Raw genomic sequence first — 110889 nt, 5'->3', positions numbered from 1 at the left:
TCCACGACACCGCGACCGCGGTCCGTGAGTACGCCGCGATGCAGCCGACGCTGCAAGAAGCAGCCGACCAATACGTACAGCTGGTGACCTCGATCCTCGACGACGCGGGCATCAACTACCTCACCGTGACCTCGCGCGCGAAGTCGGTCGCGTCGTTCGCGGCCAAGGCGGCTCGTACCGTCGACGGACGGCAGGTCTTCACCGACCCGCTCCGCCAGATCACCGACCAGATCGGGCTGCGGGTGATCACCTACGTCCACAGCGACGTCCAGGCCGTCGCCGACCTCCTCGACGACCAGGTGGTGGTCCACGACGACCGTGACATGGGCGAGGAGACCGCGAGCGAGGGCCGGTTCGGGTACGCCAGCCGCCACCTCCTGGTCAGTCTCGACCCCGCGCGGGAGGGCCAGGAAGCGTACGAGCTCTTGCGAGGCCGTCAGGCGCAGATCCAGATCCGCACCGTGCTGCAGCACGCCTGGGCCGAGTTCGAGCACGACATCCGCTACAAGGGCACGATCCCGAGCGAGCACGTACCCGACTTCGACCGACGGTTCACGCTCGCTGCCGGCCTGCTCGAGCTCGCCGACCGCGAGTTCTCCACGATCAGGGACCGGCTCCGGGAGGGCGGGACCGCCGCCAGCACCGAGGCTCTCGACGACGACCCGCGCATCAGCCCCCGTGAGCTGGCGGCCTTCTTGGCCGGGCAGTACGCCGAGGCCGGCTGGTCGCGCACCGACCACTACGGGTGGATCTCCGGCATCATCCTCGAGCTCGGCATCACCTCGCTGACCGAGCTCGGCGACGCGTTGCGCTCGGTCGACGAGGAGACCCTGATGGCGCGGATGGACTACCGCTATCCGCCGGGCGCGGTGCGGCGCCTCGATGACGCACTGCTCTGGGTCTACGGCGACGACTACGTCAGGCTGCGCGCCAATGCGCACCGGGAGCCCGGCCTGCGGGCCAGGCTCGCCAAGATGCGCGACTCCGACTGAATCGACCGTTCAGGCCGCCGGCTGAAATCCGATCCGGGCGCGGGCACGAATCCCCGCCATGAGACACCTGGATCGTCATACCCTCGCCCATGCCGCCGCCGGTGTGCTCGCCGGAGCGGTCGGAATGTCCGTCGCGCACCTCACTGCTGCGCTGCTCACACCGGCCTCCTCCCCCGCGCTCGCGGTCAGCACCGCGGTCATCGACGCGACGCCCACCCCCGTCAAGGAGTGGGCGGTACGCGAGCTCGGCAGCGCCGACAAGCCGATCCTGATCGGCAGCGTGCTGCTGGTCACGATCGCGTTCGCCGCCGTGATCGGGGTGGTCGCCCGAAGACGTCTCTGGCTCGGCGTCGGGCTCATGGCAGGCCTGGTCCTGCTCGCCGGCGCCGCCGTGGTTCGCCAGCCGCTCTTCGAGGTCGCCAACCTCGTGCCCACGTTGGTGGCACTCGTCCTCGGACCGGGCGTGCTGGTGCTGCTGACCCGCGCCCTGACCGCCGAGCGCACCCCGGCTCACCGGCAGGACGCGCCGGACGAAGGCGCGGCCACGCGCCGCAGCGTCCTGATCGGGTTCGGGGCTCTCGCACTGCTCTCCGCCGCGGCCGCGACCGGCGGGCAGATGATCGTGCGCGGCCGTACGGCGCTCGCAGACATCATGCTGCCGCGCGTCCGCAAGCCGTTGCCGGCGCTCCCGGCAGGGCTCGAGGAGACGCACAAGGGGATCTCCCGGTTCATCACGCGCAACCGGGACTTCTACCGGGTCGACACCAAGCTGGCCGTCCCGATCGTCGACCAGAACAGCTGGTCGCTGACCATCGACGGTGACGTCGACCGCGAGCTCACCTTCAGCTACGACGACCTGCGCGAGCGGGAGAACGTCGAGTACGACATCACCCTGACCTGCGTCTCCAACGAGGTAGGCGGCAAGCTCGTCGGCGCAGCGCGCTGGACCGGCGTACCTCTCAAGGAGCTGCTCGAGGAAGCGGGTGTCGGCGGCCGCGCCGACCAGATCCTCTCGACCGATGTCGAGGGCTTCACGATCAGCACCCCGCTCGAGGCCGCGATGGACGGGCGCAACGCGATGGTCGCCCTCGGCATGAACGGTGAGGTCCTCCCCCGTACCCACGGCTTCCCGGCCAGGCTGGTAGTGCCCGGCCTCTACGGGTACGTCGGTGCCACCAAGTGGGTCACCAAGCTCACCCTGACGCGCTATGACGACGCGACGGCCTACTGGACCGACCGCGACTGGGCCATCGATGCCCCGATCAAGCTCTCCAGCCGGATCGACACGCCCCGCCCGCTGAGCAACATCGAGGGCGGCCGCACCGTGATCGGTGGCGTCGCCTGGGCCCAGCACTCCGGCGTCGCCAAGGTCGACGTACGCATCGACGGCGGCCGTTGGCAGCCGGCCGAGCTCGGTCCGGACGCCGGGATCGACTATTGGCGCCAGTGGTTCATGCCGTGGGACGCCGAGGCGGGGAGCCACCAGCTGGCCGTGCGAGTCACCGATCGCGACGGCAACGTGCAGAGCGACGAGCGGGTCACCCCGTTCCCCGACGGGTCCAGCGGCATCCAGGAAATCGTCGTCACCGTCACCTGATCCAAACCTGATCACAAATTGGCGAAATCCGATTCGGCCACCGTGCCGAAGCCCTCATGACAGCAAGAGACCAACCCTCGAAAGGCTCTCTCATGAAGCTCAACACCATCACCCGCACCGGCAGCGTCGCCGCCTCCATGGCTCTCCTGCTGGGTCTGGGTCTCTCGGCATGTGGCTCCGAGGACACCGCCTCCGGAAGCGAAGGCGGCTCCAAGACCTCCGAGACCACCGAGGCCGCTCCCGAGACCGAGGAGGCCGGGTCGCAGACCTTCGGCGAAGGCTGCAAGCTGATCCCCGCCGACGGTGCCGGCTCGTTCAACGGCATGTCGACCGCGCCGGTCGCCTCGGCTGCGAGCGCCAACCCGCTGCTCAAGACGCTCGTGACCGCCGTAGGCGAGGCCGAGCTCGTCGACACCCTCAACAGCGCCGACGCGCTGACCGTCTTCGCCCCGACCGACGACGCCTTCAAGAAGATCCCGAAGGCCGACCTGGACGCCGTACTGGCCGACAAGGCCACGCTGACCAAGGTCCTCACCCACCACGTCGTGGCCGGTCAGCTCAGCCCCGACGAGGTCGCTGGTGAGCACGAGACCCTGGCCGGCGACATGATCACCGTCGAGGGCGAGGGCGAGGAGTTCACCGTCGGCAAGGAGAACGCCAAGGTGCTGTGCGGCAACATCCCGACCGCCAACGCCACGGTGTACGTCGTCGACACCGTCCTGATGCCCTGATCGGGACATCGGACCGGACATCCGCGAGGATCGACACATGAGACCGCTCAGCTCAGTCCCCTCCGGCGACTCGTCGCCGGAGGGGACCGGGTCCCCGGGGCTTGCCGAGCTCCTCCGTCGCGTCGCCCGAGGCGACGAGGCAGCCTTCGCCGCCCTCTACGACGCGACCGCCGCCCGCTTGCACGGACTGGTGCTGCGGGTGGTCCGAGACCCGGCTCAGGCGGAGGAGGTCACCCAGGAGACGTACCTCCAGGTGTGGCGCACCGCCAGCCGGTACGACGAGAGCCTCGGCAGCGCCCATTCGTGGCTGCTGACACTGGCCCATCGCCGTGCCGTCGACCGGGTCCGATCCGCGGAGTCCGCCGGCCGCAACGACACGGCCTACCACGGGACCACCCAGACCCCACCACATGACACGACGGCCGAAGCCGTGGAGACCTCCCTGGAGGCTCGCCGCGTCCACGCCGCCCTCGAAACCCTGACGGCAGTTCAACGCGAGGCGCTACAACTGGCGTACTTCGGCGGTTACACCCACACTGAGGTCGCCGCCATGCTGGAACTGCCGATAGGCACTGCAAAGACCCGTATCCGGGACGGACTGATCCGGTTGCGCGACGCGATGGGAGTGAGCAGATGAACGCGCAAGACATTCACGCCCTCTCCGGCGCATACGCGGTGGACGCCCTCGACGACATCGAGCGCATCCGCTTCGAGGAGCATCTCGCCGCCTGCGCCGACTGCCGCGACGAGGTGGCCAGCCTGCGCGACAGCGCCTGGATGCTCGGCAGCCTGACCGACACCGCACCTCCGCCTGAGCTGCGCGACCGTCTGCTCGCCGGCATCAAGGAGATCCGGCCGCTTCCGCCCGAGACCGCGCCGAAGCACAGGGCCGACGAGGCTCCTGAGCCTTCGGACCTGTCGTCTGACCGTCGCCGGTTCGGGTGGCGTACGTTCGCCGCTGCAGCAGCAGTGCTGGCCATGGTCGGCACCGGGACGGTCGCCGCGGTCGAGCTGATCCGAGACGACTCCAGCCAGACCATGTCGACCGCGGAGCGGGTCCTGAACGCGAAGGACGCGACGACCGTGGCCGTCGACCTACCCGGCGCTGCACGTGCCCGGGTGGTCCGCTCGGTCTCGGAGAACAGAGCGGTGCTGGTCACGTCCGGCATGCCGGCCGCGCCGAACGGCAAGGTCTACGAGCTCTGGCTCCAGCACGACGATGTAATGGTCCCCGCCGGGCTGATGCCCGACGACAGCGACCAGACCTTCGTCCTGAAGGGCGACGCCGCGGACGCAAGCGCGGCCGGGATCACCGTCGAGCCCGAGGGAGGCTCCGACGAACCGACCTCGGCCCCGATCGCCCTGTTCGACTTCTCGCAGGCCACCTGACCTGCGAGAAGGGGAGGCCGGCCCGCTCAGGCGTACGGGTCGAGGGAGACCCCGGCCGGCTTCCCGCTCGCCAATGCGTTGCCGAACCGCGCATCGGTGAGCTTGAACGTGGCGGCACCGAAGTCGGCCGCGACGAGGCGGTCGCGGATACCGGCCGGGTAGTTGTCCCAGCCGACCAGGCCCTTGACCTGCCAGACGCCCTCGTGGTTCTCGGGCGGCTCGTCACCGCCGCCGGTCTTGGGGAAGCGGAAGCAGTGGGTGCTGCCGCCGTCCTTGTGATAGACGGCCTTGGGGTGCGTACCGCCCTCGAACTGCAGCTCCGACTCGGGCTTGATCTGGTAGCCGGAGTGCTGGGAGACGGACATGAACCTCGCGTGACCGTCCTGCACCCACACGATGATGTGCTCCCAGTCGTGCCGGTGGCCGGCCGAGCCGGGGCCCCACGAGACCTGGTCCTTCTCGAAGTAGTAGCCGTAGAGGTACGCACACCAGCCGTTGTTGCACTTCGAGCGGGAGTAGACGTTGGTGTTCTGCAGGTCGGAGAGGTCGCGGCACTGGCCGTTGACCGTGCCGCCCATCGCCAGGCCGCCGTTGAGCGTGCCGTCCGGGCCGATCGCCGGGGTGCTGTAACAACCGTCGGTGTCGAAGTCGAGGGCCGGCTGCCAGGTGCGGTCGCCCTCCGGCGCCGAGGCCGGCAATGCCGGGGGCGGGGCGGCCCAGGCGGCCGCCGGGATCACGGAGAGAAGTGCGGCGAGCGGAAGCGCGAGCGCGAGCTTGCGCGTGAGTCGTTTCCCGAGAGTCATGTGGGGTCCCTTGATCGTGGGGGGAAGGGGGGTGCACAGATGCAACCAGCGCCGCGATCGCGTGACAACCCTTTGCGTGTGAACGCGCCGGTAACGCTGCCCGCTGGAGTGCTTCGCCGGCCCTGGTTGGATGGACCGGTGGACGCAACGCAGTGGCAAGACCGGATCACCTCCGAGCTCGCCGGCCTCGGGCAGCAGGAGTTCGTGATCATCGCTGAGCCCTCGCCGTCGGTGCCGGAACCTTCAGGCCTCCTAGCGCGGCTCAGGTCGAAGGCGTCGCGGTCCGCCGCACCGTCTCGGTGGGGGCAAGTGCTGTGCGTGGACTCGGTCCTCTACGCGGAGTTCGTGGGTACGCAGCACATCGGCGGCACCTGGGAGGCCTCCGCCGAGCAGCACCAGGCGCTTCGCGCGGCCGGCTGGTTGACGCCGGACGAGATCGACCCGATCGCCCCGGCGCCGGGGGTGCCGCACTACTGGCGCACCGTCCCGCAGGCCGAGGCTGCGCTCGTTGCCGGACTTCTCGTCGACGCCTTCCGCATCCTCGGCGCCGACTTCGCGACGCTCACCCTCCGCCGGGATCAGTAGGCGCCGAGCTGCTGGCAGAGCATGCGGTAGAAGGCGGTGTTGGTCATCGGCGTGAGCCTGTCCTCCAGCGCGAGATGGAGGCCGTCGGGGCCGTTGATGCCGGCGAGCTGCCACGGGCCGACGGTGATCGACCAGGCGGTGCGGGCGCCGAGCTCCTTCAGGACCACGTCGCGAGCCTCCTGGTCCTCGCCCAACAGCTCGGCCATCCGGGCGGTCGGGAACGGACGCACCGACCCGGTCGCGCCCTTGACCGGGCGGATCTTCAGCGTACGGACCAGGCTCGGGACGAGATGGCCTCGCGGGAGGTCGAGGGGCTGCGTACGCGTGCCGTCGACGCCGAGCTCGAGGTGGATGCCCGCGGGGCCGACCTCGGCGCGGTGCTCGAGGCGTCCGCCCGGGCCGGCGAGGAGCCAGACGACCTCCGTCGCCGCGGTGTTCATGCCGGGCTCCAGGTCGCGGCAGCGGCGTCGATCTGGGGAGCCCAGGTCGCATAGTCGCTGGTCAGCACGGTAGCGGTCAGGGTATGGCCGACTCCCTCGATCGCCACGAACCACTGCTCCATGGTCAGCGCGGAGCCGCCCGGCCCGTCGTACATCGCCAGCCGCCGCCCCGCCTCCTCCCCTGCGATCGTGAGGCGCTCGAGGTCGATCGGCGTGTAGCCCGGCATCATCTCGGTGAACGCCATCTCGGAGCCGACCTGCCAGTCGCGGAACCCCAGGTCGCCGTTGGTCTGGGCGGTCACCGTGAGGTTGGAGCGGAAGGTGCCGCTCGCCGGCGCGAGCGCCAGGAAGCGTACGCCCTCGGGTGGCTCAACACTCTCCCAGCCTTCCGGGAGCGTCAGGGTCGTCTGGTGATCGGACAAGGTCACTTCTTTCCCGCGGTGCGCTTCTTCTTCGGGCGCGACTCGCGATACCACTTCGGCTTGATGAACGACGGGGTCGGCACGATGACCAGCAGCGGATAGACGAGGCAGGTGAGCAGGAAGAGTCCACCGATGATCGTCCATGCCGCGGTCTGCTCCGGCACCAGCCCGAACGCCGTCGAGCCGGTGATCGCCAGCGCGGAGATGCAGGGCAGATGGATGAGTACGACGTCCTCGCCCACACCGCCCCGGTTCCATGCGGTAGCCCAGGAGCGGGCGCGAGCGGAGAGTCCGAGATGTTGCCAGATGCTGACCCCGGCGCCGATGACGCCGGCGGCAAGGATGAGTGCGGCCCAGATCATTGCGGTCCTAGTCCCAGAAGGTGATGGCGTCGCCGACATCGGAGGCTACCTCGCCGGCGCCCTCCGCGAAGTCGCTGACCCCGTCGACCACGGCCTCACCGAGCTCGCCGGCCTCGTCGACCACGAAGTCGGCCGCCTTGCCGGCCAGCCCGGAGCCGATCGCACCACCGATCACGCCGCCCACGACGCCGCCGATGACCGTGCCTGGACCGGGGAAGATGCTGCCGATCGCGGCGCCGGCCTGGGCTCCGGCCCAGGCTCCGCCCGCGGCACCGGCGGTCGTGATCGCGGAGGTGCTCACCGTGCGGCTCACCCGCTCCGTCGTCGACAGTGACGGGTCGTCGGCGTCCTTCTGCCACTGCTCCCAGGCCGAGGTGCCGGCCGTGATCACCCAGCCGGCCCGCGTGGCCCACTTGCCCGCGGTCAGCCACTTGCCGCGTACGGCTGCCTTGTTGGCCTTCGCGTGCCAGTTCTTGTCGTTGAGCACCTTGGCTGCGCGCTCGAGCTTGGTCAGGCTCGCCGGGCTGGCGAACCGGCCGTTCACCCGCGGCTGGAACGTGCCGTAACGGCTCTTCACCATCCAGTCGACGCCGGCGCCGGCGCCCAGACCGGCCAGCCCCAGAGCGTACGCACCGATCTGCATGCCGTCGGAGAAGTCCTTCGGCAGCAGGCCGAGGTCCTCGAGGCGGTCCTCGATCCAGCCATCGCCGGTCGACTTCGAGATCGCCTTGCCGAGATCCTCGTGGGCGTTGTCCTCGTCCTTGCGAGCCGTCTCGACCCGGCTGACCAGGTCGTTCCACTTCTCGACCTTGGTGTTGTGGGCGTCGACGTCGCCCTCGGAGGCGTCCTCGCCCGGGTCGGTCGGCGGCGAGATCATGGTGCCGCTGACCGTGAGCCCCGCGCCGCTGGCCTCGGTGCGAATCGTCGACATCTTGGTCTCGACCGCCTTGAGGTCGCCCGAGAAGGTCGAGAGACCCTTGCCGATGGCCTCGATGCGCGACTCGAGCTGACGCAGGTCGCTCTTGCGCTTCTCCGCCTTCGACTCGAAGGCGGCGCCCGCCTGGCCCTTCCAGGAACCGGCGGTCTTGATCGCCTTGCCGAGGTCGTCGAGCGCATCACCTACCGCGTCCTTGGCGGTCGTGCACGCGTCCGCGGCGGTCTGCGCCTCGGCGGCGTCGCCGTAGACCTTCGTGTCCATCGCCTCTGGCATCAGTTGCCCCTCATCCTCTGCTCATGGCGTCGGCCCGCGTCGCCGGCCCCGTGATCAGCCGTGGTCGCGTGGTCGAGAGCGTTCTGTACGCCGTCGCTGAGTGACCCGAGGCCTTCCGCCATCCCGCCGACGGCCGCCGCGAGCGACGCCAGTGCAGTCGCGACCTCGGAGGACGACTCGCCCACGTCAGGCGTCTTCTGCAGCGGCTTGGCCTGCTTGAAGAGGTCTCCACCGGCGGTGTCGAGCGTGCTCTTGATGGACCTGAGATCGTCGGGATTGACGTGCATGTCGTCGTCACTCATGCCTTCGTCCTACCCGCTCTCGCCGATTTCAAACACGACGAAAGTAAAAAGCCCTATAGGGCCGCTTCGGCTGGGCTCCGCACGTCCTGCTCACCCTCCACGAACCTGCGGGAGAGCACGGCGAGCGCCTCATCGAGCTTGGCGTCGTCAGCGCCCCAGTCGGAGAGCTCGGTGACCAGCCACTCCTTGAACGCCGCGACCAGCTTGTCGAGCTCCTCCCTGCCCGCCTCCGTCAGGGCGTACGCCCTCTCGTCGCCGTAGAGGTAGCCCTCCGCCGCGGCGGTGGCGAATGCCGGCGCCAGCACCTCGCCCGGCATCCCGAGCCGGTGGCCGATCGCGACCAGCGAGGTCTCGCCGCCGACCCACTCGCGGATCCCGACCTGGCGTACGCACCACGCGGTCGCGGCGTCGAGATCGACCGCCGACTCCCGGAGCATGGTGAAGGTCTCCGGTGGCTGGCGGCGGACCAGCTGGGCGACGGCGACGTCGAGGCGCATGGCGCTGTCGGAGGAGTTGGGCATCGCGAACCCGTCGCCGGGGTCGGTTGCTGCGGCCCTCGAGGTGCCACGCAGGGGCACTTCCTTGAGGAAGAGCGCGACCAGGAACGCGAGCCCGGCGACGGGGACCGCGGCGAGGAAGACGATCTGCAGCGTCTCCGCGTAGGCGCCGATGATCGGCGCGCTCTGGGCGTCGGGCAGCGAGTGCAGAAGGGCCGGTGTCGCGACCGCGTCCGGGGAGACTCCTGCCGAGGCGACGGCGGCGGGGAGCCGGTCAGCGAGCTGGTTGGCGTAGACGGTGCCCATGATCGAGGCGCCGAACGAGCTGCCCATCGTCCGGAAGAAGGTCACGCCCGAGGTCGCGACACCGAGGTCCTCATAGGCCGCGGTGTTCTGCACGATGATCGTCAGGATCTGCATGCTCAGGCCGACGCCCATGCCCATGATCAGCAGGAACAGCGACATCATCAGGGTGCTGGTGTCGGCGTCCATGGTCGAAAGCAGATAGAGCCCCAGCGCCATGAGCAGCGCACCGGCGACCGGAAAGATCTTGTAGCGCCCCGTCCGGCCCACGATCGAGCCCGCCACTGTCGATGTCACCAGCAGCCCGATGACCATCGGCAGGGTGCGGATCCCGGACGACGTCGCGGAGACGCCGTGGACGTACTGCATGTAGGTCGGCAGATAGGTCATCGCGCCGAGCATCGCGAAGCCGACGATGAACGAGAGCACGACGCTGACCGTGAACACCCGGTCTCGGAACAGCCGCAACGGCAGGATCGGGGAGACCGCCCGCGACTCGACCCAGACGAAGATCGCGAACGCGACCGCCGAGCCGATGAACAGGCCGATGATGGTCGCCGATCCCCAGGCGTACTCCGTCCCGCCCCAGCTGACGGCCAGCGTCAGCATCGAGGCGCCGAGGCCGACGAAGAGGATGCCGAGGTAGTCGATCGAGGGTCGCTTGCCGCGAGCGATCTGCGGCAACGTCAGGCTGGCGATCGCGATCACGGCGATGCCCAGCGGCAGGTTGATGTAGAAGGCCCAGCGCCAGGAGAGATGGTCGGTGAAGAGACCGCCGAGGAGCGGGCCAAGGACGGTGGTGGCGCCGAAGACCGCCCCGAGGGCGCCCTGGTACTTCCCTCGGTCGCGCAGCGGGATGATGTCGCCGATCAGCGCCGTCGCGGTCACCATCAGGCCACCGGCGCCGATGCCCTGCACGGCTCGCGCGCCGATCAGCCAGACCATGTCGGTCGCGAACCCGCACGCGGCCGAGGCGAGGATGAAGAGCCCGGCGGAGACCTGCAGCATCAGCTTGCGGCCGAAGAGGTCACCGAACTTGCCGGCGAGCACGGTCGCCACCGTCTCGGCCAAGAGGTAGGAGGAAACCACCCACGACAGGTGGCCGGCACCTCCGACGTCGGCCACGATCGTCGGCAGCGCGGTCGACACGATCGTCTGGTCGAGCGCCGCGAGCAGCATGCCGAGGAGCACGGTGCCGAAGATGAGATTGATCCGGCGCCGGCTCAGCTGAGGCTCGGCTTCCGACGTCGCCTGCGATGCTGCCACTGCGCCCCCACGGTCTCGACTGGAATCAAACTAAGCCAAACTCCAGGTAGGGGCGAGGGACCTCGCGGAGTGTCAGGCAGCCTCCTCGTGGTGGCCAGCCAGGTCGCGGATGAGACTCGCGGCCGGCTCGTGGACGAATTCGGCGAACCCGCCGAGCGCGGCGAGACTATCGGGCGGTGTGCCCGAACTGAGCGCCGTGATCGTCTCCGGTCGCACCAGCCACGCGGCCAGGCACGCGGGATAGTCGGCTGGATGGTTGAACAGCTCGTCGAGCTGATCCAGTCCATCGTCATCGGGATTTCTGAACGCATGCAGACCCGCGTCCATGGCGAGGTTGACCAGTCCGTACGGAATGTCGGTGAGCAAGCCGTAGTCACGCAGCCCGCGGTGGGTCCAGATCTCCCCCGGCTCGCGGTCCGGCCTTCCGGTCCTGTCGCGCAGCGCGTCGATCCACCGCTCCGGCTCATCCGCGACGGCGTACGCCACCTCCTCGGGCACCCGCAGTGGCGCCGTCTCGAACATGAGGCCGTCGTCGATCGGCACGATCCGGCCGATCACGCACTCCCCGTCGTCGACCAGCAGCCCGGCGCCGATGTTGATCGTGGTCAGCTGCTCCCCGGTCCTCGGATCCTCCCAGAGCAGGTGTCGCGGCTCGCGCCCCAGCAGCCGTACGCCACGCATCGGCGCCCGCACCCACTCCCAGATCCGGTCGGCACCGGCGATGAGATCGCCGGACGCGTTGTGGCGCAGGAACGCCTCGAGCCCGCCGAGTTCGTACAGGAAGGTCTGACGGTAGACCCAGTCACGATCCAGGATCTGGATCCGGTCGTCCTCCCGGTCGCGTCCGGGGTCGGGACCGCCACGGACGTCCAGCGCGACTCGGATCGCCTTCGACATCCGCCATCGATTGCGCGCGTGGGTCCCCTGCAACGCCTGCGCGACGATCCATCGCGAGTGGGCCCACCTCGGCATGAGCGCCTCGAGAAGCCGCAACTGGTCCAGCCGCTCGAGGCGCGATGGATGCCAGAACTGCTCCTTGTCGAGCTGGTCGCTGGTCGTATGGATGATCTCCAGGGCCGACCTCACGTCCCCGCGAGCCTCGGCATCGTTCACGGCGAACATCGCTGGCCAATAGGGACTGTCGACGACCTTCTCGGCGAACGACCGCCGCCGCGGATCCCCTGGCCTCTTGGGCGGGACGGGCCTCTTCTGGTGCTTCTTGCGTTTGGGCATGGCACCAGAAGACCCCGGATCCGTACGCCTCGCCAGCGCCTATCACCGCCCTGTGGATAACCCTGACCCGGAGCTCGCCTGTGGACAGTGATCGGCCCGCCGATCAGGCAAGAGCGAGGAAGAGCTTCTCCATCTTCTTGGTGTCGACACTGTCGCGACCACCCTCGGCGAGGCACTTCTCCAGCCCGGTGGCCACCAGCGCGTAGCCGCCTCGGCTGACTGCCTTGTTGACCGCAGCGAGCTGGGTGAGCGCGTCTTCGCACTCCGAGCCCTCCTCGAGCATCCGGATCACCGAGGCGAGGTGTCCGTTGGCCCGCTTGAGTCGGGTGATGACGGCCTTGATCTCGTCAGGCTCGAGCTGCATCGGGGTCCTTCTCTTTCCAGTGAGTGTCTCCAGCGTGCCGGGAAGCCGCTGGCGTCCTGGGGATTCTATAACCCCCCAGGGGGTTATGCTACCGTCGTCGACGTAACCCCCCGGGGGGTTACGGAAAGGAGTCACCATGACCACCACGACTGACCACGGCTCACCCCACGGCAAGAGCGTCCTGCGCGACCTCGGGCCGCTCCACCAGGAGCTCCGCCGCGCCATCCCCGACGTCTACAAGGGCTGGGGCGGACTCTCCAAGGCGGCCTTCGCCGACGGTGCGCTCGACCGCAAGACCAAGGAGCTGATCGCCTTCGCGATCGGCGTCGTCGAGGGCTGCGACGGCTGCATCGCCTCCCACGGCCAGGCCGCCGCACGCGCCGGCGCGAGCCCCCAAGAGGCAGCCGAGGCCATCGGCGTCACCTTCCTCATGCACGGCGGTCCCGCCACCATCCACGGCGCGCGAGCCTTCGACGCGTTCTGCGAGTTCGTCGACGCCCTCGACGCCGGCGAACCTCCCGCCTGACCCCGACCAGATCCACAGAAGCAGGAACCGAACCATGTGTCGCCCCGTCCGCTGCAAGAAGTGCAAGAAGACCACTTGGGCCGGCTGCGGCCGCCACGTCTCCGACATCAAGGCCTCCGTACCCGCCGCCCAGTGGTGCCCCGGCCACTCCGCCGACCCCAAAGACCCCAACGGCACCTTGCTGAGCCGGATCCTCGGCCGCTGACGGCTCGGCATCGGCCTCTGGAGCACCGGTTCAGCCTCGGCGCCCGCCACTGTGGACGTGCACGTGCAGGTGCTTGGAGTCTTGGTACGCACCTAGATTGGTGAGCACCGCCGCGGCGCCATACTCGAGCTCCACGTCTCTGGCCACTGTTTGGACGACACCGAGCAGCTCACGTACATCGGCCTCATCCTCGTCGCTCACAGTCGTGAGCGACGCGATGTGGCGTTTGGGCACCACCACGATGTGGACCGCCCAGAACGGCCGCGTGTGGTGGAACGCCAGCACCTTGACGCTGTCGTGCACCACGTCGAGACGGTCGGGATAAGGAATGGCGACATCACAGTAGAAGTCGTCTCCGTCGTACGAGGCACCGCTTGTCATCCAGAGACCATAGGCTGACAAGCGTGTTCGGCGACATGGCGCGTGCTGTCGTGCTCGTCGTCCATGCCCATCCTGACGACGAAGTCTTCGCTACGGGCGCCGCGACGATCGCCGCCCACGATGCCGGGGCGACCGTCCACCTGCGACTCTTCACAGGCGGCGAAGGACGCACCAGCGGGCTCACCGAGGCAGAACTCGATGCGTCTCGGCAGCGCAAGGAGACGCTGCTGAGCAAGTCGATCCATCAGTTGGGCATCGACGACTGGGCATATCTGAGCGAGGCGGGACGCTGGACGGATACTCCCCACGCGCCCGACCTGACGATCGCTCAAGCACCGGTCGACGCACTGGGCGCGAGCGTAGCCAACGCGATAGCGACATTGCGCCCGGACGTACTTCTCACCGTGGGATCCGACGGTCTGACCGGCCACCCGGATCACGTCGCCTGCCATCGCGCTGTTCAGCGCGCTCTCGACATCTCCGACCATGCCCCGCCTGTCGCCCTCGGCGCCGTCCTCGACCGCCACGCGGTCCGGGAAGCCCACGAGCGCGCAACCTCCGTACTTCGATGCGAGGTCGGCTCTGGGCGCGTCACCGGCGTCGATCTCGGCCCGAGAGTCGTCACCGTCACTGGACCGCCTGGGACTGAGGAGCGCCGCCGGCGAGCGCTGGATGCGTACGTTCCTGGCCTCGGCACCACGGAGCCGGAAACTCTCTCCTGCCACCGCGTGGGCGCTGGTGACTCCGTGCTGCTCAGATTCGTACTCGACTCCTCGGGATGGAACCGCGACCGATTCGTCGAGCTGCGCTCCCACGTCCCACAAACGAGTCCGGTCCCGCACCCTTCCTCGGGTGCGGGACCGGACTCATTCAGCCTTCAGGCTCAGCTGCAACCAGAGGTCGAGCCGCAGCCCTCGCAGACGTAGCAGGAGCCGGCGGGGCGCATCTTGGTGCCGCAGGTGAAGCAGAGCGGGCTGTCGATGGCCATGCCGCTGATCGACTCGAGCAGCTCGGCGGTGGTGTGGGCGGTGGCCTTGGGCGCCTCCTCGACGACCTCGGCCTCCTCCTCGACCTCGGCCTCGACCGGCTCGGCGACAGGAGCAGCCTTGCGCTCCGGAGCCGGCTTCTGGACGAGCTCGGCGGCGGTGGTGCCGTTGCCGAGCTGCTCGTAGGAGCCGGTCTCGAGGTAGCGCTGACGCTCGTCGGCGGAGTAGATGCCGAGAGCAGAGCGGTCCTCGAAGGACATGTAGTCCAGCGCCAGGCGGCGGAAGACGTAGTCCATGAGCGACTGCGCCATGCGTACGTCCGGGTCGTCGGTCAGACCGGCGGGCTCGAACTTCAGGTTGGTGAACTTGGAGACGTAGGTCTCCAGGGGCACGCCGTACTGAAGGCCGACGGAGACCGCGATGGAGAAGGCGTCCATGACACCGGCCAGGGTCGACCCCTGCTTGCCCAGCTTGAGGAAGACCTCACCGAGCTCGCCGTCGGCGTGGGCGCCGGAGGTCATGTAGCCCTCGGCGCCACCGACCGTGAAGGAGGTGGTGCGCGAGACGCGGGACTTCGGCAGGCGCTTGCGGGTCGGCGCGTAGACGATCTTCTCGATGATCTTCTCGACGACCTCCGGCTCGACCTCGGCCTCGGCGGCGACGGCAGCCGTGGCCATACCCTGGTCCTTCTTGGCGCCCTCTGACTTGCCGTCGGCCAGCGGCTGGCCGACCTTGCAGTTGTCGCGGTAGATCGCGGTGGCCTTCAGGCCCAGCTTCCACGACTCCATGTAGACCTGCTCGATCTCCTCGACCGTGGCGGTCTCGGGCAGGTTGACGGTCTTGGAGATCGCACCGGAGAGGAACGGCTGGGTCGCCGCCATCATGCGTACGTGGCCCATCGGCTGCAGCGCACGCTTGCCCATCGCGGTGTCGAAGACCTCGTAGTGCTCCTGGCGCAGGCCGGGGGCGTCGATGACGTGGCCGTGCTCGGCGATGTAGGCGACGATCGCCTCGATCTGCTCGGGCTGGTAGCCCATCTTCTTCAGCGCCCGCGGGATCACCTGGTTGACGATCTGCATCGAGCCGCCACCGACGAGCTTCTTGAACTTGACCAGCGAGAAGTCGGGCTCGATGCCGGTGGTGTCGCAGTCCATCATGAAGCCGATGGTGCCGGTCGGCGCGAGCAGCGAGGCCTGGGCGTTACGGAAGCCGTTGACCTTGCCGATCTCGACGACGTCGTTCCACACGCGGGTCGCCGCGTCGATGATGTTGCGGTCGACCGGGTTGATCGAGCGGACCGCGTCGTTGGCGGCCTGGTGCTTGCGCATGACCCGCTGGTGGGCCTCGGCGTTGCGGGCGTAACCGGCGTACGGACCGACGACACCGGCCAGCTCGGCCGAGCGCTTGTATCCGGCACCGGTCATCAGCGAGGTGATGGCGGCGGCCATCGTGCGGCCACCCTCGCTGTCGTAGCCCAGACCCATCGCCATCAGCAGCGCGCCGAGGTTGGCGTAGCCGATGCCGAGCTGGCGGTAGTCGCGGGTGGTCTCGCCGATCGCCTCGGTCGGGAAGTCGGCGAAGCAGATGGAGATGTCCATCGCGGTGAAGACGACCTCGCAGGCCTGCTGGAAGCGCACGGCGTCGAAGGTGTCGTCGTCCTTGAGGAACTTCAGCAGGTTCAGCGACGCCAGGTTGCAGGAGGAGTTGTCCAGCGACATGTACTCCGAGCACGGGTTGGAGCCGGTGATCCGGCCCGTCTCCGGGTTGGTGTGCCAGTCGTTGATCGTGTCGTCGTACTGCAGACCCGGGTCGGCACACTCCCACGCGGCGATCGAGATCTTGCGGAACAGCTCGCGAGCGTCGATCTCCTCGATGACCTCACCGGTCGTACGCGCCCGGAGGCCGAACTTCTTGCCCTCCTCGACAGCGCGCATGAACTCGTCGGAGACGCGCACGGAGTTGTTGGCGTTCTGGTACTGCACGGACGAGATGTCCTTGCCGCCCAGGTCCATGTCGAAGCCGGCGTCGCGCAGCGCGCGGATCTTGTCCTCCTCGCGCGCCTTGGTCTCGACGAACTCCTCGATGTCGGGGTGGTCGACGTCGAGCACGACCATCTTCGCCGCGCGGCGGGTGGCGCCGCCGGACTTGATGGTGCCCGCGGACGCGTCGGCGCCGCGCATGAAGGAGACCGGGCCGGAGGCCGTGCCGCCGGAGGACTTCAGCAGTTCCTTGGAGGAGCGGATGCGGGAGAGGTTGAGACCGGCACCGGAGCCGCCCTTGAAGATCAGGCCCTCCTCCTTGTACCAGTTCAGGATCGAGTCCATGGAGTCGTCGACCGAGAGGATGAAACAGGCCGAGACCTGCTGGGGGGACTCGGTGCCGACGTTGAACCAGACCGGCGAGTTGAAGGCGAAGTGCTGGTTGACCAGCAGCCAGGTGAGCTCGCGACCGAAGAGGTCGGCGTCGGCGTCGGTGGCGAAGTAGTCGTTCTCCTTGCCGGAGGCGACGTAGGTGTTCACGACCCGGTCGATCAGCTGCTTCAGGCTCTGCTCACGCTTCTCGGTGCCGATGGCACCGCGGAAGTACTTGGTCGTCACGATCGTCGAGGCGTTGATCGACCAGAAGTCGGGGAACTCGACTCCGGTCTGCTCGAAGACGGTCTCGCCGGTCTTCCAGTTCTTCTGGACGACGTCGCGCCGCTCCCAGGTGATCTCGTCGTAAGGGTGAACGCCCTCGGTGCTGAAGATCCGCTCGATCTTCAGCCCGGCGCCCGTCTTCGACGATGCCTGTGCCTCTGCTGCCGTGTCTGTCATTTCGTTCCCCCTGTTGTCATCGATCGCTGTGCCGTACTGCTGGTCGGTGCTGATGGTGGAGTCCTTGCCCTGTTCTAACTGGTTTCGCTGGCTGTGCCGTTGATTGGCCCGAGCAGGTCGCTTCCCCACGGCCTGCCCGGGCCGGTCTATGTGTCCCGTGGGACCTAGTCGGAGCCCACTGGGGCCTCGACCGGATGTTCTGCCTCGAAGTCCTGGACTTCCCGTTCCGTACGCAGCATCTGGATCTCACGCTCGAAGTCCTCCACCGAGCCGAAGGCCCGGTAGACGCTCGCGAAGCGCAGGTAGGCCACCTCGTCGAGCTCGCGCAGCGGCGCGAGGATCGCCAGCCCCACCTCGTTGCTGGGAACCTCTGCGAGCCCCTGGCTGCGCAGCGCCTGCTCGACCTCCTGGCCGAGGCAGGCGAGCTGGTCCTCAGTGACCGGCCTGCCCTTGCATGCCTTGCGTACGCCGTGCACCGCCTTGTCGCGGCTGAACGGCTCCGCTGCGCCGGAGCGCTTGGCCACCATCAGCTGCATCTGCTCGACGGTCGTGAACCTCTTCCCACATTCCTGGCAGACCCGGCGGCGCCGGATCTGGCCACCGTCCTCGGCCACGCGGGAGTCGAGCACCTTGGTGTCGCTGTGTCGGCAGAACGGACAGTGCACGGTCGAGCCCCTCTCGTGAGACCTGTGGATCCAGGCCGTCTCATTGGCGGCCCGAGCCTGTGGAACCTGTGGATATGAGCGTGAGCCCCTGTGGAACAACACCCTCATCGCTGTGGGCCATCCGCCCGTTCATGTGAACTAGATGTGGATAACTACAGCCGTGTAACTACTAGATGTAGTGGTAACCGTACGCCCGCCCCCACGACGATGCAAGCGAGGGTCGGGTTTACCCGCGTGTCCGGCGTGTCGCCGGTCAAACACCGAAAGATTCCGGTTCAAGGGCGCCGGACTGGCGTGGATGCGTAAGAATGACCCCCGTGACAAACATCTCCGGAGGAAATCGCGTCGGGTCGCGGAGAGGCACGCGCCCCAGAAGCGGTCCCCGGCCACCTTTCATCTTGCCTGCGATCGCGACACTGGCCTTCCTCGTCATCTGGGGAGTGCTCGTGTGGGTCGCCGTCGGTTTCGGGGCCGACGCACGGGGAGGCGATTCCGGCGCCTGGGCGAAGCTCGCCATCGCGGCGGTCGTTGCAGTCGCCTGCCTCTTCCTGACCTTCACCTTCGCCGGGAAGGCCTGGCGGGCCTTCTCCGGCTCCCCCATCCCGCCAACCGACGACTACGCCGGAAGCCACTCCAACGCCTACGTCGAGGAGCAGGACTACACCGACCCTGCCTACTCCGACCAGGCCTACCCTGAGCAGGCCTACCCGGAACAGGACTACTACGGCACCGGCTCCTACGGCTACGACGACAACGGCTACGGCCGGCACAGCTCCGACACCGGGAGCCAGCCGCCCTACGGCGACACCGGGAACCGCTCGGCCTACACCGACACCGGCTCCCAGTCGCCCTACGGCTACCCCGGCAGCGACCAGAGCTACGGCAACACCGGCAGCCGAGCCGCGTACGGCGCGTCGGCCTACCAGCCGCCGAGCAGTCCACCGCCCACCCCGGCGCCCTACTACTCCAGCCCGCCGACACCGACGTCGACGCCGCAGAGCACTTCTGGGTACGGCTCGCAGGGATACAACACGGACGGCTACCCCACCCAGCAGGCCGGCTCGCCGCAGTATCAGTCCGGCTCCTACCAGGCCCCGACCAGCTACGGCCAGACCGGCTCGCGGGCTCGGCTGACCCAGGATCCCGCCGCAACTCAGGCGATGCCCACCCAGCGCAAGCCCCAGGACCCGCCGGTCCAGCCCGTCCAGCCGGACGACGAATGGCCGCCGCGGCACAGCACACGCAACAAGCAGTGGCCGCCGGCCGAGCCGGACAGCCCCTACCGCGGGCGCCACTGAGGTAGGCCAAGACGCGAGAGTGCTGCAGACGCTTCCCATCGTCTGCAGCACTCTCACTTTCCCCGGTAGCCGGCTGCCAGGGTCGAAGGAGCAGCCGGACATCTGTGCGGCGCCTTACGGCGCGGTCGGAACGATCAGCGTCTGTCCGGACACGAGCATCGAGGACTCGAGACTGTTGAGCTCCTTGATCCTCTGCTCCATCTCCCGAATCGAGGAGTCGGTGCCGGCGACGGCCTTCGAGGAGATGTCCCAGAGCGTGTCGCCATCGCCGACGACCATCGTGTGGGCGGAGGAGGCGGGACTTTTGTCCGCACCGTTCTCCACCGCGAACGCGACCCTCGCCCCGATCAGCGCAATCCCGAAGAGCACGACGAGCGCGAACGCGAACACGACGACTCGTCCGCGACGGGTGAGCCGCACGGTCGAGCGGCGCACCTCCCGCACCGGACGGGGCGGCTCGGCTACGGGCAGCACATAGACTGTTGCACTCATCTCACGGCCTCCTGATCACAGGTCTCTCGATCACGTGTTCGATCGAGCACATGTTCGAAGGTAGATCACGTGTTCGAACAACGCAAGTAGCGACCCCAAGAATTTTCGAACGCCGACACGCGCCGCCTATGAGGTCGAACAAATGTTTGATGTGGTGGGGCCAGAGGGACTAATGTGATGACATGACCACGCAGAAGACAGGCACCGGATCAGGCGGTTCGAAGAAGAGCCGCGTCCGCGAGCTGCCCGACGGGCCGCCGGACGCGACCGGGCTCACGCCGCGTCAGCAGCGCATCCTCGCTCACCTGCGCGACAGCATCGAGCAGCGCGGCTACCCGCCCAGCATGCGCGAGATCGGCGCCGCGGTCGGGCTGACCAGCACCAGCAGCGTCGCCCACCAGCTCCGCGCGCTGGAGCAGCGTGGTCTGATCCGCAAGGACCCGAAGCGACCGCGCGCCCTCGAGGTCTTCCTCCCCGAGGTGATGGCCCACCGCAAGGCCATGTCCGGCGAGGAGCCCGAGTCGACGATCACCGCCGAGGCCGACATCAACCCCAACCCGGCCGCTGCCATGGTCCCCCTGGTCGGTCGGATCGCGGCCGGTGGCCCGATCCTGGCCGAGGAGACCTCGAGCCAGCAGAGCATCGAGGACGTCTTCCCGCTGCCCAAGCAGCTGGTCGGCAACGGCGACCTCTTCCTGCTCTCGGTCTCCGGTGACTCGATGGTCGACGTGGCCATCTGCGACGGCGACTTCGTGGTCGTGCGCCAGCAGCCGACCGCCGAGAACGGCGAGATCGTGGCCGCGCTGATCGACGGCGAGGCCACCGTCAAGACGCTCTCCCGCAAGGACGGCAAGGTCTGGCTGCTGCCGCACAACGCTGCGTACGAGCCGATCGACGGCACTCACGCGACGATCCTCGGCAAGGTGACGGCGGTCCTGCGCAGCCTCTGAGTCCTGCGCCACACTCCCCGGAACCAGTCCGGGAACACTGCGTGAAATCCAGCCGCCGGCCCATGACAGGGCCGGCGGCTGCGTCGTTCCATTCAGCGTGACCCAGACGCAGATCGACCGCCGCACCCTCATCGCCGCCGGGCTGGCGACCGCCGCAGGAGCCGGAGCCATCGCTCTCCCCGAGCCCGCCGAGGCCGCGGGCGGCGCCCTCAACCACTTCCAGCACGGCGTCGCCTCCGGAGACCCGCTCCCGGACCGCGTGGTCATCTGGACCCGGGTCACGCCGACCGCGGACGCGACTCCCGGGTCCGGGCAGGGCGAGGAGGTCCTGGTCCGCTGGGAGGTCTCGCGCACCGCGGACTTCGCCCGCGTCACCGCGAAGGGATCCCACCAAACGGGTCCCGACCGCGACCACACCGTGAAGCTCGACGTCGCCGGCCTGGCCCCCGAGAGCTGGTACTTCTACCGCTTCACCTACAACGGCCAGACCAGCCGCGTCGGCCGCACCCGGACCGCTCCGGCCGCAGACGCGGCCCCGGAGAACCTACGTTTCGGGGTGGTCTCCTGCTCCAATCTGCAGGCCGGCTGGTTCGCGTCCTACCGCCACCTGGCCTCCCGCGACGACCTGCACGCGATCCTCCACCTGGGCGACTACCTCTACGAGTACGCCCCCGGCGAGTACGGCTACGGCATGGCCAACGAGGACGTCCGGCCGCACGAGCCGGCCCACGAGATGCACACGCTGGCCGACTACCGGATCCGGCACGCGCAGTACAAGCGCGACGTCGACCTCTCCGCCGCCCACGCCCGGCTGCCCTGGATCGTCACCTGGGACGACCACGAGTCGGCCAACGACGCCTGGCTGCTGGGCGCCGAGAACAACGAACCCGGCGAATACGACTGGATCGACCGCAAGACCAACGCCAACCAGGCCTACGACGAGTGGATGCCGCTGCGCGTCGGCGGCACTGCCACGGTGGAGACCGACGGCCACCTCCACGACCGCATCTACCGGCGGCTGCGTTTCGGCAACCTGCTCGAGCTGAGCATGCTCGACCTGCGCTCCTACCGCTCCCAGCAGGTCGCCCGCACCGACCTCGCCGACGTCGACGACCCCGACCGCACGATCACCGGCGACGAGCAGCTGACCTGGCTCAAGGACGGCCTGCTGAGCGACGCCCAGTGGAAGATCGTCGGCAACCCGGTGATGATCAGCCCGGTCACCTTCGGCGCGCTCCCCAAGAGCCTGATCAGCCCGGTCAACGACGTCACCGGCCTGCTGCCCGACAACGGCATCGCCTACAACGTCGACCAGTGGGACGGCTACACCGCCGACCGCACCGAGCTCTTCGAGCACATCCGCAACAACGCGATCACCGACACCGTCTTCGTCACCGGCGACATCCACTCAGCGTGGGCCTGCGACCTGCCGTACGACTCCGCCATCTATCCGCTCGGCAAGACCGCCGGGGTTGAGTTCGTGGCCACCTCGGTGACCTCGAACAACCTCAAGGACATCCTCGGTGCGCCGCGCCGCACGGTCAGCCTGACGGTCGAGAACATCATCAGGACCGCCAACCGCCACGTCCGCTACCTCAACTTCGACGACCACGGCTACTCCGTCCTCGACGTGACCCGCAACCGCGCCCAGATGGACTGGTACGTCATCGGCGAGCGCAAGGACTCCAACACCACCGCCACGTGGGCCAGGTCGTACGCCACCGCAACCGGAAGCAACAGGCTCCATCACGTCACGCAGCCCGTCCAGACCACGTCCTAGGCCGTGTCCCCCGGACACAGCCGCCCTCTGCGCTTAGACTGCCCTGGTCTGCCTTCCCGAACGTCTGGTATCTCATGCGAAACATTGCCCGCCGGATCACCCGCAAACAACGCTCCCTCGTCTTGATCGCAGGCATGGTCGTCGCGACGTTCGTCGCCACCATGCCTGCAACCGGGTCGACGCCGGCGACCTCGGTGAGGACCGGCGGTGACACCAGCGCCGAGCAGCCGGTGACGGAGAAGGCGGCCCGGGAGGCGCTCGCCGCAGCCAAGAAGGTCAAGCGCAACCAGTCGGTACGCGGCGCCCGCCAGGTCGTGCCCGGACGGCACGTCGCCGGCCGGCCCGACGCGACCATCGCGCTGACCGACCTGTGGAACGCCAAGGACGCCCTGGACGGCTCCAACAAGGCGGCCGCGCGTGAGCTGCTCGCCCGCCCGCGCACCGCGACCGAGACCTGCAGCGACGTGGTCTGCGTCCACTACACGCCGGGCAAGGGCGGCGACCGCGCCTCGACGACGTACGCGAACCAGGTCCGCGACGTGGTCACGAAGGTCCACAACCTCTACGTGCAGGCGGGCTACCGCAAGCCCGCGGCCGACAAGGCGGTCACGCCGGGCAAGGTCGACATCTACCTGGAGAACCTCTACGACGAGGGCTACTACGGCTACTGCGCGCCCGAGACGAAGGTCTCGAAGACGGCCGCGACGGCCTACTGCGTCATGGACAACGACTACGCCACCAGCGAGTACGGCACGGTCAACACGCCCACCGAGAACCTCCGGGTCACCGCCGCTCACGAATACTTCCACGCGGTCCAGTTCGCCTACGACGCCGGCGAGGACCGCTGGATGATGGAGTCCACCGCGACCTGGGTCGAGGACGAGGTCTACGACAGCATCAACGACAACCGGCAATATCTCGGCTACGGCCAGCTCGAGGACCAGCGCAAGCCGCTGGACAACTCCAACGCGTCCAACCTCGGCATCTACGGCAACTGGATCTTCTTCCGCTACCTCTCCGAGCGCTTCGCGAAGGAGCGCGGGACCCTGCCGGAGGTCGTCCTCTCGATCTGGAACCGAGCGCCGTCGACCTACTCCACCACCGCCATTCGGCAGGCGCTCGCCGCCCGCGGCACCACGCTGAAGCTGCAATACACCCGCTTCGCCGCCGCCAACCTGGCCCCCTCGAAGAGCTACAGCGAGGGCGGCGCCTACTACGCACCGGTCTACGACGGCCGCACCGCGCTGCCCGCCAAGCACCAGACCGTCGACGGCCAGTTCACCCTCAAGCACCTGACGTACGCCTCCCAGCGCCTCGTCCCGAAGAACGTCGGCAAGGGCTGGAAGCTGCGGGTCAAGGTCGACGTGGCCCGGCCCAACGCCAACGGCGCCGTGGTCAGCGTCTTCCGCACCGACGGCACCCGCGGCGTCTTCTACCTCAAGCCCAACAGCAAGGGCATCGCGACCAAGACCATCGAGGGCTTCTCCTCCAAGCGGATCCGCAAGGTCGAGGTCACCTTCGCCAACGCGAGCAGCAACTTCAACTGCGGCCAGGGCACCGCGTTCTCCTGCCACGGCATCGCGACCCCCGACAAGGCCACCCACCGCTGGTGGGCGAAGACCTACCGCTGACCCAAAACCCCGCCGAGTCGGCTCGTCTTGACGAGCCGACTCGGCGTGCATTTCGGTCAGAACGAGCCGAGTCGGCTTGGGTCAGGCCGAGGCCATCTCCGAGAGGCGCTTGAGGGCCTTCCGTACGACGTCGGGGTCGGTCGTGGCCCACATCGGCGGCAGGCTGGCCTTGAGGAATCCGCCATAGCGGGCGGTGGCCAGGCGGGCGTCCAGCACGGCCACGACGCCGCGGTCGGTGGTGGTGCGGATCAGCCGGCCGGCGCCCTGCGCCAGCAGCAGCGCGGCGTGGGTGGCGGCGACCTGCATGAACCCGTTGCCGCCGGCCTTGTCGGCCGCCTGCTGCCGAGCCGACATCAGCGGGTCGTCGGGCCGCGGGAACGGGATCCGGTCGATGATCACCAGCTGGCAGGTGTCGCCGGGGACGTCGAGGCCCTGCCACAGCGACAGCGTGCCGAAGAGCACCGTGTGCGGGTCGGCGACGAACTGCGCGGCGAGCTCGGGCAGCTGCGCGTCGCCCTGGGCCAGCGTGGTCAGGTGAGGCAGCTTCTGGCGCACGACCTCGGCGGCGGCCTCGGCGGCGCGCCGGGAGGAGAAGAGCCCGAGCGTACGCCCGTCGGCGGCGTCGACCAGGTCGACGATCTCGTCGAGGGTCTTGGCGCCCATGCCGTCGCGGCCAGGAGGCGGCAGGTGGCGAGCGACGTAGAGGATCCCCTGCTTGCCGTAGTCGAACGGGCTGCCGACGTCGAGGCCGATCCACGGCAGCACGTCATCGGTACGCTGCGCCCCGGCGCCCACCTCGGTGCGCTCCTCCGCCTTGAGCCCGAGCGATCCGGCCACGGGGCCGAAGTCGCCGCCGAGCTTGAGGGTCGCCGAGGCGAAGACGACGGTCTTCTCGGTGAGCAGCTTCTCGCGCATCTGCGCCCAGACCTGGAGCGGAGCGACGCAGAGGCGGGGCGGGATCCGGTCGCCGCCCTCGTTGAGCCAGATCACGTCGTGCTCTGAGGCGGCGGCCATCCGCTCGGCGGTGGTGAAGACCTCCTGCAGGCCACCCTTGGCCTGCTGGAAGCCGGGATCGGCGCTCTCGGAGTCCTTCGGCTTCGGCAGCGCGGAGATCGCGGACCGAGCGGCGTCGCGCACCAGCACCAGGGCGTCCGAGACGACCTCGGGCAGCGTGATCAGCCGACCGGGCGAGGTCTCGTTGATCGCCGCCCGCAGCGCGTCGGAGGCATCGGCGAGGTCATCGGCCTCGGAGCCCTCGATGTGCTTCTGCGCCCGCCGGGCTGCCCGCTCCACCTCGGCCGCGGTCAGCTCGTCGGTCGCCGCCTGGGTCACCCGGGCGACGAGCTCATGGGCCTCGTCGATCACCACGGCGTCGTACTCCGGGATCATCGGCACACCCTCGATCGCGTCGATCGCGAGCAGGGAGTGGTTGGTGACGATCAGGTGGCTCTTCTGGGCCTTGTCTTTGGCGACCTCGGCGAAGCATTCCTCGCCGAAGGGGCACTTGGCGGCGCCGAGGCAGTCGCGGTGGCTGACGGAGACCTGGCGCCACTCGCGGTCGGTGTGGCGCGGGGCGGAGTCACGCTCGCCGCTGCCACCCTTCTCCGCCTCCTTCTCGGCCCAGCTGCGCAGCTCGAGGACCTTCTCCGCCATCGGACCCATCGGGACGTCGACCAGGGTGCCCTGGTCGTCGGGAGCGCCCTCGCGCACCCGGTGGAGGCAGGCGTAGTTGGAGCGGCCCTTGAGGACGGCGTAGGACGCGTCGACGCCCGGGCGCGAGCCGATCGCCTTGACCAGGCGCGGCAGGTCGCGCTCGACGAGCTGATGCTGCAGCGCCAGGGTTGCGGTGGCGATCACGACCCGGCTGTCGTGGAGCAGCGACGGGACCAGGTAGGCCAGCGACTTTCCGGTGCCGGTGCCGGCCTCGACCAGCAGGTGCTCCTCGTCGGCCAGGGCCTGCGCGACCGCGTCGGCCATCAGCACCTGACCCTCGCGGGTGGCCCCGCCGAGGGTCGCGACCGCGTCCGCCAGGGCTTCACGTACGGGCGTCTGGGAAGCGGTCTCGGTTACGGTCACCCGGGCAACTTTAGCCGTGGGCGGGGACAGTCTCAGATCGGCTCTCCGCGATCCGGCGGGCGACGATCTCCCCGAACTGCATGTGGCCCGCGACCGTCAGGTGAGTGTTGTCCTCGAGCATGGGCAGCTCGAGGTCGAAGACGTTGATGTACGTCACCCCGTACTCCGCCGAGACCCGCCGCATCATCTTGTTGACGACCCGGATGGCCTTGGCGCGAGAGTTCACCTTGGGCGCGCTGAGCACGATGACCTCGTGGTCCTTCAGCTCGTCGAGGGTGGCCCGGAAGCCCTTCTCGACGTCGTCGAGATCGCTCTTGGAGTCGTTGATGCCGCCCTCGAGCACGACCAGGTCGGCGCCTTGCGCCACCGCGTCGGGGACCCGCTCGGGGAACGAGATCGGGCCGCACCGCTCCATCAGGTCGTGCGAGTAGCCGGTGCCACCGAAGCCGGAGACGCGCACCTCACCGTCGAGGTAGCGCGGCCAGGACATTCCGGGGTCGTCCAGCCCGAAGCCAGAGGCCCAGGAGTCGCCGATGACCACGACCCGCTCGCCGGCCCCGGTCACCACCGAGGCGCGGGTCACCGACTCTGCGGCCAGCCTGGTGCACAGGTCCTGCGTCACGTGGTTCTCGTGGCTCGCATTCTGCCCCGGAAGCGCGCCGTCGTCCTCGCTGCCACAGCCCGCGAGGGCGGCCACCAGGACAGCACCAGCCAGCGCGCTCACGATCGTGGCGCGCGCCGCGTGGCGTACCTCTGTCCGCATCCCTGCCCTCCGACGACTGATCGTCCCAAGTGTGAGGGACGATCCCGGCATCGCCAATGTCGCAACGCCGGATCAGCGTCCAAGATCAGCGCCCAAGGTCAAGCAGAGTACGCAGCCAGCTCGCCGGCCAGGTCCGCATTGGCGCGGCCCTTGACGACGGTGCCTTCGGCGGTGTGCTCGAGGTGGTCGATCTCGCCGTGCTGGTGGATCCGGTTGACCAGGTCGCCCCGCTCGTAGGGAACCAGCGCGGAGAACTCCACGCCCGGACGCGGCAGGTCGGTCTCGACGGCCTTGATGGCCGCGTCGATGCCCTCGCCGGTCTTGGCGGAGACCGCGACCGAGTGGGGCTCGGCGCGCAGCAGCCTGGCGATGACCAGCGGGTCGGAGATGTCGGCCTTGTTGATCACGACGAGCTCCGGCACCTCGCTGGCACCGATCTCGGCGAAGACCTCGCGCACCGCCGCCAGCTGACCCTCGGGGTCCGGGTGGGAACCGTCGACGACGTGCACGACCAGGTCGGCGTCGGCGACCTCCTCCAGCGTCGAGCGGAAGGCCTCGACGAGCTGGTGGGGCAGGTGACGCACGAAACCGACGGTGTCGGACATCGTGTAGACCCGCCCGTCCTCGGTCGTGGTGCGGCGGGTGGTCGGGTCCAGGGTCGCGAAGAGCGCGTCCTCGACGAGCACCCCGGCACCGGTGAGCCGATTGAGCAGCGACGACTTGCCGGCGTTGGTGTAGCCGGCGATCGCGACCGCCGGGATGTGATGGCGCTTGCGGTCGGCACGCTTGGTGTCGCGCGTGCCCTTCATCGCCTTCAGCTCGCGGTTGAGCTTGGCGATCTTGGTGTTGATCCGGCGGCGGTCGGTCTCGATCTTGGTCTCACCGGGACCACGGCCACCGATACCGGCACCACCGGCGACGCGGCCACCGGCCTGGCGGGACAGGTTGCCACCCCAACCACGAAGCCGCTGCTTCATGTAGCTGAGCTGGGCGAGCTCCACCTGCGCCTGGCCCTCTCGGGACTTGGCGTGCTGGGCGAAGATGTCGAGGATCAGCGCGGTCCGGTCGACGACCTTGACCCCGGTGCGGTCCTCGAGGTTCCTGAGCTGGCTCGGCGCGAGCTCGCCGTCGGCGATCACCGTGTCGGCGCCGGTCGCGGCGACGATCTCCTTGAGCGCCTCGACCTTGCCGCGGCCGATGTACGTAGCGGGGTCCGGCGCCTGGCGACGCTGATAGATCGCCTCGAGCACCTCCGAGCCGGCCGTCTCGGCGAGGAGCGCGAGCTCGGCCAGGGAGTTCTCGGCGTCGGTCTGGGTGCCGCCGGCCCACACGCCCACGAGCACCACTCGCTCCAGGCGCAGCTGGCGGTATTCGACCTCGGTGATGTCCTCGAGCTCGGTGCGCAGGCTGGCGACGCGCTTGAGCGCGTGCCGCTCGGCGAGCTCCATCGCACCGACGGTCGGGTCGGTGTCCTCGGGATCCTCATCGGCATAGCCCGACTCGAAGCCGTCATCGAGCGCGTCCCAGTCCTCGGTGGCCTCGAGCTCGTCAGCGAGTGAAAAATCGTGTGCGTTGTTCGTCATATACCAACAAGGGTACGGCGCCGCACCACCCGGGGGACAATGCTTATCTGAAGGCTTGCCCAAGAGCCCGCATCAGCGCTGCTCGAGGGCCTCTCGCAGAACGGTTCTGACGTCCTCCGGCCGCTCGGCGACGTACGCAGCCCCGCCGGTCGCATCGGCGATCGCCTGCAGCGTGCCGAGGTCGGCGTCGGCGGTGATCCCGATCCCCAGGACGCGGACCGGACGCCGTGGGTCGGAGGCGGCCTCGAGCTGGCTCACGAGCTCGGCCACGTCCATCGAGTCGGGATCGTCGTTGGTGCCGTCGGTGAAGAGGAGCACCTCGTTGGAGGCCAGCGGGTCGTAGGACGCGACCGCGGCCTGGTAGGCCGCCAGCGCGGTGTCGTGCAGGGAGGTGCCGCCGCCGGTGCGCTCGCTGAGACCGGCGATCTCCTGGGTCAGCTGAGCGCGCTGGTTCTTCGAGGCGAGCTGACGGGTCGGGACGAGCACCTTGTGGTCGGCGCCCAGCGTGCCCTCGGCCTTCTCGGAGAATGCCCAGAGGCCGAGCGCGGCGCCACCGGGAAGGAGACCGACGGCCTCCGACGCCGCCTCCTGGGTGAGCTGGAGGCGGGTCGTGGCGCTGTCGGGAGCGGACGGCCAGTCCATCGAGCCGGAGACATCCATGACGGCGATCGCCCGGGTCGGCCGAAGCCTGGCGCTCCACTCCGAGGCGGTCCTCGTCACCGTGGCCGAGTCGACCCGGGTGTAGGCCCCCACGTTGGGGGACGGCTTGCCGGCGCCGTTGGTGCGGAACCCGGCCTCGGTCAGGGCGGTGTCGGCGGCTCCGCTGTCGAGCACACGGGCGAGGCTGGTGATCGAGGCGGCGATCGAGTTGAGGCGCGATGAGTCCGCGGTGATCAGGACCGGGTAGTCGAGGACCACCGTGCCCTCCTTCGGCGCGCTGGCCTTGAGCATCGGCGCGTACGTCGACCACTGCTGCTCACTGGTCGCGGTCACCCCGCTCGCGACGGTCTGCAGCTCGGCCAGACGTCCCGAGTCGGTCGGACCGGCGCCCTCCTCACCGGAGGCGAGCCGCTCTGCGTACGGCTCCAGCTTGGCCTCGTTCTGAGGCTTCCCCTGGCTCGCGACGGCCGTGCCGAGCGCGCTCATCATCCGCTGGGGGTCACCCATCAGCAGGTCGTCCTCGGCGAAGGCCTCGGCGTAGGAGGTGCGGGTGAGCCCGTCACCGGAGACGAGCACGACGGGCGAGGAGGCCATCGAGGCCCGCAGCTTCACCGGCTCGACCGCGGGGTTGATCCGGTCGAGCCAGAGCGAGGAGTCAGGGATCCACACGTCGGGGAGATCGCCCTCGAGCGCCATCGGCTGGAGGACCTGATCGGTCTTGGTCGCCTCCACCTCGATCTGGCCACAGCCGGCGTCTTCGAGGATGTTGCCCACGACGGTTGCCGCCTCGGGAGCCACCGCGACCGTCATCTCCGGGCCAAGACAGGACCGGTCGTCGGTCGAGTCCGCGTTGCCGTTGGCGACCAGAGCGGTCGCGATCAGGCATACGGCCAGGACGCCGGCCGCACCGGCGATGACACCTATCGTCTCGCGCGTGAAGCGTGGCTCGCGCGGGGGCTCGCCCGCTCCGGCCGGCCCCGTGGGCTCGCCGGACTCGATGATCGCGAGCGCCTTCGACGTACTGGTGTCCGCCTTATCGGACATGCGAACTCCTTGCTCCGACACCCGCGGAGCGGTCTGAAACGGTCCGCGGCTGGCGCACACATTAGCGGTGCGCCAGCCGTCGGGGTACTTCTTGAGGCTTGTTTACTTCGGTGGCATCCGGATGCCACCGTCGACGCGGATCGTCTCGCCGTTCATGTAGTCGTTGGTCAGACACTCCACGACCATGCTCGCCAGCTCCGCCGGCTCACCGAGCCGGTGCGGGAACAGAACGCTCTCGCCGAGCTTGGCCTTGAACGCCTCCGACTCCGGGCCCTCGCCGTAGATCGGGGTGTCGATCAGCCCCGGCGCGACGGTGTTGACGCGGATGCCGACCGCGGCGAGGTCGCGCGCGAGCGGGAGGGTGAGGCCGACGACGCCGCCCTTGGACGAGGAGTAGGAGACCTGTCCGATCTGGCCGTCGAAGGCCGCCACGCTGGCCAGGTTGACGATCGCGCCACGCTGCCCGTTGGCGTCCGGCTCGTTGCGGCTGATGTACGTCGCGGCCTGGCGGCACATGTCGAAGGTGCCGATCAGGTTGATCGCGATGACCTTCTTGTACGCATCCAGGTCGTGCGCCGAGCCGATCTGGCCGTCGCGGCCGATGGTGCGCTGCGCCCACCCGATCCCGGCCGAGTTGACCACCGCCTTCAGCGGCGCGATCTCCACGGCCCTCTCCACGGCGTTGGTGATCTGGTCGGTGTCGGTGACATCGACGGGCACGAACAGGCCCTTGATCTCCTCCGCCAGGGCCTCGCCCTTGTCCTTCTGCATGTCCGCGACGATCACCGTCGCCCCCTTGGCCGCCAGCGCCCGGGCGGTCGCCGCCCCGATCCCACTGGCCGCACCGGTCACGATCGCTGTGCTATCAGTCAACTCCATGGGCAGCACCATAGACGTGACCACCCTCACGGGGGTGAATACCCGTTAACCGTCTCGTGGTCAGAGCGAGGTGGTGCCCTCGGCGATCAGGACGGCCGGCCCGGTGAGCAGCACGCGGTCGTCGGTCGTCCAGGTGACATGGAGCGTGCCACCAGGGACATCCACCCGGTACGTCACATCAGCATCGCGCGCGATCGCGAGGCCGTCGGCCTCGGCGGCCGCGACCATCACCGCACAGGCTCCGGTGCCGCAGGAGCGGGTCTCGCCGGCGCCGCGCTCGAAGACCCGCATCGCGACGTGACGCTCGGCGACGCGCTGAAAGAACTCGACGTTGACCCCGTGCGGGTAGACCGTCTCGTCGAAGATCGGGGAGTCGTAGAGGTCACCGACAGGGCCGTGGGGGTCGATCGAGTCGACCTCGGCGGCGGCGTGCGGGTTGCCCATGTCGACGTTGCAGGCCGACCAGAAGTGGTGGGCGACGGTGACCTGGGTCGACCCGAGCAGCTTCGGCGAGCCCAGGTCGGCGGTCCAGACGTCTCCCGACGCCCGGAGGATCTTGTCGCCCGCTCGGGTGGCGAAGGTGACCTCGTCGCCGGCGAGCCCGACCGAGCGCAGGTACTCCGCGAAGACGCGGGTGCCGTTGCCGCACATCTCGGCCCGGGTGCCGTCGGCGTTGCGGTAGTCCATGAACCACTCGGCGTCGCTGACCGGACGATCCTCACCGGTGTAGGCGGCGGTCCGGATCACCCGCAGGATCCCGTCGCCGCCGATGCCTGCCCGGCGGTCGCACAGCGCCCGGACCCGGTCGGCCATCTCCTCGTCAGAGAGTGCGCCGTGCACCGACCCGTCGACGTCCGGCAGCAGCACGAAGTCGTTCTCCGTGCCGTGCCCCTTCAAGAACTTGTAGGACATCAGTAGAGGAACTTCGAGTAGGTGTCGGTGCGGTAGTAGTCCTCCATCTCCGCAAGCGTACGCGGGTCGTTCTCGACCTGCTTGGCGATGACCGCACGCTTGGGGAGGTGGTCGGGGTCCCACGTCTCCGGGTCCCACAGGCCCGAGCGCAGGAACGCCTTCGCGCAGTGGAAGAAGATGTCGTCGATGTCGACGACCAGGGCGAGGATCGGTCGCTTGCCCTTCACGACCATCTCGTCGAAGAACGGTGCGTCCGAGACCAGCCGGGCACGGCCGTTGATCCGCAGCGTGTCGCCGCGGCCCGGGATCAGGAAGTTGAGCCCGACGTGCGGGTTGGCGAGTACGTTGCGGTAGCCGTCGACGCGCTTGTTGCCCGGACGCTCCGCGATCGCGATCGTCTTGTCGTCGATGACGTGCACCAGCGACCCGGCCGGGTCCCCCTTGGGTGAGGCGTCGCAGTTGCCGTCGGCGTCCGCGGTCGCGAGCACGCAGAAGGGCGTCGCGGCGAGCCACTCCCTGTCGATGTCGAGGAGCGCCGGGCGCCCCTTGGTCATCGCCCGCTCCTGCGGCACGCCGACCAGGTCGACGAGCTCCTCGAGCGTGCTGATCTCAGTCCAGGTAGGGGTCACGGCCTCAGAGTACGAGGCGGCCGCGCGGGCGGCCGAATCATTTCGCCCCAGCTCAGACCGACGGCACCTCGCCCCGGCGGGCCCGCAGCCACTCGATCGGGTCGCCGCGGTCGACCTCCACGCCGGCCATCCGGAGCATCATCCGGGCCAGCAGACGCCGATGGGCTGCGTACGTCAGGACGTGGGCGACCACCGACCCGATCTGGAAGCTCTCCGGCGGCTCGCACAGGGCGTCGATGAGCCGGTCCTCCCAGGCGCCGCGGCGCTCGATGTCGCGTACGACCGCCAGCCATCGCGCCGCCACGGCCTCGTGCCGCTCGATCAGTGCGACGACCGATTCGAAGCTGCTCCGGACCGGCATCGAGAGCCCCTCGATGGAGGCGACCCAGCACTCCTTGGCCCAGACCGTCGCCTCCAGGACCTGCGCGAGCGACTCCTCCGGGCCGTCCCACTCCAGCACCTCGTGGCCGGCCAGCAGCACCTCTGTGAGCACCTCCGCGGGCAGGCCCTTGGCGAGGTCGAGCAGCGCTCTGGTGTCGTCGAGGTCGTGCATGACGAGCTGCTCGGTCAGCGGAGCGAGCACTCGCTCCTGGGAGTCCACCCACAGCGACTCCGGCGGATGGAAGTGGATCCCGTTCGGCGCCGGCAGCCAGTGGCTGACCGCGGTCGTGCTCGGCGGGTGCCCGAAGGCCTTCGCATAGGCCCTCGAGAACCCCTCCACGGACTCGTAGCCGGCGGCCCAGGCGGCATCGGTCACCGTGCCACCGTGCTGCAGTTGCCACGCGGCGCGCTCCAGCATGACCCGGCGCCGCATCGCCACCGGCGGCTCGCCCGCGCCCCGGGAGAGCAGCCGGTTGAAGTGGTAGGGCGAGGTGTAGGCGTCGCCGGCCATCTGCGCCAGCGTGCGCGGCTCGCCGTCGTCGGCGCCGTCGAGGACCGCGTCCAAGAGCTCCCGCAGGCGGTCACGTACGTTCTCGGTCACAACCCCATCCCCCGCACCGCCGCGACGGCCTTGTCGAGGCGGGCCGGATCATCATATGAGACCCACACGACCCGCGGATCCTTGCGGAACCAGGCGTCCTGGCGCCGGGCGAACTGGCGGGTCTTGATGGCCGTTCGCTCCATGGCCTCCTCCAGCGTCGTCTCCCCCGCGAGGTAGGCGGCGACCTCCTTGTAGCCGATCGCCTTCGACGCGGTCCGCGACTGTCCCAGACCGGCCTCCAGGAGCCGGGCCACCTCGTCGACGAAACCGGACTCGAACATCTCCGAGACCCGCTGCCGGATGCGTACGTCCAGTGCTTCCCGGGAGATGTCGACGCCGATCTGGATGGAGGCCGGGTCGTGGTAGACCTGCTCGGGCAGTCGTGCGCTGAACGGCTCACCGGTCAGCTCGATGACCTCCAGAGCGCGTACGACGCGACGCCCGTTGTCGATCTCGATCCGCTCGGCCGCGACCGGGTCGAGAGCTCGCAGGCGGTCGTGAAGTGCCTTCTCACCTGCGGTTTCGAGCTCCTTCTCCAGACGCTCGCGCACCTCCTCCGAGGTCCCTGGGAACTCGAACCGGTCCAGGATCGCGCGCGTGTAGAGGGCGCTACCGCCGACCAGCACGGGTGTCTTCCCAGCCTTCCGGAGCGTCGCGATCTCCTCGCGCGCCAGCGCCTGGAAGTCGGCGACCGAGGCCGGTTCGGCGATGTCGAGGAGGTCGAGCAGATGGTGCGGGATCCCGCGCCGCTCCGCGACCGGAAGCTTCGCCGTACCGATGTCCATCCCGCGGTAGACCTGCATCGCGTCGGTGTTGATGATCTCGCCACCGAGGGTCTCGGCGAGGTCGAGGGAGAGTGACGTCTTCCCCGCTGCGGTGGCGCCGACGACGGCCACGATCGGGGTGGTGGACCGGGTAAAAGATCCCGACCCGTGTAGCTCATGTGAACTATTCGGGTCGCGTGTCCCCCTGTTGCTGTCGTACTCCATGTGGTTAGTGTGGCCGCTAGCTGGCTCATACGGGGAGCCACCGATCAAGAGGGGGAAGCATGAGCTTCTTGGACAAGGCAAAGGACCTCGCCCAGCAGGGCATCGACAAGGTTGGCGCCGACAAGGTCGGCGAGGGCCTGGACAAGGCCGGCGAGTTCGCCGACGAGAAGACCGGTGGCAAGTTCAGCGACCAGATCGATCAGGGCGTCGAGACCGCCAAGAGCGAAGCAGAGAAGCTGGACGGCGGCAACTGAGCCCTCCACACGCCACGAGGCGGGGAGCGACCCACACCGGATTGCTCCCCGCCTCGCGTTTACGTCGCGTTACACCCAGCTGACTTTTTACGTATCGACTTTCGAAACACTGTTACGAACCTGTTGCGACTTGTGCCGTCACATGGAACGGTCTAGACCGTCTCATTCTCGTCTCACGAATGAGGCAGCCGGGGGGCGGACGTGCGATGCACGTTCGATTCCGGTCCAATCACAACTACTCGGAAGTGTGGACCAATATGTCTGAGAACTACGGCAACAGCGACGAGCAGCAGAACTACGGCCAGGAGGGCGGCTTCGGCGGCCAGGAGTCCAACGAGGGCGGCTCGTCCTACGGCTCCGAGGGTAGCCAGAGCGAGGGTGGCTTCGGCGGCCAGGAGGGCGGCTTCGGCGGCCAGGAGTCCAACGAGGGCTCCTCCTACGGCTCCGAGGGTGGCCAGAGCGAGGGTGGCTTCGGCGGCCGGGAGGGCGGCCAGAGCGAGGGCGGCTTCGGCAGCGAGCAGTCGAACGAGGGTGGCTTCGGCGGCGGCCAGGAGCAGTCCGAGGGCTCCTCCTACGGCTCCGACGAGGGCTCGAACGAGGGCGGCTCCTCCTACGGTGAGCAGTCCAACGAGGGCAGCTCCTACGGTGGCGGCGAGCAGTCCGAGGGCGGCTTCGGCGGCCAGGAGTCCAACGAGGGCGGCTCGTCCTACGGCTCCGAGGGTGGCCAGAGCGAGGGTGGCTTCGGCGGCGGCCAGGAGCAGTCCAACGAGGGCGGCTTCGGCGGCGGCCAGGAGCAGTCCGAGGGCTCCTCCTACGGCTCCGACGAGGGCTCGAACGAGGGCGGCTTCGGCGGCGAGCAGAGCCAGTCGCAGTACTGATTCAGCTCTGCTGATCACACGGATCGAGCGCCGGGCCCGCAAGGGACCCGGCGCTCGGCGCATTTCACAGAGATCTCACGAGGAGATCGTCGAGCAACGATCAGGCGCGGTACGCCACCCATCCGTCGATCATGCGCTGCACCTGACCCGGCGTGAACTCGTCCATGCACGCGTCCTCGGTGTAGTCCATGAAGTTGTGGATCGGGTCGAGGCCCGGCGCCGTGCAGGTGTCAGAGCCCTCCGGGCAGCCGAACGCCGGCGCGGCCTCGGCCGGGGTGTCGGCGACCTGGTCGCCCTTCCCACGACAGCCACCCTGGAAGGTGTGGTAGAGGTGCAGCCAGTGGCCGACCTCGTGGGTGGCCGTGTCGCCCTCGTCGTACGGGGCCGCCGAGCCACCCGGCAGCGACTCGCCGAGGATGACCACACCGTCCTGCGAGCCGATGTTCTTGGTCGGGAAGGTCGCCCAGCCGAGCAGGCCGTCGTCGATCTCGCCGATGTAGACGTTGAGCGCGTTGTCGCCGCCCTGGCGCAGGGCCGCCTTCATGTCCCGCTCGCCGGTCGAGCCGGAGATGATCGGGTACCAGGCCGGGTTGATCGTGGTCTCCTGGCCGGCCACCTCGAAGGAGAACGGCGTGCCGGCGTACGCCGCGTTGAGCACGTCGATCTGGGCGTCGATGTTCGCCTGCGGAACGACGCCGGTGGTGGCGTTCTCCTGGATGACGTGGATGTAGGTCGGGATGGTCGTCGCGGCGAGGTTGGCGGTGCCGCCCTTCTTCCCCTGCGCGGCCAGGGCGCTGGAGAGCGCCTTCTCCTTGGCCTCGGCCTGCTTCGCGGTCAGATGGTTCGTGTCGCGGACCTGCTTGGCACCCTCGGCGACGCGGGCGGCGCCGACCTCGTGCGGGTCGAAGCAGGCATCTCCTCCTGCGGACGCCTGCATCGCGCCCGCGGGGGCCGCGGCTGCCAGGCCTGATGCCACGAGAACACCGAGTGCGCCCATCGCCGCTGCTCTGTTGACCAGCTTGGGAATCGACATGGGGGTATCCCTTCCTGAGACAAGTTGCCTCAGGCTAGGGCAGAAATACCCTCGGGGGAACGGAGTTACGGAGAATTTGCTGTTCGAGTAACGTGACGCCGCACGATCAGCCGCACGCCGGCGCAGCCGGCAGCGGAGCGGGCACCCCGACCGACGGCATGCCCAGCCCGACCGAAGCGGCCTCGGGCTCGGGCCGGCCCTGGCGCGCCTCCCAGGCGTCGCCGGAACGAGTGCGGCGTACCTCGATCACGGGGTTGTCGGCCACCAGGTGGTGCGGGGCCGCGTAGGTGACCTCGACCTTCACCATGTCGCCAGGACGTACGCCCTCGGCTCCGGCCGCATTGAAGTGGACCAGCCGGTTGTCGGGAGCGCGACCGGAGAGCCGGTGGGTCTCGGCGTCCTTGCGGCCCTCGCCCTCGGCGACCATCAGCTCGAGCGTACGTCCGACGTTCTTCTTGTTCTCCTCGTAGGCGATCTCGTTGACGAGGTCGACGAGTCGGCCGTAGCGGTCCTTGACGACCGCGGGAGAGATCTGGTCGGGGAGGTCGGCTGCGGGGGTGCCGGGACGCTTGGAGTACTGGAACGTGAAGGCGGAGGCGAAGCGCGACTCGCGGACCACGTCGAGGGTGGCCTGGAAGTCCTCCTCGGTCTCCCCCGGGAAGCCGACGATGATGTCGGTGGTGATCGCCGCATTCGGGATCGCCGCGCGGACGCGCTCGATGATGCCGAGGAACTTGGTCGACCGGTAGGAGCGGCGCATCGCCTTGAGGACGCGGTCGGAGCCGGACTGCAGCGGCATGTGCAGCGACGGCATCACGTTGGGCGTCTCGGCCATCGCCTCGATGACGTCGTCGGTGAACTCGGCCGGGTGCGGGCTGGTGAACCGGACCCGCTCCAGCCCCTCGATCTCGCCGCACGCGCGCAGCAGCTTCGAGAAGGCCTGCCGGTCGCCGAACTCGACGCCGTAGGCGTTGACGTTCTGGCCCAGCAGGGTCACCTCGGTGACGCCCTCGGCGACGAGCGCCTCGATCTCGGCGAGGATCTCGCCCGGTCGCCGGTCCTTCTCCTTGCCGCGCAGGCTCGGGACGATGCAGAAGGTGCAGGTGTTGTTGCAGCCCACGCTCACCGACACCCACGCGGCGTAGGCCGACTCGCGCTTGGTCGGCAGCGTGGACGGGAAGACCTCGAGGGACTCCAGGATCTCGACCTGGGCCTCCTCCTGCACCCGGGCACGCTCCAGCAGCACCGGGAGCGAGCCGATGTTGTGCGTCCCGAACACCACGTCGACGTACGGCGCCTTCTCGGTGATCGTCGCCCGGTCCTTCTGCGCGAGGCAGCCGCCGACGGCGATCTGGAGGTCCGGGTTGGCCTGCTTGATCGGGGCCAGGTGGGAGAGGTTGCCGTAGAGCTTGTTGTCGGCGTTCTCCCGGACGGCGCAGGTGTTGAAGACGACCACGTCCGCCTGGGCGCCCTCGGTCGCCTTGCGATAGCCCGCATCCTCCAGCAACCCCGAGAGGCGCTCGGAGTCGTGGACGTTCATCTGGCACCCGTAGGTGCGGACTTCGTAGGTGCGCACCGCCGAAGCGGAGCCAGAGGCGATCGACGTAGTCATAGCGCCTTCAAGCGTACGACCGCAGGGGCCGCGCTGAGGAATCCAGCGCGGACGACGGACGCTGCGGGCGTACCGAATCTTGTTGGTTATCTGGTTGTAACCGATCCCGGGGACCAAGTCATGGATGTGCAATGCAGGATGTGGTTAGGTCTGCGACATGACCGTGCTTGACACCGAACCCGCCAGCGCACCTTCCGGAGACGCCCTGGTGGTTCTCGACCACGTCGACAAGCACTACGGCGACCTGCACGTGCTCCAGGACATCAACATGGAGATCAAGCGTGGCGAGGTCGTCGTGGTGATCGGGCCCTCGGGTTCGGGGAAGTCGACCCTCTGCCGCGCGATCAACCGGCTCGAGACGATCGACTCGGGCACGATCAAGCTCGACGGCAAGGAGCTGCCCGCGGAGGGCAGGGGCCTGGCCAAGCTGCGCGCCGAGGTCGGGATGGTCTTCCAGAGCTTCAACCTCTTCGCCCACAAGACGATCCTGCAGAACGTCACCCTGGGTCCGATGAAGGTGCGCAAGCTCAAGAAGGCCGAGGCTGAGGCCGAGGCCAAGAAGCTGCTCGACCGAGTCGGCGTGGGCGTCCAGGCGAGCAAGTACCCTGCGCAGCTCTCCGGCGGTCAGCAGCAGCGCGTCGCGATCGCCCGGGCGCTTGCGATGAAGCCGCAGGTGATGCTCTTCGACGAGCCCACCTCCGCGCTCGACCCGGAGATGGTCAAGGAGGTGCTCGACGTCATGGTCAGCCTCGCCAAGGAGGGCATGACCATGATCGTGGTCACCCACGAGATGGGCTTCGCCCGCGTCGCCGCCGACCGTGTCGTCTTCATGGCCGACGGCCAGATCGTCGAGTCCAACACCCCGGCCGAGTTCTTCGACAACCCGCAGTCCGAGCGCGCCAAGGACTTCCTCGGCAAGATCCTCAAGCACTGAAACGTACGTCTCGGGTGAGCCGTCGGCTCGCGAACCCTGCAACGCACCAACCCTTAATTCCAGAAGGTGGAAACGATGAAGTTCACGAAGATCGCCGCGACCCTGGGCGCTCTCGCGCTCACGGGCTCGCTCGCTGCCTGTGGTGGCAGCGACGACACCGGCTCTGACGCCGGCGGCGACAAGATCAAGATCGGTATCAAGTTCGACCAGCCCGGTCTCGGTTTCAAGAACGCAGACGGCACCTACTCCGGTTTCGACGTCGACATGGCGACCTACATCGCCGAGGGCCTCGGCTACGAGGAGGACCAGATCGAGTGGAAGGAGGCGGTCTCCGCCAACCGCGAGACCTTCCTCAAGGACGGCACGGTCGACATGATCCTGGCGACCTACTCGATCACCGACGAGCGCAAGGCCGAGGTCGACTTCGCCGGCCCGTACTACATCGCCGGCCAGGACCTCCTGATCCGCGCCGACGACACCTCCATCGCCGGTCCGGAGGACACCAAGGGCAAGAAGCTCTGCTCGGTCACCGGCTCCACCTCCGCCCAGAAGGTGAAGGACGAGTACGGCGCCGTGCCGCAGGAGTTCGACTCCTACAGCAAGTGCATCACCGCCCTCCAGGGCGGCCAGATCGACGCTCTCACCACCGACGACATCATCCTCGCCGGCTACGCCAACGAGTTCCCCGGGGAGTTCAAGATCGTCGGCCAGCCGTTCTCCGAGGAGAACTACGGCGTCGGCCTGCCCAAGGGCAGCGAGGACCGCGACAAGATCAACGACCTGATCGAGAAGTCCTTCGAGGACGGCGCTTGGGAAAAGGCGTTCAACGACAACCTCGGTGAGTCCGGCTACGAGCTGCCGGAGCCGCCGGCGGTCGACCGCTACTGAGCGTTCAGCGAAAGCCGAGTCGGCGCAACCGGACCGCAGCGAAGCGAGGACCGGATTGCGCCGACTCGGCGTGCATGAACGCTGTGTGAATCAACCTGGAAGGACCTCATGGACCTCTTCTCCGAGTATGGGTCTGCCATCCTCGAAGCGTTCGGGCTGACCCTGAGACTTGCCGTCTTCAGCGGCGTCTTTTCGCTCCTACTCGGTGTCGTACTGGCCGTTTTCCGTGTCTCCCCGGTGCCGGTGCTGCGCTGGGTCGCCTCAGCGATCGTCTACACGTTCCGCAACACGCCGCTGACGCTGGTGATGTTCTTTGCCCTCTTCGGGCTCTTCTACCAGCTCAAGCTGGGCGCGAGCCAAGACGCTCCGCTCAACGAGCAGAACTTCCAGCTCGCGGTCCTGGCGCTGTCGATCTACACCTCGACGTTCGTCTGTGAGGTCTTGCGCTCGGGGATCAACACCGTGCCGCTCGGCCAGGCCGAGGCAGCTCGGGCGATCGGCCTCACCTTCTCCCAGAACCTCCGGCTGATCGTCCTCCCGCAGGCGCTACGATCGGTGCTCAACCCGCTGGCCAGCGTCATGATCGCGATGATCAAGAACACCACGGTCGCCGTCACGATCGGGGTGGTCACCGCCAAGGGCGTCAACGAAGCGTCCGGCCAGATGCGGACGATGATGGAGAACGAGGCCGACCAGATCGTGCTGATCTTCATCATCTTCTCGATCGGCTTCATGATCCTGACCCTGCCGGTCGGCTTCCTCGCCGGCTGGGCCTCCAAGAAGTTCGCGGTGATCCGATGAGTGCCTCTGTTCTCTACGACGCTCCCGGCCCTCGCGCCAAGGCCCTCAACTGGATCTACTCAGGCGTCGCCCTGGCCGCACTCGGCTTCATCGCCTGGCTGGTGTACTCGAAGTTCGAGGAGACCGGCCAGTGGGAGAGCGAGAAGTGGACGCCGTTCCTCGATGCCGACGTGTGGAACAACCTGCTGATCCCCGGGCTGATCGGCACGCTGAGCGCGTTCGCGGTCGGCTCGGTGCTCGCACTGGCCTTCGGGTTCCTCTTCGCGATCGGACGGCTCTCGCCGATCAAGCTCATCAGCATCCCGTGCGGCGCGGTCGTGGAGTTCTTCCGCGCCATCCCGATGCTGCTGCTGATGTTCTTCATCTACTTCATGCAGCCCTCGCTCGGGATCACGCCGACCAGCATCTTCTGGGCGGTCGTCCTCGGCCTGATGCTCTACAACGGGTCCGTCATCGCGGAGATCATCCGCGCCGGCGTACAAGCGCTTCCGAAGGGGCAGGGCGAGGCCGGTGTCGCCATCGGGCTCACGCCGGGTCAGGTGATGCGGTCGATCCTGCTGCCGCAGGCGGTCCGCTCCATGCTGCCAGCGATCATCGCCCAGCTCGTGGTGCTGCTGAAGGACACCGCACTGGGCTACGTGCTCGGTTACAGCGAGTTGCTCAGCCAGGTCAAGCAGCTCGACGGCAACTTCCACAATCTGATTCCCGCAGCGATCGTGGTGGCAGTCATCTACATCGTCCTGAACACGATCCTCGGCCTCGTCGCCAACTGGATCGAGGCTCGTACACGGCGGGTGGGACACACCGCTGGTCCGGTCGGCACGGCGGAGGACCCGACGGTTCAGACCGCCACGGCTGCCGGTATGCCGGGCGGTGCCGCCTGATGGAAAGCCACCGAGGCTCGCTCCCATCGGTGGAATCTAACGGTCCTCGGAGCACCCGATGACCTGAGTGATCGAAAGTAGATCACGCAAAAGGCTCGGCTGGGTTGTCCCAGTCGAGCCTTTGCGTGATCTGCCTTTGAGTTCCTGCGCAAGGTGCTCAGAGCCGTCGGGATGTATTGACAGGTCTGTGCCGTTGGGAAGCTGTCCGAGCATCACCGACTGTGTGGTGCGCTCGGCTAAGGCGACGATGGCTGACTCGCTACAGGTACTGGCGATCTGATCACCTTCCCAATGGCCGGTCACGGCACGGTCGACCTCGGGTGGCCGCTCCGGGACATCTCCATCAGAACGGAAGGCCACGAGGCTCGTTGGTCGCATACTCTCCCACTACGAAGGTCAGCACGGCAGACTCATCCCGCCGCACCCTCGTCTTCCAACCTCTTCACGTTGCGGGGTCTCTAGAACCCGTGGTGGAGATAGTGGGCCGAGGGATTGCATCCTGAAGTTCGCGCGACACGGCTAACCGTCAGCCGAGGCCGAAGGGGACTCCAGGGAAGTGCGGGCAACGTTCTCGCTCAAACGCCGCCCGCCATTAACCCGCTCACCGGCAGGTCCCAGACCTTCTCGATTGAGCGACCTAGACCCAACCGCTCGCGATTAGTGGCGTACGCCGAAATGCGCCGCCCTGCAACCCGTCGTTAGGTGCCAGACGGCGCAATTCGCCAACTCCTGTCAGACGGCGAGGGCCGCCGACTGAGCCGCGGTGCAGTCAGTGCTCATTCGATTAGCCTTCGCGTCGTATGCACACGCCTTGAAAAAGATCGTGCCGGGCTCCGCAAGGTTCTTCGTGCACTTAACCCATTTGCCGACGCCGAGCTTGTTCCGACAGACAAATTTGGTGTCCCGCGAGCCACCGACAATTACGCTGATTCGTGCGATTGCCGAGCGGCCATCGGCTCGCTGGTCCTTGACCCACACGACATCACCGCTGCGCTGCCAACATGCAGTAGACGTAGAGCCCTTTGCGTCAGCGCTGTAGTTGCACACCGTTCCCTTGCTTGGCGCAGCACCCGATGCTGAAGAAGGCGTGATCCACGAGAACCCGGAGAAGTTTGCCGGCGAGCCCCACGCGGCGGACGCCGACTTCTGGCCAATGCCGGGGGCGTTGGCCAGAGCCAATGCAATGAAAGAAATGCAGACGAACCTAACTATCTTCATGTGTTAAATACTACTATGCGGATGACGTAATTGGTCTCAAATCGCCAAGATGGGACGTCTTCTAAGTGCTCAGAAAATAGGAGGAAACTAGAGGATCGCGCGATCATCAATTGCGCAGGAGTTCCTTTGTGAACCAGGGCTCAGCGCCCAGAAGGGTCGTCGCCGCTAGGCGTCTAGGGGCGAATGCGTCTACCGTGCCGCCCAACACCGCCGAGATCGCGTCCGCAGTTCGTTGCTCCTAGCTGTGATGCCCAGCCAGGTTGTTCAACCTGGTGATGGGTGCGGCTTTCCCGATTGCTGAGTGGGGCCGGTGGTGGTTGTACTCGTGACCCATCCTGGCAGGGCGGCGACGAGTCGGGCGGACTCGGAGTTGTGGAACTTCTTGAACGCCCACCCCTCTGCCAGGGTACGGTGGAAGGCCTCGATCTTCCCGTTGGTCTGTGGCCGGTAGGGCCGGGTTCGCTTCGGTGTGATGCCCAGCTCGGTGCATGTCTCGCGCCACAGGTATGGCCGGTAGCAGCTGCCGTTGTCGCTGAGTACTCGTCTCACGGTGACACCGAGTTCGGCGAACCAGGTGACCGAGTTCTTGAGGACCTCGGTCGCGGGCTGCTTGGTTTCGTCGTCGCGGGCTTCGACGTAGGCCACGCGGGAGTGGCCATCGATGACGGTATGCAGGTAGCAGGTGCCCAGCTGCGGGTTGCGCCACTTGTTGCGGGGCATTCCCGGCGTAGCGGCGCGGTTCTTGAGTCGTTGTTGGCGGCCGACATAACGCCAGCCCCCGCCATCGGGCACACGCCTGAGTTTCTTGACATCGACGTGGATCAGGTCGCCAGGACGTCCGTGTTCGTAGCGGCGGATCGGCTCACCGGTGGCGCGGTCGATGAAGGTGAGCGTGTTGATCCGGCACCGCACCAGCACGGCGTGGACGGTCGATGCCGCCATGCCGAGCGGATCACCGAATCGAACACGGGCACGAGGGGTCAAAGCATCGTTGGCATGGGTAGCGTGGGACACGAAGGCCTCCTAGGTGGCGAAACTGGTTCCTTAGACAACTGCACTCCACACCCGGGAGGCCTTCGTCCATCTACACCTCAGACCGTGTCGTCACACGATGTCGACCAACGTGCCTGGGCATCACACCTAGCTCAGTATTCCGAGGGCTTGCCACCCCTTTGCCGGATGCACGATGCGCCAGCATGCCGACCCGACGCCGCCGTCGAGCGTCTCGACCAGGAAGGCGTCGTCCAGGTCTTTCGCCCCGACGTGCATGCCAACCAAGCGGGCCGTCCCACGCGGTCACCCCGTACGGCACTCGCTGCGGTGGGGCCGATTCAGCTCGAGGTTGTCGCGGCCCGGATAGAGACTGAATTCCACGTGCCGATCAGATGGACACCCTCGCCTACTCGCTCGCACTGCGTACCGCCAAGAAGCGCAAGACCATCAACGGCTTCAGCCGCATCGAGGGCGATGACTTGCCCCCGCGGCACCATCCTCGCCCAGCTCCCTGACTCGTGTAAGACAGAGACCGTACGCCGCCAGGCACCGGGCGTAGTGGTCGAAGCCCCCGCCAGTGGATCCGATGCGACCGCACGATGCTGCACCAACGGCGATGGCCCGCTGCCCCGAGGAAACAGCGAGCCATTGGCGTTCGGGCTCTACATTTTGGTCTTCGGGGTCACCCAGAGGTTGATCGTGCCCTCGATGGCCACGGTGCCGTCCTCACGGATGCCCTTGACGCGCACCGCGAGGTCACCGTCGGCGGTGTCCCACTGCTCCTGGTCGGTCTCCGCAATGCAGGTGATGTCGGTGGAGGCTTTGGCGGTGTAGGAGACGGTCATCCCCTTGGGGATCCAGCGCTTGTCGCGCGGGATGGTGACCTCCGCAAGGGCACCCATGGCCATCTCGAGACCGTTGCACAGCGCGATGGCGTGAACGGTGCCAATGTGGTTGTGGTTGCCCTTGCGGTTGGGCACGATGACCTCGGCGTAGTTGGGCCGCAGCTGGTTGACCAGCGGGTGGATGGACCCGAAGTAGGGCGCCTTCTTCGCGAACCCAACCGAGAATGCTCGCTTGCCGACAACCGGGACACGGTTGAAGGACTTCCAGAGGTCGTAGAGCTGGCTCATGGCAGTCAGGTTACCCGAGGGTAACCTCCTCCCCTCTCCTGGCCCGAGATCAGGAGAGGGAGAGGAAGACCTTCTCGAGCTCCTCGATCTGCTCCGGGCGGTCTCCGTCGGCGTGCGCGCGGCGCAGCTCGTTGGAGAGCAGCGCGAAAGCCGCCTTGTCGAGGGCCCGGGTCACTGCCTTGAGCTGGCCGACCACATCGGCGAGCTCGCGGCCGTCTTCAATCATGCGGAGCACGCCACCGAGCTGGCCCTGAGCCCGGCGGACTCGATTGACCACGCTCGTCGTCTCCGCGTCCCGAGGTTGGGGGACGGTCACGTCGTCAGTCAAAGTCTTGCCTTCCATCGTTTCTGGCATCATTCCTGGCTCGTTGTTGTATCCCCCGGGGGACAACGGTCCAGACCAGTCGGCGTTACGGTTCTTTTTAGTTGATTCCAGTTTTCGCCTACACGGGACCGAAGTTCGTGCTAGTTGCCCGTTGGCCACACGATCTCGACGCGGTTGCCGAACGGATCGCGGACATGGAAGCGCTCGAATCCGTCGGCGTTGTGGCGCTGGCTCCAGTCGACGTCGAAGCCCAGCCGCGCCAGCCTCGCGCCCGTGGCCTCCAGGTCCTCCTCGGTCTCGACCGCCAGAGCGGGATGGGCCTTGGCCTGCGGCCGGTGCGGATCCTCGACACCGAGGTGGATCTCCGCGCCGCCCGGCGAGCGGAACCAGGCGCCACCGCGCTTGGCCAGCTCGGCCGGCTTCGGCACCTCGGTCAACCCGAGGCCGTCGGCATAGAAGGTCCGGGCCATGTCCTCGTGGCCGGCGGGCATGCCGACCTGCACGTGATGGATCCGCATCATGCCGCCAGTCTGCGGGCGACCACGAAGACGCGTCGGAACGGAAGCAGAACGAAACTGTTTCCTACCGAATCGTTTCGTACGGGATAGGCCTGTGCCAGACGGTTCTTGAGCTCCTCGGCGAACGACTCGAAGAGACCGGCCTTCTCCAGTGCGGCAGCCGTGGGACGGAGGCTCGTTCCGGCGATCCAGGTGAAGACCGGGTCCTCGCCGGTCAGCACGTGGAGGTACGTCGTCTCCCAGGCATCGACCTCGAAGCCCTCTCGCACCAGCACGTCGTAGTAGTCGGCCGGGTCGTGCGACCCGGGCGCCTCGAGGTGACGGGTGTGCACGGCGTACGGCTCCTCGGCGGCCAGCTCCTCGCGGAGCCGATGGCTGGGCTCGTCGAAGTTGCCCGGAACCTGAAAGGCGAACCAGCCGCCCTCCGCGACCGCGCCGGCGAGCGCAGGGAGCAGGTCCAGATGGCCGGGGACCCACTGGAGGGTGGCGTTGGAGAGGAGTACGTCGACCGATCCCGGCACCACCGAGTCGGCCCAGTCACGAAGGTCCGCCACCGCGAAGTCGACACCGTCGATGGTCGCGCGCGCCTTGTCGATCATCGGCGCACTGGAGTCGAGACCGACGACCCTGGCCTCCGGCCAGCGACCGGCCGCGAGGGCGGTCAGGTTTCCGGGGCCACACCCCAGGTCGACCACGGTCTTCGGACGATCCGCGTCGACCCGGCGAAGGAGATCGACGAACGGCCGACCTCGCTCGTCGGAGTAGGTCAGATAGCGCTCGGGATCCCATGCGGTCATGGCGTACGTCCTCTCGATGTCTCTTGATGTCAAGATATTCTGATCGTCCCCTCGACTTGTCTCGATGTCAAGATTCTCGATGAGGCGAACTTGGGCTACGCTCTCGCCATGCGCGACGAAGTCGACGACCTGAGCGAGGCCTGGGCACACGAGCGGCCCGACCTGGACCTGGGTCCCGTCGAGATCTTCTCGCGTCTCTCCCGCCTCTCGCGCCACCTCGACCTCGCACGGCGCGACGCGTTCTCGGGTTCCGGGATCGAGTCGTGGGAGTTCGACGTACTCGCCGCACTGCGTCGAGCGGGCGACCCCTACGAGCTCTCCCCCGGCCGGCTGCTGCGCGAGACCCTGGTGACCAGCGGGACCATGACGAACCGCGTCGACCGGCTCGCCTCCCGCGGGCTGGTCGAGCGGCTTCCGGATCCGGCGGACCGGCGGGGTGTCCTCGTCCGGCTCACCCCCGACGGCAAGGCGACCGTCGACAGCGCCTTCGAGGCGCTGCTCGCAGCCGAGCGGGAGTTCCTCGACGGTCTCTCCGGCGACCAGCAGATCCAGCTCACCGACCTCCTGCGTCGCCTGCTGGTCCCCTTCTCGTCCTGACCAACGCCCCGCCGCGCGAGTCCGCGAGCCGTGTAACACGCTGTTCGTAGGACTATCCGGTCGTTCTGATAGGGCGAGTAGTCGTACGAACAACGTGTTACACGCTGCGCGAGCCGCCGACCAGCACTCCCTCGAAGGGGCTACTCCAGGACCTCGGCCGCCTCGAGCCATTCCAGCTCGAGGTCGTCCTTCTCCGCAGACAGCTGGTCCAGCTCCGCGCTGAGCTCGGCGAGGCGGGTGTAGTCGTTGACCGACTCGGCCATCGCGAGCTCGAGCTTCTGCTGCTGCTCGCCGATCCGCTCGAGCTGCTTGTCGATCCTGGCGATGACCTTCTTCGCCGCTCGCTCGTCGGCGGAGCCGGGCTTGGCCTTCGACTGGCCACCCGCTGCCGTCTCGGCCGACGCGCGTGACGCCTCGGCCTGCGGGGCCGACGTCTCGGCGGGGATGGGGAGGCGGCGCTCGAGGTACTCGTCGACACCGCGCGGGAGCATGGAGATCTGGCCATCACCGAGCAGGGCCCAGACGGAGTCGGTGACGCGCTCGAGGAAGTAGCGGTCGTGGGAGACGACGATCAGGGTGCCGGGCCAGGCGTCGAGGAAGTCCTCGAGGACGTTGAGCGTATCGATGTCGAGGTCGTTGGTCGGCTCGTCGAGCAGCAGGACGTTGGGCTCGGTGAGCAGCAGGCGCAGCAGCTGGAAGCGGCGGCGCTCGCCGCCGGAGAGGTCGCCGATGCGGGTGACCAGCTTGTCGCCGGTGAAGCCGAAGCGCTCGAGCATCGAGGTCGCCGAGAGCTCCTGGCCGTCGGTCGTCTTGGTGACGCGCTTGATCGACTCGACGGTAGGGAGGACTCGCGCCTCCGGGTCGAGGTCGTCGAGCTGCTGGGTCAGGTGCTGGAGAGCGATGGTGCGGCCGTGGCGTACCTTTCCGACCGCGGGCGGTAGGGAGCCGTCCAGCAGCGACAGCACCGAGGTCTTGCCGGCGCCGTTGACGCCGACGATGCCGATCCGGTCCCCCGGGCCGATGCGCCAGGTGGCGTGTGACAGCAGCTGCCGCTCGCCGCGGAAGAGATCGACGTCTTCGACGTCGATGACGTCCTTGCCGAGCCGTTGGGCGGCGAACTTCTGCAGCTCGAAGCGGTCGCGCGGCGGAGGTACGTCCTCGATGAGCTGGTTGGCGGCGTCGATGCGGAACTTCGGCTTCGACGTACGCGCCGGGGCGCCGCGGCGCAGCCAGGCCAGCTCCTTGCGGACGAGGTTCTGGCGGCGTACCTCGGTGGCGGCGGCCTGACGGGACCGCTCGGCCTTGGCGAGGACGAAGGCGGCGTAGCCACCCTCGTAGGCGTCGACCTGGCCGTCGTGGACCTCCCAGGTGTACTGGCACACCGCGTCGAGGAACCAGCGGTCGTGGGTGACCACGACGAGCGCGGACGCGCGCGCGGCCAGGTGTGAGGCGAGCCAGGCCACGGCCTCGACGTCGAGGTGGTTGGTGGGCTCGTCGAGCACGATCAGGTCGTGGTCCCCGAGGAGCAGCTCGGCCAGGGCGCAGCGACGGCGCTCGCCACCGGAGAGACCCATGACGGAGCGGTCGAGGTCGATCCCGGCCAGGAGCTGTTCGACGATCTCACGGAGCACGGGGACGCCGGCCCACTCGTGGTCGGACCGCCCGCCGAGCACCGCCTCGCGGACGCTGTGGGAGTCGATGAGCTGGTCACCCTGGTGCAGGAACCCGACGAGCAGGCCACGCTGGCGCGATACGCGACCGGAGTCTGGCTCCTCCAGACCGGTCATCACCTGCAGGAGCGTCGTCTTCCCGTCGCCGTTGCGGCCGACGATGCCGATCCGGTCACCGGCACTGATGCCGAGGGAGACGTCGTCGAGGAGGGGACGGATGCCGTACGCCTTGGAGACGTGCTCGAGGTTGAGGAGGTTCGCCATATCGTCTCCCATTGTCCCCGAGGGCGGTGAGGCAGCCAGCATCGCGGCGGCCACCCTGCGGCACACGGGGCGGACGAAGAGCCCCTGACCTGCTTAGACTCAGTGCAATGGCCGAGAAGACGACGCTCCGCGAGCACACGCATGGCTCGCGTCAGATGATCCTCGAAGCAGCGCTCCGGCTGGCCGCCGAGCGTGGCTATGTCGGCACGACGATGGCGCTTGTCCGTCGCGCGACCGGCCTCCCGCCGTCGTCCCTCTACTGGCACTTCTCCAACAAGGACCAGCTGCTCGCCGAGGCGCTCGAGCACGGCTACACCCGCTGGAACGACATCGCCCCGCGGTGGGAGCCGACACCGACGGGCGACGACCTGCGCAAGGGGCTGCTGGCCAACCTGCGGCGTACGACGTCCGACACCCACGGCGCCAAGGCCGACTGGTGGCGGATGGGCCTGATGCTCGCGCTCGAGTCCGGGCCGACGGTCGGCGACGGTCCACGCGAGCGCTTCCTCCAGATCCGCACCCAGACGCTGGCCGACTTCGAGCGGTGGTGGTCCGAGGCGGTCGACCTTCCGGCTTCGCACATCGAGACCCTCGCGCGGCTGACCCTCGCCGCCCACGACGGTCTCTTCATCCACGCCCAGACCGACGAGTACGCCGAGCTCGACCCGCTCCGGCAACGGCTCGCCGACGGGCTGGCCGAGGTCGCGGACCATCTCCGGAAACACGACCCGGCGGTCGTCCCCGAGGCTGTAGAGCTGCCGCCCGTGACGTACGAGGCAAGGGGCAGCAGCCGCGAGAAGCTCATCGCGGCAGCGCTGGAGGTCGCCTCGGAGAGCGGCTACGAGGGCGCCTCGATCAGCCGGATCTGCGCCACGGCGGAGCTGCCCGCCTCCTCGGTCTACTGGCACTTCACGAACAAGGACGACCTCTTCTCGGCCGCGGTGGACGACTCCTACCGCGCCTGGAGCAGCACCCAATCCTCGTGGCAGCCGCCGACCGCGGACTGCGACTGCGCCACGGAGCTACCGCTGAAGCTGAGGCCACTGGTGGCCAGCCTGCGCCGGCTGCCCCCGTTCCTGCGGATCGGCCTCATGCTGGTGCTCCCGAAGCGGCCCGAGCCGCTTCCCGGCCGCGACCGGTTCCTCGCCGTACGCCGCCAGTCGCGAGACGACTTCGCCGGCTGGTTCCGTGGAGCCCTGGGTGAGGACGGGCCGGCGCACGCCGCCGAGATGGCCGCGCTGCTCCTCGTGATCGCAGACGGACTTCTCTTTGCCGAGGCGCTCGACAGCGCCGACATGCCACCGGCCACGACCTCGGACCTGCTGGCGCGACTGGTCACGGCTACGCCGTTTCATACACAGATCAGTCACTGACCTACTACCGTAGGTCCACAGGCGTTCTACGACGCTAACGGGCGGAAACGCATCGAACTGTATGTCGTGTCACCTATTTCCGCAGGTCAGGAATGAGATTTATCCAACATTTGCTCCACAACCTCCGGAACGATCGTTACAGTGACTGCTGTCACAGAGAGTTGGAGGCCCCAGATCCCCCCTTCGTGGTGCCTCCGTCTCAATTAAGGAGATCCCCCCATGAGCGTCACTGCTATCCCCACCCTGGCTAGTCAGCACGACCATGAAGGTGCCCCGAGGACGACCTCTTCGGCGACCCCGTCTGCGACGAAGGCCCTCCAGATCCTGGAGGCATTTCTCGGAGCCGGCCCCAAGCTCGGTGTCAGCGAGATCGCTCGCACCGCGGGGCTTCCCAAGTCGACCGCCTTCCGCCTTCTGCGTCACCTCGAGCAGAGCGGATACGTCGAGCGCACCGGCCGGCACTACGTACTCGGCCGCCGCCTCTTCGAGCTCGGCAACGCGGTGCAGATCTGCCGCCCGCAGGGCATCCGGGAGACCGCGATGCCGCATCTGGCCGAGCTCTACGTGGCGACCGGCAAGACCGTCCACCTCGCCATCCTCGAGGGCACCGACATCGTCATCCTGGAGAAGATCACCGGACGCGGTGGTATCCAGCCGGACACGTACGTCGGCGGGCGAGCACCTGCCGCCTGCTCGGCGCTCGGCAAGGCGATCCTCTCGTTCAGCGACCGCAACCACATCGCGGCCGTGCTCGAGTCCGGCCTGGTGAGGCGCACCCGCCACTCGCACGGCGACCCGGCGAAGTTCCTCGCCGAGCTCCGCCGCGCCAACAGCGAGCGCATCGCCTTCGACCGCGAGGAGGCCCAGCTCGGCATCGTCTGCGCCGCGGTCCCGATCATGATCGAGGGCCGCGCCATCGCCGCCGTCTCCGTCTCCGGCAGCGCCGCCGGGTTCAACGCGGCCAGCATCACCCGCCATCTGCGCCGCGCCGCCGCGGCGATCTCCGACGAGGTCGTCTCCAGCGCCGCCTGACCCGGCCGAAGCGTCACGCACGTCGGCCGAGATGGCTCAGCGCTGCCATCTCGGCCGACGTAGCTGCCATCTCGGCCGACGTAGCTGACGCCTCGGCGGGTTGGGTCAGTAGGTGACGACGTGGGCGCCGGCGACCGGGCCCGGGGCGGTCCAGACGCGGTCGTACGCCTTGGCCTGCATCGCTCCGGCGACCTCGCGGGCGTGGGCGGCGTCGCGGCAGAGCATCAGGACGGTCGGGCCCGAGCCGGAGAGCTGTACGGCCAGGGCACCTGCCTCCGCGCCGTCGGTGAAGGTCTGGGCGAGGTCAGGGCGTAGCGCCAGCGCCGGGGCCTGCAGGTCGTTGGTGAGCGCCTCGGCGAGGAGCTCCGCGTCGCCCTTCTCCAGCGCCATGAGCAGGCTCTCGGGCACCTGCGGGTCGCCGACGTCGGTCCCGGCGTGCTCGTCGAAGGCGCGGTAGACCGCCGGCGTCGAGAGTCCCTGCTCGTTGCCGACCGCGACCCACCACCAGGCACCGTTGTCGGTGACCGGCTCGACGATCTCGCCGCGGCCGCCGCCGATGGCGGTGGCACCGATGAGCGCGAACGGTACGTCGGAGCCCAGCTGCCCTGCCAGGCTCAGCAGGTCCTCGTCGGGCGTCTCCAGCGACCACAGGCGGTCGAGGGCGACGAGCGTCGCGGCCGCGTCGGCCGACCCACCCGCGAGGCCGCCGGCGACCGGGATGCCCTTGTGGATCTCGACCTTCGCGGCCCTGTCGATGCCGTGGTGAGCGGCGAGGGCCTTGCCGGCCCGCACGACGATGTTGTCGTCGCCGGTCGGGATCTCCCCCAGCGCGATGTGGTCCTCGCCGGTGAGCGAGACCTGCCACGCGGCGGCCTCGCTCACGGTGACGTCGTCGTAGAGCCCGATCGCGTGGTAGACGGTCGCCAGCGGATGGAAGCCGTCCTCACGGACCGGCCCGACGCCGAGGTGGAGGTTGAACTTCGCGGCCGCGCGGACGGTGATCGTCATGAGGGAACCTTTTGAAGCGATTCGGTGATGCGTACGAAGTCCGCGACGGTCAGCGCCTCGCCGCGCGCCAGCGGGTCGATCCCGGCCGCGACCAGCGCCTTCTCGGCCGCCTCGGCAGAGCCGGCCAGAGGCCTGAGTACGCCGCGCAGCGCCTTGCGACGGTGCGCGAAGGCGGCGTCGACGACCGCGAAGACCTCTTCGCGCGAGACCGTCGTCGACGGCGGCTCGCGGTGACGCCAGTAGACGAGCCCGGAGTCGACGTTGGGCGCCGGCCAGAAGACGTTGCGGCCGATCACGCCGGCGCGGCGCACCTCGGCGTACCAGGCGGCCTTGACCGAGGGGACGCCGTAGACCTTGGAGCCCGGCTTGGCCGCCAGCCGGTCGGCGACCTCGGCCTGCACCATCACCAGGCCGTGGCGTAGCGAGGGCAGCAGCGACATCAGGTGCAGCAGGACCGGGACCGAGACGTTGTAGGGCAGGTTGGCGACCAGGGCCGTGGGCGGCGGGCCCGGGACCGAGTCGACCCGGAGAGCGTCCGCGCGGAGCAGGCTGAACGCGTCGGCCTGGTCGGGGGCGTACTCCTGGATGGTTCTCGGCAACCGCTGCGCCAGGGTCTCGTCGATCTCGATCGCGGTCACTCTTGCGCCGGTCTCGAGGATGGCGAGGGTGAGCGACCCGAGGCCGGGGCCGACCTCGACGACGACGTCATCGGCTCCGACGCCGGACTCGCGCACGATCCGGCGCACGGTGTTGGCATCGATGACGAAGTTCTGCCCGCGCTGCTTGGTGGGGCGGAGATCGAGCTCTGATGCGAGCGACCGCACCTCCGCCGGGCCCAACAGGCGCGGCGGGGTGCGGTCGGTCATGGGTACAGACTATGGCCCGAGGGCCGAAACAGCCTTACTGCGGCAGACCGAGCTGCTGCGAGCAGTGCGGCCAGGAGCCGTAGCCACCGTTGGCGTCACGGACCTTGGTCGCGATCGCGATCTGGGTCTCGCGGCTGTTCTCGCTCGGGAGACCGGAGCCGCCGTACGCCTCCCAGGTCTGCAGGTTGAACTGCAGCCCGCCGTAGTAGCCGTTGCCGGTGTTGATCGCCCAGTTGCCACCGGACTCGCACTGCGCGAGCTGGTCCCAGACGGTGCTGCCACCGGCGAAGTTGGCCGCGGGGGCTTCCTTCTCCTTGGTGCCGACCTTGACGATGCGCGGCTCGGCCTTCTCGAGCACGTTCTGCTCGACGACCTTCCTGGAGACGGTCTCGCCGTTCTTGAGGAAGATGCGGTAGGTCACCGAACGGACCCCGTCTGAGCCCTCCTCGACGACCTCGGTCTCACCCTCGTACATCGAGGAGTCCTCGCGCTCCTCGACCGGCGCCTCGACCTTCTCGCGGGCGACCTTCTGGGTCTTGGCGGAGAAGTCGGTGAAGACGATCTTCTGACCGGTCTTCAGGGCCTTGTCGGAGGCCGGGGAGACCTTGTCCCGGCGCTCGACCTCGACACCGAGGTCCTTCAGCGCGTCGGCGACGGTCAGCGCGGTCACGTTGACCTTCTTGGTCTTCTTCCCCGCCAGTGCGACCTTGACGGTCTTCGGCGTGACGACGTCGAGCGACATCCCGTCGCGGCCGATGTAGGCACCGCGGCTGGTGGAGAGCTCTGCCCGGTCGTAGTCGCGGCCGAGCTCGGCGAGAGCGCCGCCGACGGTGGTCGCGGTGACCCAGTGGTCCTGGGCCTTGCCGTCGACCTCGAGGCTCAGCTGACGGGCGTAGCGGACGCTGATCGCGCTGCCGTCCTCGACCTCGGTATCGACCGATGGAGCAACCGCGTCACGGTCGCCGATCTCGATGCCCTCGGCCTCGAGGACCTCACCGACCGTGTCGGCGTGGACGCTGACGTCCTTGGCCTTGCCGTCGACCGAGACGATGACATCGGTCTGGGAGGTCTTGACGCCGTACGCGGTGCCGCCTGTGGCGACCACTGCGGCGGCGAGTCCGCCGACCAGGATGGCCTTACGGCGGCGAGTAGATGCGATGTTGCGAACCCATGAGGTGGTGCTGCTGACGGGCACAATGCTCCGATGTTCGTGCTCTCCGGGCACGGGCGAACGGTGTTGCGAGATCTGGTGATCTACGCGCTGAGGCCCACCCCCAACACCGTCCGGATCTGTCCCGATCCCGGCTATCTCGCCGGACAGCGGAACAAATACGGTCGGTTAAATGCAAGTCTCCTGCCCGATCCGCAGGCAATTACAAGCATGCAATCTCGGCATCAAATGAGGGTCAGGGAGCGCTGTCAATACCTGTCGCATCGAATGACAGGTGTGCGATTCACCACGCCGAAATCGCTGGTCAAGCGGGCCGATCAGGGCACCTGTCGTAATCCCGCCACGAATTATCGCGCCCGCTGGCCAATAGGCGACAAATCCTTTACAGGTAACTCCGTTGCTTGGTGTTGTACTCCGAAGCCATCTCTGTCGTGATGGCCCGTCGCGCCGGTCAGTTCTCGGGTAAGGCAGATGTGCGCGATGTCACCAGACTCCGGAGGAACGATGAACAGACGCCTTACCAGCGTTCTCGCCGCGGTTGCGGTCGCAGGCGTGACGCCGGTGGCCCTGACCCACTCGTCGGCTAGCGCCGTCGAGGACTCGGGGACCCCCGCCGCCGCTGCTGTGAAGCAGAAGATCGATGACAAGCCCGACGCGCTCAACACCAAGCGCCGCGAGCTCAAGACCAACGCCGCCACCGCCGTCGCCACGGGCGAGAAGCAGACGGTCACGAAGAACGGCAGCGAGGTCGTCAAGATGGGCTCGGGCAGCAACGCCCGCTGGGTGGAGCACGAGCCCACCGAGAAGTCCCAGCTGCTGAGCTTCCTGGTCGAGTTCGGCGAGGGCGGCAACCCGGCCTTCCCCGACAACACCTCGGGCCCGCTCCACAACGAGATCGCGCCGCCCGCTGAGAACGACAACTCCACCTACTGGGAGGAGGACTTCTCGCGCGAGCACTACATGGACATGTTCTTCAACCAGGAGAAGGGCACCGAGTCCTTCCACAACGTCTACAAGGAGATGTCGAGCGGCCGCTTCGACCTCCAGGGCGACGTGAGCGACTGGGTGACGCTTCCGCACGCGGAGTCCTACTACCAGAACGAAAAGGGCGACGAGACCGCCGCCGCGATGAAGAACTACGTCCAGGACAGCGCCAACGCCTGGTACGACGCGCAGAAGGCGGCCGGGAAGACCGACGCCGAGATCACGGCGTACCTCCAGGACTACGACATCTGGGACCGCTACGACCTCGATGGCGACGGCAACTTCAACGAGGCCGACGGCTACATCGACCACTTCCAGGCGATCCACTCCGGTGTCGGCGAGGAGGCCGGCGGCGCCCCGTGGAGCATCTGGTCGCACCGCTGGGCCGCCAACGCGTCCGGCTCCGACGGCCCCGCCAACTTCCCGAAGGCCGGCGGCGTCAAGATCGGTAACACCGACATCTGGATCCGCGACTACACCACCGAGCCCGAGAACGGCGGCCTGGGCGTCTTCGCGCACGAGTTCGGCCACGACCTCGGTCTGCCGGACTTCTACGACACCGCGGGCGGCGAGAACGGCACCGGCTTCTGGACCCTGATGAGCTCGGGTTCGTGGCTCGGTCACGGTGACGGCACCATCGGCACCACCCCCAACCACATGGGCGCCCCGGAGAAGCTCTTCCTCGGCTGGCTCAACTACGACACGGTCGAGGCCGGTACGTCCAAGAAGCTGACCCTGGGGCCGAGCTTCCACGACACCGGGTCGAAGACCCCGCAGGCTCTCGTGGTCAACCTGCCCGACGGGCAGACGACCCACGACGTCGGCTCCGGCACCTCCGGCAAGACGTTCCTCTACTCCGGCAAGGGCGACGACCGCACCGCCACCGCAGTGAGCCCGGAGATCACCGTCCCCGCGGGCGGCACGCTCTCGGCCAAGGTGAAGTACGACCTCGAGGCGGAGTACGACTTCACCTTCCTGGAGGCCTCCACCGACGGCGGCACGACCTGGTCGACCCCGCTGGCGACGAACCTGTCCTCGGCCGAGTACAACAACGGCATCCACGGCACCTCCGACAGCACCTGTGAGGGCAACTGCGCCGACCACGACCCGCAGGAGTACGTCGACCTGACCGCTGACCTGGCGGCGTACGCGGGTCAGAACGTGAAGCTCCGCTTCCGCACCGCGAACGACGGTGGCGTCGCCTACTACGGCTTCGCGATCGACGACCTCTCGGTCGGCTCGGCCTACACGACGGACTTCTCGTCCTTCGACGGCTGGACCAACAAGGAGTACATGGGCATCACCGACGGCACCTACACCTCGACGTACCCGCGCTTCTACATCGCCGAGAACCGGCAGTACAAGGGCTACGACAAGACGCTGGCCGAGGGTCCGTACAACTTCGGCTACGGGGTCACCGCGCCTGACAAGGTCGACCACTACGCCTACCAGGACGGCCTGCTGGTCTGGTACCAGAACGGCGCTTACGGCGACAACAACACCTCCGAGCACCCGGGTGGTGGCCAGGCGCTGGTCGTCGACGCCTCCGTGGGCGTCCAGAAGTGGTCGGACGGCACCCTGTCGCGCAACCGCATGCAGGGCTACGACTCGACCTTCGACGTGGACCGCACCGACGCGCTCCACCTCGAGAACGAGGTCGCCGGCGCTCCGAACAAGGTCCTCGACGTGCCGGCTCGTAAGGGTGTCCCGACGTTCTACGACAGCTCGGAGACGGCCTACTACGACGCGACCAACCCGGCGCACTCCACCAAGACGGCCGGCAGCGGCGTCAAGATCAAGGTGCTCTACTCGGACGAGCGCAGGGGCACGATGACCCTCAGCGTCTCCTGACCTGATCACAGCAACGAGAAGGGCCCGAGGCGATCGCCTCGGGCCCTTCTTCTGTCAGTGCCGGTCCATCACCAGGTGCCGCCGAAGGCCGTCTCGGTGTTGGTGTTGACGGCGTTGCAGAGCGCCTCGAGGTCCTCGCCGCGTACCTCGGCCATCACCCGCATCGTGGCCGGGATCATGTAGCTGGAGTTGATCGCGCCGCGGTGGGGGTGGGGCGTCAGGAACGGGGCGTCGGTCTCGACCAGGATGCGGTCCTGGGGAGTGATCGCGAGGGCGTCGCGAAGGTACTGCGCGTTCTTGAACGTGACCGTGCCGGCGAAGGAGAGGTACGCGCCCCGGTCGAGGCACTGACGAGCGAACTCGACATCGCCGGAGAAGCAGTGCATCACCCAGCGCTCGGGCGGCCCGACGCTGTCGATCACCTCGAGCACCGCCTCGTGGGCGTCGCGGTCGTGGATCATCAGGGTCTTGTCGAGCCGCTTGGCCATGTCGATGTGGCGCCGGAACGAGTAGGCCTGGGTCTCGCGACCTTCCTCGTCGGTGCGGAAGAAGTCCATCCCGGTCTCCCCCACCACGCGCACCTTGTCGTGCGCCCCGGCGAGCTTCTCGATCTCGTCCAGCGCGGCCTCGAGGTCGGGCTGGCGAGGCGCGTCGTTGGGGTGCAGCGCGACACCGGCGACCATGTTGTCGTACGTCTCAGCCGCCTCCACCGCCCAGCGCGCACCGGGCAGGTCGCAGCCGATCTGCACCACCCTGGTCACGCCCACCGCCGCCGCCTGAGCGAGCGCCTCCTCGACCGGGAGGCTCTCGTCCCCCCTGACGATGTCCAGATGGGTGTGGTTGTCGACAACAGGCGCGGGAAGCGGCTCGGGAAACGGCGGAAAACTCACGCCCTGCATCCTAGTTCGCCCCGAGAAGTCGTTATCCGACGCCGAGGCGTCGATCCTTGACGGCGAGAGGTCGATTGAGCGACGTCTCGCGGTCAAGAACTGACATCTCGGCCTCAGAAACTGACTTCTCGCGGCCAAGACTCGGGCTTACCGCCATACTCCGCGTGTGGAATCTGCTCTGCCTTGGCGGCGTGTGCCGCGGACGACGGTCGCTGTCGGAGCGGTCATCGCGGTGATGGCCCTGGTCCTCGGAACGTACGTCGGACTTCGATCTCCGTGGGGAGCGAAGCATGCGCGGGCCGAGACGGGAATTGCCATGCGGGCGAACCCCGACGACGACCTGGTGTCGTTCCGGGCCGACGACGGGGAGACGCTCGCCTTTCGCTCGGATGGGATTGTGTGGGAATCAGGCAACGAGGGTGGCTGGGGCAGCCCGCCGTGCATTCGCAAAGCGCTCGCGAAGGCAAAGGTCGAGATCGGACGAGTTTGGGTTGCCGGGCCTGAAGGCCGACGCTTTCGAGAGGTTGTATGGGTGAAGTGCCTGTGAGATTCGACCTCTCGGCGTCAGATTTCGACTACTCGGCGGGTTTGTGGACTAGGTCGTAGACCTCGCGCTTCGGGACGCCTGCTCGTTTTGCTGCTTCGGCGATTGCTTCCTTTTTCGTCAGGCCATCCGCCTGGAGGTCGGCGACGGCGGCGCGGAGGCTGTCGGGGTCGTTGCCGATCTCGGCGGACGGGTCGGCGCCGGTGACGACGATGGTGACCTCGCCCCGGACTCCCTCGGCGGCCCAGTCGACGAGCTCGGCCAGCCCTCCGCGGCGTACTTCTTCGTGGGTCTTGGTGAGTTCGCGGCAGACGGCGGCGGGGCGGCCGTCGCCGAAGGCGTCGCGCATCGCCGCCAGGGCGGTCTCGGTGCGGTGGGGGGCCTCGAAGAAGACCATGGTGCGCTCCTCCTTGGCCAGCGAGGCGAGGCGGCGCGAGCGCTCGCCGGCCTTGCGGGGCAGGAAGCCCTCGAAGCAGAACCGGTCGACGGGGAGGCCGCTGACAGCCAGGGCGGTGAGGACGGCCGAGGGACCGGGGACCGCGGTGACGCGTACGTCCTTCTCGACCGCGGCGGCGACCAGGCGATAGCCGGGGTCGGAGACCGAGGGCATCCCGGCGTCGGTCACCAGCAGAACCCGGTTGCCGTCGAGGAGCTCGGCGAGCAGCGTCGGCGTACGCGCAGCCTCGTTGCCCTCGAAGTAGGAGACGATGCGGCCCTTGATCTCGACGCCGAGATCCGTCGTCAGCCGACGCAGGCGGCGGGTGTCCTCGGCGGCGATGACATCGGCGGTGGCGAGCTCGGAGGCCAACCGGGGTGGGGCATCCTCGATGCGCCCGATCGGGGTTGCTGCGAGTACGAGCACGCCATCGTTTGGATCTACCACACCGATATTGTCGCAGGCTTATAAGGTTCCCTCGTGACGACGACGGTGACCGAGGAGCCGGAGCCCATGGAGGGCCTGGCCAGCACCCCCTCCGGTCACCTCCTGCCGACCGCCTGGGAACGTGCCCGGCGCCGCATCAGTGGCTCTCCACGGGCTGGCTGGATGGCGACGATCGGGATCACCGCGCTCGCATTCCTGCTGAGGCTGTGGCACCTGGGCACCCCGAAGGTCTTCGCCTTCGACGAGACCTACTACGCCAAGGACGCTTGGGCGCTGCTTGAGTACGGCTACGCGCGCAACTTCATCGAGGGCGCCGACGAGAACATCCTCGCCGGGCAGCCCGACGGGCAGTTCGCCGACGGGCCGTCGATGATCGTCCATCCCGACGTGGGCAAGTGGCTCATCGCGATCGGCATCAAGCTCTTCGGGATGGACCCGTTCGGCTGGCGGATCGCCTCGGTCGTGATCGGGTCGCTGCTGGTGCTGCTGACGATCCGGTTCGTACGCCGCGTCTCCGGCTCCATGCTGCTCGGCCTCGTCGGCGGCATCCTGGTCACCTTCGACGGGCTCGCGTTCGTGCTCTCCCGGCTCGCGCTGCTCGACCTCTTCGTCGCCTTCTTCCTGCTGCTCGCGGTGCACCTGATGGTGATGGACCGCGACTGGTGCCGGCGTCGGTTCTCCGCGCTCGCGCCCACCCAGCTCGCCGCGCCCGGCGCCTGGGGGCCTGTCCGCCAGATGCTGTTCCGTCCATGGCTGCTCTGCTCGGGCGTCGCGTGGGGCCTGGCGATCGGCTGCAAGTGGGAGGCGCTCTACCCGCTGGCCGCCTTCGGTCTCCTCTATGTGGCCTGGTCTGCCGGGATGCGCCGCTCCTTCGGCGTACGTCTGTCCTGGCTTCGTGCCTGTGTGGCCGACGGGCCGACGGCGTTCGCGCACCTGGTGGGGGTCGCGCTCGCGGTCTATGTGATGACGTGGATCCCGTGGATGACCCACGCGGACGTCTACGAGGAGTCGCTCTCGGCGACGCAGTACACGCGCTACAGCGGCGAGGGCCACTGCGAGAACAAGTCGTACGTCCCTGAGAACCTCAACGACAAGCGCTGGCCGACCGCCAAGGAGCCGGACGCTTCCGGCCTCGGCGAGGTCAGTCAGTCGCTGCGGTCGCTGTGGTACTACCACCGCGACGTCTTCACCTTCCACACCCACTTCCTGGACTGTGCCGAGCACACCTACGGGTCGCATCCGATCGGCTGGCTCGTCCTGAACCGGCCGGTCGGGGTCGCCGCCGACACCGGGATCCTGTCCGGCGCGAAGTCGCGCGGCGAGATGTGCGACGCCTCCCCCTCGACCGATCCCGACGGCGACGGTCCCGCGGAGGCGGGGACGTGCCTCCGGCAGGTGCTGCTCCTGGGCACCCCGGTGCTGTGGTGGGGAGCCTTCGTCGCGCTGATCGTCTCCGCGTTCATGTGGGTCGCCGCGCGGGACTGGAGGTTCGGGGTCGCCGTCGTCGGGGTGCTGTCGACGTGGCTGCCGTGGCTGCAGTACGCCGGGCGGCCGATCTTCTCCTTCTACATGATCATCGCGCTGCCGTTCCTGGTGCTCGGCCTGTGCCTGTGTCTGGGCAAGCTGCTCGACCGGCCACCTCCCCTGGCCGGCGGCAGTCCCGGCGCCCGGCGCCGGGTCGCGGGTGCCGTCGCCGGTGGCATCTTCGTCGTGCTGGTGATCTGCAACTTCGCCTGGTTCTGGCCGATCTACACCGATGAGCTGCTCACCCGGCAGGAATGGCTGACGAGGATCTGGTTCAAGCGATGGATCTAGACCATGTTGTGCGCGGCCGGGTGCCGCGGCCGGGCGGCTTCGACGACGTCGTCGTGACCGTGTCGGCGGGGCTCGTCTCGGAGGTGCGGGCGGCCGTCGCCGGCGACCCCTCGTCATCGGGGATCCTGCTCCCGGGGCTCGTGGACATCCACAACCACGGCGGCGGCAGTGCCTCGTTCCACTCCACGTCGTCGGACGAGATCGCGACCGCTGCCGGCGTTCATCATGCTGCCGGCACGACCACGCTGCTGGCCTCGACCGTGACCGACTCGCCTTCCCGGTTGCTGTCGGTCGTCGCGGCGCTGGCCACGGCTGCCGAAGCCGGACTGATCGCCGGGATCCACATGGAGGGGCCGTTCCTGGAGCACTCCTGCCGCGGGGCGCACGATCCCGAGCTGCTGCTCGCGCCGGATGCCGGGCTCGCTCGTGAACTCGTCGCCGCTGCCCGCGGGCACCTCCGGGTGATGACGCTGGCCGCGGAGCTCCCCGGGGCCGACGAGGTCGCCTCGGTGCTCACCGAGGCCGGGGCCGTGGTCGCGCTGGGGCACACCGCGGCGTCGGCGGAGCGCGCTCGCTCGTTCCTGTCCGGGCCGGGGAGCCTGGTCACGCACCTCTTCAACGGAATGCCGCCCGCACACCATCGTGACCCCGGCCCCGTGCTCGGGTCGCTGGGCGCCGCCGGTGTCGGCGATGCCTGTGTGGAGCTGATCGCGGACGGCGTACACCTCGATGACGAGACTGTCCGGGCCGTGATGTCGATGGTTCCCGGGTCGGTCGTACTCGTCACCGACGCGATGGCCGCGGCCGGGATGGCCGACGGCGACTACCAGCTCGGACCGCTGTCCGTGGAGGTACGCTCCGGGGTCGCCCGAGTGGCCGACGGGACCGGCAACGGGTCGATCGCCGGAGGCACCTCGCGACTGCTGGACCAGGTACGCCGCCATGCGGCCGCCGGGATCGACCTGGCCATGCTGATGAGGGCCGCGAGCCTGCGGCCGGCATCGGTGGTGGGCATCGACGCGGGCCGCATCGAGCCCGGCGCCCGCGCCGACCTCGTACTCACCGACGAGTCGCTGCAGCCGACGCGCGTCATGCGCGGCGGGGCCTGGCTGACCTCGTAGATCGGCCTCGTATTCTGGGCACCATGTCCTCCACGAAGCCCGACGACTCCTCCCCACTCATCGCCGGCCTCGTGCCCAAGTGGGCGGTCGCGGCCTTCGCCGTCGACGTCTTCTTCGTGCTCCTCTTCGCCTTCGCCGGACGCCAGTCGCACGACTCCGGCCCGGCGCTCGTCGTGCTCCGTATCGCCTGGCCCTTCCTGATCGGGCTCGCCGTGGCCTGGGCCGTCCTGGCCTGGCGCCGCTGGCCCGCCGCTCGCACCTGGCCGGCGGGCGTGATCGTCTGGCTCGGGACGTACGTCATCGGGATGGTGCTGCGCGGCCTCTCTGGCGAGGGCCTCGCGCCGGCCTTCCTGGTCGTCTCGCTCCTCTTCCTCGGCCTCACCCTGGTCGGCTGGCGCGGCTACGTCAGCGCCAAGCTCCACTACCGCTCCCGCCGCCTCGCTGAGTAGTCCCTGCCGAGACGTCAGGCCCGTCGGCCCAGGCGTCAGGCCCCTCAGCCGAGACGTCACTTAGGTCGGTCGACTTGGCGTCGCAGTGCCAACTCGACCGACGCGAGCGACGTCTCGGCCGACGCAACTGCCGTCTCGGCCGACGTAAGTGACGTTTCGGCTAGAGGGTGGCGGCTGCGGCTACCGGGTCGAAGCCGAAGGGGAGCTCGAGGCGGTGGGCGCGCATGAGGTCGGCGTTGGAGAGTACGTCGACGGTGCGGCCCTCGGCGGCGACGATGCCGCCGTCGAGGATGACGGAGCGGTCGCAGAGCTCGAGGGCGTACGGCAGGTCGTGGGTGACCATCAGGACGGTGACGTCGAGGTCGCGCAGGATGTCGGCGAGCTCGCGGCGGGAGGCCGGGTCGAGGTTGGAGGACGGCTCGTCCAGGACCAGGATCTCGGGGTCCATCGCCAGCACGGTGGCCACCGCGACTCGGCGGCGCTGACCGAAGGAGAGGTGGTGCGGGGGCCGGTCTGCGTACTCCTCCATACCGACCTTCGCGAGCGCCTCGGTCACCTTCGCTTCCAGGGCCTCGCCACGCAGGCCGAGGTTGGCGGGGCCGAAGGCGACGTCCTCACGAACGGTGCCCATGAAGAGCTGGTCGTCGGGGTCCTGGAAGACGATGCCGACCCGGCGGCGGATCTCCTTGATGTTGGCCTTGGTCACGGGGAGCCCGCTCACCGCGACGGAGCCGGCACCGGCGAGGTGGATGCCGTTGAGGTGCAGTACCAGCGTCGTCTTGCCGGCGCCGTTGGGACCCAGCAGCGCGACCCGCTCACCGCGGTGGACGTGCAGGTCGACGCCGAAGAGCGCCTGATGGCCATCGGGGTAGGCGAAGGCTAGGCCGCGTACGTCCAGGACTCGAGTGGTCACCGAGGCATTCTCCCTGTGTAGCCGCGCGAGACCATAGCCAGGTGCACTCGCTCGCCTCGCTCGAAGGAGCGGATGAACAGCGCGCCGACCGAGCGCGCGAGCACGGGCCAGTGGAGCGGGTTGCGGGCCTCGAAGCCTCGTGAGGCGCGCGCGACCGCCATCCGGCGCATCTCGTCGGTCACCACCTCGAGGTAGCGCACCATGAACGCCATGATCTGGACCAGCTGCTGAGGCAGCCGGAGCCGCTCCAGGCCGTGGACCAGCTCCTGGGGCGTCGTCGTCGCGGCCAGCATCAGCCCGGCGATCACGCCGAGCGTGCCCTTGGCGAGCAGCCCCCACGCCGAGAGCAGGCCCGACTCGCTGAGGCTGAGTCCGAGCACCTCGACCCGCGGCCCGTGCGCGATGAACGGCATCAGCACAGCGAAGACCACGAACGGCGTCTCCACCACCATCCGCTTCAGCACCCACCCCGGGCGCACCCGCGCCACCGCGCCGACCGTCACCAGGACGGCGAGGAAGAAGGCGTACGCAGCGAACCATTCCCGCGGCGTGGCCACGACCACGAGCATGAAGCTGATCAGCGCGAGCACCTTCAGATGGGCGGGCACCGGTTCAGGCCTTGTCGGAGGACTCGGTGGAACGGCGGCGTACGACCAGTGCGAGGCCGCCGGCGAGGACGAGCACCACCACGGTGCCGATCACGCCCGCGAGGCCGCCGGAGAGCCGGGCGTTGTCGACGCCCTTGGTGCCGTAGTCGGCCAGCGGGCCGTCAGCCGCGCCGTGCTCGGAGGCGCTGTCGAGGAAGCCGGTCTTGCCGGCGACGTACTCGAGGCCGTCGGGGTTGGCGGAGGCGTAGTAGGAAACCACTCCGGCCAGGAGCAGTGCGACGACGGCGATGCCGACGGCGACCCACCTGAACGGCACGCGCTTCTTCTCGGCCGTGCTCATGCGACCGACTCCTTCGGCTTGATCACCAGGTCGCGCTCGGCGATCACGCCTCGCGCGGCGTAGACGAGGTCGGGGCGTACGGACAAGATCGCGCCGACCACGAGGAACGTGATCGCGCCCTCGCCCAGACCGATCACCGTGTGCCAGCCGAGCATCGCGGTGGCCAGCGTGGTCAGCGAGATGTCGGCGGTGCCGCCGACCGCGTAGAGCGCGGTGAAGACGGCCGCCGCCGCGGGGACGGAGAGGAAGGCGCCGATCGCCGCTGCGGGGGCGACCAGGCCGACCCGCTTCGGCAGCAGCTTGATCAGCACGCGGCTCACGAACCAGCCGACGACCACGGTGGTGACGGCCATGAGCAGGATGTTGGTGCCGAGCGCGGTGATGCCGCCGTCGGCGAAGAGCAGGGACTGCACGATCAGCACGACCGAGACGCACAGCACCCCGGTCCACGGTCCCACCAGCACCGCCGCCAGCGCGCCGCCCATCAGGTGGCCGCTCGTGCCCGCCCCGACCGGGAAGTTGAGCATCTGGGTCGCGAAGACGAACGCGGCGACGAGGCCGGCCAGCGGGGCGGTCTTGTCGTCGAGCTCGCGACGCGCGCCGCGAAGCGCGACACCTACCGCGACGACAGCGACAGCGCCGGTGGCGATCGACGTCGGAGCGTCGAGGAAGCCGTCGGGGACGTGCATGGTCACCTCATTGATCTGCGTGGGGGTCGGTCGAAGTGGAACCCGAGGAGAAACTGCTAACGCGAACTTATCGCAATAGCCTCACCCGCGCACTCTCCGGTCGGACAGTCGATCAAGACCTCAGATGTGTCAATCAGCGCCAAATGGATACTTCTCAAGTCATGACTGCACGCGTACGGTCGAAGGCATGAGCAGCGCCGCCAACGACATCGTCATCTGCGAGCCCCTCCGCACCCCGGTCGGCCGGTTCCTCGGCGCCCTGGCGCCGATGACCGCGACCGACCTCGCCACGACGGTCCTGCGCGAGCTGGTCGAACGCACCGGCCTCCAGGAGGGCGACGTCGACGACGTCATCCTCGGCAACGGCTACGCGAGCGGCGAGAACCCGGCGATCGGCCGCATCGCGGCCCTCGACGCCGGGCTCGGCACCGGCGTCCCCGGCCTCCAGATCGACCGTCGCTGCGGTTCGGGCCTTCAGGCGATCCTGTACGCCGCGGGCTCGGTCGCCACCGGCGCCGCGAACCTCGTCGTGGCCGGCGGTGCGGAGTCGATGTCCAACGTCGAGCACTACGCGCTCGGGCTGCGCGGCGGGGTGAAGCAGGGCGGCATCGAGCTGCTCGACCGCCTCGACCGGGCTCGTGAGACCGCAGGCGGCAAGGACCACCCGCTCCCGGGCGGCATGATCGAGACCGCTGAGAACCTGCGCCGTGAGTACGGCATCGGGCGCGAGGAGCAGGACGAGTTCGCGCTGCGCTCCAACCAGCGGGCCGTGGCCGCCCACGAGGCCGGCAAGTTCGCCGACGAGCTGGTCCCGGTGACCGTCCCCGGCGGCCGCCGCAAGCCTGATGTCGTCGTCGACCGCGACGAGCACCCGCGTGCCGACATCTCCCTGGAGAAGCTCGCCTCGCTGCGCCCGATCCGGCTGAAGGTCGACGAGGAGTCGACCGTCACCGCGGGCAACGCTTCCGGCCAGAACGACGGCGCGGCGATGTGCGTCGTGACCACGCGCGCCGAGGCCGAGAGGCGCGGCCTGACTCCGCTGCTGGCGCTCAAGTCGTGGGCCGTCACCGGCTGCGAGCCCGAGCGGATGGGCATCGGCCCCGTCCTCTCCAGCAAGGCGGCGCTGGACCGGGCCGGGCTGACCCTCGACGAGATCGACCTGATCGAGCTCAACGAGGCCTTCGCCGCCCAGGTCCTCGCCGTCCTGCGCGAGTGGAAGATCGACGCCACCGACGAGCGGCTCAACCCCAACGGCTCCGGCATCTCGCTCGGCCACCCGATCGGCGCCACCGGCGCCCGGATCCTCGCCACCGCCGCCCGCGAGGCGCAGCGGCGCGAGGCCCGCTACGTCCTGGAGACGATGTGCATCGGTGGCGGGCAGGGGCTCGCGGCAGTGTTCGAGTCTGTGCGCTGAAGCGAAGCCCGAAGCAATACAGCACCGCTGAAGCGTACGAAATCCTTCGAGAGAGCAGAGAAGACATGGGTCTGGACAAGGTGGTCGGGTCGGCCGCGGAGGCGGTCGCCGACATTCACAGCGGGGCCAGCCTGGCCGTGGGCGGCTTCGGGCTGGTGGGAATCCCGTGGTTCCTGATCGAGGCGCTGCGCGAGCAGGGTGCGGACGACCTGATGGTCGTCTCCAACAACTGTGGCGTCGACGGCGCCGGGCTCGGGCTGCTGCTCGACGACCACCGCATCTCCCGCGTGATCGCGAGCTACATCGGCGAGAACAAGGAGTTCGGCCGCCAGTACCTGGCCGGCGAGATCACGCTCGAGCTCACCCCGCAGGGCACGCTCGCGGAGCGGATGCGCGCGGGCGGCAGCGGGATCGGCGCCTTCTACACCCCGACCGGCGTCGGCACGATGGTCTCCGACGGCGGCCTGCCCTACCGCTACAACCCCGACGGAACGATCGCCGAGGCCTCCGAGCCGAAGGAGGTCCGCGAGTTCCACGGCAAGCAGATGGTGCTCGAGGAAGGCATCATCACCGACTTCGCACTGGTCCGCGCGACCCGCGTCGACCGGGCCGGCAACGCCCAGTTCAACGCTTCCACGCGCAACTTCAACGTACCGGCCGCGATGGCCGGGCGGGTGACCGTCGTCGAGGCCGAGGAGGTCGTCGAGGTCGGTGAGATCGCCCCGGCCGACGTCCACCTTCCGGGGATCTTCGTGAAGCGGATCGTCGCGCTGACGCCGGAGCAGGCAGCGCGCAAGGACATCGAGAAGCGTACGACGCGCGGCGAGCGCCCGACCACAGCGAACAAGGAGGCCTGAGTCATGGCTTGGGACCGCAACCAGATGGCCGCGCGCGCCGCTCAGGAGCTGCAGGACGGCGACTACGTCAACCTCGGGATCGGCCTGCCGACGCTCATCCCCGACTACATCCCGGAGACCTCGACGGTCGTGCTGCACGCCGAGAACGGCATCCTCGGCGTCGGCCCGTTCCCCTACGAGGACGAGGTCGACCCCGACCTGATCAACGCCGGCAAGCAGACCGTGACGGTGCTCGCGGGATCCTCCTACTTCGACTCCGCGACCTCATTCGCGATGATCCGCGGTGGCCACATCGACGTCGCCGTCCTGGGCGCGATGCAGGTCTCGACCAACGGCGACATCGCCAACTGGATGGTCCCCGGCCAGATGGTCAAGGGCATGGGCGGCGCGATGGACCTCGTCTCCGGTGCCGGGCGGGTGATCGTGCTGATGGAGCACGTCACCAAGAAGGGTGCCCCCAAGCTGCTCTCGGCGTGCGACCTGCCGCTGACCGGTCGCGGGATCGTGAAGCGGGTCATCACGGACATGGGCGTTCTCGACGTCGCCGGTTCGTCGTTCGAGCTCGTCGAGCTCGCTCCCGGGGTGACGTACGACGAGGTCGTGGCGGCCACGGGCGCGCCGGTCGTCGACAAGACCGTCGCCGTGACTGCTTAGTCTCGCTATTCAAAACCCGGAACCTGCTACGTAACTCGCGTTTGCACTCCGTCGTTCGAGGTGTGACATCCAACACACCCCTGGAGTGAGTCGTGAAACTCGGCAGACTGGCATTCCTCGTACCGTTCCTGGCTCTCGTCGCGACCTTCCTGCCACCGGCGCACTCCGCGACCGCCGCCCCTGCGGCCTCGGTCGCAACCGCGGTCGCTCAGGCGCCTCAGGCCAGGACCGCGGCGTGGAAGCCCCGCCCGGCGACGTACGGCGTGGTGGTCGAGAAGGACATCCAGCTCACGATGTCCGACGGGGTGGTGCTCCGCGCCGACGTCCACCGTCCGGCAAAGGCGGACGGGACCCCGGCGGCGGGCCGGTTCCCGGTGATCCTGACCCAGAACCCCTACAACAAGAACGTGTCCGGCGGCAGCGGCGGCGACTACTTCGTGCAGCGGGGCTACGTCTTCGTCCAGACCGACGTACGCGGCACCGGCTCCTCGGCGGGCCAGTGGGACGCGTTCGGGGACCGCGAGCAGAAGGACGGCCTCGAGGTCGCCAACTGGGCGACCTCGAAGAAGCGCCCGTGGAGCAACGGCGAGCTCGGCCTGTGGGGTCCGTCCTACATGGCGATCAACCAGTTCTTCACCGCCGCTCAGCACCCGCGCGGACTGAAGGCGATGTTCCCGATCGTGCCCGCCGGCGACGTCTACCGTGATGTCGTCGCCTCCGGCGGGCAGATCGACGCCGGGTTCATCCCGCTGTGGTTCGGGCTGGTCACGGGCGCCGGACTGGTGCCGCCGGCCGTCAACCAGACCCGTCCAGACGCCACCTTGACCACGCTGCTGCAGCACGTCGGCGGAGCGCTCGGGTTCCAGGTGCCGATGCTCGTCAGCGCGGCCCTGGGCAGCGACGCCGGCTACGACGGCCCCTTCTACCGGAAGCGGTCGCCGTTGAGCGTGGTCGACGAGATCGACGTACCGACGTTCGTGACGGCCGGGCAGTACGACATCTTCCAGCGCGGCACGCCGATGCTCTTCGACCGGATGCAGAAGAACGGCGTCGACACCAAGCTGCTCATCGGTCCGTGGACGCACGCCGAGGCGGCCACGGGCGCCGGCCTGGAGGGCAGCGGGATCAACAGCATGGGCGAGATGGCCCTGCGCTGGTTCGACACGCACCTCAAGGGTCTGCCCGACACCACCCTCGACCGCGACATCGCGCCGGTGACCTACCACGAGATCGGCTCCGGGAAGTGGCGCACGATGCGGTCGTGGCTCGGGAGCGAGGTCCATGCCAAGACGTACGCCCTCGGGTCGGCCATGAAGCCCGTCGGCGGCGACACGATCGTGCCGCTGCCCGTGCAGGGGCTCTGCTCGCGCAGCACCGCACAGTGGACCGCCGGCGCCCTCGCGATCCCCGGCTGCGAGACCGACAACCGGATCAACGACGCGCTCGGGGTCTCTTACGAGACGGAGCCGGCGACCTCGGACCTGGCCTTCTCCGGCCCTCTCAACGCCGACCTGTCCGTCTCCACGACCGGCACCGACGGCCTGATCTCGGTCTCGGTCGAGGACGTCGCGCCCGACGGGTCCGTCGACCGCATCACCGGCGGCTGGCAGACCCTGCGCCACCGTGCCGTCACCGCGTCGAAGTCGCGGACCCTGAACGGCCAGGTCGTCCAACCGTGGCATCCCTTCACTCGCGACGCCGAACAGCCCGTCAAGCCGGGTCAGATCTATCGCGTGCCCGTCGAGGTCTTCCCGACCGGCGCGGTGATCGAGAAGGGCCACCGCCTCCGAGTCACCGTCCACTCCTACGACGTCCCCCACCTGCTGCCCAACGTGAAGCAGCTGGTCCGTGGCATTGCCGGCGTGGTGACCGTCCACCACACGACGACGAACCCCTCGACGCTGATCCTCCCGGTACGGAGGTAGCGCTGAGGGGTCAGTCCCTGGCGTCGAGACGTCAGAGGCTGGCAGCTTCGTCCGGCACGCGCTCGGAGACCTTCGGGTCCCGGGCGCGTGCTGCGTCCACGAGCAGGTACGCCGCGACCGCGGCTCCCACGGCCAACGCGATCGCGGCCGAGGCATAGGCGGCGCCGTAGCCCACGGTCGTGACCAGGCCGGCAGCGATCAGGGTGCCGAGGAACCCACCGAGCTGCTGGGTGGTCGTGGTCAGGCCCGAGCCGATCCCGGCGTGCTCCGGCGCCAGCGCGCCCATCGCCAGCGCCGTCACCTGCGGCATCGCGAGCCCGAAGCCGAGACCCATCACGACCGCGCCGGGGAGAACGTCCAGAGGGAAGCCCCCGGCTCCGGGGAGGCGGACGAGGTAGACCATGCCGGCGACGAAGGCGAGCACACCGGCGAGCAGGACGCGCTCGGATCCGAACCGCTCGGCCAGCGTGGCACTGAAGCCGAGACTGGCGATGGCGATCACCACGCTGACCGGAAGGAACGCCAGGCCGGTCGAGAGCGCCCCGAAGCCGAGGACGTCCTGCAGGTAGAGCGTCGTGACGAACTGAAAGGTGAACCCGCCGAAGGTCAGGGTCAGCAGGATCAGGTTCCCGAGCACGAACCTGTGCTGGGCGAACAGGCCGCGCGGGAGCAGGCCACCCTTGACGCCGGTCGGCGGCGTACCCTCCACCGCGCGGAGCGCGACGATCAGGGCGACGATCCCGAACGGCACGTTGATCAGGAAGGCCCAGCGCCAGGACGCGACGTCGGTGAGTACGCCACCCAGGACGGTCCCCACGGACGCACCGATCGAGCCGACGAAGGCGAGCACCGCGAAGGCGCGGAGGCGCTCGCGGGGCTCGGCGTAGAGACCGGCGATCATGCCGAGCACCACGGCCGAGGCGATGCCGCCGCCGAGACCTTGGACGAATCGCGCGACGACCAGGGAGATCGGGTCCCAGGCGAGACCGCACCAGGCCGAGGCGAGCGTGAAGATGCTCAGCCCGGCGAGGAAGACCGGGCGGGTGCCGAACGCGTCACCGGCCCGGCCGGCCGGGAGCAGGACGAGCGCGAAGGCGAGCAGGAAGCCGTTGACGACCCAGGCCAGCGAGGTATCGCCGAAGCCCAGGTCGTCGCGGATTGCGGGAAGGGCGACGGTCACGACCGTGCCGTCGAGGATCACCATCAGCTGAGTGGCTGCGAGGGTCGCGAGCGCGACTGTCTTGGTCGTCATAGATACGATCATAGAAGATTGTTTGTTATGAAACAATCTATTTCGGGATATTCCTTTGTAGACCGATCTCTCAGCGAGCCGAGGAAGGCGCGCGACGCCGCAGCGTCATCGTGTGCGACGGAGTCGCCCACGGCCCCTCGACGAGGTGCTGCAGAGCCTCGATGAACGCCTCGCCCTCGCTCGGTGCCAGACCCTCGAGCGCCTTGGCGACGGTCGCGTTGTAGGCCTTCGAGGCCTCCTTGAGCGCCTTCACGCCGGCCGGCGTGAGCGCGACGATGCGGGCCCGGCGGTCGGTGCTCGAGACACGGCGCTCGGCGAGGCCGCGGCGCTCGAGGTTGTCGAGGGTGGTGACCATCGTGGTCTTGTCGAGCATCGCCATCTCGGCCACGGCGTTCTGGGTGTACTCCCCCTCGGCGGCTTTCATCAGCACGCAGTACTCCCGCACCGAGAGCTCCAGGTCGGCCAGCGCCTCGCCGACCTGGGCCGCGAAGGCGTGCGCGGACTGGTTGAGCAGGAACAGCAGGTCGATACGCGGTCCGGTCATGAACTAGATCTTAACGAACCATCCGATACCGAACTATCTTCTGACCAACTATCCAATGCAAACGGCGCCCGACCCGCATCGGGATCGAGCGCCGTCCGGCATCGCCTCAGAGGTACTGCGCGAGGTCCGCCTGGATCTCTTCGGGCGTCACCTGCGGCTCGTAGCGCTTGACGACCTCGCCCTCGCGACCGATGAGGAACTTGGTGAAGTTCCACTGGATGTCGCCCGGCGCCTCGGCACGCAGGAACTCGTAGAGCGGAGCGGAGTTCTCCCCGTTGACATCGATCTTGGAGAGGACCGGGAACGTCACGTCGTAGGTCGTCTTGCAGAACTCCTGGATCTCGTCGTCGGTGCCGGGCTCCTGACCCATGAATTGGTTGCACGGGAACCCGATGACCTCGACGCCGGAGTCGCTGGTGGCGCGATAGAGCGCCTCGAGGCCCTCGTACTGCGGCGTCAGACCGCACTTGCTGGCAACGTTGACGATCAGCAGCAGCTTGCCCTTGTAGTCACTGAGCGAGACGGTGCTGCCGTCGCCGGCGGTCATTTCGAAGTCGTACGTGGTGGTCACAGGTCTCTCCTCGATCGAGTTGCGGTGCAGGGGGACAACCTTGCTCGGCCCGAGGTTATGCCCCGCGCTGATGCGGAACCGACGAGACCTCCTCGGCCAGGCGCCGTTCACGCGCGACCGTCATGATCGCGGCCGACATCCACTCCAGCGCCTCGGGCATCTCGTAGGCGATCTCCTCGAGCAGCGTCGGCATGTCGTGGCGACCCACCGAGAGCAGCATCTCGCTGAGCGAGCCATCGGGCGCGGTGACCATGAACCGGAACTCGATCGCCTCGGGAGTCACGGTCGCGGCGCAACGGCTGGTCTCGAACGTCCACGGCGCACGGCGGGCACTGCCGTGGGTGCCGGGAGTCGTCATGACCGGGCATCCTATTCAGGTTGCCGCCGCGACCGCATCCCTTTCACGCCTCGGATCATCCCTCGAACAGTGATTCGAATCTCGTCGCCAGACACACCACCCCGGCGCGCGCGAAGCGGCCTGAGGACCGGTACGTTCGTCCGCGGTCATTCAGCGGGGGAACACTGGAGAGGGACACAACTTCACATGATGGGCGGGCATCACGCGGCCTCTGGGGCTGCCGCGTGGATCGCAGTGACATCGTCGGCACCGATCGCGTTCGGGTGGTATCCGGGCGTCTCGGACATAGGCGTGATGACCGGCACCCTGGTGTGCGCCGGCGCCGCGCTGCTTCCGGACGCGGACCACCACAACGGCACGATCGCCCACTCGCTGCCACCGGTCTCCGAAGGCTTGACCAAGATCGTCGGACAGGTCTCCGGCGGCCACCGCAACGGCACCCACTCGATCCTCGGCGTACTCGCCTTCACCGGACTCGCCTGGGGCGCGGGGAAGCTCTCGCTCGAGACCGAACGTTTCGGCAGCGTCCTGATCGGCCCGGGCATCATGTGCGTCCTGCTGGTCGCCTTCGCCATGGACGCGCTGAAGCTCACCCGCAAGGGCGTCCACTGGCCATGGATCCCGGCTGTGGCTCTGGCAGCGGTGATCGCCATCTTCGCGCCCGAGGAATGGTGGTGGATGCCGTTCTCCGTTGCCCTCGGCTGCGTCGTGCACCTGATCGGCGACTTCGTCACCACGATGGGGATCCCGCTGTTCTGGCCGATCGCGCCGAAACCGCCGAGGTGGGTCCGGCGCAACAAGTGGCTGCCGTTCGACAACATGTGGACCCGCGGCGGCCACTTCGCTCTCCCGATCCTCGGCGACGCCGGCTCCATCCGGGAGTGGGTCGTGATGACCCCGATCAGCCTCTACGCGACCGTCGGCTTCGGCTGGGCGCTGCTGAGCCAGATGGGCTTCGACGTCGACAGCCGCTGGGAAGTCCTGGTCTCGAACCTCAGCACCCTCGTCTGACCGACGGTCGACGCCGGGACGCTCAGCTCTCGACGGACCGACGGCGCCCGCGGAGCGGGCGTACGAGGAAGATCCCGGCCAGCAGCGCGAGAGCGGCGAGGAACGCGGCCACGGCGAGGACCCCGCTCAGGACGACCTTGGTCTGGATGCCGCGGTGCTCCTCGCTGACATCGTCGGAGACGATCAGCGTCATCGCGACGATGGTGTCCTTGAGCAGCTGGATGAAGCGGGTCATGTCCTCGGCCCAGACCTGTGCGGCCGGCCGCCCGGGGGCCTGGGACTCCAGGTTCCGGACCGCGCTCGTGAGGGAGCCGTCGTTGATGACCTGGACGACGGCGTTCTGCGACACCAGGCCACGGGACCCGTCGGCGAAGGTGCCGTCCGAGATCTTGTCCAGCGCCTTCTGGGTGGCCTTCGGGGCGTCGCCGTAGAACGAGCGCGAGGTGAGCTGCCAGGACGTACGCGCCTCGCTCATCGCCTCCATCGACTCCTCGTCGATCTTCCCGGTCATGAGCGCCGGCACCATCACCGTGCGCTCGATCCCCAGCGACTCGGACGCCGACCTGACGTACTTGAGGTTGGTGACCTGCTTGTAGATCTTCTCGTTGGGGATGTTGGGCATCTCGGTCGCGAAGTCGAGCAGCTCGTAGGCAGTGTCGGTGTAGGCGGCGACCGCTGCCTCCGTGCTGGCCTTGTCGCCGTCCTCGAGGTCCTTGCGATAGGCGTCGATGCCCTTGAGGACCGTGTAGGTGCGCTCGACCCGTTCCCGCAGGCTCGGGTTGTCGGCGAGGTCGACCTTGGTGATGTCGTCGTGCCACGCGTCGATCGAGTCGTCGGTCACCTGGCGATAGGCCTGCCGGACCGCGTCCGGGACCTGGTCGGAGCCCAGCGCGTCACGCTCGAAGATGAGGTCCATCCCGAGCTCGTAGCTCTCCGGGAGCGCTCCGGCGATCATCATCGCGCGGCTGGAGACGGCGCGCTCATCGAGCGCGTCGGCGAAGGTCAGCCCGCCCAGAACCAGAGCGATCACCACCGGGACCAGCAGCACGCCAAGCACCCGGGTGCGGAGGAACCGAGGCTTCGGGGCCGCATGGGACCGAGGCGTACGCTGCGCCGACTCGACCACGCCGGCGACCGCAGTCACCGACGAGACCGAGGCTGCCGAGGCTGCCGCGGGGGCTGAGGAGGACGAGGAGGACGAGAGCGCCAGCGGCTTGGGCCCGATGGACAGCTCGCGGCTGCCGGCCGGGATCGGAGGCACGACCTCGGGCCGGCGCGCGAAGGCGACGACCTCGCCCGCGGTGGGCCGCCGGGAGGGGTCCTTGTCCATCATCGACGCCACGAACTCGTCGACGTGGGACGCCACGGAGACCACGTCGTTGACGTGCGGGACCGGCGCGGTCACGTGCTGGTAGATCATCGAGACCGGCTCGGAGCCGGCGTACGGGGCGCGCCCGGTGAGCAGTTCGAAGTACACGCAGCCCAGCGCGTAGATGTCGCTGGGCGGGCCGACCACGTTGTCGGCGGCCTGCTCGGGCGAGATGTAGGGCAGGCTCCCCATCACGTGGCGGGTCGACGTGAGCCGCTCGGCCTGATGATTCGCCAGCTGGGCGATGCCGAAGTCGAGCACCCGGATCCGGCCGTCCCCGTCGTAGACGAGGTTGGACGGCTTGATGTCGCGATGGATGATCCCGGAGGAGTGGACCGCGGTGAGCGTACGCGCGACCTGGACCATCGCCTCGCTCGCCTCCTCGACGGTGAACCGCCCCTGCTTCTCGAGCCGGTCTGCCAGCGTCGGGCCGGGAAGGAGCTCCATGACGAGATAGACGATGCTGCCGTACTCGGTCGTCTGCTCGACGCCGACGTCGTGCACCTGCACTGTGCCCGGGTGGCTGGCCGCCGTCGTCGAGAGCGCCTCACGCCGGAAACGCTCGGTCACCTTGGGGTCGGCAGAGGTCTCCACGACCTTCACCGCGACCCAGCGTTCGAGCCTGATGTCGGCCGCCTGCCAGACCTCGCCCATCCCGCCGCGGCCAAGCAGTCGGTGCAGGCGGTATCGGCCTGCGATCGGGGGGCGCGTTCGCATGCGCATATGTTGTCGGACTCACACCCCGTGCGTCTCGTGTACGCACCGATGAAGTCCGCCGATCTTTGCTATTGTCGCCGGTTTACGCATCAACTGATCGCCCTCGTGCGCGGACCAGCGCGACCCCGAGACCGGCCAGCACCACCAGCGCGATGCCGGAGAAGACGCCCCAGGCGATCGTCTGGTTCTGGGCGTCCGTGTGCTCGCGCTGGATGTCGTCGGCGAGCCGGCTCGCGGCATCGACGACCACCTCCTTGAGGTCCTGGACGTAGCTGGCCGCATCAGCCAGCCAGAGCTGGTCCACGGACCTGCCGTCGGCGCTGTCCTCCAGCTGCCTGACGACGTCCTCGACGTCACGGGCGTTGAGCACCCGGATGACGGCACGCTGGGACGTGACCGCGTAGGACCCGAACTCGAACGACCGGCCCGAGATCCTGTCGAGCCGCTGCCGCGTCGCCGGATCGGCGCGCGCATAGATCGTCTCCGAGTGGGTCGCCCAGGAGTCCTGGGCCGCGCTGAGATCGGCGATGCCCTGGGCGCTGATCCGCTCGTTCCGCAAGGCGTTCGCCATGATCCGCCGCTCGAATCCGAGCACCTCCGAGACGGATCCGATCAGCTCCAGGTTCCGCGCCTGCCTCGCCAGCTCGTCGTTGCGGAACGACGGCAGCTCGGCGGCGAGGTCGAAGAGCCCGTTGACCGCGTTGGTGTACAGCTCGACGGCCACCAGCTTGCCGGCTCTGTTCCCCGCTCGGGCGGCCGCGCGAATGTCCGAGAGCCGCTCGAGGGCGGCCGCGGACCTCTCCGTACGCCGCCGCAGACCCGGATCGCCGGCGGTGTCCAGCTTCTCGACCTCGGCGGTCCAGGCGTCGATGGACCTGTCGGTGATCTGGAGGAAGTCCTCGGTCAGTGCCGCATCGGTCCGCAGCGCGTCGCGCTCGATCGAGAGGTCGAAGGCGAGCTGGAAGCTGGTCGGCAAGATGTTGGCCAGCGGCTGGGCGCTGCCGACGCTCGACATCGTGTCGCCGGCCCGGAGCGTGCCCCAGCCACCGAAGACCAACCCCGGCAGGACCAGAACCATCAGCACACCCAGAAGCGTGGGCGAGAGGCGCGGGCCCCTGATGCTGGGTGGACGTACGATCCGCTTCGGCGGCGCAGCGACGCCGCTCTCGAGCACCGTTGCCACCTCCTCGGCCACGGGACGCTTGGCCGGGTCCTGGCCGAGCATGGCGGTCGTGATGCCATCGAGATGGCCGGGCACGGTCACCAGCGTGCCGACCCGTTCGGGCTCGAGCCCGGCGTACGGCGGGCGCCCGGCGAGGAGCTCGAAGAAGACGGCGCCGAGCGAGTAGATGTCGCTGGCCGGCCCGATCCGCCGGCGGTCGATCTGCTCAGGGGACATGTACGGCAGGCCCTCACCGCCGCGGGGCGCGGGCGCGCCGATCAGAGCGATCCGGCCGTCTGGGGCGTACCCGATGGTGGCCGGCCTGATGTCTCCGTGCACCTGCCCGACGGCATGGCCAGCGGCGAGGATCCGCGCGACCTGCGCGACGATGCTCGAAGCCTCTTCAGGGGAGAACGGGTTCTGCTGGACAAGCCGGTCGGCAAGATTCTGACCGCTCAGAGCGTGGCCGCCCTGTCCGGTCAGATGATTCAAATGCTGGCGACCGGCGCGTGGGGGACGGATACGCATGGGTCCATAGTCCCTGGTGGGCACCGCTGACGCCCCGGCCTCAGCCGAGAGTTTTCCTGGACTTGGCCAAGAGTTCGACTCCCCCGCGGGCTATCCCGGCCGGAGCCGGATCCCGTACTGCTGCACTTTTCGGTAGACCGTGGCGCGCGACATCCCGAGCTCGGCGGCCGCCTCCTGCATGGTGATGCCGGGACGGGTCAGGACCCGGACGATCTCACCGCGTTCGAAGGCGTCGATGCGGGACAACGGCCGCCTGGTGTCGGAGAGTACGTCGGCGGGAAGGTGGCGCAGGTCGATCTGGTCACCGGCGCTCACGGCCCGCTGGACGACATGGACGAGCTCGGCGACGTTGCCCGGCCAGCCGTGGTCGTGCAGCGCCCGCTCCGCGGCCGGGGTCAGCGCGATCTCCCGGCCCCGCACCCGCAGCCCCACCTGATGCGCCAGCGGAAGTACGTCCTCGGGCCGCTCGCGCAGCGGCGGCACCTCGACCACGGTGTCGACGAGGTCGGCCAGGGCCGCCGGGATGCCGTCGAAGGTCTCGGCGGTCATCGCGAACGGCACTCCGGCGACCGCCCCGGGCGCCGCCTCGACGAGGAGGGCGTGCAGCCGCTCGGCCACCCAGGCGGGAAGCATGTTCACGTCGCGTACGACCACCGCGGTGTCCTGCTTGGCGAGCTCCGGAGTCCACAGCGACAGCCAGGCCTCGGCGTCGGCCGGCTCCGGGGCGGAGGCCGCCAGGATCCGGTCGCGGGGCCGCAGGTCGCGGAACGCCTGGGCGACCAGGGTCGTACGCCCCACCCCCGGCTCCCCGACCACCGCCACCCGCCGGCCGACCCTGAGCGCGTCGCGGACGCTGCCCAGCGCCTCGCACCAGGCGGAGGAGAGGTCGCGGAGGCTGCCGGCGCCCGGCTCCAGCCGGGGCGCCTCGACCCGGAACACCTCGCCGCGCGGAGCCGGTCGTGGAGAGCGGCCGTGGGCGCGGGCGAGCATGAGCGACGCGGTGTTACTGGCCGCCGACTGCGCCAGGGCGAGCAGCAGGTCGTGGGACGACTCCGACCAGGTGGTCAGGTTGACGCTGCCCTCCAGGCGTCCACTGATCGGGTCGATCACCGGCGCGGCGGCACACGTGTAGCTGCACAGCGAGAGCGAGTAGTGCTCCTCGGCCCGGACCACGGTCGGTGTCCGGTCGGCCAGCGCGAGGCCGAGCCCGTTGGTGCCCGCCGCGCGCTCGGCATAGCTGAACCCGGGCGCCAGATGGACGGCGTCGAGGTCCCGGAGCAGCTGCTGGTCGCCGCTGAGCCGGTTGAGCACCAGGCCGACGGGATCGGTGAGCATCAGGCTGACCGGCTCGCCGACGAGCGTCCGGTGGAGGTCGTCGAGCACCTCCTGGCCGCACTGGAAGAAGAGCGACTCCTGGTCGTAGGCGCCGGAGAAGACCGGGTCGACCTCCTCGACGGAGACGCCGTACTCCTGGCTTCGCTGCCAGGACGCGCGTACGCGGGGCGCCAGCGCCGAGGCGTCGACGGCCGTGGTGCGCTGCGCGATCGGATGGCGCCCTGTCATGTGATCGACGTTACATCCGCCGGCCGACGGAGGCAGCCGGACAGCGTCTCAGATTGAGACGGTCGAGGTCTCACATTGAGACGCCGCACCCCTGATCTGCGGGTCGCAGCCGCCCTAGCGTCCTGTGACGAAAGCCACAGACCGGAGGAACCGATGTACACCAAGAACAACGAGTCCTACTTCATCGTCGACGCCCACGTCGCGCTCTGGGACGCCCGCCCGGAGAACCAGCGCAACATCCACGGCAAGCAGTTCATCGACTGCTTCTACGACTACCACCGCAACCTCTCCCCCGAGTCGGAGCACTGGTCCTACGAGGACTACCTCTACCAGGGCGGCGAGCGGCTGATGCACGACCTGTTCGAGGTCGGCTACGTCGACCACGCGATCTTCCAGCCGGCCCACCTCGGCGAGTTCTACAGGAACGGGTTCGGGCAGACCGAGGAAGCCTCCCAGCTGGCGGCGAAGCACCCCGACAAGCTGACGTACAACCACCACTTCGACCCACGCAACGGCGAGGCCGGACTCGAGCAGCTCCACGCCGACGCCGAGCGGCTCGGGCTCAAGGGCGTCAAGCTCTACACCGCCGAGTGGCACGGAGAGTCGCGCGGCTGGAAGCTGACCGACCCGTGGGCGTACCGCTACTTCGAGGCCTGCCGCGAGCTCGGGATCACCAACATCCACATCCACAAGGGCCCGACGATCCGGCCGCTGGACCGCGACGCGTTCGACGTCGCCGACATCGACCACGTCGCCAGCGACTTCACCGACCTCAACTTCATCGTCGAGCACGTCGGCCTGCCCCGGCTGGAGGACTTCTGCTGGATCGCCACCCAGGAGCCCAACGTGCACGGCGGACTGGCGGTGGCGATGCCGTTCATCCACACCCGGCCGCGCTACTTCGCGCAGATCCTCGGCGAGCTCGTCTACTGGATCGGCGAGGACCGGATCCAGTTCTCCTCCGACTACGCGATCTGGACACCGAAGTGGCTGATCGAGCGGTTCGTCGACTTCCAGATCCCGGAGGACATGACCGAGTACGCCCCGCTCACCGTCGCGCAGAAGAAGAAGATCCTGGGCCTCAACGCCGCGAAGATGTACGACCTGGAGGTGCCCGCCGAGCTGCGGCTGCCCGAGGCGGACGAGACCGCGACGGGTCCCCGTGAGCCCGAGCGGGCCGACCTCGCGGCGGTGTGACATGTCGCTGCTGACCCACGAGAGCACCCGCGCCGCCGAGACGTACGCCGCGCTCCATGCCGTAGTCGACCCCGAGCTCGACGAGCCCATCACCGACCTCGGCTTCGTCCGGTCGCTGACCGTCTCCCCTACCGTCTCCCCGACCGAGCCGGTCAGGGTCGAGGTCCACCTGCGGCTGCCGACGTCGTTCTGCTCGCCCAACTTCGCCTATCTGATGGCGAGCGACACCAAGGACGCGCTGACCGCGCTGCCGTGGACCGACCAGGTGGTCGTCGAGCTCGACGACCACCACGACTCCGACCTGATCAACGCCGGGCTGGCGGCCGATGCCGGCTATCTCGGCACGTTCCGCCACGAGGCCGAGTCGTCCCTGGACGAGCTGCGGACCACGTTCCACCGCAAGGCCCACACGGCGGCGCTCGAGCGTTGCCTGACCCGGCTGTTGAGGGGGCAGCCGGAGCTGGCCGAGGACGCCGTGGGCGAGGTCCGTCTCGGGGACCTGCCCGACGACGACTTCACCGCCTCGCTCCGGCGCCGCCGGGCGGTGCTCGGGCTGCCCGACCTGCCGGAGGCGTACGTCCTGGTCGACCACGACGGCGAGCGACCCGGCGACATTCCGCTGGCCCTGCGGAGGGCGCGTTCGACCCGGATCTCGATCGACGGGAACGCCCACTTCTGCCGCGGCCTGCTGGCGACGCGCTACGGCGACGAGGTCACCTCGCCCGCCTTCGTACCACTCACCGACCTGCACCGAGAAGGAGCATCATCATGAGCACCATGCGAGCCGTCCAAGTGGTCGGCTACCACCAGCCGCTGGCAATGGCCGAGGTCCCGGCGCCCGAGCCGACCGGCCCGTTCGACGTCGTCGTGAAGATCGGCGGCGCCGGGGTGTGCCGCACCGACCTGCACATCCTGGAGGGGCAGTGGGAGGAGAAGTCCGGCGTCACGCTGCCCTACACGATCGGCCACGAGAACGCCGGATGGGTGCACGCGGTCGGTGACGCCGTCACCAACGTCGCCGAGAGCGACAAGGTGATCCTGCATCCGCTGATCACCTGCGGGCTGTGTCGCGCCTGCCGCTCGGGCGACGACGTGCACTGCGAGCTCAACCAGTTCCCCGGCATCGACACCAACGGCGGCTACGCGGAGTACCTGAAGACCTCCGCACGCTCGGTGGTGAAGATCGACGACTCCCTGGAGCCCGCCGACGTGGCCGCCCTGGCCGACGCCGGCCTGACCGCCTACCACGCGGCCGCGAAGGCCGCCCGGCGGCTGACCCCGCGCGACAAGTGCGTGGTCATCGGCGCCGGCGGGCTCGGGCACATCGGCATCCAGGTCCTCAAGGCCCTCAGCCCGGCCGAGCTGATCGTCGTCGACCGCAACCCGGACGCCGTGAAGCTCGCCCTCGACATCGGGGCCGATCACGGCGTCGTCGCCGAGGGGACCCAGGTCGATCAGGTGCTCGAGCTCACCGGCGGCCACGGCGCCGAGGTCCTGGTCGACTTCGTCGGCGAGGGCGGTGCGACCGCGGAAGGGGTCCGGATGCTCCGTCAGGCGGGCGACTACCACGTCGTCGGGTACGGCGAGAACATCGATGTGCCGACCATCGACATCATCTCGGCCGAGATCAACTTCATCGGCAACCTGGTCGGGTCCTACAACGACCTGTGCGACCTGATGGCGCTCGCCGCCCGCGGGGCCGTCACGCTGCACACCCAGAAGTACGCCCTCGACGACTTCCAGACCGCCATCTCCGACCTCGACGCCGGCCGGGTCCGCGGCCGCGCGATCCTGGTCCCCTGAGGAGGTGACGACATGAAGAAGCTCCTCGGAATCGGCATCTCGGTCGGTGTGCTCGCGGGCATCTGGACCCAGGTGAGCATCGAGCTCACGCTCATCACCTGGGTCGGGTTCATCGCCTGGGCCTGCTACTTCGCCGCCGGAGGCGGCCGCGAAGGCTTCCAGAAAGGTCTCGCGGCCAACCTCGCCGGCGCGCTGTGGGGATACGGCGCGAGCCTGGTCCTGACGTACGCCACCTTCACCGGCGCGGTCGCCCTGGTGGTCACGGTCGTCGCCTTCATCCTGTGCGTGCAGGCGGCCGTGGACCTGCTCTCCTTCATCCCCGGCGCCTTCGCGGGGACCGCGGTCATCTTCGGCACCTCGTTCGACCTCGGCGGCACGCTCATCGCGCTCGTGGTCGGCGCCGGGCTCGGGTGGCTCTCGGACATCGTCGGGCGGCGGATCCAGGCCACGGTCGAACCGCCCGCGCAACCGGTCCGCGCACCTCAGCCCTGACCGCCGAACGCGCCGATCCCGCTTGACCTGGATGTTTCAGGTCAAGCGGGATCCGTACGTCATCCGCGCGCCGCGGTGCGTCGCCCCAGGTAGGCGAGGCAGGCGACGGCGAGCGCGACGCCCCAGATCGGCCAGAGCATCTCCGGCGCCCATGCGCCCCAGTCCGAGGTGGCTCCGGGGACCGTCCAGAGGTCGTCCGCGATCGCCATCCGCCAGAAGGAGATCCCGGCGGACATCACCGTGCCGGCGACCAGGATCCCCGGCACGAGGGCCATCGCGACCGGGACCGGACGCCCGCCGATGCGGGGCACCCAGCGCCAGAACACCTCGCCCCAGCGCGCCACCAACCCCCAGGTCAGGACCGCCCCGACGACGGCGAAGGCCGCGAGCCCGAAGCCGGCCCACCTCCCCGCGCCGAGGTCGTCCAGCATCTCGCGGCTGATCCCGAGCGGGATGTTCAGCGCCCAGGCGATTCGGGTGACGGCGTAGAGAAGAGGTACGACGACAGCGACCGCCACCGCAGGACGCCCCCAGCGTGCCCAGCGGCCCCAGTCCAGACGCCTGTCAGGCTCGGCCTTCCCGAGCAGGGTGACACCGGCGACGACCATGGCCAGCCCGCCGGCAGCATGCGCCAGGGCGACACCCGAGTCGACGAAAAGACGCCACTCGAGCTGTCCGGCACCCGGTCCGAGCCCGGCCGTCGCAAGCAGGACCTGCGGCAGATAGCCGAGGAACATCAGCGCGCGGACGTCGGAGACGACCACGGCGACGACGAGCCCGAGAACGATCAAGAGCCACCCTGTCGCTCTCGTCGTACGCGGCGTCCGCACGTTCGCGACCGCGCCCCCGGCAACCAGGGCGAGGAGCGCGAGCACCGCGATCACCCAGGACATCTGGGTGCCGCTCAGAGCGCCGAGCGGCGAGGCGGCATCGGGGACCCACGGGTCCGGTGCCCTGCCCAGCAGGGCGAGCCCGACCAGGGCGCCGAAGACGAGGGCCCAGGCTCCGGCCACCCAGGGTGCCGCGCGCAGCACGACGGAGCGGTGCTGCGTACGTTCCAACGTGGTGGTCATCGGGTCACCCCCTGAGCGGTCTCCCAGCGCCGACCGACCGTGCGCAGCAGCGCCGGGTAGACGACGAGGTAGCGGAACGGCTTGATGAACCGCATGTAGGCGTCCCCGAGCAGCCCGTTGGGCCGCACCAGCACGCTCATCTGCGCGCTGTAGCCGTCGGGCGCGTTCTCGTCCTCGACCCAGCCGAGGTGCAGGACACCGTGCATCGTGCGGTTGGCGATCTCGGCGGCGTACTCCCGATCCGTCAGGTAGAGCGGCTGGAACGGGCTGTCGTCGCGCTCGGGCGCGGCGTGGTCCCGGAGATCGTCCGGCAGCCGGTCCCGCAGCGAGGCGACCCGGCGGCCGAGGCCGTGCTCGTCCTCGTCGGCGCCGAGCATCCGGCCGAGCGCCCAGCGGACCGCGAAGAGGAGGCGGTACGCCGCCGGGAAGTCGCGGTCGTCGCTGCTCATCATGGCCTCGACGAAGGCGGGGAAGTCGTCGGGACCGCCCTGGACCGGGAGGGCCCAGACGTCCTCGAGCTCGAAGTCGTAGGTGATCTCGTGGATGCGCCAGGACTGGCAGGAGTAGGCGCCCGACGGTATCGGGCTCGTCTTGATGGGTGCGTGTGTGGTCATGGCTCCACACTGGTCCGCTCGCGGCGGCCGTTCGTCGGCCTCAGGTCGCGGGCCTCTCATCCCTTAGGATGAGACTCAGCTCCGGGGACCGACCAGCCCCGTCTCGTACGCCAGCACGACCGCCTGCACGCGGTCGCGCAGGCCGAGCTTGGCGAGCACATGGCCGACGTGCGTCTTCACCGTCGCCTCGGAGAGGTGGACGCGGCGGGCGATCTCGGCGTTGCTGTCGCCGGTGGCGAGCTCGAGGAGCATGTCGAGCTCACGGGGCGTCAGGGTTGCCCGGATGTCGGCGACCCGACCGCTGTCGGGGGCCGGCGCGGTCGCCACATGCTCGAGCAGGCGGCGCGTCGTCGACGGCGCGACCACCGCGTGACCTGCGTGGACGGTGCGGATCGCGGCCACGATCTCCTCGGCCCGGGCGTCCTTGAGGAGGAAGCCGCTGGCGCCCGCCCGGATCGCCGGGAACGCGTAGTCGTCGAGGTCGAACGTCGTCAGCGCGACCACCCGCGTGGCTGGCTGCTCTTTGGTGATCGCGGCCGTCGCCTGGATCCCGTCGAGGCGGGGCATCCGCAGGTCCATCAAGATGACGTCGACCCGCTTCGTACGGACCAGGGCGAGCGCCTCGTGACCGTCGGCCGCCTCCCCGGCGAGCTCGAGGTCCGGCTGGCTCTCGACCATCATCCGGAGCGCCGAGCGCATCAGCTCCTGGTCGTCGACGATCGCGACACGGATCGGGGTCTCTGGGGTCACTGGCTCGCTCACAGCGGCATCATGGCGCGCACGCGCCAGCCCTCGCCGCTCGGGCCGGCGTCGAGGGTCCCGCCCACCGCCGCCACCCGCTCGCGCATCCCGCGCAGACCGCGGCCGGGCGGACGCTGGATCCCCACGCCGTCGTCACTGACCTCGATCGTGAGCTGGCGTGCGGTGCGCGTCACCGACACCGTCGCGACGGCTCCTGGACCTGCATGGCGGGTGACGTTGGTGAGCGCCTCCTGCACGACGCGGTAGGCGGTCAGCCCGACGGCCGGCGCGACCTGACCGGGCTCGTCCGCCTCGAGCCGGATCGTCAGCCCGGCCGCACGCATCCGCTCGACGAGGTCGTCGATGTCGGCCAGCCCCGGTTGCGGCTCGGTCGAGGACTCGCCACCGAGCACGCCGAGCAGCCCCCGCATCTCCATGAGGGCTTCCCGGCCCGTGGTCGCGATGGTGTCGAGGATCCCCGAGGCCCGCTCCGGCTGCTGCCCGACGACCATCCGGCCGGCCTCGGCGTGACTGACCACGACTGCGAGCGAGTGCGCCACCACGTCGTGCATCTCGCGCGCGATGCGCTGGCGCTCCTCGGCGGCAGCGCGGTCGGCGAGCTGGTCGATCCATGCGGCCCGGGTCGCCCGAAACCGGCCGAGCGCCCACGCCGCGACCGTGGCCGCCACCGTCGCAGTGGCCACCATCAGCCACCACGTCCACCCCGACAGGCCGGTGCCGTCGAACCCCGAGAGACGTACGACGGTCAGCAGACATCCCACCAGCCCTATGCCCAGCACGATCCCCGGCCACGGTCGCCGGTCCCGCGCACTCACCGCGTAGAGCAGAACGAAGAAGCACAGGCTGCTCGGCAGCAGCACCGGCCCGTAGGCGCTCCCCGCCGCCTCGGCGGTCGGCCCGCCCAGGTCCGGAGCGGCGACCAGCACCAGCTCGGCCAGCGCCCCGACGGCGTACGACGGCAGCGGCCAGCGCCGAGCGGTCGCCACCGCGCCGTGAAGAGCCACCAGCGCCACCAGGAGCGCGATCTCCCATGCCGTACTGACCTCACCGTCGACCACCGAGGTCCACCCGACCGGCAGCAGCACCAGCGCCAGCGCCACGGCCAACGCGACCTGTCCGGCGTCCCCGAGCCAGCGAGGTCCGGGAGCAGCTGCCACGGTCATGGGCTCACCCTAGTGCCCCGAACGCGGCCGCAGGCCCGCTCCGATCGGAGCGGGCCTGCGGTCTGTCCCGGCTCAGCGGGACTGTCGACGAAGTGTCACATGCTGCGCGGACCGGTGGCGTCGTCGCGCTCCTTCTCGGTCATGCTGCGCGACTTCAGCAGGCTCAGGATCGTGGTGATGGCCAGGATGCCGACGATGACGCTGAGGGAGACCTCGATGGAGACCTCCGGGGCCCACTCGACGTGGTGGCCACCGTTGATGAAAGGCAGCTCGTTCTCGTGGAGCGCGTGGAAGACGAGCTTGAGGCCGATGAACCCGAGCAGGATCGCCAGACCGTAGGAGAGGTAGACCAGCCGCTCCAGCAGACCACCGATGAGGAAGTAGAGCTGGCGCAGACCCATCAGCGCGAAGATGTTGGCGGTCAGGACCAGGTAGGCCTCGTTGGTCAGACCGTAGATCGCCGGGATCGAGTCGAGCGCGAACAGCAGGTCGGTGGTGCCGAGGGCGCAGATGACCACGAACATCGGGGTCGCGATCCGCTTGCCGTTCTCACGGATGAACATCTTGGCGCTGTCCCAGCTCGAGGTGAGCGGGATGTGGCGCTCGAGGAACTTCACCACGGCGGGCTCCTCGTACTCGTCCTCGTCCTCGCCACCCTCCATGGCCAGCTTGACCGCGGTGTAGATCAGGAACGCGCCGAACAGGTAGAAGACCCAGCTGAAGTTCTCGATCGCAGCGGCGCCCACGGCGATGAAGATGCCGCGGAAGACCAGCGCCAGGATGATGCCGATCAGCAGCGCCTTCTGCTGGAACTGCCTCGGCACCGCGAACTTCGACATGATGATGATGAAGATGAACAGGTTGTCGACCGACAGCGAGTATTCCGTCAGCCAGCCCGCGAAGAACTCCGTGCCGTACTTCGGGCCGGAGAACACGAAGACACCGATGCCGAACAGGATCGCCAGGCCGATGTAGACGCTCAGCGCGACGATCAGCTCCCGACGCGAGGGCTCGTGCGGGCGTCGGCCGATGACGAGCACATCGAAGAGCAGCACGGCACTGGCGATGCCGATGGTCAACCACCAGATGAGAGGGGAGACGTCCACGAAGGGACTCCTTAGATCGTGAGGCAGAGCGGTTCTCTTGGGAAGGTTAGGCGACCGAGGTCAAAGCTTCGAAGTCGAAGCGGGCCACGGGTTCCGTCGACGGCATCGGCGACAGAGCCGGAATCGGCGTACGGCGACACACCAACCCGAGTTGTATAACAAGTGCTTAACTAGTCTAACAAGCAAGCACTCCCGCCACTCCACATGATCCCAGTTGCGGACAAGCAGATGAGTCCGCGATCACAGCGTGGATGACTGGACCTCAACTGGACTTGATGTTTTAGCGTCACTGCCAACAGAGAGAGGAGGGGGTGTGAGCGACACACTCACCGACCAGTTCAAGGCCGGCTTCCGTCGATATCCCACCGGCGTGGCCATCGTCGCCGCCTCGACCGAGACGGGTCCCGTCGGAGCGACGGTGTCCAGCGTGGCCTCGGTCAGCGCCAACCCGCCGATGCTGTCGTTCTCGGTCTCCCGGTCCGGCCGGTCCGGGCCGGCGCTCACCGGGAGCGACCGGCTCGCGGTGCACGTCCTGACCGAGTCCCAGGCCCACGTGGCCGCGGCCTTCGCCGACCGGACCGCGCCGCGATTCATGGTCGCTCAGGGCTGGACGCTCCCGCACGGGGAGCCGCCCGTCCTGGAGGACGCCGCGGCGAGCTTCTACGGACGCGTGGCGCGCGTCATCCCAGCCGGCGAAGCGTGGCTGGTGCTGCTCGAGGTGGACACGGTCGACCTCGGCGAGTCCGCCGAGTCCGGCGACCCGCTGCTGCACCACGACCGGAACTACTGGTCGCTCGGCCCGTCGGTCAGCACCCTCGATCGCATCCTGCCCGAGAAGGCTTCCTGACCGTCGACCTCGACGGTCTCTCCACCACACCACCGAAGGAAACAAAACATGCGTCTGTTCGCTCCCACCATCGAGGTCTCGGCCCACTGCGACCTGCCCTGCGGCGTCTACGACCCCGCCCAGGCCCGCATCGAAGCCGAGTCCGTCAAGGCCGTCATCACCAAGGCCCTGGACAGCGACGACCCCGACTTCCGCACCCGCGCGGTGCTCATCAAGGAGCAGCGCTCCGAACTGGTCAAGCACCACCTCTGGGTGCTGTGGACCGACTACTTCAAGCCCCCGCACTTCGAGGCCTACCCCCAGCTCCACACCCTCGTCAACGAGGCCACCAAGCTGGCCGGCGCCTCCGGCACCAAGGGCACCCTCGACCTCGAGGTCGCCGACAAGCTCCTCGCCAAGATCGACGAGATCGCCGAGATCTTTTGGGCGACCAAGAAGGCCTGAGGAACGAAGGCCGACTTGCGAGAAGCCAGATCACGGCGCCAGCCGGGATCTGAAGACAAGAAGGCCTGAGCTCACCCACGAACATGCGAGAAAGCCAGGTTCCGGCGGCCAGCCGGGACCTGGCTTCTTCTTGTTTTGCCGCTTGAGGGCATAGACGTATGACAAGTACGTCACTAGTGTGACAAGTGTCACCGTCCCCCTCGCGGCGGCCCTGGGCCGCCGTCGGAGCTCTCGAGGAGCATGCATGCGTCACATCCGAAAGCGCGCGACACCACTCCTGCTCGTCCTCGGTCTGGTCGGCTCGCTGACCGGGACCACACCCGCTCTCGCAGACCAGAAGACAGACCAGGTACGCGGCCCGGATGCCGCCGCGATCGCGAAGATCGTCGACCGCATCGACGAGCCTTCGATCCCCGACCGCGACTACGAGATCACCGACTTCGGCGCCGTCGGCGACGGCACGACCGACGCCCTGCCGGCTATCAGGGCGGCGATCGAGAAGGCGTCGGCCGACGGCGGCGGCCGGGTCGTACTGCCTGAGGGCACCTGGCTCTCCGAGGGTCCGGTGCACCTGGCCAGCAACATCGACCTCCATGTCTCCGAGGGCGCCACGCTCCTGTTCGGCACCGACACCGACGACTACCTGCCGGTGGTGCGTACGCGCTGGGAGGGCACCGAGCTCGACGGCTACTCGCCGCTGATCTACGCCAACAACGTGCACGACGTCGCCATCACCGGGTCGGGCACGATCGACGGCAACGAGGACTCGGAGTTCCACGCCTGGAAGGCCGACGAGAAGCCGGACCAGCTGCGGCTTCGCCAGATGGGCTTCGACGGCGTACCCGTCGAGGAGCGCATCTTCGGGAAGGGTACGTTCCTGCGGCCCAGCGCCATCCAGTTCTTCCACGCCGAGCGAGTGCTGCTGGAGGACTACAAGGTCACCAACTCACCGTTCTGGATCAACCACCTCGTCTACACCGACCAGGCGACCGTGCGAGGACTCGACGTCGACAGCCACCGGGCCAACAACGACGGCATCGACGTCGACTCCAGCACCAACGTCCTGATCGAGGAGAACCGCTTCCGGACCGGCGACGACTCCGTGGTCGTGAAGTCGGGACGTGACCTCGACGGCCGCACCATCGCCCGCCCCAGCGAGAATGTCGTGATCCGCCGCAACGACATGGGCGGCGAGGACGGCATCGCGCTGGGCAGCGAGATGTCCGGTGGCATCAAGGGCGTCTACTTCACCGACAACGTGCTGCGCGACGGTGCCTCGGCGATCCGGTTCAAGGGCAACCTCGACCGCGGCGGCACGGTCGAGAACATCCGGGTGAGCAACATGGAGATCGGCAACTTCGAGACCTTCATCTGGTTCCAGCTCGACTACCCCGGCGAGCTCGGCGGCAACTACCCGCCGGTCTACCGCGACATCGTCTTCTCCGACATCACCGTCGCCTCCGCCAAGACCGGGCTCGACATCCACGGGCCGGCCGACGCACCACTGAGCGACGTCACCCTGCGTGATGTCACGGTCGAGGAGGTCGAGACGCCGATGGTCCTGGAGAACGTCGAGGACCTGCGCTTCGACAACGTCCGGTTCGGCGACCAGTACGCCGACGGAGAGCTCGACTGGCTCTCCTGAAGCGGTCCCCCACCCCGCCCGCCGCGCGCCTCCTGCGAGGATCTCGCGGCGGGCGGGTCATCGGGTCGACTCCGTACCCCATCGTCTCGGAAGGAAGAGCATGAAGACAGTCCGACAGGTCAGCGCATTCGTGGGGCGATGGTTCGCCCTGATCGTCCTGGCCGCCGGCGCCATCGCACTGGCCACCCCCAGCACCTTCGACGGGTGGGCGGCCCAGGTGCCGCTGCTGCTTCAGATCATCATGCTCGGGATGGGCATGACCCTCAGGCCCGCCGACTTCGCCATCATCGGCCGCCGACCGTGGGCGCTGCTGCTGGGCGTCGCCACCCAGTTCACCGTGATGCCGCTGCTCGGCTGGGGCATCGCGAACGCGCTCGGCCTCTCCGCCGTGCTCGCCGCCGGCATGATCCTGGTCGGCTGCGCGCCCGGCGGCACCGCGTCCAACGTCATGGTGTTCCTGGCCCGTGGCGACACCGCACTGTCGGTGGCGATGACGTCCGTCTCGACGCTGCTCGCGCCCGTGCTGACGCCCCTTCTCGTCCTCTTCCTGATCGGGGAGGACCTGCCGGTCTCCGCCAGCGACCTGTTCGTCTCGATCGTGGAGATCGTGCTCGTCCCGGTTCTGCTCGGCCTGGTGCTCCGGCTGCTGCTGCCGCGTCTCATCGAGAAGGTCATCGACGTGCTTCCGCTGATCTCGGTCGCCGGCATCACCGGGGTCGTGCTCGCCGTCGTGGCCGGAAGCGCCTCCACCCTGCTCTCGGTCGGCCTCCTGGTCGTGCTCGCCGTGGTCCTGCACAACGTTGCCGGCCTGACGCTGGGCTACGCGATCGGGCGGCTCTGCGGCATGCCGATCTCGAGCCGGCGCGCCATCAGCATCGAGGTGGGCATGCAGAACTCGGGGCTCGCCGCCGCGCTCGCCACCGTCCACTTCTCGCCAGCCGCAGCACTGCCCGCCGCGATCTTCTCGGTCTGGCACAACGTGTCCGGCTCGACTCTGGCGAGCTACTGGTCGCGGCGCCCCATCGAAGGCGACGAGGTCGCTACGCAGAAGGTGGACGCACCAGCCGATCGTCAGGGATGACGGCGACGCCGAGGATCTCGATCATCGCCTCCGGCTGCCACAGCTCGGTGGTCCCGATCCCCGCCATCGCCGGGTAGACCGGACCGGCCAGTTCGCGCCAGACCGCGCCGATCTCCTTGCCGTGCGCCTGGTAGTCGGGGATGTCGGTCAGGTAGATCGTGATCGACACCAGATCCTCGGGGACGCCGCCCGCCTCCCGCAGCGTGGTCAGTACGTTGTCGAACGCCTGCCGGAACTGCTCGACGATGCCTCCGGGGACGATCTGCATGTTCTCGTCCAGCGCGGTCTGGCCGCCGAGATAAAGGGTGTTTCCGCTGAGCGTGCCGTGCGAGTAGCCGCGCGGCGCGGGCAGGGCCGCAGGGTTCACCGGTACGGGGGTGAGGTCCGTGTTCATGATTCGACCGTAGGGCATCTATTGACATGCCTACAACGTTCGTGCAGAAAATGAAACACATCCTGAATCGAACGGACAGGACCTCACATGGACCCCAACTCCGACTCCTCCGGTCTCGTCGTCCCGGTCGTAACCCGCGCCGGCTTCGAGCCCGACCTGACCGGGCAGAGCGAGGGCGCCACCCGGATCAGTGGCGTCAGCATCCAGCACACGCCCGCGACCAAGCTCTGGTTCGGCAAGGTGCACAACCTCGCCGGCTTCCGCTCCGTCCCCCACCACCACGGCGAGGCCGAGACCGGCGGCTACGTGCTGTCGGGACGGGCCCGGATCTACTTCGGCGAGAAGTTCGAGGACTACCTCGACATGGCCGAGGGCGACTGGGTCTTCGTGCCCCCGTTCATGCCGCACGTCGAGTGCAACCTCGACCGCAACCACCCGCTGACCTGGATGACCACCCGCACCCCGGACAACATCGTGGTCAACCTCCCCCAGGTCGACGACGCCGACCTCCGCGACTGGGCTGATCGGCCATGACCGCCGGCTCGCAGACGTTCACGGACGCCGTCACCCTCAAGGAGTGCGAGGCGGAGGTCTTCGACCTCGCCTTCACCGCGACCACCCAGCCGTGCCCGTGGCCGAAGGCGTACGGCGGTGACATGGTGGCCCAGGCGCTGGTCGCCGCTTCCAGGAGCGTGACCGACGGCAAGGCGATGCACTCGATGCACTCCTATTTCATGCGGCCCGTCGACATCGGCGCCGAGGTCCGCTACGAGGTCGAGGTGCTGCGCGACGGCCGCGGCTACAGCACCCGCCAGGTCCGCGGCTTCCAGAACGGCAAGCCCGTCTACGTGTGCATGGCGAGCTTCGCTGCCGGTGAGCCGAGCGGCAGCTTCCAGGCCGCGATGCCGGCCGGCACCCCCGGTCCCGAGACGTTGCCGACGTCCGCGGCCTACCTGGCGGACCGCGCCGGCGGCACCATGACCGAGACCTCCAAGGCGTACTGGTCCGGCGGGCGCAGCTTCGACATGCGACACGTTCCGGGGCCGGTCTACCTGACTGTCGAGGGCGAGCGGTCGCCGCACCAGGCCATCTGGGTGAAGCCGTACGACGCCCTCCGCCCTGTCGAGGGGCTGACCGACCGGCAGCGCGACGCCGCGGCCCTTGCCTATGTCTGCGACTACACGATCCTGGAGCCGGCCCTGCGGGTGCTCGGCCTGGCCTGGGCCGACGAAGGCCTGGTGACCGCCAGCCTCGACCACGCTATGTGGTTCCACCGGCCCGTCGAGATGGACGACTGGCTGCTCTACGCACAGGAGGCCGTGTCCGTCGAGGACGGCCGTGGCACCGGCCTCGGCCGCTTCTTCACCACCGACGGCGTACTGGTCGCAACCGTCGTCCAAGAAGGCATGATCCGTGCCGCCGGGGCCTCGTCATGAGCACCTTGGGCACGTCCGGCTACGCCGACACGTTCGCCCGCGACCACCTGCCGCCGGCGGAGCAGTGGCCGACGCTGGAGTTCACCACGCCGCTCCTGGACTACCCCGAGCGCCTCAACGCCGCGACCGAGCTGATCGACGCGACCGTGGCGGCGCACGGTCCGGACCGTCCCGCCCTCCGCACCCCCGACGGCACGGTGTGGACGTACGGCGAGCTGCTCGTCCGCGCGAACCAGATCGCCCACGTGCTGGTCGACGATCTCGGCCTCGTCAGCGGCAACCGGGTGCTGCTGCGCTCCCCGAACAACCCGTGGACGGTCGCGGCCTGGCTCGGCGTACTCAAGGCCGGGGGCATCGTGGTGACGACCATGGCCGCACTCCGGGCGACCGAGCTCGGGCCGATCGTCGCGAAGACCCGGCCCGCGGTCGCGCTCGTCGACCACCGGTTCGTCGAGGACGTCCACGCGGTCCGTGACACCGTCGCGCCCGACCTCACCGTGGTCGCCTACGGCGGCGACGCCGAGGACGACCTGGCCCGCCGGATCCTGGCCAAGCCAAGCGACTTCGCCGCGGTCGACACCGCGGCCGACGACGTCGCGCTGTTCGGGCCGACCTCGGGGACGACCGGCGTCCCGAAGATCACCACCCACTTCCACCGCGACATCCTCTCGATCGACAACACCTTCGGCCGGGCGACCCTGCGGCTGGAGCCGAGCGACGTCGTGGCGTGCACGGCACCGTTCGCGTTCACGTTCGGGCTCGGCATGCTGGTCGTCTTCACGCTGCGGACCGGGGCCTGTGCCCTGCTCACCGAGGCCGCCTCGCCGGTCCAGCTCGCCGAGCTGATCGCGGAGCACGGCGTCACCGCGCTCGCGACCGCCCCGACGGCATACAAGCAGATCCTCAAGTCCGACGTGATCGAGCAGCTCAAGGGACTGCGCGTCGCCGTCACCGCGGGCGAGCACATGCCCCGGGCGACCTGGGAGGAGCTCGAGCGCGAGCTGGAGCTGCGGGTCATCGACGGCATCGGCGCCACCGAGATGCTGCACATCTTCATCTCGGCGGCCGGCGACGAGATCCGGCCCGGGGCGACCGGCAAGCCGGTTCCGGGCTACCGCGCCGCCATCCTGGACGCCGAGGGCAACGAGGTCGGACCGGGCGTCGAGGGGCGGCTCGCGGTGATCGGTCCGGTCGGCTGCCGCTACCTCGACGACGAGCGCCAGCGCGGCTACATCGTGAACGGCTGGAACGTCACCGGTGACACCTTCGTCCGCGACGAGGACGGCTACTACTGGTATCGCTCGCGCACCGACAACATGATCGTCTCCTCGGGCTACAACATCGCCGGACCCGAGGTCGAGGAGGCCCTGGGCACCCACCCGGATGTCGTCGAGGCGGGCGTGGTCGGCGGACCCGATCCTGACCGAGGCGCCATCGTCTGCGCGTTCGTCGTGCTCCGCGAGGGCGTCGACGGCGACGCCGCGAAGGCTTCGGAGATCCAGCAGTACGTCAAGGGCCGGCTGGCGCCGTACAAGTACCCGCGCGACGTCCGTTTCGTCGCGTCCCTGCCTCGCAACACCAGCGGCAAGCTGCAGCACTTCAAGCTGCGCCAGATCGTCGAGTCGGAGAGCGGGACATGAGGATCGCGATCGTCGGGGGTGGGCCCGGCGGGCTCTACTTCGCCACGCTGATGAAGACCCTCGACCCGAGCCACGAGATCACGGTCTGGGAGCGCAACGCCCCCGACGACACGTTCGGCTTCGGCGTCGTCTTCTCCGACGAGACACTCGGCAGCATCGAGGGTGCCGACCAGGTCGTGCACGACCGGATGGAGGAGCTGTTCGCGCGCTGGACCGACATCGACGTGGCTATGACCGACCGGCAGGGTCAGAGCCATCAGTTCACCGTCGGCGGGCAGGGCTTTGCCGCGATGTCACGCAAGGACCTGCTGCAGATCCTGCAGGAACGCGTCGCCGAGCTGGGCGTGACCGTCCACTTCCGGACCGCTGCTCCCGACCCCGACGAGCTGCGCGCTTCGTACGACCTGGTGCTGGCCGCGGACGGCGTCAACTCGGCCGTCCGAACCAAGTACGCCGACCGGTTCGGGCCCAGCCTGGACCGCCGCCGGAACAAGTACATCTGGTTCGGCACCGACCTGGTCTTCGAGGCGTTCCAGTTCTTCGTCAAGCAGACCGAGTTCGGCACGATGCAGATCCACGGCTACCCGTTCTCCGACCGCGGCTCGACGTTCATCGTGGAGATGCACGAGGACGTGTGGCGCCGCGCCGGGCTCGACGCGACCGAGCACGAGACCTTCGCCCCAGGCGTCTCCGACGAGCACGCCGTCGGCCGGATCGCGAAGATCTTTGCCGACGAGCTCCGCGGGCACGCGATCCTGACCAACAACTCGAAGTGGATCAGCTTCCAGACCGTCCAGAACGGGCGCTGGTACGACGGCAACGTCGTGCTCCTCGGCGATGCCGCCCACACCGCTCACTTCTCGATCGGCTCAGGCACCAAGCTGGCCATGGAGGACGCCCTTGCCCTAGCCGCGTGTCTCCACGAGCACGCCTCCCTCGACGAGGCGCTCGAGGCGTACCAGACCGAGCGGAAGCCGGTGGTGGAGTCGACCCAGCGGGCGGCCCAGGCGTCGCTGGAGTGGTTCGAGAACATCGAGATGTATGCCGACCAGGACCCCGCGCAGTTCGTCTTCAACCTGCTGACCCGCTCGCGCCGGATCACCTTCGAGAACCTCAGGGAACGCGACGCCGACTTCGCGCGCCTGATGGAGGCGGAGTTCGCGCGCCACCAAGGCGCCCGGGAAGTGGCGCCGGCGATGTTCCAGCCCGTCCGGATCGGCGAGCTGGAGCTGAAGAACCGGGTCATGCTCTCGCCGATGGACATGTACTCCGCGACCGACGGCGTCCCGGACGAGTTCCACCTGGTCCACCTCGGCTCCAAGGCGCTCGGCGGCGCCGGGCTGGTGATGACCGAGATGACCTGCGTGTCTCCCGAGGCCCGGATCACGCTCGGCTGCCCGGGCATCTGGACCGACGAGCAGCGCGACCGCTGGCGCCGGGTGACCGACTTCGTGCACGACCACTCCACCGCCAAGATCGGCATGCAGCTGGGCCACTCCGGTCGCAAGGGCTCGACGAAGCTGATGTGGGACGGCATGGACGAGCCGCTCGACGACGGCAATTGGGAGGTCATCGGCCCGTCCCCGCTCCCCTACGGCGCGGGCTGCCACGTCCCGCGCGAGGCGAACCGCGCCGACCTGGACGGGGTCGTCGCCGACTTCGTCGCGGCGGCACGGCGTGCCGTCGACGCGGGCTTCGACCTCATCGAGCTCCACGCCGCCCACGGCTACCTGCTCAGTTCCTTCCTCTCCCCCGTCGCCAACCGTCGCGACGACGAGTACGGCGGGCCGCTGGCCAACCGGCTCCGCTTCCCCCTGGAGGTCTTCGACGCGGTCCGTTCCGCGGTGCCGGCTCCGATCCCGGTGACCGTGCGGATCTCGGCCACCGACTGGATGCCCGACGGCAACACCGACGACGACGCGGTCGAGATCGCCCGGGCGTTCGTCGAGCACGGCGCGGCCGCGATCGATGTCTCGTCGGGCCAGGTGAGCAAGGACGAGAAGCCCGCCTTCGGACGCTCGTACCAGACCCCGTTCGCCGACAAGATCCGCCACCTCGTCGCCGAGCCGGCCGGGGTGAAGGTGATCGCGGTGGGCGCCATCTCGTCGTACGACGACGTCAACTCGATCCTGCTCGCCGGCCGTGCCGACATCTGCGCGCTCGGCCGCACCCACCTGTTCGATCCGAGCTGGACGCTGCACGCCGCTGTCGAGCAGGGCTACGACGGTGAGGCGGCCGGCTGGCCGGTCCAGTGGGCGGCCGGGCGGCGCAAGCCACCGACGTCGCGCACCGACAAGATTCCTCCTCGGCTGCAGCTGCTGAGGACCGGCGAGACCGACCAGGTCCACCTGCGGTGGGCCCCCGGGAAGCCGACGGAGGATCCGGCAGAATGCCGCAGGTGACGAAGGCGGAGGCTGCCCCGACAGCACAGCAGAACCGACGATCGCGCACCACCGTGGTGACGTTCCTCGGCGCCGTCGTGCGACCGCTCGGCGATTGGATGCCGATCGCCGGCGCGATCGACCTGTTGGCCCAGGTCGGGCTGGACGGACCGAGCGTGCGCACCGCCGTGCACCGCCTGAAGCGGAACGGCTGGCTCGACTCGGAGACCCGCGACGGCACCCGCGGGTACGGGCTCACGTCCGTTGCCCGATCCACGCTCGCCGCCGGCGATGAGGTGATCTGGCATGCGCGCAAGCCCGCCGACCTGGCCGACGGCTGGTGCATCGTGCACTTCGGCGTACCCGAGTCGATGCGCGCCAAGCGACACCAGCTGCGTGCCCACCTCTCTCACCTGGGCTTCGGCAACGTCGGCACCGCGCTGTGGATCGCGCCCGCGCGGATGCGCGACGCGGCCGAACGAGCGGTGACCGAGCTCGGGCTCGAGTCCTATGCCGCGATCTTCGTCGGCGGCTACCACGGCACCCAGGACCTCACCGAGCTGCTCTACAGCAGCTGGGACCTCGAGGCGATCGACCAGAGCTACCGCGACTTCTCCACGGCCCACACCGCTCTCGCCGCCCGGCTCGAGGACGCCACTCCGTCGGGCCAGGACGCCTTCGTGACCTACCTCGGCGTCGTCGGCCAATGGCGCAAGCTCCCCTTCCGCGACCCGGGCCTCCCCCACGACGTCCTCGCCCCGAACTGGAGCGCGCCCGCCGCGGTCGCCCTGTTCGAGCGCCTGGTCGAAGCCCTCGAGAAGCCCGCGCTCGCGCATGCGAGCGCTCATTGGCCAGGAACGACCTGACGAGTGAGGACGTGCTCAGCGTGCGTCGCGCGCACCTTGGCGACGGGCGCCCTGCGCACGAGAGGACGCGTCACGCTTGAGGCCTCCGGTCGTCCGCGTGGAGTCCCGCCGCACGCTGGGCACAGGGGTGCCCCCGTCGTTCACGGGAGTTTCACGAGGTGGCCCTGCGCTGGTGGCGGCTCGCGCCGCGGCGATCCGTTCAGCCCGCAGCTCCTGCGAGGCCTTCCTCGCCGCAGCGCTGACCTGACGACTGACCTGCGCCAACACGGACTCGAAGACCTCTACCTTGGCCCTAGCGCGCTGGTTCTGGTCGTAGGCCTTACCGCGTCCGCCGACGGTCTCCACCGCGGCGCTGGCACCGCGGCGGTAGACCTTCAGGTGCTTGCTGCGCTCGCGTCTCACCCGCTCATGCAGCTCGAGCAGCTGGTCCTCGTCGAGCTCGCGCAGGGCAGCAGGGTCCGCCTCACGGACGAGAGCTGCTTCCTTCTCGGTCAGGGAATTCAGCAACGCCTTGTTCACAGGACCCTCCGGTGTCTTCGCCGACGGCTGCGCCGCCCCCGGTTGATGCACACGGCGCACGCCCATGCTACGCCCGGCGCAGCGCCCCGGTCTGGTGTTCAGAACCCGCCCCGGGGCACACCTCGAGGCGTGCAGTTCTCAGAGGAGGCCGAGGCCGGTGGCGTGGCGGCGTACCGCATCGCTGTCGGCGACGAGCACGAGCGGCACCTCATCGCCCATGGTGCTCCACACGCGCTCGACCCGGCCGTCGTGAGGATCGAGCCGCACCTCGCGGATGTAGACCGCGAGGATCCGCCCGGGATGGCGACGCACGGTGTCGGCGTACGTTTCCGGATCGTGCTCACCCGAGTCGCCCAGGAGGACGAACGGAAGGCCGGGGTGGAGCGCGAGGACCTCGTCGATGCGCCGGGTCTTGGACTCCCGGCCGTCGGCACCGCCGAGCAGGTCGCGCAGCAGCAGTGGGCCTCGGGGGAAGTCGCGGTGGCGCACGAAGGCGTCCAGGAACGCATGCAGGTTCCACGGGCTGGAGGAGATGTAGAAGACCGGGTTCGCGCGGGCGGCAAGGTCGCGGTAGAGCTCTGGCGCGCCAGGGAACGGCGTACGCGTGAGCGCCGACCCTGTGAGGGTCTGACGCACCATCCGCCCGACGCGCTGCACACCGGTCTCGAGGATCGTGTCGTCGATGTCGGAGATCACGCCGAACTGCGCTTCGCCGGCGGGAACCCGGACCTCCATCGTGGCGCGGTAGTCGCCGACCAGGCCGCGGTACTCGCCGGCCAGCTCGACGGCGCCGCGGGTCCACGGCGTTTCCAGCGCCTCCGGGTCGGGCTGAAGTCGCGCCACGAAGTAGCCCTCGTCATCGGTGACCACATCCACCGCGGCATCACCCACGGTGACCCGCAGCGGCACACCCGGCAGCTCGTCGGTCAGGAAGTGGCGGACCGTGCGGCGTACGGCGGCCCTCACGCCCTCGCCCTCCACAGCCTCCGACGGCGGTGGATCGTCGACGACCCGGCCGCGTACGACGACCCCCTCGACACTCCCGTGCCCGCCGTAGCACTTGATCCGAAAGTCCGCCGGCACCCGCGAGCCCGCTCGGCGGAGTCTCGCCGCGTCCCACGCGCGCTCCAACCCGAGCATCCATCGACGTGCCGACATGGCCACAGCCTAGGGGCCCCACCCTGTCGTCAGGAGCTGGGAATGCGGAAGGTCAGAGTGGCGACAGGATTCTCGAACCGGCTCCGCCGCATGCCGACCTGGACCTCCACGCGGCCGGCGGCCGGGATCACGACATCGGCCGTGCAGGTGCCGGCACCGGCCCTGGTGACCGGCACCGTCCCGAGATCCAGGTCGTCGGACCGGATGCTGACGGTGGGCAGTCGGGCAAGCGCCACGGGCGCTCCGGCGGAGTCCTGGATCCGGAACCGGATCGTGTTTCGACCCCGGACTCCGGGAGTCATCGTGGCCCGCACCTCGAGGTCGCCCAGCGCAGCCGTCTGGACGCCGGACCGTCCCTCCGCCGCGGACGCGGGCGCCGCTCTCGGTGACTTGTTGACCAGGAACCCGGTCAGCAGCAGGACGACCACGAGGAGCGCCGCCTCGATCCGCACCGTGCCGCTGATGCGTGACGCGGGACTCTTCCGGCCCGGGCGTCGTTTGGCAGCGCGGACCCCGGGCAGGAGCACGAACCGGTTCCAGCCGGCGACGGCGGTCACGATCAGGACCACGGCGACCTTGACCAGCAGGATCCGGCCGTACGTACTGCCGACGAGGTTCTCCCAGGAGGCCAGGATCCGCCAGGCCAGCACCAGGCCGGTGCCGGCCAGCGCCACCAGCACTCCGGCGGCGGCCATGGAAAACCTGGCGAGCGTCTGCGCCGCGTCGTCCTCCCGCCCAGCGAGCGCGGGAAGAGTCAGCGCGATGCCGACCAGGCCGCCGAGCCAGACACTGCCGGCGAGCACGTGCAGGATGTCGGTGCCGACGACGAGGGGCTCGGGCGAGAACGCGCGGGTGTGGCCGGTGAGTGCGGGGGCGATGACGACCAGCGCGACGCCGGACAGCGCGAACCAGCGCGTACGACGGTCAGTCGCGGCGCCGACGTTCTGGCCGAGCAGCGTGAAGCCCACGGCAAGCAGCACGAGCGCGGCCATCGCGGACGGGGAGCCCGCCAACCAGGTGTCCCTGTCGGCGACCCGGCCGAGACCGAGCCCCTGCTGGTGGATGACCGTGAGCGGGATGGTCAGCGCGGTCGCCACCAGAGCGACGACGGCCGAAGTCTTGGCCAGCCCCTGGATGCGGGCCCGCGAGCGCCCCGCCGCGATGGTCCTGGGCAGCAGCATGCTGGCGAACACCGTGATCCCGGCCGCGAGGAACAGACCGAGGTAGCCGACACCCTGCACCGCGCTGAGGGTCGCGGAAACCTTCGGGGACTCGGCATCCGCGGGCTCGGGGGCGGCGACCGTCACGCTCGGCCGACCGATCGAGAAGGAGAGCGAGCCGGCGATCGGGTGGCCGTCGCCCGAGACGGCCCGCCAGGTCACGACGTACGTCCCGCTCGCCATCCGGTCCGGAAGATCCACCGTGACGACGGTGTCCTGTGACGTGGCCGAGGCGGCCACGTTGTCGCCCTCGGCGTCGAACACCTTGACACCCTGGTCGGGCAACGAGACCGCCTCGTCGAAGACGAACACGGCCTTCGCCGGCGCGGCCGCCAGTACGGCGCCCTCGGCGGGGTTGCTGCGGACCAGCGTGGCGTGAGCCACCGCCGGGCCGGCGGTCCCGACCGCGAGCAGTACGCACCCGGCGACGGCGATGACGAGCCGGATGACCTGGTTCACACGCGCCTGCGTACCCGCACCAACGCGGCGCCGCCGGCGATCAGCCCCAGCAGGCCTACACCCAGGCCGACCCCGCCGAGCGCGTTCGAGCTCACCCCGGCGGTCTCGGTCTCGCCGGACTCGACGGAGTCCGCACCGTGCGCATCCGCGCCCTCGGCGGCGGTGATGGTCACCGCGGGAGCGGGGTGCTCCAGCTCCTCGGGATCCTGGCTCCCGGTGGGCACCTCGACCCAGGCGGTCTCGCCCTTCTCACAGGTCTGGATCGTGGGGAAGGCGAGGGTCGCGCCTTCCTCCTCGGGCAGCTTCAGCGACAGCTCGAAGGCGTCCCGATAGCCCTCGGGGAGCGGCGACCTGGCCTGATAGACGATCGTCCCGTCCCGCTCGGTGACCTTGTTGCCATGGGCATCGGTCAGCGGCTCGTCGAGCTTCGCCTTCGTCTTGGTGACGGTCCAGAGCGGGTTGCGGGTCGGCGTGACCGAGAGGATCTGCTCGGGCACCTGGATCTCCACCTTCGTGGTGGCAGAGCCGTCGCAGCCGTGCGGCACGCTGACGGTCAGCAGGGTGTAGGCGCCCGCGGCGGTCTCGGTCGGGGTGACGGACACGTGGGCGCCGGCCGGATCGGCGAGGGCGAGCAGGACGATTCCAAGCGTGGCCGGGGCTACGAAGAGCCGCGCGGCAGTATGTCGAGCAGTCATGTCAGGTCCTTGGGATCGGATTCAGCTGGGGCGGGTACGGGCTGGGGTCGTGAGGCCATCAGCAGCAGGCAGAACACGACGACTGCGACGGAGGCCCCCGCCACCAGGAGGAGTGGGCTGAGGGTTGCCGCCGGCGAGGCTGCCGGGGCGGCCGTGGGCGCCGGGGTGACAGCCGGGCTCGACGGGGCGGCTGGCTGAACGCTCTGCTTTCCCTTCGCGGCCGGGGCGGTCGGGCTCGGCGTGGTGCGGGGAGCCGGGGCCGCGGGTGCGGTCTGCTGCGGCGCGGTCGTCGGGGCTGCCGCGGGCGGCTGTGCAGGATCGGGCTGCGCCTTCGGCGGCGCCGGTGGTGGCGCCACGGCCTTGGCCGACACCGCCCCGCGCATGTCCGGGTGGACGCTGCACGTGTAGCCGTAGCTTCCCGCGGTCGTGAAGGTGTGGCTCCAGCTCTCGCCCTTGGCCAGCATCGGCGAGCGGAAGGACACCGGGCCCCTGGTGACCACGACGTCGTGCTCGGCGGTGTCCATGTTGGTCCAGGTGACGGTGTCGCCCTGAGCGATGCTGAGCGAGGCTGGGCTGTAGGCGTAGTTGTGGATCATGACCGCGTGGCTCGCCGCCTCAGCAGGTGCCGCGGGTAGCAGGACCGCGCCCAGCGCCAGGAGCAGCCCGGCGATTCTGGGCATGACGGTTCCAAGGGTTGATGCCATGAGATGTCCTCCGACTCTTGGTCGATCGGGCGATACTGGGAGGCGCGGTGGTCCGGCCGACTGCGACTCGGCCGGACCACCGCGCCTTGTGATCGCCCTAGCAGGAGCTGGTGTCGGCGCCCACGAGCGGCTTGATCATGTTCTCGATCAGCACGGTGTGCGTCTTGACGTACTGGTCCACGGCCAGCACATCGACCACCTGCTGACCGGGCGACGCCTCCAGGTGCGCGGCGTACACGTGCTGCAGGAACGTGGTGAGAGCCGCGTCGCTACCGGCCACCAGTGGTTTGATCATGTTCGCGATCAGCACCGTGTGCGCCAGGACGTACTTGTCGAGGTCGAGAATGTCGGTGACCTGCTGGCCCGGCGACGTCTCCAGGTGCGCGGCGTACACGTGCTGAAGGAACGTGTCGACAGCAGCCTGCAGACCTCCGCAGGTGTCCGACGGGGGCATCGGGTGGCCCGGCGTCGGGGTCGGTGTGGGTTCCGGAGTGGGGGTGGGCTCCGGCGTGGGAGTCGGGGACGGCGTCGGGTCGGGGTCGCTCCCGCCGCCGCTCACCGTGACGCTTGCCTTCATGTCGGGATGGACGGCGCAGTAGTACTCGTACGTCCCCGGCTTGGTGAAGGTGTAGGTGAACGTGTCGCCCTTCTGCATGGTCCCGGAGTCGAACTTCTCCGGCCCGCTGGTCACGGTCACGGTGTGCGGAGCCTCGTCCATGTTGGTCCAGGTGACCGTGTCGCCCACGGCCACGTCGAGGGACGCCGGCGAGTAGGTGTAGTTGTGGATCATCACCTCGACCGTCTTGGCTGCCGCCTGGTCCGACCCTGCAGCGGCAGGCGCCGCCGCGGGGGCTGCCGCTCCGGGTGCCGCGACCGGCATCGCGGCAGGTACGGCGGCGGGTGCGGCGGCCGGGAGGGCGCCGGGCTGCACTGCCGGTGCGGCAGCGTTGGGTACGGTGCTCGCCGCGGGCGCCGGTCCGGATGTCCCGGCCTCGAGGCCGGCGATGGAGAGAACCGCCGCCAGGACACCCAGGATCACGATCGGGGCCAGCCACCACCTCCCCTGGGCGGCGGGCGGGCCTGACTCGGTTGTCGAACTGTTCGGTTGCTGGCTCATCGAGCCACTCCTTCGGGTTGGTGAACTCCCGGTCCGCTCGGCCGACTGCGACTCGGCGAGATCCCCGGGCTTGGTTGTCGTACGCCCTGCTGTGCCCTATGGCTCAGCAGGAGCTGGTGTCGCTGCCGGCGAGCGGCTTGAGCATGTTCTCGATCAGGACCGTGTGCGCCAGGACGTACTGATCCACGGCCGCCGCGTCGGCGACCTGCTGACCGGGCGACGTCTCCAGGTGCGCGGCGTACACGTGCTGCAGGAAGGTGCCGAGCGCGGCGTCGCTACCGGAGACGAGGGGCTTGAGCATGTTCTCGATCAGGACCGTGTGCGCCAGGACGTACTGGTCCACGGCCAGCGCATCGGTGACCTGCTGACCGGGCGACGTCTCGAGATGCGCCGCGTTCAGGTGCACCAGGAACGCGTCAACGGCCGCCTGCAGGCCTCCGCACGCGTCGGCCGAGGGCGACATCGGGTGCCCCTCGGTCGCCTGCTCCGGCGCGCCTTCCGGCGCCTTCGCCGCCGGCTGAGCGGCCGGCTGGTTGACCTGCGCCTTCGGCTGGGTCACCGGTACGGCCGGCGCGACCACTGGGGGCGCCACCGGAGCCTGGAGCACCGCGGTAGGCGAGGTCACCTGGCTCGTGTCGCTGAGAGCACTGTCCGCTGGAGAAACGGGGGCGGGCGACGTACCGGTCAAGGCTGTCGTCGGCGACAGCCCGAACACGAGAAGGGCTGCGCCGCCGCCGGCGATCGTGGCGAACCACGCGATACCGTGACGTCTCGAGCGCCTTGCTCGCGGGGTACGGCTGGGTGGAGAGGGACTCATCAGGTTGTTCCTTTCTGGGTTGGATTCACACACCGGGACTTGACGTGACCAGCACGCCGGCCGCGCCAAGAACTGAGACGACGAGAACGGTTTCGGCAGCGACGGACACCACGAACGACCGGGTGGCGGTAGGTCGGCGCGACTCGACCACCGCCCTCGCCAGACGCCTGTCCACCCAGTGCTTGCTCTTCATCGCCGCGAGCATCACCAGGACGAACAGCGCCAGCTTGAGCATCAGCACTCGGGAGTAGTCCGTCGCCCAGAAGCCATCCACCGACGCCACGATCTGCCAGAGCAGGATCGCTCCGGAGACCACGATGGTCAGGACCGAGAGAGCCGCGACCTTCGAGAACTTCGGCACCACCACCTCCAGCTCGGCGAGCCGGCGTCTCGGGAGGAGACAGAGCGTGAGCATGGTGAGGCCGCCCACCCAGGCGCTGACCGCACTCAGGTGAAGGAAGCCGGCGACGATCCCCCACAGTGGTTCGTCCGTCTGGGTGGCATGGGCGTTCATGCCGGCCGTACGGACCAGGCCGGCGGCGACGAAGATCGCACCGACCCGCCAGGCCAGCCCGCTGACGGCTCGCTCGCCGCCCTGGACCAGTGCGACGACGACCACCGCGGCGAGCAGCCACAGGAGGATCATGGCCGCGTCCGCGCGACCGAAGTCCTCGGTCAACGCCTGGCGGAGGGTCGTGGCTCCGAAGGCACGCCACAGCACCACCACCATCGCGTTGACCGCGGCGACGATGCCCGACACCACCGCGATCACCAGCAGTCCGTGCGTACGTCGCTCGCGGGCGCCGGCCGGCCACAAGACCGAGATGAACAGCAGGCCACCGATGAACAGCGCCAGGGCCAGGTAGCCCAGAACGCGCGAGGACGCGGCCAGCCAGCCGATGGCTCGCGGCTCCTCGGGCAGGGCGTTCGGCTCTTTCGGCGCGGGCGTCTCGGCCCCGTCGACGCTCACCTCGATCCGGCCGGAGGTCGCCTGGGCGGGCAGCTTCGTCACCGTCGCTCCGTCGACGGGCGTGGATCTCTCCAGCTCGGCGTGGGCCTCGGCGGGAGACACCATCATGATGATCAGTACGACGGCAGCGACCACCGCGGCGAGGCAACCTCTGCTGCGCGACCCCCTCATCGGTCCGACTCCGCACCCTCGTCAACCCTGGCCTCCGCGCCACAGCAGGACGGCCCGACCAGCGTGCCGACGGTGCAGTCGATCAGGCCGCCGGCCAGCTCGTCCACCACTGAGCCGAGGATCGCCGACAGGAAGGTCGTCGCAGCCTCGGTCACCGGCTCTACGACCGGTACGCCCTCGAGCACTCCCGGCGCGCAGCTGGGCGTCGGGTCGTCGGGCGTCGGCTCCGGTGGGTGCGGGCTGTGCGGACTGTCCGGATCAGCCGGGGCCGACGGCGGAGCCGGGTTGGCCGGCTGGCTCGGCGCGGACGGCAGTGACGAAGCAGGAGGGGCGACGGGCATCGGCGCCATCGGCGGCATCGGCGCGACGGGCACGGGAGCCGGGGCGGCAGGCGGTGCGCCGGCCTCCGGAGCCTGCTCCGGCACGGGAGCTGCCGGGGCCGAAGGGGCCACCGGCGGCTGGGCAGCGACCGCATCGGAACTCTTGATCCCGAGACCCGCGGCGTACCCCACGATCACGACGGCGGCGCCGGCCAGGGCTGCCGCCACGGCGGCATCACGACGATCGACTGTTCCCGAGAAACCCACGGCGGCGTCCCTTTCGCGGTGCTGGCTGATGCACGGGATCGCGCCGTTGCGACCGAAGAGCGGAGTCTTCTGATTCAGGGCCCCGGTCGACGGGTGCCTCTGAGAGGAGTTCGGCAATGCAGGGCTTTCTCAGCCCGTTGCTCCTCCATATTGGCGAGACTGATCGACCTGACAACCACAGCAGCGTTAACTTGCGGCGTTCCTAGGTCTCACAACCTCACAGCCAACGCGGGGCCACATCGAACGACGTTCGGGAAAGGCCCGCGCGGAACCCACTATACATAAACCGGGGGCGGTATCGGCCCCGTGAACGGTTCAGACCTTGGGATTCCGGTCGACGGCAGGAAGGCGCCAGGGCCGAGTCGGGATCCGGCGACCGCGCGTGGAGCGAGCTGACTCCGCGCCCGACATCCTGCCGACGCTGCGGTGATGGGTCGGCCGTCGATCGTCCTGGCTGGTGGCAGTCATCTCGGAGAAGTAGACGATGCCGGCGAACTGTTCGGTGAGCGATGGCGCATCGGGGACGGCGTCGGGGCTCTTCGGGCGGCCGATCGCGGAAGCGTTGTCGCGGCCACAGAACTCTTCAGCGGTGACCTCGGTTTCCATAGGGCTACTCCTTGCGCGTGGGGGGTGGCTCATCAGGATGAAAGCGGGCCGCGAGCGCCTTGATGCGGCGCTCCAGCTCGGCGTAGGCGGTGTCGAAGGCCTCGGGTCCCTTGTCCACCGGGTCGGGGATCGACCAGTGCAGCTCGCCGGGGACCTTCGGCGTCTCGTGGGCGCGGTCGCACACGGTGACCACCAGATCGTCCGGGTCGAGCACGTCCTCGACCCGCCGAGGCTCGACGATGGGGAGTTCCAGCTCCCGGCGGGTCGCGACGTCGATCGTTCCCGGGTTGATCTGGTCGGCGGGATGGGTGCCCGCCGAGGCAGCCGGGATCGGGCTGACCTGTCGCCACAGCGCGGCGGCCAGGTGTGAGCGTGCGGTGTTGCCGGTGCACACGAACAGGACACGCCTGGGCACCGCCACGGGGGACGCGGTGCCCAGGCTCTCGAGCGCATCCTGCTCGAGGTGCAGGTACGTACGCCTCCCGTCGCCCTCGGAATGATGACGGGACACGACACCTGCGCTCACCAACGTCTGCACGTGGTGAGCAAACAAGTTCGACGAGACATTGAGCATCCCGGCGAGCTCTGTGGGGGAGGCATCACTGATCTGGAGGCTGTCGACAATCCGAAGTCGCACCGGATCACCGAGCGCTGCGTGCATCGTGGCTCGGCGTTCCAGTTCGACCTGTCGCTCAGTATCCATTGAGTCAATGGTTACTGAGCAATGCTCGTAGAGTCAAGAGATCGGCGGTGAATACCGATCAACTGACCAGCATCACGCCCCCATCAGGAGGCGGCGTCGCGGACCAGGGCGGTGTCCACGAACTGCTCGAACCGGACGATCCGGCCGCCGCGCACGATGAAATGATGTGCCACCCGGACCGCCAGCGGCTTGTCGGTCACCCGGTGCCTGGCCGTGTAACGGGCGAGGACCACGACGTTCTCCCCTTCGCTGACGTAGGTGTCGTCGTGAGCTGTCCAGTCCGACCAGTCGGCGGCGAGTCGCTCCATCACGTTCGCCGTGACGCCTTCTGGGGTGCGGTAGGTGCCGGCGAGGGGAAAGCCCGCCATCTCCGTCCACTCGACGTCCGGGGCCAGAGTCGCCCGGAGCGCCTCGAGGTCACCGGCGGCCGAAGCGAGGTACTGGCGGCGTACGACGTCGGCCGGCGTCTGATCCGGGACGCTCTCCGCGGTCAGCCCCATGTCATCTCCCCCTTGGCGACCTTCGTCCCGAGGGCAGCGGCGATCCGCAGCCCGGCGTCGGGGTAGGTGGCCAGAAGCGTGGCCTCTGCCTGCTCGGCGTCGGCGGAGGACGCGACCATCTTCTCGAAGAACTCGAGGTAGTCGCGAGTGTGGGTGATCGCAGTGTGATCGGTGGGCGCACCGGCGGTCCGGTGGCCAGCGACGACGAAGGCCGGCGCCAGGGCCTCGAGATCGTCGAGTACGCGGACCCACTCCCTCCTCAGGTCTGCGGTGGCGCTGTCCGCGGTCCACACGTGCAGGCCCTCGAACAGCAGTACGCCGCCGACGAGCGACCGCGAGCCGGGCTCGAAGAGGTACCACGCACGGTCCCCGAGCTGGTCGCTACCTCGACGAACCTCGATCGTCGTCGCGTCGACGGTCAGGAACGACTCGGACAGCGGCGTGATCTCGACCAGCCGAGTGGGCAGGTTCGACCCCAGGTGTGCCCATGCCTGCAGCTTGCCCTCGAAGCTGTGGGCAATGTGCTCGATCACGTCGGCCGGAGCAACGAAGACCGCATCAGGGAAGCTGTCGGCGATGACCTCGGCGCCGAAGTAGAAGTCCGGGTCACCGGCGGTGATCACCACGGTAGTGAGTCGCTTGCCCGAGTCGAGCACCTCCGCGACGATGCGGTGCCCGTCGGCACGGGTGAACCCGGCATCGACGACGATCGCCTCGGTCTCACCCGTGACCAGCACGCTGGTCTTGTTGAGCGAGCCGTCGGCGGCATCGATGACGGTGTAGCTGAGCGGGGACATGGTGTCTCTTTCCTCTGCTGTCGGAATGGTTGCACTGGTAACGGTAGGCTTCTGAGCACGGTCGATCACGGTGTTCACGGGAAGGTCAATGGTGAGAATGGGACAGACGGCTTCTCGCATCCGCCGCGTCACCTACATTCCTCCCGGCCCGGCGACCGGTGACATCGAGGTCAACACCGTCGGCGGCATCCGCGAGCGGGGCGGTCCTCGCGAGTTCCTCGACTCCCAGCGACTCGAGTTCGACCTCCTGGTCCGGGTGGAGAGCGGGAACGCCGTCCACACCGTCGACTTCACCGACGTCGATCTCGCCACGGGGGACGTCCTGTGGGTGCGCGCCGGTCAGGTCCAGCGGTGGGGCCGGATTGATGACATCGAGGGTCGGGTCGTCATGTTCGCCCCTCATGCGGTGGCCGACCGTACGCGCGACCTGATCCGCGCGAGCGCCGTCCGTGCACGGAACCACTGGCCCGCGGCCGACCTCGACGGTTCCCCGATCGACGCCGCCCTACGGCTGCTCATCGACTGCGCGGAGCACTCCGCCGCCGAGCGGAGCCAGCTTCGACAGGCGTCGCTCGGCCACGCCCTGGCGCTCCTTCTCGCCGAGCTTGCTCTGGTCGAGGGGCGCGGCACCTCCCCGACCGTGCGACCCACCCACGAGGCGTACGGCTGGTTCCGCGACCACATCGAGGACAACTTTCACCACTGGCACCAAGTGAGCCAGTACGCCGACCGGCTGGGCTACTCCGCGCGCACCCTCAACCGGCTCGCCCGGCAGAACACCGGCCTCTCGGCCAAGGAGCTCATCGACGAACGCGTCGTACTCGAGGCCAAGCGACAGCTCAGCCACGGGGACGCCTCGGTGGCCGAGGTCGCCGCGCTCCTCGGCTTCGACGACCCGTCCAACTTCTCGTCCTACTTCCG

At 68.8% G+C, this 110889-nt stretch carries 113 protein-coding genes and 3 pseudogenes (2 of these 116 only partly in view); 49 read left to right on the top strand and 67 right to left on the bottom strand.

Features of this window, described 5'->3' with window-relative positions:
• From ABTW65_RS21115 to ABTW65_RS21095, 5 genes are all read left to right on the top strand, one after another.
• On the top strand, positions 1–992 hold the 3' portion of the coding sequence (locus ABTW65_RS21115; RefSeq protein ID WP_350663688.1) for a DUF429 domain-containing protein. It extends 766 nt beyond the left edge of the window; 992 of the gene's 1758 nt are visible here — the last part of the coding sequence; its start codon lies off the left edge, out of view; its stop codon occupies positions 990–992.
• Positions 993–1050: 58 nt separating this feature from the next.
• The gene (locus ABTW65_RS21110) at positions 1051–2589 is read left to right on the top strand and encodes a molybdopterin-dependent oxidoreductase (RefSeq protein WP_350663686.1); all 1539 of its coding nucleotides are present in this window, start codon (positions 1051–1053) and stop codon (positions 2587–2589) included.
• Between the two features lie 92 nt (positions 2590–2681).
• Positions 2682–3320 carry a fasciclin domain-containing protein gene (locus ABTW65_RS21105; protein ID WP_350663684.1) on the top strand — a complete coding sequence of 213 codons (639 nt, stop codon included), beginning with the start codon at positions 2682–2684 and terminating at the stop codon, positions 3318–3320.
• Positions 3321–3357: 37 nt separating this feature from the next.
• Positions 3358–3957, top strand: coding sequence for an ECF RNA polymerase sigma factor SigK (gene sigK, locus ABTW65_RS21100; protein WP_350663682.1), 600 nt, complete (start codon positions 3358–3360; stop codon positions 3955–3957).
• The gene (locus ABTW65_RS21095; RefSeq protein WP_350663680.1) at positions 3954–4709 is read left to right on the top strand and encodes an anti-sigma factor; all 756 of its coding nucleotides are present in this window, start codon (positions 3954–3956) and stop codon (positions 4707–4709) included. The genes sigK and ABTW65_RS21095 overlap by 4 nt, the downstream gene beginning before the upstream one ends.
• A 26-nt stretch (positions 4710–4735) precedes the next feature.
• Here ABTW65_RS21095 and ABTW65_RS21090 read toward each other — a convergent pair whose 3' ends face one another.
• Positions 4736–5512: an NPP1 family protein gene (locus ABTW65_RS21090; RefSeq protein ID WP_350663678.1), complete on the bottom strand. Its 777-nt coding sequence runs from the start codon at positions 5510–5512 to the stop codon at positions 4736–4738.
• 138 nt (positions 5513–5650) lie between these two features.
• Between ABTW65_RS21090 and ABTW65_RS21085 the strand changes: the two genes are divergently transcribed.
• Positions 5651–6097: a TY-Chap domain-containing protein gene (locus ABTW65_RS21085; RefSeq protein ID WP_350663676.1), complete on the top strand. Its 447-nt coding sequence runs from the start codon at positions 5651–5653 to the stop codon at positions 6095–6097.
• Here ABTW65_RS21085 and ABTW65_RS21080 read toward each other — a convergent pair.
• The 8 genes from ABTW65_RS21080 to ABTW65_RS21045 form a co-directional block, all read right to left on the bottom strand.
• Complete coding sequence (locus tag ABTW65_RS21080) at positions 6091–6537, bottom strand: hypothetical protein (RefSeq protein WP_350663674.1); 447 nt, start codon at positions 6535–6537, stop codon at positions 6091–6093. The genes ABTW65_RS21085 and ABTW65_RS21080 overlap by 7 nt on opposite strands.
• A complete protein-coding gene (locus tag ABTW65_RS21075; protein WP_350663672.1) occupies positions 6534–6959 on the bottom strand; it encodes a hypothetical protein in 426 nt (141 codons plus the stop codon). The genes ABTW65_RS21080 and ABTW65_RS21075 overlap by 4 nt, the downstream gene beginning before the upstream one ends.
• Before the next feature lie 2 nt (positions 6960–6961).
• A complete protein-coding gene (locus ABTW65_RS21070) occupies positions 6962–7321 on the bottom strand; it encodes a hypothetical protein (RefSeq protein ID WP_350663671.1) in 360 nt (119 codons plus the stop codon).
• A 7-nt stretch (positions 7322–7328) separates the two neighbouring features.
• The gene (locus ABTW65_RS21065) at positions 7329–8531 is read right to left on the bottom strand and encodes a WXG100 family type VII secretion target (protein WP_350663669.1); all 1203 of its coding nucleotides are present in this window, start codon (positions 8529–8531) and stop codon (positions 7329–7331) included.
• Positions 8531–8833, bottom strand: a complete 303-nt coding sequence (locus tag ABTW65_RS21060) for a hypothetical protein (RefSeq protein ID WP_350663667.1) — start codon at positions 8831–8833, stop codon at positions 8531–8533. Before ABTW65_RS21060 ends, ABTW65_RS21065 begins: the two co-directional genes overlap by 1 nt.
• Positions 8834–8886: 53 nt before the next feature.
• Positions 8887–10899 carry an MDR family MFS transporter gene (locus ABTW65_RS21055; protein ID WP_350663665.1) on the bottom strand — a complete coding sequence of 671 codons (2013 nt, stop codon included), beginning with the start codon at positions 10897–10899 and terminating at the stop codon, positions 8887–8889.
• A 72-nt stretch (positions 10900–10971) separates the two neighbouring features.
• Positions 10972–12132, bottom strand: a complete 1161-nt coding sequence (locus ABTW65_RS21050) for a hypothetical protein (RefSeq protein WP_350663663.1) — start codon at positions 12130–12132, stop codon at positions 10972–10974.
• 103 nt (positions 12133–12235) lie between these two features.
• Entirely contained in the window at positions 12236–12496 is a 261-nt protein-coding gene (locus ABTW65_RS21045; protein WP_141802705.1) for a metal-sensitive transcriptional regulator, read from the bottom strand.
• A 136-nt stretch (positions 12497–12632) separates the two neighbouring features.
• Between ABTW65_RS21045 and ABTW65_RS21040 the strand changes: the two genes are divergently transcribed.
• Both ABTW65_RS21040 and ABTW65_RS21035 read left to right on the top strand, forming a co-directional pair.
• Complete coding sequence (locus ABTW65_RS21040) at positions 12633–13022, top strand: carboxymuconolactone decarboxylase family protein (protein ID WP_350663661.1); 390 nt, start codon at positions 12633–12635, stop codon at positions 13020–13022.
• A gap of 34 nt (positions 13023–13056) precedes the next feature.
• A complete protein-coding gene (locus ABTW65_RS21035; RefSeq protein ID WP_350663659.1) occupies positions 13057–13227 on the top strand; it encodes a DUF8730 family Cys-rich protein in 171 nt (56 codons plus the stop codon).
• 30 nt (positions 13228–13257) lie between these two features.
• Here the strand turns inward: ABTW65_RS21035 and ABTW65_RS21030 are convergent, their stop codons facing one another.
• Entirely contained in the window at positions 13258–13608 is a 351-nt protein-coding gene (locus ABTW65_RS21030; protein ID WP_350663657.1) for an HIT domain-containing protein, read from the bottom strand.
• A 23-nt stretch (positions 13609–13631) separates the two neighbouring features.
• Between ABTW65_RS21030 and ABTW65_RS21025 the strand changes: the two genes are divergently transcribed.
• Positions 13632–14534 (top strand): PIG-L deacetylase family protein, encoded by a 903-nt coding sequence (locus ABTW65_RS21025; protein WP_350663655.1) that lies wholly within the window; start codon positions 13632–13634, stop codon positions 14532–14534.
• Here the strand turns inward: ABTW65_RS21025 and ABTW65_RS21020 are convergent.
• Together ABTW65_RS21020 and nrdR are read right to left on the bottom strand one after the other, a co-directional pair.
• Positions 14492–17407: a vitamin B12-dependent ribonucleotide reductase gene (locus tag ABTW65_RS21020; protein WP_350663653.1), complete on the bottom strand. Its 2916-nt coding sequence runs from the start codon at positions 17405–17407 to the stop codon at positions 14492–14494. The genes ABTW65_RS21025 and ABTW65_RS21020 overlap by 43 nt on opposite strands.
• Positions 17408–17571: 164 nt before the next feature.
• Positions 17572–18072, bottom strand: a complete 501-nt coding sequence (gene nrdR, locus ABTW65_RS21015) for a transcriptional regulator NrdR (protein WP_160025421.1) — start codon at positions 18070–18072, stop codon at positions 17572–17574.
• A 398-nt stretch (positions 18073–18470) separates the two neighbouring features.
• On the opposite strand from nrdR, the gene ABTW65_RS21010 reads away from it, so the two are divergent.
• Positions 18471–19370 (top strand): hypothetical protein, encoded by a 900-nt coding sequence (locus ABTW65_RS21010; protein WP_350663651.1) that lies wholly within the window; start codon positions 18471–18473, stop codon positions 19368–19370.
• Between the two features lie 114 nt (positions 19371–19484).
• Here ABTW65_RS21010 and ABTW65_RS21005 read toward each other — a convergent pair whose 3' ends face one another.
• On the bottom strand, positions 19485–19862 hold the full coding sequence (locus ABTW65_RS21005) for a LysM peptidoglycan-binding domain-containing protein (RefSeq protein WP_350663649.1): 378 nt from the start codon (positions 19860–19862) through the stop codon (positions 19485–19487).
• A 182-nt stretch (positions 19863–20044) separates the two neighbouring features.
• On the opposite strand from ABTW65_RS21005, the gene lexA reads away from it, so the two are divergent.
• The 3 genes from lexA to ABTW65_RS20990 all read left to right on the top strand — a co-directional run bounded on the left by lexA (position 20045) and on the right by ABTW65_RS20990 (position 24223).
• On the top strand, positions 20045–20812 hold the full coding sequence (lexA, locus tag ABTW65_RS21000) for a transcriptional repressor LexA (RefSeq protein ID WP_350663646.1): 768 nt from the start codon (positions 20045–20047) through the stop codon (positions 20810–20812).
• A gap of 97 nt (positions 20813–20909) precedes the next feature.
• On the top strand, positions 20910–22592 hold the full coding sequence (locus tag ABTW65_RS20995; RefSeq protein WP_350663644.1) for an alkaline phosphatase D family protein: 1683 nt from the start codon (positions 20910–20912) through the stop codon (positions 22590–22592).
• 74 nt (positions 22593–22666) lie between these two features.
• Positions 22667–24223: an MXAN_6640 family putative metalloprotease gene (locus tag ABTW65_RS20990; protein WP_350663642.1), complete on the top strand. Its 1557-nt coding sequence runs from the start codon at positions 22667–22669 to the stop codon at positions 24221–24223.
• A gap of 81 nt (positions 24224–24304) precedes the next feature.
• On the opposite strand, the gene ABTW65_RS20985 is transcribed toward ABTW65_RS20990, so the two are convergent.
• The 9 genes from ABTW65_RS20985 to miaA all read right to left on the bottom strand — a co-directional run bounded on the left by ABTW65_RS20985 (position 24305) and on the right by miaA (position 34647).
• A complete protein-coding gene (locus tag ABTW65_RS20985) occupies positions 24305–26299 on the bottom strand; it encodes an ATP-dependent DNA helicase (RefSeq protein ID WP_350663640.1) in 1995 nt (664 codons plus the stop codon).
• 10 nt (positions 26300–26309) lie between these two features.
• Positions 26310–27062, bottom strand: a complete 753-nt coding sequence (locus ABTW65_RS20980) for an SGNH/GDSL hydrolase family protein (protein WP_350663638.1) — start codon at positions 27060–27062, stop codon at positions 26310–26312.
• A gap of 98 nt (positions 27063–27160) precedes the next feature.
• A complete protein-coding gene (hflX, locus tag ABTW65_RS20975; RefSeq protein ID WP_350663636.1) occupies positions 27161–28645 on the bottom strand; it encodes a GTPase HflX in 1485 nt (494 codons plus the stop codon).
• Between the two features lie 72 nt (positions 28646–28717).
• Positions 28718–30349, bottom strand: a complete 1632-nt coding sequence (locus ABTW65_RS20970; RefSeq protein WP_350663633.1) for a VWA domain-containing protein — start codon at positions 30347–30349, stop codon at positions 28718–28720.
• 102 nt (positions 30350–30451) lie between these two features.
• Complete coding sequence (locus ABTW65_RS20965; RefSeq protein WP_091051594.1) at positions 30452–31228, bottom strand: SDR family NAD(P)-dependent oxidoreductase; 777 nt, start codon at positions 31226–31228, stop codon at positions 30452–30454.
• 60 nt (positions 31229–31288) lie between these two features.
• The gene (gene dapF / locus ABTW65_RS20960) at positions 31289–32140 is read right to left on the bottom strand and encodes a diaminopimelate epimerase (protein ID WP_350663631.1); all 852 of its coding nucleotides are present in this window, start codon (positions 32138–32140) and stop codon (positions 31289–31291) included.
• On the bottom strand, positions 32140–32769 hold the full coding sequence (locus ABTW65_RS20955) for a pyridoxamine 5'-phosphate oxidase family protein (protein ID WP_350663630.1): 630 nt from the start codon (positions 32767–32769) through the stop codon (positions 32140–32142). The genes dapF and ABTW65_RS20955 overlap by 1 nt, the downstream gene beginning before the upstream one ends.
• A gap of 52 nt (positions 32770–32821) precedes the next feature.
• Positions 32822–33751, bottom strand: coding sequence for a helix-turn-helix domain-containing protein (locus ABTW65_RS20950; RefSeq protein WP_350663628.1), 930 nt, complete (start codon positions 33749–33751; stop codon positions 32822–32824).
• A complete protein-coding gene (gene miaA / locus ABTW65_RS20945; RefSeq protein ID WP_350663626.1) occupies positions 33748–34647 on the bottom strand; it encodes a tRNA (adenosine(37)-N6)-dimethylallyltransferase MiaA in 900 nt (299 codons plus the stop codon). The genes ABTW65_RS20950 and miaA overlap by 4 nt, the downstream gene beginning before the upstream one ends.
• 152 nt (positions 34648–34799) lie before the next feature.
• On the opposite strand from miaA, the gene ABTW65_RS20940 reads away from it, so the two are divergent.
• A complete protein-coding gene (locus ABTW65_RS20940; protein WP_350663624.1) occupies positions 34800–34994 on the top strand; it encodes an antitoxin in 195 nt (64 codons plus the stop codon).
• A gap of 257 nt (positions 34995–35251) precedes the next feature.
• A complete protein-coding gene (locus ABTW65_RS20935) occupies positions 35252–35872 on the top strand; it encodes a hypothetical protein (protein ID WP_350663621.1) in 621 nt (206 codons plus the stop codon).
• Between the two features lie 100 nt (positions 35873–35972).
• On the opposite strand, the gene ABTW65_RS20930 is transcribed toward ABTW65_RS20935, so the two are convergent.
• Both ABTW65_RS20930 and miaB read right to left on the bottom strand, forming a co-directional pair.
• On the bottom strand, positions 35973–36905 hold the full coding sequence (locus ABTW65_RS20930) for a zinc metalloprotease (protein ID WP_350663619.1): 933 nt from the start codon (positions 36903–36905) through the stop codon (positions 35973–35975).
• 106 nt (positions 36906–37011) lie between these two features.
• The gene (miaB, locus tag ABTW65_RS20925; RefSeq protein ID WP_350663617.1) at positions 37012–38517 is read right to left on the bottom strand and encodes a tRNA (N6-isopentenyl adenosine(37)-C2)-methylthiotransferase MiaB; all 1506 of its coding nucleotides are present in this window, start codon (positions 38515–38517) and stop codon (positions 37012–37014) included.
• 157 nt (positions 38518–38674) lie between these two features.
• On the opposite strand from miaB, the gene ABTW65_RS20920 reads away from it, so the two are divergent.
• From ABTW65_RS20920 to ABTW65_RS20905, 4 genes are all read left to right on the top strand, one after another.
• Positions 38675–39451: an amino acid ABC transporter ATP-binding protein gene (locus ABTW65_RS20920; protein ID WP_502890632.1), complete on the top strand. Its 777-nt coding sequence runs from the start codon at positions 38675–38677 to the stop codon at positions 39449–39451.
• 75 nt (positions 39452–39526) lie between these two features.
• Positions 39527–40339 (top strand): glutamate ABC transporter substrate-binding protein, encoded by an 813-nt coding sequence (locus tag ABTW65_RS20915; RefSeq protein ID WP_350663615.1) that lies wholly within the window; start codon positions 39527–39529, stop codon positions 40337–40339.
• A gap of 108 nt (positions 40340–40447) precedes the next feature.
• Positions 40448–41140 (top strand): amino acid ABC transporter permease, encoded by a 693-nt coding sequence (locus ABTW65_RS20910; RefSeq protein WP_350663613.1) that lies wholly within the window; start codon positions 40448–40450, stop codon positions 41138–41140.
• Positions 41137–42024, top strand: coding sequence for an amino acid ABC transporter permease (locus ABTW65_RS20905; RefSeq protein ID WP_350663611.1), 888 nt, complete (start codon positions 41137–41139; stop codon positions 42022–42024). The genes ABTW65_RS20910 and ABTW65_RS20905 overlap by 4 nt, the downstream gene beginning before the upstream one ends.
• Positions 42025–42213: 189 nt before the next feature.
• Here the strand turns inward: ABTW65_RS20905 and ABTW65_RS20900 are convergent.
• The 3 genes and pseudogenes from ABTW65_RS20900 to ABTW65_RS20890 form a co-directional block, all read right to left on the bottom strand.
• Positions 42214–42360, bottom strand: a pseudogene (locus ABTW65_RS20900) (IS30 family transposase); the annotation flags it as partial.
• Between the two features lie 396 nt (positions 42361–42756).
• Positions 42757–43242 (bottom strand): hypothetical protein, encoded by a 486-nt coding sequence (locus ABTW65_RS20895; protein ID WP_350663609.1) that lies wholly within the window; start codon positions 43240–43242, stop codon positions 42757–42759.
• Positions 43243–43480: 238 nt separating this feature from the next.
• A pseudogene (locus ABTW65_RS20890) lies at positions 43481–44208 on the bottom strand (integrase core domain-containing protein); the annotation flags it as partial.
• A 30-nt stretch (positions 44209–44238) separates the two neighbouring features.
• Here ABTW65_RS20890 and ABTW65_RS20885 point away from each other — a divergent pair.
• Positions 44239–44649 (top strand): annotated as a pseudogene (locus ABTW65_RS20885) (hypothetical protein); the annotation flags it as partial.
• Positions 44650–44897: 248 nt separating this feature from the next.
• On the opposite strand, the gene ABTW65_RS20880 reads toward ABTW65_RS20885, so the two are convergent.
• From ABTW65_RS20880 to ABTW65_RS20865, 4 genes are all read right to left on the bottom strand, one after another.
• Positions 44898–45368 carry a hotdog fold domain-containing protein gene (locus ABTW65_RS20880; protein WP_350663606.1) on the bottom strand — a complete coding sequence of 157 codons (471 nt, stop codon included), beginning with the start codon at positions 45366–45368 and terminating at the stop codon, positions 44898–44900.
• 49 nt (positions 45369–45417) lie between these two features.
• Positions 45418–45684 carry a metal-sensitive transcriptional regulator gene (locus tag ABTW65_RS20875; RefSeq protein WP_008362591.1) on the bottom strand — a complete coding sequence of 89 codons (267 nt, stop codon included), beginning with the start codon at positions 45682–45684 and terminating at the stop codon, positions 45418–45420.
• Between the two features lie 149 nt (positions 45685–45833).
• On the bottom strand, positions 45834–46214 hold the full coding sequence (locus ABTW65_RS20870; protein ID WP_350663605.1) for a VOC family protein: 381 nt from the start codon (positions 46212–46214) through the stop codon (positions 45834–45836).
• Positions 46211–47008 carry a methyltransferase domain-containing protein gene (locus tag ABTW65_RS20865; protein WP_350663603.1) on the bottom strand — a complete coding sequence of 266 codons (798 nt, stop codon included), beginning with the start codon at positions 47006–47008 and terminating at the stop codon, positions 46211–46213. Before ABTW65_RS20865 ends, ABTW65_RS20870 begins: the two co-directional genes overlap by 4 nt.
• Positions 47009–47116: 108 nt before the next feature.
• Here ABTW65_RS20865 and ABTW65_RS20860 point away from each other — a divergent pair, with 108 nt between their 5' ends.
• Complete coding sequence (locus tag ABTW65_RS20860) at positions 47117–47605, top strand: MarR family winged helix-turn-helix transcriptional regulator (RefSeq protein ID WP_350663602.1); 489 nt, start codon at positions 47117–47119, stop codon at positions 47603–47605.
• 140 nt (positions 47606–47745) lie between these two features.
• Here the strand turns inward: ABTW65_RS20860 and ABTW65_RS20855 are convergent, their stop codons facing one another.
• Positions 47746–49539 carry an ATP-binding cassette domain-containing protein gene (locus ABTW65_RS20855; RefSeq protein WP_350663600.1) on the bottom strand — a complete coding sequence of 598 codons (1794 nt, stop codon included), beginning with the start codon at positions 49537–49539 and terminating at the stop codon, positions 47746–47748.
• Positions 49540–49646: 107 nt separating this feature from the next.
• Here ABTW65_RS20855 and ABTW65_RS20850 point away from each other — a divergent pair, with 107 nt between their 5' ends.
• Together ABTW65_RS20850 and ABTW65_RS20845 are read left to right on the top strand one after the other, a co-directional pair.
• Positions 49647–50912 (top strand): TetR/AcrR family transcriptional regulator, encoded by a 1266-nt coding sequence (locus tag ABTW65_RS20850; protein ID WP_350663598.1) that lies wholly within the window; start codon positions 49647–49649, stop codon positions 50910–50912.
• A gap of 219 nt (positions 50913–51131) precedes the next feature.
• On the top strand, positions 51132–51944 hold the full coding sequence (locus tag ABTW65_RS20845) for an IclR family transcriptional regulator (RefSeq protein ID WP_160158759.1): 813 nt from the start codon (positions 51132–51134) through the stop codon (positions 51942–51944).
• A gap of 105 nt (positions 51945–52049) precedes the next feature.
• Here ABTW65_RS20845 and ABTW65_RS20840 read toward each other — a convergent pair whose 3' ends face one another.
• The 3 genes from ABTW65_RS20840 to ABTW65_RS20830 are packed head-to-tail and all read right to left on the bottom strand — an operon-like array spanning position 52050 to position 55013.
• Entirely contained in the window at positions 52050–52952 is a 903-nt protein-coding gene (locus ABTW65_RS20840; RefSeq protein WP_350663596.1) for a 4-(cytidine 5'-diphospho)-2-C-methyl-D-erythritol kinase, read from the bottom strand.
• Positions 52949–53818, bottom strand: coding sequence for a 16S rRNA (adenine(1518)-N(6)/adenine(1519)-N(6))-dimethyltransferase RsmA (gene rsmA, locus ABTW65_RS20835; RefSeq protein WP_350663593.1), 870 nt, complete (start codon positions 53816–53818; stop codon positions 52949–52951). The genes ABTW65_RS20840 and rsmA overlap by 4 nt, the downstream gene beginning before the upstream one ends.
• Before the next feature lie 34 nt (positions 53819–53852).
• Positions 53853–55013 (bottom strand): resuscitation-promoting factor, encoded by a 1161-nt coding sequence (locus ABTW65_RS20830; RefSeq protein ID WP_350663591.1) that lies wholly within the window; start codon positions 55011–55013, stop codon positions 53853–53855.
• Positions 55014–55022: 9 nt separating this feature from the next.
• Between ABTW65_RS20830 and ABTW65_RS20825 the strand changes: the two genes are divergently transcribed.
• Both ABTW65_RS20825 and ABTW65_RS20820 read left to right on the top strand, forming a co-directional pair.
• Positions 55023–55424 carry a hypothetical protein gene (locus ABTW65_RS20825; protein ID WP_350663590.1) on the top strand — a complete coding sequence of 134 codons (402 nt, stop codon included), beginning with the start codon at positions 55023–55025 and terminating at the stop codon, positions 55422–55424.
• 69 nt (positions 55425–55493) lie between these two features.
• Positions 55494–57824, top strand: a complete 2331-nt coding sequence (locus ABTW65_RS20820) for an immune inhibitor A domain-containing protein (protein WP_350663588.1) — start codon at positions 55494–55496, stop codon at positions 57822–57824.
• A 68-nt stretch (positions 57825–57892) separates the two neighbouring features.
• Here the strand turns inward: ABTW65_RS20820 and ABTW65_RS20815 are convergent, their stop codons facing one another.
• The gene (locus tag ABTW65_RS20815; RefSeq protein WP_350663586.1) at positions 57893–58723 is read right to left on the bottom strand and encodes a TatD family hydrolase; all 831 of its coding nucleotides are present in this window, start codon (positions 58721–58723) and stop codon (positions 57893–57895) included.
• A 157-nt stretch (positions 58724–58880) separates the two neighbouring features.
• Between ABTW65_RS20815 and ABTW65_RS20810 the strand changes: the two genes are divergently transcribed.
• Positions 58881–59261, top strand: coding sequence for a hypothetical protein (locus ABTW65_RS20810; protein WP_350663584.1), 381 nt, complete (start codon positions 58881–58883; stop codon positions 59259–59261).
• Between the two features lie 28 nt (positions 59262–59289).
• Here ABTW65_RS20810 and rsmI read toward each other — a convergent pair whose 3' ends face one another.
• Positions 59290–60141 carry a 16S rRNA (cytidine(1402)-2'-O)-methyltransferase gene (rsmI, locus tag ABTW65_RS20805; protein ID WP_350663582.1) on the bottom strand — a complete coding sequence of 284 codons (852 nt, stop codon included), beginning with the start codon at positions 60139–60141 and terminating at the stop codon, positions 59290–59292.
• A 33-nt stretch (positions 60142–60174) separates the two neighbouring features.
• On the opposite strand from rsmI, the gene ABTW65_RS20800 reads away from it, so the two are divergent.
• Genes ABTW65_RS20800 through ABTW65_RS20790 form a run of 3 tightly spaced genes read left to right on the top strand, consistent with a single transcriptional unit; the run spans position 60175 to position 63526 of the window.
• A complete protein-coding gene (locus tag ABTW65_RS20800) occupies positions 60175–61956 on the top strand; it encodes a dolichyl-phosphate-mannose--protein mannosyltransferase (protein WP_350663579.1) in 1782 nt (593 codons plus the stop codon).
• Positions 61947–63077: an N-acetylglucosamine-6-phosphate deacetylase gene (locus ABTW65_RS20795; protein ID WP_350663577.1), complete on the top strand. Its 1131-nt coding sequence runs from the start codon at positions 61947–61949 to the stop codon at positions 63075–63077. Before ABTW65_RS20800 ends, ABTW65_RS20795 begins: the two co-directional genes overlap by 10 nt.
• Before the next feature lie 23 nt (positions 63078–63100).
• Positions 63101–63526, top strand: coding sequence for a DUF3054 domain-containing protein (locus ABTW65_RS20790; protein WP_350663575.1), 426 nt, complete (start codon positions 63101–63103; stop codon positions 63524–63526).
• Positions 63527–63686: 160 nt separating this feature from the next.
• Here the strand turns inward: ABTW65_RS20790 and ABTW65_RS20785 are convergent, their stop codons facing one another.
• Genes ABTW65_RS20785 through ABTW65_RS20770 form a run of 4 tightly spaced genes read right to left on the bottom strand, consistent with a single transcriptional unit; the run spans position 63687 to position 66076 of the window.
• Complete coding sequence (locus ABTW65_RS20785) at positions 63687–64439, bottom strand: energy-coupling factor ABC transporter ATP-binding protein (protein WP_350663573.1); 753 nt, start codon at positions 64437–64439, stop codon at positions 63687–63689.
• Complete coding sequence (cbiQ, locus tag ABTW65_RS20780) at positions 64436–65047, bottom strand: cobalt ECF transporter T component CbiQ (RefSeq protein WP_350663571.1); 612 nt, start codon at positions 65045–65047, stop codon at positions 64436–64438. Before cbiQ ends, ABTW65_RS20785 begins: the two co-directional genes overlap by 4 nt.
• 4 nt (positions 65048–65051) lie before the next feature.
• Complete coding sequence (locus ABTW65_RS20775) at positions 65052–65387, bottom strand: PDGLE domain-containing protein (RefSeq protein ID WP_350663568.1); 336 nt, start codon at positions 65385–65387, stop codon at positions 65052–65054.
• A complete protein-coding gene (locus ABTW65_RS20770) occupies positions 65384–66076 on the bottom strand; it encodes an energy-coupling factor ABC transporter permease (protein ID WP_350663566.1) in 693 nt (230 codons plus the stop codon). The genes ABTW65_RS20775 and ABTW65_RS20770 overlap by 4 nt, the downstream gene beginning before the upstream one ends.
• Before the next feature lie 187 nt (positions 66077–66263).
• Between ABTW65_RS20770 and ABTW65_RS20765 the strand changes: the two genes are divergently transcribed.
• The 4 genes from ABTW65_RS20765 (at position 66264) to ABTW65_RS20750 (ending at position 70926) form a co-directional block, all read left to right on the top strand.
• On the top strand, positions 66264–67490 hold the full coding sequence (locus tag ABTW65_RS20765; protein ID WP_350663564.1) for an acetyl-CoA C-acetyltransferase: 1227 nt from the start codon (positions 66264–66266) through the stop codon (positions 67488–67490).
• 65 nt (positions 67491–67555) lie between these two features.
• A complete protein-coding gene (locus tag ABTW65_RS20760; protein ID WP_350663562.1) occupies positions 67556–68347 on the top strand; it encodes a CoA transferase subunit A in 792 nt (263 codons plus the stop codon).
• 3 nt (positions 68348–68350) lie between these two features.
• Positions 68351–69001: a CoA transferase subunit B gene (locus tag ABTW65_RS20755; protein WP_350663560.1), complete on the top strand. Its 651-nt coding sequence runs from the start codon at positions 68351–68353 to the stop codon at positions 68999–69001.
• 92 nt (positions 69002–69093) lie between these two features.
• Entirely contained in the window at positions 69094–70926 is a 1833-nt protein-coding gene (locus ABTW65_RS20750; protein WP_350663559.1) for a CocE/NonD family hydrolase, read from the top strand.
• A gap of 31 nt (positions 70927–70957) precedes the next feature.
• Here ABTW65_RS20750 and ABTW65_RS20745 read toward each other — a convergent pair whose 3' ends face one another.
• From ABTW65_RS20745 to ABTW65_RS20730, 4 genes are all read right to left on the bottom strand, one after another.
• Positions 70958–72178 (bottom strand): MFS transporter, encoded by a 1221-nt coding sequence (locus ABTW65_RS20745; RefSeq protein ID WP_350663556.1) that lies wholly within the window; start codon positions 72176–72178, stop codon positions 70958–70960.
• Between the two features lie 70 nt (positions 72179–72248).
• Positions 72249–72722 carry a MarR family winged helix-turn-helix transcriptional regulator gene (locus ABTW65_RS20740; RefSeq protein ID WP_350663554.1) on the bottom strand — a complete coding sequence of 158 codons (474 nt, stop codon included), beginning with the start codon at positions 72720–72722 and terminating at the stop codon, positions 72249–72251.
• 106 nt (positions 72723–72828) lie between these two features.
• Positions 72829–73293: a glutathione peroxidase gene (locus ABTW65_RS20735; RefSeq protein WP_502890629.1), complete on the bottom strand. Its 465-nt coding sequence runs from the start codon at positions 73291–73293 to the stop codon at positions 72829–72831.
• A gap of 55 nt (positions 73294–73348) precedes the next feature.
• The gene (locus ABTW65_RS20730; protein WP_350663552.1) at positions 73349–73651 is read right to left on the bottom strand and encodes a hypothetical protein; all 303 of its coding nucleotides are present in this window, start codon (positions 73649–73651) and stop codon (positions 73349–73351) included.
• Between the two features lie 186 nt (positions 73652–73837).
• Between ABTW65_RS20730 and ABTW65_RS20725 the strand changes: the two genes are divergently transcribed.
• Complete coding sequence (locus ABTW65_RS20725) at positions 73838–74662, top strand: metal-dependent hydrolase (RefSeq protein WP_350663550.1); 825 nt, start codon at positions 73838–73840, stop codon at positions 74660–74662.
• A gap of 22 nt (positions 74663–74684) precedes the next feature.
• Here ABTW65_RS20725 and ABTW65_RS20720 read toward each other — a convergent pair whose 3' ends face one another.
• The 3 genes from ABTW65_RS20720 to ABTW65_RS20710 all read right to left on the bottom strand — a co-directional run bounded on the left by ABTW65_RS20720 (position 74685) and on the right by ABTW65_RS20710 (position 80001).
• Positions 74685–76748: a protein kinase domain-containing protein gene (locus ABTW65_RS20720; RefSeq protein WP_350663548.1), complete on the bottom strand. Its 2064-nt coding sequence runs from the start codon at positions 76746–76748 to the stop codon at positions 74685–74687.
• An 82-nt stretch (positions 76749–76830) separates the two neighbouring features.
• A complete protein-coding gene (locus tag ABTW65_RS20715; RefSeq protein ID WP_350663546.1) occupies positions 76831–78438 on the bottom strand; it encodes a nitrate- and nitrite sensing domain-containing protein in 1608 nt (535 codons plus the stop codon).
• Positions 78439–78528: 90 nt separating this feature from the next.
• On the bottom strand, positions 78529–80001 hold the full coding sequence (locus ABTW65_RS20710) for an AAA-type ATPase lid domain-containing protein (RefSeq protein WP_350663543.1): 1473 nt from the start codon (positions 79999–80001) through the stop codon (positions 78529–78531).
• A 153-nt stretch (positions 80002–80154) separates the two neighbouring features.
• Between ABTW65_RS20710 and ABTW65_RS20705 the strand changes: the two genes are divergently transcribed.
• From ABTW65_RS20705 to ABTW65_RS20690, 4 genes are read left to right on the top strand one after another with little or no spacing between them, the layout of a single operon-like run.
• Positions 80155–81198 carry an amidohydrolase family protein gene (locus ABTW65_RS20705; RefSeq protein WP_350663541.1) on the top strand — a complete coding sequence of 348 codons (1044 nt, stop codon included), beginning with the start codon at positions 80155–80157 and terminating at the stop codon, positions 81196–81198.
• A gap of 1 nt (position 81199) precedes the next feature.
• Positions 81200–81970, top strand: a complete 771-nt coding sequence (locus tag ABTW65_RS20700) for an iron-sulfur cluster assembly protein (RefSeq protein WP_350663539.1) — start codon at positions 81200–81202, stop codon at positions 81968–81970.
• Positions 81967–83001 (top strand): NAD(P)-dependent alcohol dehydrogenase, encoded by a 1035-nt coding sequence (locus tag ABTW65_RS20695; protein WP_350663537.1) that lies wholly within the window; start codon positions 81967–81969, stop codon positions 82999–83001. Before ABTW65_RS20700 ends, ABTW65_RS20695 begins: the two co-directional genes overlap by 4 nt.
• A gap of 12 nt (positions 83002–83013) precedes the next feature.
• Complete coding sequence (locus tag ABTW65_RS20690; protein ID WP_350663536.1) at positions 83014–83493, top strand: DUF1097 domain-containing protein; 480 nt, start codon at positions 83014–83016, stop codon at positions 83491–83493.
• 59 nt (positions 83494–83552) lie between these two features.
• Here ABTW65_RS20690 and ABTW65_RS20685 read toward each other — a convergent pair whose 3' ends face one another.
• The 5 genes from ABTW65_RS20685 to ABTW65_RS20665 form a co-directional block, all read right to left on the bottom strand.
• On the bottom strand, positions 83553–84566 hold the full coding sequence (locus tag ABTW65_RS20685) for a hypothetical protein (protein ID WP_350663534.1): 1014 nt from the start codon (positions 84564–84566) through the stop codon (positions 83553–83555).
• Entirely contained in the window at positions 84563–85180 is a 618-nt protein-coding gene (locus tag ABTW65_RS20680; protein ID WP_350663532.1) for a DUF2867 domain-containing protein, read from the bottom strand. Before ABTW65_RS20680 ends, ABTW65_RS20685 begins: the two co-directional genes overlap by 4 nt.
• 75 nt (positions 85181–85255) lie before the next feature.
• Positions 85256–85942, bottom strand: coding sequence for a response regulator (locus ABTW65_RS20675; protein ID WP_350663529.1), 687 nt, complete (start codon positions 85940–85942; stop codon positions 85256–85258).
• Positions 85939–87105, bottom strand: a complete 1167-nt coding sequence (locus ABTW65_RS20670; protein ID WP_350663527.1) for a sensor histidine kinase — start codon at positions 87103–87105, stop codon at positions 85939–85941. Before ABTW65_RS20670 ends, ABTW65_RS20675 begins: the two co-directional genes overlap by 4 nt.
• 95 nt (positions 87106–87200) lie before the next feature.
• Positions 87201–88211, bottom strand: a complete 1011-nt coding sequence (locus ABTW65_RS20665; protein WP_350663525.1) for a TerC family protein — start codon at positions 88209–88211, stop codon at positions 87201–87203.
• A gap of 313 nt (positions 88212–88524) precedes the next feature.
• Here ABTW65_RS20665 and ABTW65_RS20660 point away from each other — a divergent pair, with 313 nt between their 5' ends.
• The 4 genes from ABTW65_RS20660 to ABTW65_RS20645 all read left to right on the top strand — a co-directional run bounded on the left by ABTW65_RS20660 (position 88525) and on the right by ABTW65_RS20645 (position 92228).
• Positions 88525–89058, top strand: coding sequence for a flavin reductase family protein (locus ABTW65_RS20660; protein WP_350663523.1), 534 nt, complete (start codon positions 88525–88527; stop codon positions 89056–89058).
• 48 nt (positions 89059–89106) lie between these two features.
• Positions 89107–89502 carry a superoxide dismutase, Ni gene (gene sodN / locus ABTW65_RS20655; RefSeq protein ID WP_350663521.1) on the top strand — a complete coding sequence of 132 codons (396 nt, stop codon included), beginning with the start codon at positions 89107–89109 and terminating at the stop codon, positions 89500–89502.
• 244 nt (positions 89503–89746) lie between these two features.
• Positions 89747–91147 carry a glycoside hydrolase family 28 protein gene (locus ABTW65_RS20650; RefSeq protein WP_350663519.1) on the top strand — a complete coding sequence of 467 codons (1401 nt, stop codon included), beginning with the start codon at positions 89747–89749 and terminating at the stop codon, positions 91145–91147.
• 100 nt (positions 91148–91247) lie between these two features.
• Positions 91248–92228: a bile acid:sodium symporter family protein gene (locus tag ABTW65_RS20645; RefSeq protein WP_350663517.1), complete on the top strand. Its 981-nt coding sequence runs from the start codon at positions 91248–91250 to the stop codon at positions 92226–92228.
• Here the strand turns inward: ABTW65_RS20645 and ABTW65_RS20640 are convergent.
• Complete coding sequence (locus ABTW65_RS20640) at positions 92188–92622, bottom strand: RidA family protein (protein ID WP_350663515.1); 435 nt, start codon at positions 92620–92622, stop codon at positions 92188–92190. The genes ABTW65_RS20645 and ABTW65_RS20640 overlap by 41 nt on opposite strands.
• Positions 92623–92709: 87 nt before the next feature.
• Here ABTW65_RS20640 and ABTW65_RS20635 point away from each other — a divergent pair, with 87 nt between their 5' ends.
• Genes ABTW65_RS20635 through ABTW65_RS20615 form a run of 5 tightly spaced genes read left to right on the top strand, consistent with a single transcriptional unit; the run spans position 92710 to position 98945 of the window.
• Positions 92710–93156, top strand: coding sequence for a cupin domain-containing protein (locus ABTW65_RS20635; protein WP_350663513.1), 447 nt, complete (start codon positions 92710–92712; stop codon positions 93154–93156).
• Positions 93153–94058, top strand: a complete 906-nt coding sequence (locus ABTW65_RS20630; protein WP_350663511.1) for an acyl-CoA thioesterase — start codon at positions 93153–93155, stop codon at positions 94056–94058. Before ABTW65_RS20635 ends, ABTW65_RS20630 begins: the two co-directional genes overlap by 4 nt.
• Complete coding sequence (locus ABTW65_RS20625) at positions 94055–95698, top strand: AMP-binding protein (protein WP_350663510.1); 1644 nt, start codon at positions 94055–94057, stop codon at positions 95696–95698. Before ABTW65_RS20630 ends, ABTW65_RS20625 begins: the two co-directional genes overlap by 4 nt.
• A complete protein-coding gene (locus ABTW65_RS20620) occupies positions 95695–98100 on the top strand; it encodes a bifunctional salicylyl-CoA 5-hydroxylase/oxidoreductase (protein WP_350663507.1) in 2406 nt (801 codons plus the stop codon). The genes ABTW65_RS20625 and ABTW65_RS20620 overlap by 4 nt, the downstream gene beginning before the upstream one ends.
• On the top strand, positions 98088–98945 hold the full coding sequence (locus ABTW65_RS20615; protein ID WP_350663505.1) for a PaaX family transcriptional regulator: 858 nt from the start codon (positions 98088–98090) through the stop codon (positions 98943–98945). The genes ABTW65_RS20620 and ABTW65_RS20615 overlap by 13 nt, the downstream gene beginning before the upstream one ends.
• A gap of 15 nt (positions 98946–98960) precedes the next feature.
• Here the strand turns inward: ABTW65_RS20615 and ABTW65_RS20610 are convergent, their stop codons facing one another.
• From ABTW65_RS20610 to ABTW65_RS20560, 11 genes are all read right to left on the bottom strand, one after another.
• Positions 98961–99464 (bottom strand): hypothetical protein, encoded by a 504-nt coding sequence (locus tag ABTW65_RS20610; RefSeq protein ID WP_350663503.1) that lies wholly within the window; start codon positions 99462–99464, stop codon positions 98961–98963.
• A gap of 138 nt (positions 99465–99602) precedes the next feature.
• Positions 99603–100622, bottom strand: a complete 1020-nt coding sequence (locus ABTW65_RS20605; protein ID WP_350663501.1) for an App1 family protein phosphatidate phosphatase — start codon at positions 100620–100622, stop codon at positions 99603–99605.
• Positions 100623–100651: 29 nt separating this feature from the next.
• Entirely contained in the window at positions 100652–102301 is a 1650-nt protein-coding gene (locus tag ABTW65_RS20600; RefSeq protein WP_350663499.1) for a copper resistance CopC/CopD family protein, read from the bottom strand.
• Positions 102298–102996: a YcnI family copper-binding membrane protein gene (locus ABTW65_RS20595; protein ID WP_350663497.1), complete on the bottom strand. Its 699-nt coding sequence runs from the start codon at positions 102994–102996 to the stop codon at positions 102298–102300. The genes ABTW65_RS20600 and ABTW65_RS20595 overlap by 4 nt, the downstream gene beginning before the upstream one ends.
• A complete protein-coding gene (locus ABTW65_RS20590) occupies positions 102993–103676 on the bottom strand; it encodes a cupredoxin domain-containing protein (protein ID WP_350663495.1) in 684 nt (227 codons plus the stop codon). The genes ABTW65_RS20595 and ABTW65_RS20590 overlap by 4 nt, the downstream gene beginning before the upstream one ends.
• Positions 103677–103797: 121 nt before the next feature.
• Positions 103798–104817, bottom strand: coding sequence for a cupredoxin domain-containing protein (locus tag ABTW65_RS20585; RefSeq protein ID WP_350663493.1), 1020 nt, complete (start codon positions 104815–104817; stop codon positions 103798–103800).
• Positions 104818–104920: 103 nt separating this feature from the next.
• On the bottom strand, positions 104921–105442 hold the full coding sequence (locus ABTW65_RS20580; RefSeq protein WP_350663491.1) for a hypothetical protein: 522 nt from the start codon (positions 105440–105442) through the stop codon (positions 104921–104923).
• 217 nt (positions 105443–105659) lie between these two features.
• Entirely contained in the window at positions 105660–106739 is a 1080-nt protein-coding gene (locus ABTW65_RS20575) for a CopD family protein (protein ID WP_350663489.1), read from the bottom strand.
• 32 nt (positions 106740–106771) lie between these two features.
• Positions 106772–107362 (bottom strand): hypothetical protein, encoded by a 591-nt coding sequence (locus tag ABTW65_RS20570; protein WP_350663487.1) that lies wholly within the window; start codon positions 107360–107362, stop codon positions 106772–106774.
• Positions 107363–107677: 315 nt separating this feature from the next.
• Positions 107678–107968 carry a hypothetical protein gene (locus ABTW65_RS20565; protein WP_350663485.1) on the bottom strand — a complete coding sequence of 97 codons (291 nt, stop codon included), beginning with the start codon at positions 107966–107968 and terminating at the stop codon, positions 107678–107680.
• A gap of 4 nt (positions 107969–107972) precedes the next feature.
• Entirely contained in the window at positions 107973–108479 is a 507-nt protein-coding gene (locus ABTW65_RS20560) for an arsenate-mycothiol transferase ArsC (protein WP_350663483.1), read from the bottom strand.
• Between the two features lie 27 nt (positions 108480–108506).
• Here ABTW65_RS20560 and ABTW65_RS20555 point away from each other — a divergent pair, with 27 nt between their 5' ends.
• The gene (locus ABTW65_RS20555) at positions 108507–108674 is read left to right on the top strand and encodes a hypothetical protein (RefSeq protein WP_350663481.1); all 168 of its coding nucleotides are present in this window, start codon (positions 108507–108509) and stop codon (positions 108672–108674) included.
• 80 nt (positions 108675–108754) lie between these two features.
• On the opposite strand, the gene ABTW65_RS20550 is transcribed toward ABTW65_RS20555, so the two are convergent.
• Positions 108755–109171, bottom strand: a complete 417-nt coding sequence (locus ABTW65_RS20550; protein ID WP_350663479.1) for a nuclear transport factor 2 family protein — start codon at positions 109169–109171, stop codon at positions 108755–108757.
• Positions 109162–109968: an MBL fold metallo-hydrolase gene (locus ABTW65_RS20545; RefSeq protein ID WP_350663476.1), complete on the bottom strand. Its 807-nt coding sequence runs from the start codon at positions 109966–109968 to the stop codon at positions 109162–109164. Before ABTW65_RS20545 ends, ABTW65_RS20550 begins: the two co-directional genes overlap by 10 nt.
• A 97-nt stretch (positions 109969–110065) precedes the next feature.
• Here ABTW65_RS20545 and ABTW65_RS20540 point away from each other — a divergent pair, with 97 nt between their 5' ends.
• Positions 110066–110889, top strand: partial view of a helix-turn-helix domain-containing protein gene (locus ABTW65_RS20540; protein ID WP_350663474.1) — the 5' portion only. Its footprint extends 61 nt past the window's final position; 824 of the gene's 885 nt are visible here — the first part of the coding sequence; its start codon is at positions 110066–110068; its stop codon lies beyond the right edge, outside the window.

Source organism: Nocardioides sp. NPDC127503, from assembly GCF_040302165.1.
GTDB lineage: Bacteria > Actinomycetota > Actinomycetes > Propionibacteriales > Nocardioidaceae > Nocardioides.
This window is presented reverse-complemented; position numbering and strand designations above follow the sequence as displayed.

Excerpts from the sequence above, each read along its gene's own strand:
- ABTW65_RS21110 (WP_350663686.1), top strand. The coding sequence starts at position 1,051 with ATGAGACACCTGGATCGTCATACCCTCGCCCATGCCGCCGCCGGTGTG.
- ABTW65_RS21105 (WP_350663684.1), top strand. The coding sequence starts at position 2,682 with ATGAAGCTCAACACCATCACCCGCACCGGCAGCGTCGCCGCCTCCATG.
- sigK (WP_350663682.1), top strand. The coding sequence starts at position 3,358 with ATGAGACCGCTCAGCTCAGTCCCCTCCGGCGACTCGTCGCCGGAGGGG.
- ABTW65_RS21095 (WP_350663680.1), top strand. The coding sequence starts at position 3,954 with ATGAACGCGCAAGACATTCACGCCCTCTCCGGCGCATACGCGGTGGAC.
- ABTW65_RS21090 (WP_350663678.1), bottom strand. The coding sequence starts at position 5,512 with ATGACTCTCGGGAAACGACTCACGCGCAAGCTCGCGCTCGCGCTTCCG.
- ABTW65_RS21080 (WP_350663674.1), bottom strand. The coding sequence starts at position 6,537 with ATGAACACCGCGGCGACGGAGGTCGTCTGGCTCCTCGCCGGCCCGGGC.
- ABTW65_RS21070 (WP_350663671.1), bottom strand. The coding sequence starts at position 7,321 with ATGATCTGGGCCGCACTCATCCTTGCCGCCGGCGTCATCGGCGCCGGG.
- ABTW65_RS21065 (WP_350663669.1), bottom strand. The coding sequence starts at position 8,531 with ATGCCAGAGGCGATGGACACGAAGGTCTACGGCGACGCCGCCGAGGCG.
- ABTW65_RS21060 (WP_350663667.1), bottom strand. The coding sequence starts at position 8,833 with ATGAGTGACGACGACATGCACGTCAATCCCGACGATCTCAGGTCCATC.
- ABTW65_RS21050 (WP_350663663.1), bottom strand. The coding sequence starts at position 12,132 with ATGCCCAAACGCAAGAAGCACCAGAAGAGGCCCGTCCCGCCCAAGAGG.
- ABTW65_RS21045 (WP_141802705.1), bottom strand. The coding sequence starts at position 12,496 with ATGCAGCTCGAGCCTGACGAGATCAAGGCCGTCATCACCCGACTCAAG.
- ABTW65_RS21040 (WP_350663661.1), top strand. The coding sequence starts at position 12,633 with ATGACCACCACGACTGACCACGGCTCACCCCACGGCAAGAGCGTCCTG.
- ABTW65_RS21035 (WP_350663659.1), top strand. The coding sequence starts at position 13,057 with ATGTGTCGCCCCGTCCGCTGCAAGAAGTGCAAGAAGACCACTTGGGCC.
- ABTW65_RS21030 (WP_350663657.1), bottom strand. The coding sequence starts at position 13,608 with ATGACAAGCGGTGCCTCGTACGACGGAGACGACTTCTACTGTGATGTC.
- ABTW65_RS21020 (WP_350663653.1), bottom strand. The coding sequence starts at position 17,407 with ATGACAGACACGGCAGCAGAGGCACAGGCATCGTCGAAGACGGGCGCC.
- ABTW65_RS21005 (WP_350663649.1), bottom strand. The coding sequence starts at position 19,862 with ATGAGTGCAACAGTCTATGTGCTGCCCGTAGCCGAGCCGCCCCGTCCG.
- lexA (WP_350663646.1), top strand. The coding sequence starts at position 20,045 with ATGACCACGCAGAAGACAGGCACCGGATCAGGCGGTTCGAAGAAGAGC.
- ABTW65_RS20990 (WP_350663642.1), top strand. The coding sequence starts at position 22,667 with ATGCGAAACATTGCCCGCCGGATCACCCGCAAACAACGCTCCCTCGTC.
- ABTW65_RS20980 (WP_350663638.1), bottom strand. The coding sequence starts at position 27,062 with ATGCGGACAGAGGTACGCCACGCGGCGCGCGCCACGATCGTGAGCGCG.
- hflX (WP_350663636.1), bottom strand. The coding sequence starts at position 28,645 with ATGACGAACAACGCACACGATTTTTCACTCGCTGACGAGCTCGAGGCC.
- ABTW65_RS20970 (WP_350663633.1), bottom strand. The coding sequence starts at position 30,349 with ATGTCCGATAAGGCGGACACCAGTACGTCGAAGGCGCTCGCGATCATC.
- ABTW65_RS20965 (WP_091051594.1), bottom strand. The coding sequence starts at position 31,228 with ATGGAGTTGACTGATAGCACAGCGATCGTGACCGGTGCGGCCAGTGGG.
- dapF (WP_350663631.1), bottom strand. The coding sequence starts at position 32,140 with ATGTCCTACAAGTTCTTGAAGGGGCACGGCACGGAGAACGACTTCGTG.
- ABTW65_RS20940 (WP_350663624.1), top strand. The coding sequence starts at position 34,800 with ATGAGCTTCTTGGACAAGGCAAAGGACCTCGCCCAGCAGGGCATCGAC.
- ABTW65_RS20935 (WP_350663621.1), top strand. The coding sequence starts at position 35,252 with ATGTCTGAGAACTACGGCAACAGCGACGAGCAGCAGAACTACGGCCAG.
- ABTW65_RS20930 (WP_350663619.1), bottom strand. The coding sequence starts at position 36,905 with ATGTCGATTCCCAAGCTGGTCAACAGAGCAGCGGCGATGGGCGCACTC.
- miaB (WP_350663617.1), bottom strand. The coding sequence starts at position 38,517 with ATGACTACGTCGATCGCCTCTGGCTCCGCTTCGGCGGTGCGCACCTAC.
- ABTW65_RS20920 (WP_502890632.1), top strand. The coding sequence starts at position 38,675 with ATGACCGTGCTTGACACCGAACCCGCCAGCGCACCTTCCGGAGACGCC.
- ABTW65_RS20915 (WP_350663615.1), top strand. The coding sequence starts at position 39,527 with ATGAAGTTCACGAAGATCGCCGCGACCCTGGGCGCTCTCGCGCTCACG.
- ABTW65_RS20910 (WP_350663613.1), top strand. The coding sequence starts at position 40,448 with ATGGACCTCTTCTCCGAGTATGGGTCTGCCATCCTCGAAGCGTTCGGG.
- ABTW65_RS20905 (WP_350663611.1), top strand. The coding sequence starts at position 41,137 with ATGAGTGCCTCTGTTCTCTACGACGCTCCCGGCCCTCGCGCCAAGGCC.
- ABTW65_RS20895 (WP_350663609.1), bottom strand. The coding sequence starts at position 43,242 with ATGAAGATAGTTAGGTTCGTCTGCATTTCTTTCATTGCATTGGCTCTG.
- ABTW65_RS20880 (WP_350663606.1), bottom strand. The coding sequence starts at position 45,368 with ATGAGCCAGCTCTACGACCTCTGGAAGTCCTTCAACCGTGTCCCGGTT.
- ABTW65_RS20870 (WP_350663605.1), bottom strand. The coding sequence starts at position 46,214 with ATGATGCGGATCCATCACGTGCAGGTCGGCATGCCCGCCGGCCACGAG.
- ABTW65_RS20865 (WP_350663603.1), bottom strand. The coding sequence starts at position 47,008 with ATGACCGCATGGGATCCCGAGCGCTATCTGACCTACTCCGACGAGCGA.
- ABTW65_RS20860 (WP_350663602.1), top strand. The coding sequence starts at position 47,117 with ATGCGCGACGAAGTCGACGACCTGAGCGAGGCCTGGGCACACGAGCGG.
- ABTW65_RS20855 (WP_350663600.1), bottom strand. The coding sequence starts at position 49,539 with ATGGCGAACCTCCTCAACCTCGAGCACGTCTCCAAGGCGTACGGCATC.
- ABTW65_RS20850 (WP_350663598.1), top strand. The coding sequence starts at position 49,647 with ATGGCCGAGAAGACGACGCTCCGCGAGCACACGCATGGCTCGCGTCAG.
- ABTW65_RS20845 (WP_160158759.1), top strand. The coding sequence starts at position 51,132 with ATGAGCGTCACTGCTATCCCCACCCTGGCTAGTCAGCACGACCATGAA.
- ABTW65_RS20840 (WP_350663596.1), bottom strand. The coding sequence starts at position 52,952 with ATGACGATCACCGTCCGCGCGGCCGCGAAGTTCAACCTCCACCTCGGC.
- rsmA (WP_350663593.1), bottom strand. The coding sequence starts at position 53,818 with ATGACCGACCGCACCCCGCCGCGCCTGTTGGGCCCGGCGGAGGTGCGG.
- ABTW65_RS20825 (WP_350663590.1), top strand. The coding sequence starts at position 55,023 with ATGTTCGTGCTCTCCGGGCACGGGCGAACGGTGTTGCGAGATCTGGTG.
- ABTW65_RS20820 (WP_350663588.1), top strand. The coding sequence starts at position 55,494 with ATGAACAGACGCCTTACCAGCGTTCTCGCCGCGGTTGCGGTCGCAGGC.
- ABTW65_RS20815 (WP_350663586.1), bottom strand. The coding sequence starts at position 58,723 with ATGCAGGGCGTGAGTTTTCCGCCGTTTCCCGAGCCGCTTCCCGCGCCT.
- ABTW65_RS20795 (WP_350663577.1), top strand. The coding sequence starts at position 61,947 with ATGGATCTAGACCATGTTGTGCGCGGCCGGGTGCCGCGGCCGGGCGGC.
- ABTW65_RS20790 (WP_350663575.1), top strand. The coding sequence starts at position 63,101 with ATGTCCTCCACGAAGCCCGACGACTCCTCCCCACTCATCGCCGGCCTC.
- ABTW65_RS20775 (WP_350663568.1), bottom strand. The coding sequence starts at position 65,387 with ATGAGCACGGCCGAGAAGAAGCGCGTGCCGTTCAGGTGGGTCGCCGTC.
- ABTW65_RS20770 (WP_350663566.1), bottom strand. The coding sequence starts at position 66,076 with ATGCACGTCCCCGACGGCTTCCTCGACGCTCCGACGTCGATCGCCACC.
- ABTW65_RS20765 (WP_350663564.1), top strand. The coding sequence starts at position 66,264 with ATGAGCAGCGCCGCCAACGACATCGTCATCTGCGAGCCCCTCCGCACC.
- ABTW65_RS20760 (WP_350663562.1), top strand. The coding sequence starts at position 67,556 with ATGGGTCTGGACAAGGTGGTCGGGTCGGCCGCGGAGGCGGTCGCCGAC.
- ABTW65_RS20755 (WP_350663560.1), top strand. The coding sequence starts at position 68,351 with ATGGCTTGGGACCGCAACCAGATGGCCGCGCGCGCCGCTCAGGAGCTG.
- ABTW65_RS20745 (WP_350663556.1), bottom strand. The coding sequence starts at position 72,178 with ATGACGACCAAGACAGTCGCGCTCGCGACCCTCGCAGCCACTCAGCTG.
- ABTW65_RS20740 (WP_350663554.1), bottom strand. The coding sequence starts at position 72,722 with ATGACCGGACCGCGTATCGACCTGCTGTTCCTGCTCAACCAGTCCGCG.
- ABTW65_RS20730 (WP_350663552.1), bottom strand. The coding sequence starts at position 73,651 with ATGACGACTCCCGGCACCCACGGCAGTGCCCGCCGTGCGCCGTGGACG.
- ABTW65_RS20725 (WP_350663550.1), top strand. The coding sequence starts at position 73,838 with ATGATGGGCGGGCATCACGCGGCCTCTGGGGCTGCCGCGTGGATCGCA.
- ABTW65_RS20720 (WP_350663548.1), bottom strand. The coding sequence starts at position 76,748 with ATGCGAACGCGCCCCCCGATCGCAGGCCGATACCGCCTGCACCGACTG.
- ABTW65_RS20715 (WP_350663546.1), bottom strand. The coding sequence starts at position 78,438 with ATGCGTATCCGTCCCCCACGCGCCGGTCGCCAGCATTTGAATCATCTG.
- ABTW65_RS20710 (WP_350663543.1), bottom strand. The coding sequence starts at position 80,001 with ATGACAGGGCGCCATCCGATCGCGCAGCGCACCACGGCCGTCGACGCC.
- ABTW65_RS20705 (WP_350663541.1), top strand. The coding sequence starts at position 80,155 with ATGTACACCAAGAACAACGAGTCCTACTTCATCGTCGACGCCCACGTC.
- ABTW65_RS20700 (WP_350663539.1), top strand. The coding sequence starts at position 81,200 with ATGTCGCTGCTGACCCACGAGAGCACCCGCGCCGCCGAGACGTACGCC.
- ABTW65_RS20695 (WP_350663537.1), top strand. The coding sequence starts at position 81,967 with ATGAGCACCATGCGAGCCGTCCAAGTGGTCGGCTACCACCAGCCGCTG.
- ABTW65_RS20690 (WP_350663536.1), top strand. The coding sequence starts at position 83,014 with ATGAAGAAGCTCCTCGGAATCGGCATCTCGGTCGGTGTGCTCGCGGGC.
- ABTW65_RS20685 (WP_350663534.1), bottom strand. The coding sequence starts at position 84,566 with ATGACCACCACGTTGGAACGTACGCAGCACCGCTCCGTCGTGCTGCGC.
- ABTW65_RS20680 (WP_350663532.1), bottom strand. The coding sequence starts at position 85,180 with ATGACCACACACGCACCCATCAAGACGAGCCCGATACCGTCGGGCGCC.
- ABTW65_RS20670 (WP_350663527.1), bottom strand. The coding sequence starts at position 87,105 with ATGACCGTGGCAGCTGCTCCCGGACCTCGCTGGCTCGGGGACGCCGGA.
- sodN (WP_350663521.1), top strand. The coding sequence starts at position 89,107 with ATGCGTCTGTTCGCTCCCACCATCGAGGTCTCGGCCCACTGCGACCTG.
- ABTW65_RS20650 (WP_350663519.1), top strand. The coding sequence starts at position 89,747 with ATGCGTCACATCCGAAAGCGCGCGACACCACTCCTGCTCGTCCTCGGT.
- ABTW65_RS20645 (WP_350663517.1), top strand. The coding sequence starts at position 91,248 with ATGAAGACAGTCCGACAGGTCAGCGCATTCGTGGGGCGATGGTTCGCC.
- ABTW65_RS20640 (WP_350663515.1), bottom strand. The coding sequence starts at position 92,622 with ATGAACACGGACCTCACCCCCGTACCGGTGAACCCTGCGGCCCTGCCC.
- ABTW65_RS20635 (WP_350663513.1), top strand. The coding sequence starts at position 92,710 with ATGGACCCCAACTCCGACTCCTCCGGTCTCGTCGTCCCGGTCGTAACC.
- ABTW65_RS20630 (WP_350663511.1), top strand. The coding sequence starts at position 93,153 with ATGACCGCCGGCTCGCAGACGTTCACGGACGCCGTCACCCTCAAGGAG.
- ABTW65_RS20625 (WP_350663510.1), top strand. The coding sequence starts at position 94,055 with ATGAGCACCTTGGGCACGTCCGGCTACGCCGACACGTTCGCCCGCGAC.
- ABTW65_RS20620 (WP_350663507.1), top strand. The coding sequence starts at position 95,695 with ATGAGGATCGCGATCGTCGGGGGTGGGCCCGGCGGGCTCTACTTCGCC.
- ABTW65_RS20615 (WP_350663505.1), top strand. The coding sequence starts at position 98,088 with ATGCCGCAGGTGACGAAGGCGGAGGCTGCCCCGACAGCACAGCAGAAC.
- ABTW65_RS20605 (WP_350663501.1), bottom strand. The coding sequence starts at position 100,622 with ATGTCGGCACGTCGATGGATGCTCGGGTTGGAGCGCGCGTGGGACGCG.
- ABTW65_RS20595 (WP_350663497.1), bottom strand. The coding sequence starts at position 102,996 with ATGACTGCTCGACATACTGCCGCGCGGCTCTTCGTAGCCCCGGCCACG.
- ABTW65_RS20590 (WP_350663495.1), bottom strand. The coding sequence starts at position 103,676 with ATGCCCAGAATCGCCGGGCTGCTCCTGGCGCTGGGCGCGGTCCTGCTA.
- ABTW65_RS20585 (WP_350663493.1), bottom strand. The coding sequence starts at position 104,817 with ATGAGCCAGCAACCGAACAGTTCGACAACCGAGTCAGGCCCGCCCGCC.
- ABTW65_RS20565 (WP_350663485.1), bottom strand. The coding sequence starts at position 107,968 with ATGGAAACCGAGGTCACCGCTGAAGAGTTCTGTGGCCGCGACAACGCT.
- ABTW65_RS20550 (WP_350663479.1), bottom strand. The coding sequence starts at position 109,171 with ATGGGGCTGACCGCGGAGAGCGTCCCGGATCAGACGCCGGCCGACGTC.
- ABTW65_RS20545 (WP_350663476.1), bottom strand. The coding sequence starts at position 109,968 with ATGTCCCCGCTCAGCTACACCGTCATCGATGCCGCCGACGGCTCGCTC.